Source organism: Paenibacillus sp. 79R4 (genome assembly GCF_013393165.1).
Taxonomy (GTDB): domain Bacteria; phylum Bacillota; class Bacilli; order Paenibacillales; family Paenibacillaceae; genus Fontibacillus.
The window spans coordinates 1-115,343 of sequence record NZ_QJOT01000004.1 but is presented as its reverse complement, the minus strand read 5'-3'; the positions used below and the strand labels follow the sequence as shown (position 1 = coordinate 115,343).

The window sequence follows — 115,343 nt, the reverse complement described above, 5'->3', positions numbered from 1 at the left end:
GTAATAGAAACACTATAACAATTATAGCGAATAGTTCTACTGCAGAACAAGAAAATACAATTATATTGCCCAATGGCAAGAAAATACGATAAGAAAACGCTTTAAATCAAGCTCTTTGTTTCATGCTTCTCAAAATAGTGCATCCTATAATTAGTGTATAAATGATTTGAGGAGGATGTAAGATGAGAAGAGCGTTTATTAGTCCAACGAAATATGTGCAAGGGGAAAATGAACTGTTAAATCTGGGCTATTTTGTGAAGACCTTTGGTGATTCTGCGCTGTTAATAGCACATCCTGATGATGTGGCCCGCGTGAAGGATAAGCTTGAGGCAACTAAACATAAATTCAATATTACCTTTGTAGAAAGCGGATTCCATGGGGAATGCTCGCGTCAGGAAGTAGCAAGATTGCAGGCGTTGGCCAAGGAGCACAACTGTGCATGTACGGTGGGTCTTGGCGGCGGCAAGGCGATTGATACAGCGAAATGTGTAGCCGAAGGCGAAGCTCTGATCATCGTGCCTACGATTGCGGCTACCGATGCGCCTACAAGCCATTCCGCTGTTCTCTATACTCCAGAGGGAGAATTCGATGATTATGCGTATTTTAAGCAAAGTCCGAGCGTAGTCATGATCGATACGACAGTCATCGCCCAAGCGCCGACAAGATTTCTCGTCGCCGGGATGGGAGATGCGCTCTCAACTTATTTTGAGGCCAGAGCTACGGCCAATTCGTATTCCAATGTGAACGCCGGATTGCCGTGCGGGGTTCGCGAAGGCGTATGCGGTGATGCCAAAGGGACGATTACAGCGCTGGGACTCGCCAAGCTATGTTATGAGACCTTGCTGGAGAACGGACATAAAGCCAAGCTGGCCTGTGATCAGAACATTGTAACTCCGGCTTTGGAGAATATCGTCGAGACGAATATTCTGCTATCCGGATTAGGTTTTGAAAGCGGCGGGCTGGCTGCGATTCACGCCATTCATAACGGCCTAACAGCTCTGGAAGGAACGCATCATTATTATCATGGGGAGAAGGTAGCCTTCAGTACGATTGCCCAATTGGTACTAGAAAATGCCGATCGGGCCGAAATGAAAGAAGTGCTGGATTTCTCCCTCTCTATCGGTCTGCCGGTATGTCTGGCAGATATCGGTGTAGAGCATGTGAGCTATGAGGAATTGCTTGAGGTGGCCAAAAAAGCATGTATCGCTGAAGAGTCCATCCACTCGATGCCGTTCCCGATTTCCGAGGATGCGGTTGCGTCGGCGATTATGGCTGCGGACCATTTGGGACGCCAATATAAATTAACCAAGGAGATTTAAGATGAAAAAAATAATGAATAAGCCTGAAACCTTGGTTCGGGAAATGTGCAATGGGCTTGTCTTAGCGCATCCTGAGCTGGATTTCAACTACAAATTCAAGGTCATTTCCAAAAAGAAAAACAATCCTGATAAAGTGACGCTGATCAGTGGCGGCGGGAGCGGGCATGAGCCCGCTCATGCCGGATTTGTAGGCAGCGGAATGCTGGATGCGGCTGTATGCGGCGACGTATTCGCTTCTCCATCGCAAATCCAGGTATATCAGGCGATTAAGAATACGGCAGGCAGCAAAGGAACGCTGCTAATTATTAAGAACTATAGCGGCGATGTTATGAATTTTAAAAATGCAGCTCATCTTGCCAGCGAAGACGGCCTTGAGGTGGATTATGTCAAGGTGGACGATGATATCGCTGTTAAGGATAGTCTCTATACGGTAGGGAGAAGGGGCGTCGCCGGAACGATACTCGTTCATAAAGTTGCTGGAGCGGCAGCGGAGGCAGGCTTGTCATTGCCTGAAGTAAAGGAAGCGGCGCAGCATGCGATTGATAATGTGCGCAGTCTCGGCTTTGCTTTTACCTCCTGCACGGTTCCAGCCAAAGGTACACCTACCTTCCAAATCGAAGATCATGAGATGGAATACGGGGTGGGGATTCACGGTGAGCCGGGCATTCGCCGGGAAGAGCTGGTGTCTGCGGATGAATTGGCAAAGCGCATGATCGAATCGTTATTGGACAATCTGCAGCTGAGTGATTCGACGGAGCAGGAGGTTGCCGTATTAATTAACGGGTTTGGTGCCACGCCGCTTCAAGAGCTGTATCTGCTGAACAATTCGGTGATTCGGGAATTAACCGCGAAGAACAAGCGGGTGTTCAAGACGTTTGTCGGCAACTACATGACAAGCATCGATATGGCGGGTGCCTCCGTGACCCTAATGAAGCTCGATGATACGCTGAAGAAATGGTTGTCTGCCCCCTGCGACACGTTGGCGTTAGCCGTTAAAGCTCCGTTCGAGCCGGTAAATTATACCGAGGTCATTCGTGAGGAGAAAGCGGCAGACGAGGTATCGTATAAGAACGAGACCGACCCTGCGGCAGCGGTTATTCAGAAAGATCGGCTAACGTTGCAAAATATCGTCTACCTCGTCGATCAAATGAGTGAGGTCATTATCGAAAATGAAGTTCCGTTCTGTGAGCTCGACGCTCACGCAGGGGACGGCGACTTCGGAATGAGCGTGGCCAAAGGTTTCAAGCAGTTGAAAGTGGAATGGAAAGAGATTATCACTCATCATAAGCAGAATATCGGTGATTTTCTCGATGCCTGCTCGCTCGTTATTATGGAGCACTGCGGTGGTGCCTCTGGACCGATCTGGGGATCGGGCTTCCGGGCTGCCAGCAAGTATGCTCAGCAGAAGCAGGAGCTGTCCATCAGCGAGGTTGCTGAAATGATGCATGCCGTAGTCAAAGGAATCCAGGATACGGGGGAAAGATCCTTTGGCCGGGGAGCCGTCGTTGGCGACAAGACGCTTATCGATGCGCTGGCGCCGCTCGCTGACGAGTGGACGAAAAGCGCTGAGCAAGGCGATAACCTGAAGCAAGCGGCGGTTAAGGCGGCCGAGGCTGCGGTTCAAGGCGCGCAGCAGACAGCGGAAATCGTAGCGCGGATGGGCCGGGCCGGTGCGGTAGGCGAACGGAGCATCGGTTACCCGGATGCGGGGGCGTACGCGCTAGGCGTTATTTTCACGGAGCTGGCGAAGGCAATGAAGTAATACGAATTGTCCTTGAGAAGCTTCGCCTAGTTCCAATGAATACCTGTATAACAGCAAGAACAGCCCTCGCTGGGAGTCATCCAGCGAGGGCTGTTCTGTTAGCTATACAGATGGGACAAAGGGCAAGCCTCTTTGCCTATTTTCTTCGAAGTTATGTAAAGATGTATCTACAGTTGTGTACCGCTAAAAAAAAGAGGTGCTTGATAGCGATTATCGAAGCAGGGCGAGGCGTCGATATTCCAGCTCGATCATAAATTCAAAGGCTTCCAGGTGCCGTTTGGCTTCAAGAATGCTGCTGCCCCAGGCATAAATGCCATGATTTCGCAATACGAAACCGGGAATATCGGGATGGATCGCTCCGGGCACCAGCTTGGCGACGGAAGGAATATCTGCATAATTAGGCAGTACGGGAATTTCAATCGCTGCACGCTCTTCCCAGATTCCGAGCTCTTTGATCAGTTCGTTGCCGTGAACCGGAATAAATCCCTGATCTCCGTAAACTTCGCTAATCAAATTATTAAACACTGTATGTACATGAAAAATAGCGCTGCTGCCGGTCATTCGGTAGATTTTAGCGTGGATCAAGCTTTCCCTGCTTGGCTTAAGAGAGGTTGTCTCACAAGCATTGCCCCCAGCGTCAACGAACAGAAAATCCTCCGGTGTGTGCTGCATCGCTTTATCCTTGCCACGGGAAGTGATCGCAAAATAAAATTCGTCTGGCGCATACTTGCCGACACGAGCGGATAAATCGCCGCTTGTACCCGGGAACCAGCCCTTGGCAGCCAATAGTTCTTTCACTTCTTTAAGCTCGGCAAGCCTGGCTTGCTTCTCTTCCAAGGCAATTTGTGCAAAGGCCATCATGGACTAATGTCCCTCCTTAAAGTGCCATTCTCCTCTAACTCGCAGGATCCAATATAGGCCTGCACGCATAGCTGTCTGCGCGCCAAGGCCCTAGCTGATTTGAAGTGAATGCATAGTAGCCAGCGTTTATGTATTCCTGCTGGCCATAATACCCTGAAGCTGGCCCGATCCGCCAGGACAGCATCATCTAGCCGACTTCAGGGTTCGGCCATTCCTTAGCACAAGCCTGGAACTGGCTTGGCCTTGCAGATCCGGCAAGCTGCCAGTCATCCGGAGCAGCTTATTGCAATGTGTCCTTCACAGCTTGCCCCATCTCACGCGAGCGTTCCTCTGCTCTGCGGACGGCGGCTTTAACCGCTTCTGTAAAACCGCCCTCACGCAGAACATCCAATGCGGCCTGGGTCGAGCCATTTGGAGATGTAATATCTGCGCGCAATTTGGCCGGTTCCTCGCCGGTCTCGCGCATCATGACAGCCGCGCCGAGCACGGTCTGTATCGTTAATTCCCGCGCTTGCTCTGGCGACAGTCCGCCCTCAATCCCGGCAGCGATCATCGCTTCCATCATGAAGTAGACATAAGCCGGGCCGCTGCCTGAAACACCGGTCAGAATTTCCATCTTCTCTTCCGGAATGACCGAGACGGTTCCGACCGCTTCGAACATCGTCAGCACCTGCTGCTTCTGTTCTTCGCTGACTTCGTCAGAGAAGGCGATCCCAGTTGCCCCGTAACCAATGGAGCTTGAAGTGTTCGGCATCGTTCTGGCGATCGGGGCGGCGAAGCCAAGCAGCTGCTGAATCGTCTCGATGGATAAGCCGGCGATAACGGAGACGAGCAGCTGCTTCTCCGAGAGGTGAGGAGCGATCGCAGTAATCGCGTCTTTGGCGTCCTTCGGTTTCATCGCTAGCACGATGATTGAAGCTTCTTCCAACAGTTGGTTCTTTTGTTCCTCCTGATTGCTCGTGACCACTCCATATTGATTCGTCAGATAGGCCAGACGCTCCTGATTGCTGCGATTCAGCATCGATATCGAGGTAGGCTTGGCTACCTGCTTATGAATGAGTCCGCGGACGATCGCTTCAGCCATGGAACCTGCGCCATAAAAGCTGATCGTACCTGGCTTCAAAGAGTTTTTGTTTTCGTTAGTGACCATGGTATGACCTCCACTGTGGATTACTGGATTGATATTGTCTAAGTATGCCCGAAGTGGGGCTAAGTAAAGCGGAGGAGCAGCATCAGCGTAGCTTGGACTTGATTTCCGACCTCTAACGGAACAGACAGCCGCTATATTGCAAATTTCAGGCCTTTCGGAAAAGTAACGGAAATAGGTTCCGCTATTCGCTGTTCCAACAGATGATTTTAGTATTATTGTTTTGTAATAAGGTCCCCAATTTCCGTTAGATTTGTCTTAACTCGCTTTTCAGCAACCATAACGTACCGTATTTCCGTTACCTAGCAGATAGATCCATTTAGCCGCGCTGAGCCTGACAACTCCATATCATTGTTAAACGTTCTGTCCAGAAGAAGAGAGATTTCCTATTAATCATAGCTATGATTATCCGATGTCAATCTATGATTGAAATTGGACAACACGGCTGCAGCCCATGTCATTATCCACGGATTTGACCATTGCCGTGAATGATATATTTGGTTGATGTCAAGGCTGGAAACCCCATCGGACCTCTGGCATGCAGCTTCTGTGTGCTGATGCCGATCTCGGCGCCGAAGCCGAATTCGAAGCCATCCGTGAAACGAGTGGAGGCGTTATGATAGACAGCAGCCGCGTCTACTTCCTGCAGGAAGCGTTCGGCATGCTGCAGATCCTCGGTTACGATGCACTCGGAGTGCTTCGTGCTGAAGCGGGCGATATGGGCCAGCGCTTCATCCAGATCCTTGACGATCTTGACGTTAAGAATATAGTCGTTGTATTCAGTGGCATAATCCTCATCGGTTGCCGGTTTAGCCCAATCGACGAGAGCTCTTGTCTGTTCACAGCCTCTGAGCTCCACGTTTGCTTCGCTGAAGCGCTGCGCCAAAGCAGGCAGATGCGCAGCGGCGAAATTCTGATGAACGAGCATCGTCTCCATCGAGTTGCACACGGAAGGGCGCTGTACCTTGGCGTTGAGCGCAATTTCTGTCGCCATCGCTGCATCTGCGGTGGCATCCAGATAAGTGTGGCAGATGCCTGCGCCTGTCTCAATGACCGGAACGGTGGCGTTGTTGACAACGTTCTGGATAAGCGAGCTGCCGCCGCGAGGAATAACGACGTCAAGCAGGCCATTCAGCTTCAGCATCTCGTCCACCGAGGAACGGTTGGAATCCTCGATCAATTGCACCGCATCGCGCGGAATAGACGTCGAATCCAATGCTTCATGAATGATCTCGACGATCTTGCGGTTAGAGGCAATGGCCGCTGATCCGCCTCTGAGGACAACGGCGTTGCCCGTCTTCAGGCAGAGGCCGATGGCATCAACCGTCACGTTTGGCCGCGCTTCATAGATCATTCCGATGACGCCGAGGGGAACGCGGCGCTTCGCAATATGCAATTCATTTGGGCGTTCAAATGTCTCCAGCAATTCACCGATGGGGTCCGGAAGCGAGACAATTTGTCTCAATCCTTCTGCGATAGCTTCGATGCGCTGTTCATTCAGAGCAAGCCGATCGAGCAGAGATTCATTGGTTCCATTGTCGCGTCCGCGGTCAAGATCCTCCTGGTCGGCGGCAATGATCGCCTCGTTGTTCTCCACCAGCGCATTGGCGGCGGCAAGCAGCGCTTCGCTCTTCAGCGCGGTAGTCAGTCCGCTCAGGGCGGAGCAGGCCTTGCCTGCAAGTTGTGCTTTCTGTCTCACTTCACTCATTTGAAATACCTCCTCAGTATTTATATATGATGATCAAGCTTTCAATGAAATCCACTCGTCGCGATGTATAACCTCCAGACGATGGACGCTGTTCATCGTCTTCACCACCTCCGAGCTGGGCAAACCCATGATGTCCTGCATTTGATCAGCATCATAGTTCACAATGCCGCGCCCTAGAACCTCGCCGTCGGGGTTCACTACTTCCACGACATCCCCGGCCTGGAAATGTCCGGTCGATTCACGTACCCCGACTGGCAGAAGGCTGCGCCCTCCATGTATCAGCGCTTCCTCTGCGCCGGCATCGACCGTCAGTGTGCCGATCGGAATCGAGAGGAAGCCAAGCCATTGCTTCTTGCGCGGCAGCGCCGAGTCATTGGCTTCGAAGTAGGTTCCCTGTCCCTGCCCGTTTACAGTTTGCGCCAGTTGCCCCGGCTGATTGATCTTGCCGATGAAGACAGGAACCCCGCCGCGCGAGGCGATCTTGGCCGCATCGATCTTGGAGCGCATGCCGCCGGTTCCGACAGCTGTTCCGGCACCGCCAGCGATTTTATAAATGTCATCATCGATTTCCTGCACACGGTCAATACGCCGAGCTGACGGATCAATACGCGGATCCTTCGTATATAATCCGTTCATATCCGTCAGGATGATCAACTGATCGGCCTTAATCAAATTGGCGACCAGGGCGGATAACGTATCGTTATCACCGAATTTCAATTCATCGATAGAGACCGTATCGTTCTCATTGATAATGGGGAGGACGCCTCGGCCAAGCAGTTCCTCCAGCGTCATGCTGGCGTTGCCCATCCGCTTGCGGTTCTGAAAATCGGAGCGTGTCAGCAGAACTTGTGCGGCTGATACGCCGTGTACAGTCAGGGCCTCGCGATAGTTCTGCATCAGCAGCGCTTGGCCGACAGCTGCCGCGGCCTGCTTCTCATGCAGCAGCTTCGGCCGCTCGGCATATCCGATCTCGCGGAATCCCGCTGCGACCGCTCCGGAGGTGACGAGCAGAATCTGATAATTTTCAGCTTTCAGGGCAGCCAGCTCGGAGGAGAAGAAGTCGATTGCTTTCCGGTTTAATTCCCCTTCCGAAGAGGTTAATGAGCTGCTGCCTATTTTGACAACGATGCGTCTTAGCATGGAGTTCACTCCCAAAGATAAGTTAATATACAAAAAAACTTCCGCCTTTGCTTGCAAAGGACGAAAGTTTCACTTCCGCGGTACCACCTTAATTGATGATTGCTCATCCAACTTGATTACCCGGTAACAGGGGCGCTGTCCGCTCTTGACGAGCGGCCGCTCGGGGGTAGGTTTCGAAGAGTGCGAAGTGCAAATTCTTGCAGCCGAGGAATCTGCTCTCTATGGTTCGCATCGCTCTTGTACTTGGTCCCGTCAACACGTTTATATATTCTACGTATGTAGTCGGTCATTCTCCGGAGAATATCCGGGAGAGGTTTTCTTGTTAATGCTAGAATACCATGTGTCGCCGGGCTTGAAAAGAAGCGCTGGCCAAACTGTTCCTGAACACACTTAGATTTTACGGATGTGATATTCTTTGAAGGGTCTATTGACGATTGGAAAAATCAGGGTCATTAGTGCTGCAAGAAGGCGTGCGGAGAAAAGTCTGGGTACTGTTTGCGAAGCGTCCTCAGCTATAAGCGGTAAGGTGATGCCGCTCGACCGTCCGGGTGACGGCAGTCTGAGGGGAATCGCGGTGGATTCAACAGTGATTGCTGGCTGTGGGACTTGTAATCATGGTAGATATGTGTTGGCTGCTTGATCCGGTCACCCGAAGTCTTTAGAGGTAGAGCACAGACCGGGCTCCTCCTGGGATGCACCTGCAAGCCCTTTAGCCTCCGCCTCTACGTTGTAGTTAGCCTACTAGCTCTATACTTCACTAGAGAGCATTACTTTACTTGAACATAGAAAAAAGCTGCTCACTTGCAGCTATTTTCTATTTATGTCTGGAGTAGAGTATATGATCTTACTACCGTTTAGCGTGGGAATGACTGCATCGGGAGACCCGGATAAGTCGGGAATGGGGGCGGGGCTGCTTGCTGCGATTGTTGTCCTGCTTGCGGATTTCCATAGGCCGGATAACTGCTTGCCATTACTGTCCATTCAGGCCTAACTGATATCGGATAGGTCTGCATTTGCTGCGGCATAGTCTGGTATGGGGAGGGGAACCTGGGAGTGACGGGTTGAGAAAGTTCCGGAACGCCGTTAGCTTGGTTTGGCTGGCTCCACTGAGACCTGGCTCGTTCTGCGTGTTGTTGAGTTGAGCCTGGCACCTGCTGGAATTGTACCGTTTGTGTGGGCGGGGTGCTTCGTTTCTGATTGTTTGAAGAGCTTGAAGGGCCAGTAGGTTTACAATCTTTGGGCGGGCCAACAATGACGGTTGAAGTGATAGGAGCCAACGTCTCTTTGACCTCGGCTTCATTCAGACAGTACGTGTCGGCAAGCACATTGGCAGGAGTTAATCTGAGAATATCCGAACCAAAAATAACCTCAGGAATCGGTGCATCAAACACGGCTAACAGATGGGTGTTATCCCTCGTTGCAATTTCATAATGCCACCAGCCTTGCGGCACATTGGCAACCTGACCCGGTCTGATTGGAAAATGCAACAATTGGCTCGTGAAAGGATTGATTAGTGAGACGACAGCCGAGCCGGCAATACAATAGACTAATTCGGAAGCATTTTGATGATAATGGGGCTCTACCGTCCCGCCATTGCTAAGGAATATATCGAGCAGTGAGTTGTCCCCAAGCGTATTCAACTGATTGATTGACAGGACATTAATATAATTCTGATTGTCTTTTTTAAAGAACGGGTTGTTCTTCAAGTCATAAGTAAATTGGACATTAGGTGAGGTATAATCCATGTAGGAGATCGACATACGATGTTCTCTCCATCCTTCCGGTTGAGATTGATGGAGTATTCTATGCATTCGCCCAGAGAAGAGTGATTGGGCTTTATTTTGATAGAATCATGGATTGCTTTGTTGGCAGATTCCTTATATAAGGGGGATAAAAAAGTGGAGGCTAAGACCAAGTGGCAAATGGCTCTAATTCAAACGGACATCATGGCAGGGAAGCCGGATCGAAATCGGGAAATGTTGCAAAGTAAAATACAGCAGGCTGCGGAAGCCGCCTTAAAGCCCGATATGATCGTTCTGCCTGAAATGTGGAATACGGGGTATGCGCTTGAGCAAATGGAGGAGCTTGCCGACCCAGAGGGGCGGGAAAGCCGGCGCTGGATTTCAGAATTTGCACGCAAATTCAAGGTTCATATCGTTGCCGGGTCCATAGCTGAGAAGAGAGGAAATAAGGTATATAATACGATGCTGGTCTTCGATCGGACGGGCGAGGAAGTCGCGGCCTATTCCAAAATTCATTTGTTCGGGCTGATGCATGAAGACAAGTACCTGGCGGCAGGAGATCAGGCGGTTACCTTTGAATTGGACGGGATAAGAGCCGGGGCGGCGATCTGTTATGATATCCGCTTCCCCGAACTGGCTCGTACATTGTCGCTGAATGGGGCGCAGATTATGTTCGTGCCGGCCCAGTGGCCGCACCCACGACTGCAGCACTGGCGCACTTTGTTGACCGCGCGGGCGATCGAGAATCAAATGTATGTGATCGCCTGCAATACGACAGGGAGAAATGGCGATGACCATTTCTTCGGACATTCGGCGATCATTGATCCGTGGGGGGAGTGGATCGCCGAGGGCGGGGAGGCAGAGGGGATCATTACCGGCCATCTCGATTTAACCCTCGTCCAGCAGGTGCGAGAACGGATTCCCGTGTTCAAGGATCGTCGACCGTCGGCTTATGAATTGTAGCGTTCTGCCAGCGTTTGCTTAAATGTCTCGATGAAGGCCTCCGCGGCTTTTGATAAATAGCGTCCTTTACGATAGGCGATCACGAGTGTCCGGCTAGGTTGCGGGGCGGCCAACGGTAGATATACAGGAATCAGCTCACTGCGCCGGGCTCTCGCTATGAAGTGGGGGACGAGTGTAATTCCCATCCCGGCAGCCACTAAAGACTGGATGGTTTCTATATTATTGCTCTCAAATACGACGTTGGGTTCAAAGCCGGCTTGACGGCACAGATCTATCGTCATTTTTCGGAAGCCTTGTCCTTTCTTCAGGACGATGAAAGGCTCATCCTTCAACTCCGTCAATGGGATTCCATCGCGTTCTCCGGCCCTGCTTGCCAGCGGATGCTGGGGGGGGACCGCCAGTTCGACTGGCTCCTCGCCAATCGGCTCATAGGTTAGCGTCGGCTCCTGCAGCGGCAGAGAGAGCAGGCTCAGATCCGTACCGCCGCCAGCCGTCAGCTTCTCTAAATGGAGCGAAGTGTCTTCTCGCAGTACGATGTCAATATCCGGATAAGCGGCCTTGAACGCGGGCAGTACATACGGAAGCAGATGCGAGCCGGTAATCGGCATACTGCCGATGACAACGCGGCCGGCGCGAAGCTGGGAGATATCGTCCATTTCCTGGCGCAGCTCCTTCACGGCATCCATTATCTTTCGGGCATGCTCAATGAAGCTTTCTCCAGCATAGGTCAACTCCACCGTACTAGTATTGCGCTGAAACAATTTGACACCGAGCTCCTGCTCCAGTTTCGATAACTGCTGGCTTAGCGAAGGCTGGGCGATATGCAGCTTGTCGGCCGCCCGCGAGAAATTTTTCTCCTCAGCAATTTGTAGGGTATATTGCAATTGTCTTAGTTCCATCCGATATCTCTCCTGATTTATAGATTTAGCGTTGTGCGGATTTGCTGTCTTATTTGTTTTACCTATAACTATTATATGATATATAGGCTTGATTAGTCAGATAGAATATCCTGTTCCGGTAATAAATGTCGATCATGTTTGTTATAGGCGATTCATTCTATGTATAATAGGGATAGTAGAACTCATGGGAGGTATTTTGTGTGCAAAAAGTATGGAAAGAGGTTCGAGGCTGGGGCATTTCAATCATCATTGGATTTGTGCTTAGCATATTAATTGGAATTTTCGTGATTCAACCCTATAAAGTGGATGGACATTCCATGGAGCCTACGCTGAAGGACAGTCAACGGATCTATGCCTGGAAGATCAAGCATACGCTAGATAAGCTGCCTAAGTATGGAGATATCGTTATTGTAGACAGTCGCGTGGACCGGAGCCGTACTTTTATGGACGATTTATTAGAGCATCCGATCATTAATCTATTTTCCGGCCAAGCGGATAATGAAATTTTTTATGTCAAGAGAGTTATCGGACTGCCGGGGGATACGATCGAGGTTAAGGACGGCTATGTGTATCGCAACGGGGTTCAGCTCAGCGAGCCTTACATTAAAGAACAAATGAACCTGGGTCCGGCTCAATCCTGGGACGTCCCGCAAGGTGATGTTTTTGTGATGGGCGATAACCGCAATCATAGCAATGACAGCCGCAGCATCGGCCCCGTACCGCTGGATCATGTGATGGGAATTGATTTTAAGTAGACTTTGAAACTTTTATCAGGCATCCGTTGGGGTGCCTGTTTTGATTTTCCAGGTGCCTATGCGCTTATGATTGTAACGAAACACCATATCGCTATTTCGCCATAAACCACGATAATTTATTTTTAACGAAACACCATAACGTTAATTGGGCTAAATTCAGTCTGAAAGCCATTAATTTGGTGAAATAACGATCCCCAGTTTCGTTAGAAATCAGGAGGGCCCTTATTAGCACTAATAGCGATCCCTAGTTTCGTTAGAAGTCAGGATGTCTCTTAAAAGCACCAATATCGATCCCTAGTTTTGTTGCTCTTAAAAGCACCAATGGCGATAACCAGTTTGATTAGCAATCAGGATGGCTCTTAACAGCACTAATAGGAATTCTGAGTTTGGTTCTAAGTCAGGATAGCCCATATAGAACTAGTGGCGATTCCTAGTTTCGTTAGCAATAGGCCAGACTCTATCGGCACTAATAACGATCCCCAGTTTCGTTAGCAATAGGATAGTACTTATTAGCACTAATATAGCGTTCCTCAATTTCATTAGCAACCAGGATGGGCACTTATCATTAATAGCGATAACCAGTTTGATTAGCAATCAGGATGGATCTTATCCGCACTAATAGGAATCCTGAGTTTGGTTCGAAGTCAGGACAGCCCATATCTGCACAAGTGACGATTCCTAATTCCTTAGCAACCTGCTCCTATCCGTTCCAAGACGATCCTCAGTTTCATTTAGAAGTCATTAGCAATTGGTAACTCCCTTACGCCTAAGAACCTTCCTCTCAACCACTGCTCAAATGCAGATTAACCTGTTTTATCCAGTCCTTGCTTATAGGTTAAACCTATCATCATTATAGTTATAATATCTTGGAACAATGAAGAATTAAGTGATATATTGATTTCAATATACAAGTCGCTGGCTAGTGGCAGAAGTGCCGTAGCTGACTTGTTCAATGTTCGAATCCTTGTGTGGGGTGAATTTTAATGAGCAACCAAAAGAAAACGTTGTATGAGAAAATTTGGGACAATCACGTAATTTATCAGGAAGAAGGCAAACCTAGCATTTTGTACATCGATTTGCATCTCGTTCACGAGGTAACGTCACCGCAAGCCTTCGAAGGCTTGCGGTTGAATGGACGCAAGGTGCGTCGGCCGGATTTGACATTCGCAACCATGGATCATAACGTTCCTACGAAGGACCGTTACAATATTACTGATCCTATCTCCAAGCAGCAAATCGACACGCTGTCGCAGAACTGTAAGGAATTCGGTGTTACGCTATATGATCTGGATACGATCGACCAAGGTGTCGTTCATGTTATGGGACCTGAGCTTGGCTTGACACATCCGGGCAAGACGATCGTGTGCGGAGACAGCCATACTTCAACACATGGCGCCTTCGGTGCGCTGGCTTTCGGGATTGGCACGAGCGAGGTTGAGCATGTTTTGGCAACCCAATGTCTGCAGCAAGCGAAGGCGAAGACGCTGGAAGTACGTTTCGTCGGCAAGCGTAAGCCGGGCGTTACAGCCAAAGACCTGATTCTCGGCGTCATCGCCCAGTACGGAACCGATTTTGCAACGGGTTATGTTATTGAGTATACCGGTGAAGCGATCCGCTCGCTTACAATGGAAGAGCGGATGACGGTCTGCAACATGTCGATCGAGGCCGGAGCAAGAGCGGGATTAATCGCACCTGACGAGACGACCTTCAACTATTTGCGTGGACGCGAGCATGTACCGCAAGGAGCGGATTTTGATCGCGCGGTAGCTGATTGGTCTGCTTTGAACACGGACGAAGGTGCTGCGTATGATCGTGTTGTTGAATTTGACGTGGATTCATTGGTTCCGCAAATAACTTGGGGAACGAGCCCGGGAATGGGTACTAATGTGAATGCAACTGTACCTAATCCGGCTGAATTTACTACAGATAATGAGCGCAAAGCAGCCGAAAAGGCGATTGAGTATATGGGGCTTACTCCAGGCACCCCAATGACAGAAATTGAGATCGATTATGTGTTTATCGGTTCTTGTACGAACGGTCGGATTGAGGACCTGCGTGCAGCAGCGGAAATCGCCCGCGGTTACAAGGTGTCCAATAAAGTTACGGCAATCGTTGTGCCGGGTTCCGGTCGCGTGAAGCTGCAGGCTGAGAAGGAAGGACTGGATAAGATCTTCACTGAAGCCGGATTTGAATGGCGTGAAGCTGGATGCAGCATGTGCCTGGCGATGAACCCGGACGTATTGCAGCCAGGTCAGCGCTGTGCCTCTACTTCGAACCGCAACTTCGAAGGTCGTCAGGGCCGCGGTGGCAGAACTCACCTCGTCTCTCCGGCAATGGCTGCAGCTGCGGCGATTAAAGGCCGCTTCGTGGATGTACGTGAGTGGAATGTCAACAGCGAAATCGTGAGCTAAAATAGTTTGTTCAAACTCGGTGCGGAAATCGAATTTTTTGAACATGTACTATAAGTAAGAGGGGAGCATTATCATGGATGCATTTAATAAAGTAACGGGTATCGTTGGTCCGGTAGACCGGGTGAATGTGGATACGGATGCGATAATTCCAAAGCAATTTTTGAAGCGTATTGAGCGTACTGGATTCGGACAATTTCTGTTCTATGAATGGCGCTTCGACACAGAAGGCAATGTGAACCCGGAGTTCGAACTCAATAAGCCGCGTTATAGCGGCGCATCGGTTCTGATCTCCCGTGCCAATTTTGGCTGCGGTTCCTCCCGGGAGCATGCGCCATGGTCGATCCTTGACTATGGGTTCCGTTGTGTAATTGCACCTTCTTTTGCGGATATTTTCTATAATAACTGCTTCAAGAACGGTATTCTGCCGATTAAATTGTCGGAGGAGCAAGTGGAGGAACTGTTCCAGCGCACAGCACAGCATGAAGGCTACAAGCTGAGCGTCGATCTGGAGAGCAAGACGATTACTGATGAGTTCGGGCTAAGCCTCTCCTTTGATCTTGACGAGCACCGTAGACAATTTCTGTTGCAAGGGCTGGACGATATCGGTCTGACACTGCAGCATGAAGAACTGATCACGGCCTACGAGCAGCGCAAATTCGCTTAAGCTGATCATTCCAGCGATAGCCGATTCCCCTTCCCTCCATCCCGGAGAAGAAGGGAGTCGGCTTTTTTATGTTAATAGAATGCCCCGAATTTAACGACAAGTGGATTGGGTAAGAATACCCTCCAACATGAAACTTTCTTCATGAGAAGTTCGTTATGAATTTTGTATGCATTTGTCATTCTATGAAATAGGAGTCTATCAGAAAACGCTATTATCTGATATCATGGAAGTTATTAGCAAACTGTGCGGTTATTGATTATTGGTTTGTCGGACGGTTGTCAGGAATTTGTCGTAGGTCGGATGGATGTCGTGTGATGGAATGTCGGATGCCGGAAATTTGCTTTGTCAGATCTTGCTGCAGAAGTTGTTGGTGCTGCTCGCACTTGCTGCGACCTCGCGGTAAATTACGAGAATGGTAGGGATAAGATGATGAAGAAATTGAGGTTCATAGTACTGTTCATGCTCTGTTTGTTCGCTATTCCGGGAATCAGCCAGGCGGCATCCCCGGTCAGCACCCATATTTACCTTGACGGTCACGAGTTGGCGCAGCCTGAGAAGGCGCAGGCCGGCATCGTTGATGGGAATGTGATGGTACCATTGCGCGTTGTGTTGGAGGGACTTGGATACGATGTTACGTGGGAGAAGGAGACAGGAAGCGTTATGGTCTCTCAGGCTGACATTACTCTTAAATTCGTAATTGGCGAGAAGCTGGCACAATCCGGGGATCGGGAGATCCCTCTAAAGGCGGCACCGTTTCTGCAGAATAATACTACCCTCATCCCGCTTCGCTTCGTAGGCGAAGAGATGGGGCTTCAGGTAAGCTGGGATAATAAGACGAAATCGGCTCATTTACATAGTCCTGACGGCGGATCGGGTTCGGGCGTCGGAGGAGGCAAATCCGCTTCGAATCCTAATGAAGCGGGCGGGACTCCGGAGAATGTTCCGCAGCAAGGTAATTCAAACAATGGAGGAAGCGCTGTCCCTTCAGCTCCCCATGCGATGCTGAATGGGATCAGCTTCAGCGATAATCGTCTGCAACTTTCGGCTTCTAGCGATATTGAGCCAAGTGTGTTCAAAATGGACGGGCCTGATCGGATCGTCATCGATCTGCCGCAGACCTCTTTCTCCGAACAGTTCGCAAGTGCCTTGCCGCTGGATGATACCATGCGCGGGGAATTTGCTGTTACGGATCATCCTAGCGTATCTCAGATTCGCTATGCTCTATTTACCCGTAATCCCGATACGGTTCGCATCGTGCTTGATCTCAAGGCACCAAGCCCATTTTCGGTTACTAGAGATGGACTTGGGCTGATCACTATAGATTTGACGGAATCTACGGGAGTTACACCGCCCCCTGTTGGTGGCAGCGGAAAGAGAATCGTTGTCATTGATCCTGGCCATGGCGGGACTCAACCAGGGGCTATAAGCAAGAGCAAGAAGCAGGAGAAGGATTTCACCTTGGCGGTCGGGTTAAAAGTACAAGCTCTGCTGGAACAAGAGCCGGATATCGATTTCGTTCTAACGAGAACAACTGATATCACAGTAAGCCTGCAGGACAGAGCCAAGCTAGCGAATGACCTGAATGCGGATATATTTATATCAATTCATGGGAACAGCATTGATCCGCCCGCTAACCCTAGCGGCTCCGAGACGTACTATACTAGAGAAGAGAGTATCCCTTTAGCAAATGTTATGCATAAGCATTTGGTAGCGGCGACAGGGCTTGCTGATCGTAAGGTGCGCTACAGCAGTCTTCATGTTACGAGAGAGACAAAGATGCCTGCGGTGTTGCTTGAGGTGGGGTATTTGAGTCATGATAAGGATGAAGCTCTGATGTATACTGAGGATTTCCAGCAAAATGTTGCCGAGGGAATCGTTGCAGGTATTAAGGAATATTTAGGACTGTAATTATTCACTTAGATATTTGAAAATGCGTAAGTCCCAAAGGGGGAATGTAGGATGAAGAAATTATGGCTTTCAGGATTGCTGGCAATATTAATTATCGCGGCTGTTGGTTGTGGACAGAAACCGGGGACTTCGCCGCAAGGAAATGAAACCTCATCAATCCAGGACCCGGTAGCTGCGACTCCGGATTCAAATGGCGGTGGGGACGATGCCGGGCAGAACGGCCAGAGCGGGATTACCGATCCGGGCACCCCGGAGCAATTGCAGGCTGATATAACGGTGTATTTTACCGATGAGGATATTATGGATTTGAAGCCGATTAAGCGTGAAATCACATATACTGATGCAAATGATAAGTATGAGACAGCCTTTAAAGCTCTGCAGATGGCCGATGAGGGATTGATATCGCTGTGGGATAAGGTTGAACTGAATGCGTTAGATTTCTCAAAAGGGCAGCTCGTGATTGATATTACACTTCCGCCTGAGGCGAGGCTTGGTGCTGGTGGAGAATTGCTTGCGATCGAAGCTTTGAAGAAGACGATGTTCCAATTCGATGAGGTGGAGAGCATCGAAGTGACGGTGGATGGAGAGCAGCTTGAGTCGCTGATGGGGCATGTTGACTTAGACCATCCAATTATTAGATGATCGTCCCAAATTCTGATAGCAATAGTTTCCGAGAATCTCGGAAACTATTTTTTTGTATTTTGCAAAATAAGAAAATTGGCATATTATCGCAACTTTTGTGAGTTTTGGACGTCTAATATTTCGTCTGATGGTGGCCGGGGCTGTTGTCAGTTGCCCGACATCATAAGTCAAAATACTTGAATGGTAGGGGTGAAGGATGAAAAAAATTGGCTTCGGTGTGTTGATGTTTTTTGTAATGTTTATGTTAGTCCTTCCACAGACTGGACATGCCGCCTCGGGTGGTACAAGCATCGTCTTGGATGGAAAAACGCTGAATTTGCCGGCGAACGGTCAGGTTCAGAATCTAAAGGGCAATGTAATGATTCCAATTCGTGTCGTCTCGGAGGAACTGGGTTTTGACGTCAATTGGGAGAAAAAGACGCGCACGGTAACCATACAGCAATTAGATACTGTATTGAAACTGGTCGTGGATCAGAGCACGGCTATCGTCAATGGTGATAGCGTAAGCCTGCCGATGGCTCCGAAGCTAGTGAGTGACACGGTGATCGTTCCGCTTCGCTTTGTAGGGGAGCAGATGGGTCTAGAGGTAAGTTGGGATAATAAAACGAAAACCGCATATCTTGTATCTCCAAATTCCGGATCAGGCTCAGGAAGCGGTGGAAACGCCGGCAGTGGCAATCAACCGTCCAATCCTGGGCAGGTAGAGAATTTGGCCAACATCAATGGAATTAGCTTTAGTAACAATCAGCTTATGATTGCAGTGGACAAGAATGTGAAGCCAAGTGTGTTCACGATGAATGGCCCGGATCGGATCGTGATCGATATTCCGAATGCTCGCTTCAGCGACAGCTTTGCGAATGGGCAGAACCTGGACAGCAACAAGAACGGATCACAGGAAGTGAGCGATTATCCGGGGATATCACGAATACGCTATTCGTTGTTTAGCGACAATCCTTCGACCGTAAGGGTTGTAATGGATATGGACAGTGCCAAGAAATATAAGCTTGTGAACAACAATGATGGACTTGTCATTATTGATCTTAATGCTGATGATTCTACATCTCCGGGAACTACCCCGGGGGGCGGTGACAATGGTAAGAAGCTAGTTATCATTGATGCTGGCCACGGAGGAAGCGATCCGGGAGCAATCAGTATAACCAAGAAAAATGAGAAAGACTTTACCCTGGCTGTTGCCCTGAAGGTACAGGCGTTGCTTGAGAAGGAATCGCAAATTGAAGTGGTTATGACGCGGGATAGCGATACATATCCGACCTTGAGTGATCGCTCCAATCTTGCTAATAAGCTGAATGCGGATATCTTTATATCTATTCATGGCAACTCAGGACCTTCAACAGCGTCAGGCGTAGAGACGTATTATACACGCTCAGATAGCGCACAGCTTGCTAATATTATGCATAAGTATCTCTTGGAGTCCAGCGGGCTCGCAGATCGTAAAGTCAAAACGCAAAGTCTGCATGTAACCCGGGAAACGAAGATGCCAGCCGTACTGCTGGAATGTGGATTCCTTAGCAATAGCAGTGATGAATCCAAGATGTATACGGAGCAATTTCAGGATAGTGTAGCTAACGGGATTGTAAAAGGAATTAAAGAGTATTTCGGCATGTAATCATACGAATTACTTATAGTCTGAGTTCAAAAAGTTCGATCGTGATCGGACTTTTTGAACTACCTAGATAAATAAATGTTCAAAACGACTGAATTTCAGCACCGAGAAGGTTGGATGAAGCTAGGTTATGAGGAGCGGAGCGTACAAAGTGGGTACGTGAGCACCGGAAGAACCGGGTGAATTCAAAATTCGATGTCGAATCACTTCTTGATTCGCTTTGAGACAAAATCGGACTTTTTGAACTACCAGATTAAATAAATGTTCAAAACGACTGAATTTCAGCACCGAGAAGGTTGGATGAAGCTAGGTTATGAGGAGCGGAGCGTACGAAGTGGGTACGTGAGCACCGGAAGAACCGGGTGAATTCAAAATTCGATGTCGAGTCACTTCTTGATTCGCTTCGTGATCAAATTCAGACTTTTTGAACTACCTTGCATAGGAGGTTACGACGATGAACAGAAAACTAATTGTATCAGGAACGCTGGTTCTTCTGCTCGTCCTGAGTACCGGTTGCGGACAAAAGCCGCAGGTTTCCCCATCTAATGGTGTTACTCAGGAGCAGGTGGGAGCCGATGGAAATAGCGATTCGCAGAGCCCAGATAATGAGCAGGGAAGCAATAACGGGCAAGGTCATGCCGGTGATTCAGATTCAGGGCAATCAGGCAATGGAGCTAACCAGGAAACTGGGGGAAACTCGGTGAATGAGAAGAAAACAGCAAAGATCGAGACTTATTTCAGCGATGACCAGATGCTTGAATTGCAAAAAGTAGAGCAACAAATCACCTATACAAGTGATGAGGATAAGTATTTGGCGGCGCTAAAAGCTCTGCAAAGCACGCAGGATCAAAAGCTATTCCCGTTGTGGGGAAAAGCCGTGTTCAACTCTGCCAAACTGCAAAATGGTGAAGTTGCTGTAGATTTGTCTTTGCCGAATGAAGCAAGGCTCGGCGCTGGGGGCGAAGCGATGGCTCTTGACGCGCTTAAACAAACTCTTTTCCAATTCTCTGAAGTGAAATCAATCCAGCTGCTCGTTGACGGTCAGCAAGTGGATACACTGATGGGTCATGTGGAGCTTGAACAGCCGCTGACAAGAAATTAGCCAAAATTGGAGGAACTAGGGTACCTTCTGTCGAATAGAAATCTATAGAAGTTGAGTTCAAAGGGCCGGTTTTCCTAATTAAAAGAAGCTTTATTGATCAACCTCTAGAGATTATTTTGTAGAAAGGGAGAATTTAATGTCATCATATAAACGCAAGTTTCAACGGAATATGAACAGAGCGGTATCTACGGTGCTGGCTACAGCATTATGTCTGGGAGGAGGCGCAGCAGCCTTTGCGGATGGAGTACAGGAAGATGCTTCCCAAGTGCAAACGCAAAATACTTCCTCCATTCAATTATTTACTGATGTAAAGAGCGGCTTCTGGGCGGAGAAGCATATTTATAAATTAGCTTCCGAAGGAATTATTCTCGGCGATGCCGGGAAATTCCGTCCGGGAGACAGCGTTACCCAGCAAGAAGCAATTACTATGGCGATTCGCTTCATGAATTTGAATTCGAAACTGGGCAGCGGTGAAAATGCGCCTAAGGAATTGGCGGTTGGCAATTACTTCAAACCGTACGTCGAGCTGGCTCTTCAGGAGAAGCTGATCGACAAGGCTGAGGAAATCACCAGCATCCGGGAGAAGGAAGAATGGGGCAAGAAGCCAGCTTCCCGTGAGTGGATCGCGAAAATTCTAGTGCGTGCCCTGGATAAAGAAGCAGAAGCCAAAGCTGCTGCGGGAACTTCGACCGGCTTCGCCGATGAGAGCAGCATCTCGGCAACGGCTCGCGGCTATGTTAATGTAGCCGTTCAACTCGACCTTACAAAAGGGGTTGAAGGTAATAAATTCGATCCGCGCGGCAATGTGACTCGTGCGCAACTCGCTACCTTTTTCAGCCGCGGCGGAGAACATGTGAATCCGGGTTATGACAACGTATATGAAGGTATCGTTACTTCGTTGAAGGATGACAGCCTGACCTTGTTTGTGAACGGTACGACAAGAACCTTCAAGCTGGATAACCGTTCAGCATACTTTACGAAGGATACAGAAACGGCAGCATCCAAGTCAGCTATACAGCTGTATACGAAGGTGCTCGTTGTAGATAAAGTCGGATCGGCCGCTTATGTTGAGGTGCGGGATGCCAGTCAACAGCTTGAGAAGACGGAAGGAACGCTGCTTAGAGTGCTTAGCGGTAACCGGATGTTATTATTGGTGAACAATGATTCCGTGACTTATACTTATGACGCAAATACCATGTTCCTTGATCAAAACGGAAATACAATCGCACCGGATAACCTGACTCCGGACAGTACGGTAGAAATTCAACGCGAGACGTTCACGGCGGAGAAGAAGCCGATTATCGTACAGGTTAAATCGGCGATCGTGAACAAGAGCGGAAATGGCATCGTGGAAGATTTTGATCTGACCAAGAAGACGATCAAGATCAGAGAAGCTTCCGGCACGGAAGAGACTTTCAAATACGATGACAGCACCATTATTCTCTATCAGGATCAAGTGCTGAACAACCTTGGCGAACTGCAAAAGGGTGCTGCGGTTGAATTCACAGTGAAGAATAATGTGCTGACCAAGCTCGAAGTCACACAAGGTATCGAGCGTACAGTCACAGGCACGCTTCTTAGCATTGAAGGGAAGTCGTTGATCAGCTTCACAAATGCGAACGGCAAGGACGAGATCAAACGTCTTGTGGAGAAGCCGCTTATCGTAATCAACGGGATTGCTGAGCCAACGCTTGATGATCTGATCGCTGACGTCAAAGGCGGAGACAAGGTCAAGCTAACGATCAATCCTGAAGAGCAGGTTACGAAGATCGAAGTAACCGGCCGTCAGTCCGAATCCGTTGGCGCCGTATCGGTCGTTAAATATGAGCCTAAATACAAAGCTCTGATGGTCGTCGATTCCGCAAAGAAGGTACATGCGTTCACATTGGATGAGAAGACTAAGGTCGAATACAATACCGCTACACCAACGCTTGCCGGGGCAGAAGCTCTGTTGACCGAAGGAAGAAAGATCAATTTGACTTACATCGGGGACCGTGTGCTTGCCCTGCAGGTCATTTACAAATATGACGGAACCTATGTATCAACAGATACGACCAAGAAGAGTATAACGATTCTGCAGGCTGATGGTAATAAGATTGAAGTGCCATACCAAGGCGCATCTCCATCGGTATCCATCTATGGAGTTAGCAATGCCAGCCTGTCGAATCTGAAAGCAGGAGATCCTGTGACGGCCATTCTGAGCACCAATCAGGATGCGCTGCAGACACTGGCTGTCAAGAAAAATGTTCAGTTCGAGATTTCGAATGTGAATGTAACCAACAGCCGGATCAGAGCTGTGGCGAATGGCATTTCTGATGAGTTCTACGTTGACCAGGCGACCCTGTTCGGGGAGAACGGTGTCGCGATTAAAGTTAACGAGCTGAAGGTAGGCCAGACCATTAATGTTAGCTTCAGCGGGCGTACAGCCACTTCTCTGCAAGTTGTGAAATTGTCGCTTGGCAAGGTGGACCAAGTGGATGGCTCTGTACTGAAATTGAAAAAATTCGATGGTACGAGTGAGACATTTTCACTGGGCAGCGGCGTGAAGGTAGTCCGTAATGGGTCTGCAAGCTCCGGCAGTTCCAGCCTGAATACCTCGGATCATGTGGAGGTTCGCAAGGACACGGATGGCACGCTGCTGGTCAAAGTATTGACTTCGATGGAGCGCCAAGTGTCACGTTACAACACGTTGACCAAGGAGCTTTCCGTACTCAGATCGAGCGTGGCGGATAACAATTATCGCTTCCCGATTACAGATGATATATATATTCACCAAGGTGACACGACTTTGTCCGTGCAATCACTGAAGGAAAATGATAAAATTGTTCTGTATTTCAATGGCGACAAGTTGATTGAGATCGAAAAACAATAATCGTTTTCGTGAGAAGAACCGTCTTGATGCGGGATGTTTCCCGGATCAGGACGGTTTTTTAACCGTTAATGCGGCTGAATGACCTTAGGAAAGCAGGTGAAGAGATGAAAGCTGAGGCGGTTCGTCATATTTTGGACAGTATCGCCGTTATGTTCCCGGATGCTCACTGCGAGCTGAAGCACAGCAATCCGTTCGAACTGACCATCGCCGTTCTGTTGTCTGCGCAATGTACGGACGCTACCGTCAATAAAGTAACGGCTGATTTGTTTCAGAAATATAAAACGCCAGAGGATTATGTCTCTGTCCCGCCTGAGGAGCTGGAGCAGGACATCCGGCGAATCGGTCTGTTCCGCAGCAAGGCCAAGCATATTCAGAGCTTGTGCAAAATATTGATTGAGCAGTACAATAGCAAAGTACCGAGTGACTATAATAAGCTTGTTCAATTGCCTGGTGTTGGCAGAAAGACGGCGAACGTTGTCATTTCGAATGCTTTTGGCGTACCTGCCATAGCGGTGGACACGCATGTGGAACGCGTCAGCAAGAGGCTTGGACTGGCTGGTTGGAATGATTCCGTGCTAGAGGTCGAGAAGAAATTGATGAAGCAGGTTCCGAAGGAAGAATGGACCGTGACTCATCATCGTCTGATCTTTTTCGGCCGATATCATTGCAAGGCTCAAAATCCGGCTTGTGCCGATTGCCCGCTGCTGGATGTATGCCGCGAAGGAAAAAAGCGTATGAAAAAGTCACAACTTAGCAAGGATAGAGATAAGTGACGAAACCAGATTAAGATAGTGAGGATGAGAACCAAGATGAAGTGTATTTCTGTCTATACTGACAACTTTGAGCAATTTTCCGATGTATTTGAACAAGTGATGGAAATGAACCTGAAGGAAAATGATGAATTGGAGCTGGAGGGACTTACTGTTAGCGATTCCGGTGAAGTTCCAGCGCATTATCTTGAGCGCATGGCTGTGAAGCCGGAAGTCGTTGTGATGAAGGACCGCCATAAAGGTGTGATGATTCTCCAACATGGCAAAGTGTTCGAAATTCTGATCCCAACGGAGACGGATCTGCTTGAGAACGCAGAAGAGAGCGCTACTGTATAGCTGCTGTAAAGTTACCTATATAATAGAATGCGTGATGGCTGAGCGGGTGAGATATTCCCTGTTCGGCCTTTTTTGTCCCGATGTTAAATGGCGATATAACGTGTAAAAAAGGCGAGAAAAGTTGGGTTGAGGATGTGATCGTTTCAATTTATATAGATAAAAGAAGGAAATCATACATAAATTCGATTGATTGCAAATGAAGGCTTCCATGTGATGAACATGTAGGGTAAAATGTATGTATTTCGAAAGGGATAGAGTCAAATTGAACTGTCCCGTTTAATAAATTTGCTCAAAAAGTCCGGTACTCCTTGATTGACTTCGTGAATAAAAGGGATTTTTTGAACTACCCACTATAAGGAGAATTATTTCAATGGAAACGATTACAGATAGACAAGGCAGCAACCTGAGCAATCGCCTTGTCCGACTTGGTGAATGGTACAAGAGCCAAGCTGATGGAGTAGCATCCGGAGAAATCGAAGATCTCCTGCATAAGCTGGCAGCCGATGAGTTGACCCTGGCTTTTTGCGGCCATTTCTCTGCTGGTAAATCGAGCTTGATCAATATGCTCTGCGGGAAGCAGGTGCTGTCATCCGGACCAATTCCGACGACGGCGAATATCGCTGCGCTGCGAAACGGAGCTCCGCAGGTCAGGCTAACCAAGGTCGAGAGTGAAGCCGGTAGTAATAAGGAGTTTATTACCCTTGCTCCGACTGAGTTGGACAAATATTGTCGTGACGGAAATACATATGCAATGATTGAAATTTGGGATGAGATCCAGCTGCTTGAGAATAGAGGCGTGCTGCTTGATACTCCCGGCGTCGATTCAGGGGAAGCTGCACATATGGTAGCTACGAATTCCGCGCTGCATTTGGCGGATGTAGTATTTTATGTCATGGACTATAACCATGTGCTCTCTGAGAGCAATCTTTCTTTTGCCAGACGCCTGGCGGATTGGGGCAAACCGCTGTATTTGGTAGTGAATCAGATCGATAAGCATCGGGAGAATGAACTGACCTTTGCCGATTATCGCAAGTCTGTCGAGCAGGCCTTTGAGCTATGGGGGATTGTGCCAGCCGGTGTATTCCATATCTCGCTTAAGGAGCTTGGGCATCCGTTAAACATGCTTGAGCGGCTTACGGAGACGATCGTTCATTTGCAGCATAGCCGTACAGAACTGCTTGAGTATAGCATTAACTGTTCGATCCGTTATGGCGCGGAGCAGTTCATTGCGCGTGCCAAAGCCGAGGGAGAAGAACGGGAGCAGGAGCTGCTGGAGCTTGTCGGCGGAGAGGCGGCCATGCAGTTTATCGCAGATGAACTATCAGCGTTTGAACAGGATGCAGAACGCTATGATGAACAGATTGCCTACACGAAATGGGTAGCAGAGCTTGATTCTCTGTTGAATAATTCTTATATTATGAATCCGTCCTTACGAGCCGCGGCAGAAGCTTATCTGGAGAGCCGCCGTCCGGAATTCAAGACCGGATTCCTGTTCCACCGCGGCAAGACGCAGCGTGAGCAGGAACGGCGCAAGCAATTCTTCCTGGCGAAGCTTGGGGAACAGGCGGCTGCGCAGGTGGACTGGCATGTGCGCGATTTGCTTCGCAAACTGGGCCGGGGGTTCGATGCCTGGGATGCAAGGTGGGAGCAGCAGCTCGGCGAGCGTCTGCCGCAGCTGGAAGAGTCATGGATCACGGAGCCGATCAAGGAGGGGGCAATGCTCTCTGGCGAGTACACGCTGCGATACGCTACCGAGGTGGCGGCCGGAATCGCCGGCCGCTACAAACGAGCCGCCCTGAGCATAGCCGAAGGGCTGCTGGCGGAGCTGGCGCCGCGCCTGGCTGAGGCGCGGCAGAGCCTGGCCGCGCAGCGCGAGACGCTGCTGGCGCGATCCGCCGCCGCGGCGCAGCTTGCCGCGTTGCGCAGCGCCGCAGGCGAGCGAACCGCACAGCTCATGGCGCTGTGCGGTGCGGCCCCGTCCCTCCCTCCGGGCATTCTGCCGGAGGTGAGGGACCAGGAGCTGCCCGCGCTAGCGGGGCAGCTTGCGGCGGTGCCGCCAGCACCGCCTGGCGCGCCCTCGGCCGCGCCGGCGGCAGCTCCCGCTGCGGCCCTTGGCCTGCAGCGGTTGACACAGGCAGCGGCGGTGCTGGAAGGCGCCGCCGCCAAGCTCTCCCCGTACCCGGCCTTCGGCTCAAGGGTACGGGAGCTGCGCAGCCGCGCCGCAGGGCTCGCGCACGGCCGCTTCACGGTGGCGCTGTTCGGAGCGTTCAGCGCCGGCAAATCGTCGTTCGCCAACGCCTTGCTTGGCGCCTCCGTCCTGCCCGTATCGCCGCATCCGACGACTGCGGCGATCAATCGCATCCTCGCGCCAGAGGACGGGATGGAGCATGGAACAGGCAAGGTCATGTTTAAGACGCAAGAGGCGATGCGGCAGGATATTGCTTATTCCTTTGAGGCGTTGCAGCTGGGCACGTGGAAAGAGCGTACCTGGATGGCAGAGGTCGATAAGCTGCGGGCGATTGATGTTCCGGCAACAGGGCGTGCCCATTACAGCTTCCTGAAGGCGGCTGCGGCAGGCTGGGGAGACAGCTTCTCCAAGCTGGGCACCTCTGAGATTGCCGATCTTGCTCAATTTGCTTCCTATGTTTCGGTAGAGAGCAAAGCCTGCTTCGTAGAGCGGATGGATCTCTATTATTACTGCCCGCTGACCGAGCAGGGAATCGTTATTGTGGATACGCCTGGTGCAGATTCCATTCATGCCCGTCATACTGGCGTAACCTTTCAATATATGAAGAACTGTGATGCCTTGATCTATGTAACGTATTACAATCATGCATTCTCGCGGGCTGACCGGCAGTTTCTGGCTTATTTAGGCCGGGTCAAGGGCAGCTTCGCGCTCGATAAAATGTACTTTATCATCAACGCTGCCGATCTCGCAGCGACGTCCTCTGAGCTCGCTTCGGTGGTGGAGCATGTCGAGGACGGCTTGCGCAGTGCCGGTGTAGAAGCGCCGCAGATTTATCCGGTTTCCGGCCTGCAGGCGCTTACCGCCAAGGGCATGGGAGATGACCAGCAATTGGCCAGCTCGGGATTTGTGGAATTTGAGAGCGTATTCTTTCATTTTTTGGGAAATGATCTGGCGGGGCTGGCTGTTCAGAGCGCAAAGCGTGAGCTGAAGCAGATAATCCGCCAGGCCGATCAATGGGCCGCCACCCTGGCACAAGGCCAGGAGGCAAGGCAACTGCAGCAGAACAACTTACAGCAGGATAAGCAGGCTTTCCAGCAGCAAACGGGTGAACTTGCGGCGGAAGATAAATCCTCCGAGGTTCGCCAGGAAGTGTCTGAGCTGCTCTATCATGTGCGGCAAAGATTGCGCCTTCTTGCCGGAGATTTGTTCACGGAGTACTTTCATCCGGTGCTGCTGCAGGACGATGGCGGCGATATGAAGCGCAAATTTGCGGCGTCGATGCATGAATGGCTGTCTTCGCTGGCGATCGAGCTGCAGCGTGAGCTTCAAGTGACCTGCTTGCGGATGGAGAACCGCTGCATCACCTGGTTAAATGAGGCCGGTGAACATTGGATTCAGCAATTGCAGCAGCGATTGACGCTAAGCCCGGCATTAAGCAGCGGAGAGTTGTCTGCCTGGAGCATGCCCGAGGTACTTGAGGCAGAGCTCGAACTTCAATTAAATACGGCCGAATACTGGCCTTATTTTAAAAATCCAAAATCCTTCTTTGAGGGTGGAGGAAGAAAACGGCTGCGTGAAGCGGTCGAGGAACCTTTGTCAGGCGTATTAAAGGAGGCTGTAGACAGAATCGAGGCAAGATTAAGCGATTATTACTGTCTGGAAATGGTTCAAAAGTTTGCTGAATTAACGGCAAGATTTAACTTGCAATGGGAGGAATGGGAGCAAGGACTGGCTAGTCTGTCTGAGGGAGAAGGCGAAGGGGCTGAGACCTGGCTGCAAATTACAGCCGATTTGCGCGTCTTGGCTGAAGAACTCAAACAGTAATAGCCGATGTAAGAGAAGACAACTGTCGGAAGCCATGAGCGAAATGTAGAGAAAGAATTGACAGAAACCAAAGAGAGAACAGAGGGTTCACTAAAGAGAACTCTTTGAACAACAGCTAGATCAAAAAAATTTCAAATGGGCTAAAGACTTAGGCGGATTTTCACTATCTTTTACAAGAAGTCCTAAGTTGCTGGAGGTAATGACATGGAGGTTCTGAAGCAACTCTCGGTTTATTATCGTGAGCGGCGTTACTATTTAATATTATCTATACTGTGTCTGGCAGCTACAACCGGGCTGGGCCTGGTATATCCGCTTCTGCTAAGGAAGCTGATTGACGATGTCATCAGACAACAACAATATAATCTGGTTGTGGGCATCGCTCTGACCGCTTTATCTATAGTGGTGGTCAAAGCATTTATGCAGTTTCTGCACGGCTTCTTCGGCGGTCGATTGGGCAACTATCTCGCCTATCGGCTGCGCAATGCCTGTTATGAGAAGCTGCAATTTCTGTCCTTCCGATATTATGACCGCGCGAAGACAGGCGATCTGATGTCGCGGCTTACCGGCGACCTCGAAGCGATTCGAAACTTTGTCGGCTTCGGCTTTGCTCAATTGCTGAACTTGGTGCTGATGGTCACCTTTGGGATGGCTGTAATGATGTCGATCCATTGGCAGCTTACACTCATCACGCTGATAACGATTCCGTTCCTGGCAGGAGTAGCCTTGAAATTTGAATCGAAAATTCACCCGGCGTTCCAGGAGATGCGTCAGGCGCTAAGCTCGCTGACCACAGCGGTGCAAGAGAACATTACCGGTGTCCGTACTGTTAAAGCGTTCGCGCGCGAACCGCATGAAGTTGAGAAATTCTCGCATCGGAATGAGCGTTATAAGAATAATCAGATCTTTGCAGCGACACTGTGGAGTAAATTCTTCCCGGTGATGGAGCTGCTTGCTTCGATCAGCGTGGCAGTTCTGTTGGCCGTTGGCGGAACGCTGGTGATTAAAGGCCAGTTGACCCTCGGCGATCTGGTCGCATTCTTCAGTCTGATCTGGTTCATTATCGGCCCGATGTGGGGACTGGGGTTCCATATTAACAACTATACACAGTCCAAAGCCTCAGGTGAACGGGTGCTTGAAATTCTGAACCATAAAATTGATGTGAAAGATAGCGAGAACGCGACCGATCTGTCAGCAGCTGATGTAAAAGGCGAGGTCGCTTTTGAGCATGTTACTTTCGCTTACGGCAACAAACTGCCGGCTGTCAAAGATATTAGCTTCGAGGCCTCGCCAGGCAAAGTAATCGGTTTCCTTGGCGGAACGGGTTCCGGCAAATCGACGATTATACAGCTGTTGATGCGTGCCTATGATGTGAATGAAGGAAGCATTAAGCTGGATGGGCAGGATATCCGGACCGTTAGTGTACAGAGTCTGCGCCGTCAGATCTCCACGGTATTCCAGGAGACTTTCCTGTTCTCATCCAGTATTCGCAATAATATCTGCTACGGGATGAATGATGTTTCCATGGAAGAAGTAATTCGTGTATCTCAGTTGGCCAAGGCTCATGAATTTATTATGGAATTGCCGGATGGCTATGATACGGTTGTTGGGGAGAGAGGAATGGGGCTATCGGGCGGTCAGAAGCAGCGGATTGCGATTGCACGGGCGCTGCTGAAGAACCCGAAGATTCTTATCCTGGACGATGCGACCAGTGCGGTCGATATGGAGACCGAGCAGGAGATTCAGGCCGGATTCCAGGAGGTTATGCGCGGGCGTACGACCTTTATTATCGCTCACCGTATTTCCTCGCTTCGACATGCCGATGAGATTCTTGTATTGGATGAAGGCCGTGTCGCTCAGCGAGGAACGCATGATGAGTTGATACAGATACCAGGACCTTATCAGGATGTCTATCGTATTCAATATGCCGATCATTTGGCCAAACAAGATGCGCGTGCGAAGAGAGGGGAGGCATAACCCATGAATACAGAGGCACAGACTTGGCAACAAAAGCCACCGCAAAAGGGCAAGGTCAAGACGAAGATTGAGGATCGCTTTGTATATCAAGACGATGAGATTATTGATAAAGCATTTGATTGGCAGCAGTTCCGTCGCTTATTTGGCTATATGAAGCCTTACGCCCGGAAAATGCTTCCGCCGGTCATTCTGATGACGGTGCTTGGAACAATCACGAAGCTGACGGTACCGTTCTTAACGAGTCTGGCAATCGATAAAGCGATTGCCCCCGAAAATGGCTCAACCAGCTTAACGCTATTATACATTTTGTCCGCTTTGGTGGTCGTTTTGTACATCATTCAATGGGTAACCGGGGTCTACCGGATTAAGTATACGAATGTGATCGGACAGAGGGTTATTTATGACCTGCGTTCCGACCTGTTCCGTCACATCCAAAAGCTGTCGTTCAATTTCTATGACAAACGACCTGCAGGCTCTGTGCTGGTCCGCGTTACCAATGACGTTAACTCCTTGCAGGATCTGTTTACCAACGGGGTCGTCAACCTGATGATCGACTGTGTTCAACTAGCGGGGATCGTTGTCATCCTGCTGTTGATCAACTGGAAGCTTGGTCTGGCCGTGATGATTACCGTGCCGATCATGTTCCTTATCTCGACCCGGCTGCGCCGCAGAATTCGGATTGCCTGGCAGGAAGTACGGATGAAGAACTCGCGTATCAATTCGCACTTGAATGAGTCGATTCAAGGGATTCGAGTAACGCAGGCTTATACGCAAGAGCATGAGAATATTCACTACTTTGATGTAATGAATGCCGATAGCAAGAAATCATGGGATAAGGCTTCGGCCATGAACCAGATGTTCGGCCCGCTCATCGATATTACCGGTGGGGTGGGTACATTCATTTTGTTCATCCTTGGCGTCTATTTGATCCAGCAGGGTCAATTGACAATCGGTCTGCTCGTTGCGTTCAGCAACTATGTGGGCAACTTCTGGGAGCCGATTAACCGTATGGGGCAGATGTATAATCAGCTGCTCGTGGCAATGGCCTCCTCGGAACGGATCTTTGAATTTATGGATGAGGAGCCTAACATTGCCGACAAGCCTGGAGCAATGGAGCTTCCAACGATTCAAGGCGATGTTCGATTCAAACATGTCGTGTTCGAATATGAGAAGGGGCGTCAGGCCCTCAAAGGAATCGATCTGGACGCGGAGCCGGGCCAATCGATCGCCTTGGTTGGTCACACCGGTTCAGGTAAGAGTACGATCATTAATCTGCTCAGCCGGTTTTATGATATCAATCAAGGCCAGATTCTGATCGATGGCCATGATATCCGCGATGTGAAGGTAGAGAGCCTGCGCAAGCAGATCGGGATCGTGCTTCAGGATACGTTCATCTTCTCCGGTACGATTCGCGATAATATTCGCTTCGGCCGACTGGATGCAACGGACGAGGAGATTGAAGCGGCAGCCAAGGCGGTTGACGCTCATGACTTCATTACGAAGCTGCCTAAGGGCTATGACACAGAGGTTGAGGAGCGAGGCAATGCCTTGTCAATGGGACAACGCCAGTTGCTATCCTTCGCCCGGGCTCTGCTAGCTGACCCGCGTATCCTCATTCTTGATGAAGCTACGGCGAGCATCGATACGGAGACAGAAGTGAAAATTCAGAATGCATTGAAGGTGCTGCTGAAAGGTAGAACTTCCTTTATGGTGGCACACCGTCTGTCGACGATCCGCAGCGCGGATAAGATTATCGTACTTGATCATGGCGAGATTAAAGAGATGGGCAACCACGAACAATTAATGGAACACAAGGGGATTTATTGTGGATTGGTTGAAGCCCAATTCCGCTATATGTAGAAATTTGTCGAACTTATTCGAAAAAGAGATCTAGAATGTCGATCTGACTATTGCATTATAGGCTGGAAAACCTGAAAATAGAATCAGTAATATATTTTCATATTTTCAGGGGGGATTCTCGACTCATGTGGGGTGCTCCAGTGTCTAAATATGCCAAGAGCATCATGCTCCTTGGCGGAGGAGAATTGGGCAAAGAAGTAGTCATTGAGGCGCAGCGTCTAGGTATCCGTACGATTGTCGTTGACAGATATGAGGATGCACCGGCCATGGGTGTTGCTCAGGAATCCTATGTGCTTGATATGTTGGATGGAGAAGCGCTTAGGTCATTAATCGTTCAAGTTGCTCCGGATCTGATTGTCCCGGAGATTGAAGCGATTGCAACACCCGTGCTGGTGGAACTCGAGCAGCAAGGATATAAGGTCATTCCTACTGCCAAAGCAGCTCTGTTGACGATGGATCGTGAAGGAATACGCAGATTGGCATCCGAGGAGCTTGGATTACCTACGGCGAAATATTTGTTCGCTGACAGTCTGGAGCAGTTGCAAACAGCTGTTGGCGAGATTGGTGTGCCCTGCGTAATCAAACCGTTAATGAGCTCATCCGGCAAAGGACAGAGCGTCTGCCGTAAGGCAGAGGATGTCGAGATATGCTGGAATATGGCCCTTGAAGGCGCTCGGGCTAAGAAGATGAGAGTCATCGTAGAAGCATTTGTGCCTTTTACGAGCGAGATTACGATGTTAACCGTCCGCTCGGTATCTGGGACGATATTTTGTCCGCCCATTGGCCATATCCAGAAGGATGGGGATTATGTCGAATCGTGGCAGCCTCATTTCCTGAACGAAGAACAGCTCAAGGAAGCGCAGCAAATTGCACAAAAAATTACAGATGCGCTTGGCGGATATGGGCTATTTGGTGTAGAATTATTTGTGACGGATCATGGCATTATTTTCAGCGAAGTGTCGCCAAGACCCCATGATACGGGAATGGTGACGATGGTTACGCAGGATTTGTCAGAATTCGCGCTTCACGTAAGAGCAATTCTAGGTCTTCCGATTCCTTCGGTTCAACTACTGACGCCGGGCGCTTCAGCTACTTTAAAGGCAGATCGCGAAGGCGAAGAATTCCAGATCGCAGGAATGGAAGAAGCATTGGCATTACCGAGAACCCAGGTTCGAATGTTCGGTAAACCGCTCAGCAAGCCGGGAAGACGGATGGCTGTAGCCCTGAGTGCAGCAGAGGATGTTGAAACGGCCCGCAGCCGCGCCAAACAAGCGGCAAGTACATTAAAGGTGGTATGGTCAAATTGAGTAGTCAGGTGAGTGCTCCTGCGTTAGTTATTCGGAAGGGTTGCTGTGATGATGTCCATCATTTGCTTCCTCTGATGCGACAGCTTCGTTATCCAACAACGTTCAGCGTGCTTAAAGAGCGCCTTCGCATGTTGGAGGATAATCAACAGCATCATAGCTTGGTAGCCGAGGTGGATGGAGTGGTACGCGGTACCATCTTCCTGAAGCAGTATCAGACGCATGATATGAACCGACCTATTACCCAGATCATCGCTATGATTGTAGATGAGGATCATCGAAGCAATGGCATCGGTAAACGGCTTATGTCTGAAGCGGAATCCTGGAGCAAAGAGCGCGGGAGTTCGCAATTGTTCTTATCTGTAGCAGGCGAGAATAGCTTGTCTGCCAAATCATTCTACGAGCGCATGGGCTTCACTTGTACCGGACATCGTAGACTTAGCAAAACATTAGCATAGAAATCCATGAAGATAATGAAATGTAAACCCGGCTCCCTATTCGGAGAGCCGGGTTATTTGTCATTCTTGATGATGAAGCAGGCTGTCAGTTCGCCATATATAGATGCGTCGCCTCCATGGCTGACTCATCCAGGTACTCATAGTAGCTTTTCCTGTAAGAGACCAGGGAGCCGCGAAAAACCAGTTTCAGCATGGAGCAGGTAGACAGATCATCCGGCGTTGTTAGCGCGGCCGATTTATTGCATAGCTGCAGTCCCGCTCTCTCAAAGACAGCACTGACGAATTGGGAGCAGAAATAGGAATTCTCCCCGCCAAACTCTATATTCAGGATGACGCCCAGAATACCAAGAAAATTGTAGCTGTACAGTTCACTGTTCTCCTCGAACTGGCGCACGAAGTTTCTCATTTTGATATAAGTAGCTTCACTAACCGTGCAGCTATACACCGCACATGTTGCCCGCTCAAAGATCCCTGAATATATATCTTCCTTCACGAATCCGCCAATAAGCGGAATCAGGGGATGCTTCCTCCCGAAACTGTACATTTCTCTTAATTCCGGATCAAAAGCTATGGAAGCGTGATTATAAGGGGCTTTCGTATATATACCGATCATTTTCGTCACAATGGTTTTCGGATTGCTTAGTAAGATGTAGATTTGCTTCGTGTTATTCATCATTTTTCAACCGCCATTTTCTATTTAATTAGTTAGCTATTTACAAATGATGTATCCATTTGATATTACCATGGTAATCGTTTCCGGGGAATAGCGAAATAGTCCGGAGACGGAAATTAAAACTAGACTAAGGTCGTAATTGAATAAGGAATCCACTAATTTACTTTTATGGGTGAGTACGATAAAATCGATGGCAATCAAGTATTACCTCTATATAAAGAGAAAGCGGGAGATTACATGTATAAGTTAATCTTGGCTGATGATGAAGTCGATGTAAGGGAGGGATTATTGGAGCTCATTGATTGGGAGAGTATCGGGTATAAGGTTGTTGACACAGCTGAAAATGGTAGAGAAGCTGCTGAAATGATAGATAAGCATATGCCTGACGTTGTCGTTACGGATATCCAGATGCCTTTTATGGATGGATTGCAGTTAACGGAATGGATTCGGCAGGTGCATCCTACCATTAAAGTAATTATTCTGACAGGCTATGAGCAATTTGACTATGCTAAACAGGCTATCCGGCTGGATGTCACCGAGTATGTGCTGAAGCCGTTCTCTTCGGAGGAGCTTGCGGATATACTTTGGAAGGTCAAAATGGAAATTGATGAAGAGCTGAAGATGCGGAAGAACATCCAGACATTAACCGAATACTATCATCGCAATTTGCCTGTATTGCAGCGGTTGTTCTTATCTTCTCTAGTATCCAGACCGCTATCCGAGCAAGAGATTGCAGACAAATGTCGGAGTTATGCTCTGCAGTTGGAAGGGCAAATGTACGTCGTCTCGATTATCCGGCTTGACCCAACGGTTCGCTTGGATCGGGCAGGTGGTGTGGATGAACAGGCTGCGGTGGAATCGATCCTGCCGCGTGATACCGATGACCAGCAGTTAGAGTTGTTTGCGGTACTGAACATTGTTGACGAGATCATCCGTGAGCATCCTCGCGATCAGGCGTTTATTTATCATGATGATGTTGTGCTGTTAAGTGTATATGACGATCCAAATCCTGATCGAGTTATCGACATAACATTGAATCTATTGGAAGAAATGAGATTCAGTATTGAGAGATACCTTAAGCTCTGCACGACGATTGGGGTCGGGACGGCCTGCACGTCCTTGTCTAATTGTTACTACTCTTATAAAGAAGCCATACATGCGCTCGATTATCGTCTTGTGCTCGGCGGGAATAAGATAATTTATATCGGTGATGTGGAAGCTCCTGAAGAGAAAGTGTTTGAATTCGATGAATTGAAGGAACAGGAATTAATACGCTGCTTGAAGTTTGGCAGTGATGAGGAGCTGGGACTGCTGCTGGAGCAGCTGTTCAGAAATCTTTTGGACTGTCGGAAATCCCTTCAGGATTTTCAACTGCGTCTATTGGTCATATTGACCGCGGTGATCAAGGCGGCAAATGATATACATATTGATTTTGAAAGATTATTTGGAGAAGGCGGGGGATTTATCAGTCAGATCTTCAGATTCACGCAAGCTGATGAGGCCCGGGGGTGGTTCATCGATATATGTATGAAGCTGAAGCGGATGATATCGAGTCAAAGGCAGACCAGCTATAACCTGCTCGTGGATCAAGCCAAAGCATATATTATGGACCATTACTGTGATCCGGACATTTCGATTAATAAAGTTTGCGCCTGTTTACATATTAGCTCAGGGTATTTCAGTAATATTTTCAAACGAGAGACGAAGCTTACTTTTGTGAATTACTTGCAGAATGTACGCATGGAGGCGGCCAAAAATCTGCTGGCCTCCACGGACAAAAAATCATTTGAGATCGCCGAGCTGGTGGGATTTTCGGACCCGAATTATTTCAGCTTCTGTTTTCGCAAGAAATACGGTCTGTCTCCTAAAGAATACCGGAATGGGGCCAAGATCGTATGAAGTCCTGGCGGCGTGCAATGACACGCTTTTTGCGAGGCTTCCACCTGCATAACATCCAAGTCCTGCTCTCGGCTTCTTCCATTATCGTGACAGTGCTCGTTGTTGTGCTGGCAAGTCTAATGCTGTTCAATCGCTTCTCTAACGTTGCTGAGGAGAATGCCTACCTGAACCTGAAGCAGATCGTGGAGCAGGTGAATTCAAATTTGGAACTATATGTCAGCGGAATGCAGGACATTTTTGAAGTAACTCAGAACAAAATCGATCAAGTTTCTGAGGTATCTTCGAATCAGCAACTGGGAGAACAGATGGAGACGATATTGAGTACACGGGAGGATCTCGTCTCTATTGCGCTGTTTACGACAGACGGGGTGTTGGTGAACAGCGTCCCGGCGCAGCCGATGCGCAAAAATACACGACTGACAAAGCAAGCGTGGTTCGAATCAGCGCTTCTCGCTCCGGGCACGCTGCAATTTACGCCTCCGCATATTCAGAACCTGTTCAAGAACGATTACCGCTGGGTCGTCTCGATGAGTAAAATGATAGATTACAAGGATGAATCGGGAGTCAAGCACGGAATTCTAGTTATCGATTTCAATTTCCGGACGATCGATCAACTAAGCCAGCGCGTGAGCCTGGGGAAGAACGGTTACGTCTATATCATCGATGGCATCGGCAATATCGTCTATCATCCTCAGCAGCAGCTCATCTATGCCGGTTTGAAATATGAGAATTTGGAACCAGTGCTGAATTACAAGTACGGCAGTTATCTGGATGAACAAAATGGGGAGCAGCGAATCATTACCATTCAGACGGTCAAAACCGCAGGCTGGAAAATCATAGGCGTCGCTTATGCAGATGAGTTCTTGGGCACGAAGAAGGAACTAGCGGACTTTTTATACCAATTCTTACTTGTCTCAATTTTGATTATCCTGATCATTAACATCTATGTCTCGGCGACGATATCCAAACCGATCCGGCGTCTGGAGCAGTCCGTCAAGCGGGTGGAGAAAGGTGATTTCACACCGCAAATTTCCGTAAGCGGAGTCTATGAGGTCGAGCAGCTGTCAAAGCGCTTCAATCTGATGTTGCGCCGGATTCGTGAGTTGATGGATCAGATTATCCGGGAGCAGGAAGCAAAGCGCAAGAGCGAATTCGATGTGCTGCAATCGCAGATTAACCCTCATTTTCTGTACAATACGTTGAATTCGATTACAAGAATGGCTGAAATGGGTCGCAATCAAGAGGTAGTAACAACCATTACCTCACTGTCCCGCTTCTTTCGCCTTAGCTTAAGCAAGGGCAAGCCGATCATTACAGTCAAGGATGAGCTGGAGCATATCAGGCATTATTTGATTATTCAATCGATACGATTTAAGAATAAGTTTCATTATGTTATCGAAGCCGAAGAAGAGGTGATGGATTGCCTAACCTTGAAGCTGATTCTGCAGCCGCTCGTCGAGAATGCGATTCATCATGGAATTGAGAACTCGGTGGAGGACGGAATGATCGAGATCAAAGCGCAATTGCAAGGCGAGTGGCTTCAATTCATTATTCGTGATAATGGCATCGGAATGACACAAGCGCGGCTCGCCAAGCTGTTAACAGGTGATATCCGCAGCGAGAGCGGTTCCGGAGTGGGCGTGTACAATGTGCAGGAGCGAATTCAGCTCTACTATGGACATCCTTATGGACTGCATTACGAGAGTGAGCCTGAGGAAGGGACTACGGTCACGGTGACACTTCCGGTACATCGCGCTCCAGGTCAGGTTGAGGGGGAAGAAAATGAGATCGGGAAATAGCTTGCTGAAGGGGCTGGCGCTGGCCCTTAGTCTGCTGGCGCTTGCGTCCTGTGCGCCTACAGGGAGTACCCCTGGAAGCGATAAACCGTTAACGATTGATATGATCGTCAAGATGGATCGCGGGGATTACTGGAACACGATACGTATGGGTGCCGAGGTGGCAGCCAAGGAGTATAATGTAGAGCTGAATTTTTTGGCCCCAACTCAGGAAAACGATTACAGGCAGCAAATCGAGCTGATGCAGGAGTCCATTGTTCGAAGGCCGGATGCGATTGTGTTGGCCGCTAGCGATTATGAGGCGCTGGGACAGGTGACGGATCAGACGTCCTATTATAATATTCCTGTCATTTCTATGGATTCGGAGGTCGCTTCGACGAAAGTAAAAACTTATGTCGGGACGAACAATTATGAAGCCGGACAAGCAGCGGCCAAACGCCTTAGCGAATTAACGGGGGGGCGAGGGGAGATCGGCATCATTAATTTTGTGAAGGGAGCGCGCAGTACCGATGAACGGGAAGAAGGCTTCCTCGACTATATGGCCCGCTTCCCTGAAATTCAGGTCATGGATATCGTCTACAGCGGTTCGGATGAGACCTTGGCGTATGATCTTACCCGTAAAATGCTTCAGCTCCATCCAAGATTGAACGGGATCGTCTCGCTTAGCGCGGAATCCTCGATCGGTGCGGGATTAGCCGTGGAGGATATGGGGTATAGCGGCATTGTAAATATGATCGCCTTCGATAATCCGTCCGAAATGCTGGAGCTGCTGCAGGATGGGACGATCCAGGCGATGGTGGTGCAAAATCCGTTTAATAATGGCTATATGGCGGTATATGCTGCAGTACAGGCGGCACACGGCGCCAAGCTTAGCGACAAAATTCCCACGGATGTGAAATTGATTGATCTCGATAATATGCTCTGGCCGGAAAATCAGAAGCTGATGTTTCCTTTTGTAAAATAGAGGTCGTCCTGAAGTCATTAGAATTTTGATATAAAAGCGCAGTTTTCTTAATTCGAAAGTGCCGCTTAATCCAGCATAATGTAAACGTATTCATATAAGGAAGCTCAACAAGGAGGTCAATAGGCATGAAAAAAATGATGTCCGTCATGCTCGGATTCGCACTGCTCGGAGCAGTAATGGCTGGCTGCAACAGCGGCTCCGGCGGGGGAAGCGGCAGCGGAGATACGCCGAAGGTCGGCGTAGCCATCTACAAGTTCGATGATACCTTTATGACAGGAGTGCGCAATGCGATCGAGAAGAATGCCAAAGGCATCGCTCAGGTTGATATTGTCGACAGTCAGAACTCACAGCCGACGCAGAATGATAAGATTGATTTGTTCCTGACGAAGAAGACCAAAGCGCTGATCGTGAATCCGGTGGATCGTACTGCGGCAGGTGTCATTATCGATAAGGCCAAAGGCAAGGATGTTCCGGTTGTGTTCTTGAATCGCGAGCCTCTTCCGGAGGATATGAAGAAATGGGATAAGGTTTATTATGTAGGCGCAAGAGCCGAGGAATCGGGAACATTGTCCGGGCAAATCATCGCGGATTATTGGAAGTCTCATCCTGAAGCCGATAAGAATGGCGATGGGGTCCTGCAATACGTCATGTTAAAAGGTGAACCGGGGCATCAGGATGCTGAGCTTCGTACGCAGTATTCCATTCAGGCTTTGGAGGATGCGGGAATCAAGGTTGAGAAATTGCAAGAGGATACGGCGATGTGGGATCGGGTCAAAGGCCAGGAGAAGATGGCGGCCTTCCTGGCGGCCAAAGGCGACAGTATCGAAGCGGTATTCGCCAACAATGATGATATGGCATTAGGGGCAATTGAAGCCTTGAAGGCAGCGGGTTATTTCAATGGGGATAAATATATGCCGGTTGTCGGCGTAGATGCGACGGCTCCTGCAATTCAGGCCTTGGAGCAAGGTACATTGCTTGGCACGGTGCTAAACGATGCGGAGAACCAAGGTAAAGCTTCGATTAAGATCGCTTCGCTCTTGGCCCAGGGCCAAGAAGTTAATCTGGATAGCGTAGGTTATGAAATTACGGACAATCAGTATGTCTGGATTCCTTATCAAAAGGTGACAAAAGAAAACGCAGCAAATTTCAAATAAGCGGCTTGATTGGCAATCGTCTGTCTCGCGATTCTTGGAAGGTTCGTAGCCGAAAGGTGCGAACCTTTCATATTTAGCAAGCAGAATGCTCGAAAAACCTAGCTGCGCCTCTATGCGGAACAGTAAAATAGGAGGCTGACATAATGACAAATCAGCAGTATCTACTTGAATTGAAACGGATATCCAAGGAATTTCCCGGTGTCAAAGCGCTCGATAACGTTAGCTTGCAGGTCAGGCCGGGAACGGTTCATGCGCTGATGGGAGAGAACGGGGCAGGAAAGTCAACCTTAATGAAATGCCTGTTCGGCATCTACAAGGCGGATGAAGGCGAAATTTATTTGGACGGGCAGAAGGTAGACATTAATCATTCGCGTGACGCACTTGAAATGGGCATCTCGATGATCCATCAGGAACTTCATCCGGTGCCGTTCCGCAGTGTGATGGAGAATATTTGGCTTGGGCGCTTCCCATCCAAGGGATTCTGGCCCTTGCGGTTTATAGACCATACAAAAATGTACCGGAATACCGAAGAATTGTTCGAGCAACTGGATATCCCTATTAAACCGGATACGATCGTGGGGAAGCTGTCTGTCTCGCAAATTCAGTCCATTGAAATAGCTAAGGCCGTCTCCTTTCATTCCAGAATTATCGTCATGGACGAACCAACATCATCTTTAACCAGCGTTGAGGTGGAGCATTTATTTAAGATTATTCAGGAGTTAAAGAGCAGAGGCGTATCGATTATATATATCTCCCACAAGATGGAGGAAATTTTGAGGATTTCCGATGAAGTCACCATTATGCGCGATGGCAAAAAAATAGGCACCTGGCCTGCGGCAGAGCTGACGACCGACCTGATTATTTCCAAAATGGTAGGTCGTGACCTGACGCAGCGTTTTCCGCAGCGGCATAATGTTCCGAACGGGGTTGTGCTTAAGGTGGAAGGGCTAACCTCTATTCACCCTAAATCCTTCAACAATGTTTCCTTTGAGCTGCGAAAAGGAGAGATCCTCGGAATTGGCGGATTAGTGGGAGCGCAGCGGACGGAACTCATCGAGGCATTATTTGGCCTGCGTGAGATTCAGTCCGGATCGATCTGGATCAATGACAAGCATGTACGCATCAAGAGCCCGGCTGCCGCCAAGCGGTATGGGCTGGCGCTGTTGACCGAGGAGAGGCGCACGACAGGCATCTTTCCGGTACTGTCAGTGCATGAGAACGCGGCGATTGCCAATATGCGCAAATATATTCGGCCCTATGGGCTGCTGAATGAACGGAAGAAACGCGATGAGGTCAATCAGGTAGTGGAGAAATTGCGCACCAAGACGCCTTCTCCGAAGACGCTGATTATGAATTTATCCGGGGGCAATCAACAGAAGGTGCTGCTTGCCAGATGGCTGTTAACCAGCCCGGAAATTTTGCTGCTTGATGAACCGACGCGAGGAATCGATGTTGGTGCCAAGTATGAGATTTATACGATCATTGCCGATCTGGCAAAGCAGGGCAAGAGCATCATTATGATCTCATCGGAAATGCCGGAGCTTCTTGGCATGTCCGACCGCATCATGGTGATGTCGGAGGGGAAGATCACGGGCATTTTGGATGGTCAGGAAGCCTCGGAAGAGGAAATTATGCGACTAGCCGCTCAGCATTAGAGTCCGAGAAGGAGAGAATAGGAATGAATATCAAGAAAACTCAGAGCTTTATAACAGAGAACGCGATCTATATTGTACTGGTTGTACTGGTGATCGCAATTGCCGTTTATGACCCCCATTTTATCGGTTTTAACACGCTCCGCGATATTCTGATTCAATCTTCGACCCGGGTCATTATCGCGTTAGGTGTCGCCTTCATTCTGATTACGGGCGGGACCGATCTGTCGGCGGGACGGATGGTCGGTTTGACTGCGGTCATATCGGCTTCGATGCTGCAGGAGCCGGATTATGCACGTCGCTTCTTCCCTGATCTTCCGCAGCTCTGGCTGTTCATCCCGATCCTGATCGCGATATTTGTAGGCGTTATCTTTGGCTTGATTAATGGAGTCATCGTCTCCAAGTTCAAGGTTCCTCCTTTTATTGCTACTTTGGGAACGATGGTGGCAATATACGGGATCAACTCTTTGTATTTCGATACGGAGCCGAATAATTCACAGCCGATCGGCGGACTTCGCGACGATTTTACGACGCTTGGATCAGGCAGCTTCGGTAAAGGAGACTTATCCTTGCCCTACATCGTTATTTTTGCGGTTGCTATCTGTTTTATTGTGTGGGTTCTGTTCAACAAGACCCGGTTGGGTAAAAATATGTATGCGATTGGCGGAAATATGCAAGCTGCAAAAGTATCCGGGATAAATGTAGTGCTGACGCTAATCCTTATTTATTCGATCGCAGGCGCTTTGTATGGCACTGCTGGCGTGCTGGAAGCCGCTAGAACCGGCGGGGCAACGAATAACTACGGGAATATGTACGAGCTTGATGCGATCGCTGCCTGTGTCGTTGGCGGCGTATCAACAACAGGCGGAATCGGTACTGTTCCTGGCGTCATGGCCGGGGTATTGATCTTTACGGTCATCAATTACGGTCTGACCTTCATCGGGGTAGGCCCTTACTGGCAGCAAATTATTAAAGGCGCTATCATCGTGACCGCGGTTGCATTTGATATGCGGAAATATGCGGCCAAGCGCTGATGCTATTATATTCTTGTTATCGATAAGTCTTAACAGAGAGGAATGGGGAAATCCCCTGAGCTGTTGGCAACAACAAGCAGGGGATTTTCATGTTTGGGGGATATGGAAGCTCGGCATATATTTCCATCAAATTCCCATGCAAGGAAAGGACAAGCATGGTAAAATTAGAGAGACTATTTTCCAGATTGCTTATCGTGCTGAGGAGGGGATGTATCATTGAAGAAAATGAAGATGAAGACCGCAAAATTGGGATTGATATTCTCCGTATTAGCAGTGTCACTGGCAGCTATTCCTGCTGGGCATGGAACGGCAAGTGCGGCTGCTGCAAGCAAAAGCAAAAGTATGGCGGCAGTATATGCGCAGGTTCAGGCGGAACGGGCTGCACAGGTTGTAGCGCTAGTTAATAAAGAACGGACTTCGGCAGGGCTGAAGCCTTTGATTGTACACACGAATTTATCGAAGATGGCCAAGGACAAAGCAATGGATATGTTCAGGAGCGGTTATTTTGACCATACTTCGCCGAAATATGGTTCTCCATTTGATATGATGGATGCGTATCACATTACTTATCTCTACGCAGGCGAGAATATTGCCAAAGGACAGCGCTCGGCTGAAGAGGTCGTGAAGGATTGGATGAACAGTCCCGGCCATCGCGCCAACATCTTGAATCCCAAATATACGCTGATCGGCGTAGGTTATTATAACGGGTTTTGGGTTCAGGAGTTTATAGGCAAATAGGCTGTAAACTTGCTCTCATAAAGACAGAATATAAAAAAAGGGGCCGTGGCGGATGTTACGGTTCTTTATTATGCCATTTACCGCTTGGAATCTGCATACATATCAGAGGAGGATAACTTAAGGCAGGGAGGAACTGACGAATGTCATTTTTCAAGCGGGAACAGAATATGACAAATTCAGATTACGGCATCACAAGCCGTGAGGCGGTTGATCTGAAGCAGCTTGCCAATAAGTGTATGGATGGGGATTATTCAAGCGGAGAGGCAGAGGCGGGGGATGAAGTTCTTCTGCAGCTGCAGGTGCAATTGGATGATACGGAGAGAGAGCTGGCTGAACGGATCGCTCTGGAGAGGAAGTTCAAGCAGCTCTATGTCGAGCAGCAGGCCTACGTCAATAGACGTATTCGCCAAGCCCATATGGCAGCCATTGCTTATCAGGAGGATTATGCTCGTCGTGCGCTGTCTGAGAAGAGGTCGGCTGAAGCAAAAATGAAGGAATATTTGGCGAGCTACGAGCTGTATAAAGCGGAGGCGGAGCAGCTTCGCAATCAATTCGCCCACTTGCTGGGCCAGCTTGAAACCGTGGAGCAGGAGCGGCGACAACCGGGGGGCCGGACAGAATATGGTGACGGATCGGTGTCTATGCCGGGCAGTCAAAGCTCTTTAAGCGGCACCGGTTATAAGGACGGAGGGTAGGACCATTCATAAATATGAGCAAAGCAGGCCTGGGAAGCGATTCTCAGGCTTTTATGTGGAGTTGCGGAACAGGGTGTGGTATGTGCGTTCTGACCGATAGATGACACAGGAGCTGACTATGAATCTGGCTATTTTGCCAGGCCCGCCTGCAGCTCCTGGTATTATTTCAAATCCATCCAAATCCAATAGACGTGGGTATAACTTGTAGTACAAGTATCCGATAAATAGACTTTATCATTGAGCAAGCAGTCCAATCTGTTAATGGGAAAAATGAATAGGATGGTGTGTACTCTAAATGTAAGGAGGTATGTACACATGGGTGAAGTCCTGGGTGGTGGATTATTTACATCAACTGCAGCGATTTTGGTTCTGTTCATTTTGCTGGTTATCATTACTAGAGCTTTTGTATTTTAATTGATTCCTCTAACTATCAGCTTCCACATTCAATAGTTGAAGATGATATGTAAATACTCTGCCCATACCGCCGCGCAATTTGATAGAATCCGTATAAAAGAAGCGACTGACCTGACTGGTTGGTGGCTTCTTTTTTTCTGCATTTATAAATGAATCTCATCTCCGTTAACCGGGCCATTATTCCAGTAAATTGGCAGTGGATTAGAATAGATGATATTATGGGTGCTATCAGAGTGTTCCGGCGATCATAAAAAATCACATTCTCGTCAACAATGAATGATCCTAGAGGGTCAATTTTTATTTCAATTGTTTAATAAATAGGATAAACTCAATAAAAATGAACATACACGAGCTCCTGCGGCTATACCTGTGATAGAAGTTGGTTAGATTAATTAAAGGATAGGGTCAGGGATTCGGACACAACACAGGAGGAAGACGACCATGAACAAAACGTCGCGAATATGGCTAGTTACGGGCCTGCTCTCGGCGGTATCAACATTGCTGCTTATTGTTGGATTCATATATGCCGTCTATGATATGACGGCTCCGGCAAGCGAGGCAAGTAAGGTCAAGCCCGACAGCAGCTTACAAATGTCTGTCACGGCAGCGCCGTTTGATATCACTTCCATTGGCGATTCGCTCGCCAAAGGTACCGGGGACGATACAGGCAACGGATTTGCACGCAGAACGGTGCAGTTATTATCGAAGCAGGGCAAGTCATCCAAATTAGTGAACAATCTCGGCATCAACGGGCTGACAACGAAGGCGCTGCTGCCGATGCTTGATGAACCAGGGGTCCAATACGGCCTCAAGCAGGCCGGAATCATTATTCTGTCGATCGGCGGGAATGATTTGTTCGCAGGAGCTCAGAGCTATCAGAGCAGCGGGGAACTTCCGACCGAAGCGGAGATGGAGGCCGCGGTAAAGACATCGGGTGAAAATTTTAGGAAGATCGTTAGCAAGCTGAAGCAGATTAATCCCGATGCACAGCTGGTGTATGTTGGCTTATACAATCCCTTTGCCGATTTGAAGGACATGAAGAAGGCTGGGGATCAAGCGGTGGCGAATTGGAATCTGAATGTATTGGATACAATGAATCAGTATCCGGACACGATTGTTATTCCAACCTATGATCTATTTACGAGCAACCTGGATCGCTATTTATCGGGTGATCATTTCCATCCGAATGGCGACGGCTACCAGAGGATCGCAGAGCGGATTGTACAGAGCATCGCGCTGAACTAGGTTAAGGAGGCGAAAATGCGATGCATCATCAAACGAAGACAAATGATGAGATTATTTTGTCGGTGGAGCATTTGAAGAAGCGGATCGGCAAGCGCTGGATCGTGCAGGATGTATCCTTCGAGGTGAAAGCCGGAGAGATTTTTGGATTTCTCGGGCCAAACGGAGCGGGCAAGACAACGACGATTCGCATGCTGGTTGATCTGATTCGTCCGACTGAAGGGCATGTAGCGATCTGCGGATTCGATGTGCAGAAGGATCCGGAGCGTGCGCTTAGCCTGGTGGGGTCCATCGTGGAGAATCCGGAGGTATATACATACCTGACGGGCTGGGAGAACCTGGAGCAATTCGCCCGGATGATGCCGGGAATCGATGCGGCGAGGATTCAGGAGGTTGCTGATCTGGTTGGACTCGACCAGCGGATTCATGATAAGGTGCGGACGTATTCGCTCGGAATGCGGCAGCGACTTGGAATCGCCCAGGCGCTGCTCGGCAGACCTAAGCTGCTTATTCTGGATGAGCCGACGAATGGTCTTGATCCGAAAGGGATTAAGGAAATGCGCAACTTTATCCGCCTCCTGGCGAAGGAAGGGCTGGCCGTGTTCGTCTCAAGCCATCTGCTTAGTGAAATTCAAGTACTCTGTGATCGTGTGGCGATTATAAGCCGCGGTCGGGCTCTTGAAGTCGGCGCTGTTCATGAACTGCTTGACTCGAGAACAGGGTATGTGGTCTGGGAGCTGGAGCCGTCTTCTGCAGGAGAGGCGATGCTGTCTGACCTTGGAATCAGCATCGTTAGAAATGTGGACGAGGTGCTGGATGATGCGATCCTTGCCGGATTTGGCGGCGAGGCGCTCGTAACCCAGATGCAGGTGGACCAAATTGCGGATATCGTGCCTCGGCTCGTAAGTTCCGGGCTTCAGGTCCGTTCCGTTCAGAAGGTAATTCCAACGCTGGAACAATTGTTCCTTGAGATGACGGATGGTGAGGGTGTTGAATAATCTGATGCTGTTAGTTAAGAATGAGACGATCAAAATGATCAAGAAGAAGCGATTTTACGTCGTTCTGTTGGTGCTGCTCGTTCTTGTCCCGATGTTCACCTATGCCCAGATGCGTGAAGCATCTGCCAAGCGGGAGAAATTCGGTGCAGACTGGCGCCGGGAAGTCCAGCAGGCGATTACGGATAATCAAAATTCACTCGGCAGCGACCGCGTGCCTGAGGAGTGGAAAAAATACCGCAAAATATATATCGAGCAGATGAAATATTATCTTGAGCATGATGTGAATCCCATCCAGGCTGGCGGTGTATCGTTCACCCGTGAATTTCTGGATAACGCATCTACGTTGTTCATTCCTCTCCTGATCATGGGTGTCGGGTCAGACATTGTATCCTCTGAGCGAACAGCGGGGACAATCAAGATGCTGCTTACCAGGCCGGTGCGAAGGTGGAAAATCCTGCTCAGCAAGTTAATTACGTTGATCATGTTCGTCTCGTTGATCATCCTGTCTACGCTGCTCGTATGTTACTTAATATCCGGAATATTTTTTGGCTATGGCGGATTTCAGCTTCCGGTATTCAGCGGTTTCCAGCTGCATGGCAGCGAAGTGGATATGTCCAATGTTCATGCTGTACCGCAGTGGAAATATATCTGTATGCAGGCCGGGCTGATCTGGTTCGTTGGAATTGTAGTAGCGATGCTGGCCTTCATGGTATCTGTGCTCGTACGCAGCACTGCCGCGAGTATTGTCATTATGATGGCCGCGCTGATTGCCGGCAATATTCTCAGCAGTATGGCATCAGCCTGGACAAGCGCCAAATATTTGTTCATGGTCAATCTCGGTCTTACGAACTATTTATCGGGAACACCGGCTCCGATCGAGGGCATGACACTGGGCTTTTCACTCGCTGTTCTGGCGGTTTGGGCGGCTTGTTCGGCAGTCGTTTCATTCCTTGTCTTTACGAAACAGGATATCTTGAATTAAAATGGACAAGGATAACAAAACATTTGTTTGCATTTGTAGTATATTAGAGGTTGTTCAAAAAGTCCGCTTTTGATTACGTAGTCAATCAGGAAGCAGATTCTGCATCAAATTTTGAATTAAGCCGGGTCCAAGCGAATGCTTGCGAAGCGATGATTCCTGCGAAACATCTCAGGCGTTCACGTACGAACAACGTGCGCTGCGCTTTTTAATCGCTGGCTTCATTCAACTTTCTCGGCGCTGAACACCGGCCTTTTTGAACACGTATATTAAAGACTACATAACGAAAGTAAAAGGGGGAGCATGAATGGCGGAACAAATCGATTTGTTCGAAGAAGCTTCCGGTATCCGTTCCGGAAGTGAATCTTCGGGATACGACGCGGACGACATTCAAGTGCTCGAAGGGCTTGTCGCAGTACGGAAACGGCCAGGGATGTATATTGGCAGTACGAGCTCGTCGGGACTTCATCATCTGGTCTGGGAAATTGTGGATAATGCTGTCGACGAGCATTTGGCCAAATTTTGTTCCAAGATCGATATTACATTGAATAAGGATGGTTCTGTAACCATAGTAGATAATGGCCGCGGTATTCCGACTGGGATGCATAAGATCGGTGTTCCTACACCGCAGGTCGTCTATACGATCCTGCACGCTGGGGGCAAGTTCGGCGGCTCCGGTTATAAGAAATCCGGGGGGCTGCACGGGGTTGGCGCATCGGTAACCAACGCTTTATCCGAGTGGCTTGAGGTGGAGATCTACCGTGAGGGCAAAATTCACCGCATGCGGTTCGAGTACTGGGTGGATAAAAAAGGAGTCGAGCATGTCGGCGAACCGGTAACGGGTCTTGATATTATCGGCAATACGAATAAGTCCGGCACGAAGGTAACGTTCAAGCCGGATATTCGGGTGTTCCCGAATGGAATCGGCCTTAATTATGATACGCTCGCCGATCGTTTGCAGGAGATCGCTTTTCTGAACTCAGGTCTGAAAGTGACTTTGAAGGATGAGCGTTCCGACCGTTCTGACGAGTTTTTCTACGAGGGCGGTGCGAGCCAATTTGTCGAGTTCCTGAATGATGGCAAGGATGTCCTCCATGAAGTGGTTCATTTCTATGCGGAACGGGATGAGATCGAGGTTGAAGTAGCGCTGCAATATAATGTGGGCTATACGGAGACCTTGGTGTCCTTTGTGAACTCGATTCCTACGCGGGGCGGCGGTACACATGAGACTGGCTTCAAGACAGCATATACGCGTGTCATGAATGAATATGCCCGGAAGAATGCAATCCTGAAAGAGAAGGATAAAAATCTGGAGGGCAATGATCTTCGCGAAGGAATGATGGCTGTCATCAGCGTGAAGATGTCCGAGGTGGAGTTCGTCGGCCAGACGAAGGATCAGCTCGGCAGCGCTTCCGCGCGAAGTGCCGTGGAGTCTGTCGTATCCGACAAGATGGCTCTGTTCCTGGAGGAGAACCCCCAGGTCGCTCAAGTTCTGATCAAGAAGGCGGTGCAGGCCTCCAAGGCGCGGGAAGCAGCGCGCAAGGCGCGCGATGAGATGCGGAGCGGCAAGAAACGCAGCGAGAGCACGAATCTCGGCGGCAAGCTGTCTCCTGCACAGTCGAAGGACTATGCCCGCAATGAATTGTTCATTGTCGAAGGCGACTCCGCCGGTGGCTCGGCGAAGCAGGGCCGGGATTCCAAGTTTCAGGCGATTTTGCCATTGAAGGGTAAACCGATGAATCCGGAGAAAGCCAAGCTTGCCGATATTCTGAAGAACGATGAGTATCGGGCCATTATCGCGGCGATCGGTGCGGGCATCGGCACGGAATTCGCTGTCGAGGACAGCAATTATGCGAAGATTATCATTATGACGGATGCTGATACAGACGGAGCACATATTCAAGTGCTGCTGCTTACCTTCTTCTATCGTTATATGAAGCCGCTGATCGATGCCGGACGGGTCTACATTGCCCAGCCTCCGCTGTACAAGATCACGAGGCGTTCAGGCAAGCTGGAGACCGTACGTTATGCCTGGAGCGATGAGCAGCTGCAGAATTACTTGAAGGAATTTGGTAAAAACTTCGAACTGCAGCGTTATAAAGGACTCGGGGAGATGAATCCGGATCAGTTGTGGGAGACGACGATGAATCCGGAGAGCCGTACAATGCTGCAAGTGAAGATTGAGGATGCCGCGAAGGCGGAACGGCGCGTATCCACCTTGATGGGGGATAAGGTGGACCCGCGCAAGCGTTGGATCGTAGAGAACGTCGATTTTACGGAGTATGAGGAATAGAGGGTGACTTGATTTGAGTATGTTGGAGAATTTCTTACCGGCTTATTTGGAAGAGGTCGTAGGGGATCGCTTCGGTCGGTATTCCAAATATATAATTCAGGACCGTGCCATTCCTGACGTGCGCGATGGGCTCAAGCCGGTTCAGCGGCGGATACTGTATGCGATGTATGATTCGGGGAATACGCCTGACAAGCCTTACCGCAAGTCAGCCAAGACGGTCGGCGATGTGATGGGAAATTATCATCCGCACGGTGACTCCTCGATCTACGAGGGTATGGTGCGGATGGCTCAGCCTTGGAAGATGGGGCATGTGCTGGTTGACGGGCACGGCAACTGGGGTTCCCAGGATGATGACCCGGCAGCAGCGATGCGTTATACGGAGGCGCGGCTGTCGCCGATCGCTATGGAGCTGCTGCGCGATATTGAGAAGCGGACGGTTCCCTTCAAGGATAACTTTGATAACTCGACATTGGAGCCGGTGGTGCTGCCGTCCCGTTATCCTAATTTGCTTGTCAACGGGGTTAGCGGGATTTCGGCCGGGTTTGCTACGGAAATTCCGCCGCATAACCTGCGTGAGGTTATTGACGCATGTATTGCGGTTATGGAGCGGCCGGAGCTTGAACTGGAGGAGATCGCCTCCTATGTAAAAGGACCGGATTTCCCGACTGGCGGAATCATCATGGGCGAGGACGGCATCCGCGAAGCCTATCGCACCGGGAAGGGACGCATCTATTTGCGTTCCAGGACGGAAATCGAGAATATGCGCGGCGGGAAGCAGCAGATTGTCGTGACGGAGATACCGTATCAGGTTGTGAAGTCCCGTCTTGTAACGGCTATGGAAAATATTCGGCTGGAGAAAAAGGTAGACGGAATTGCCGAAGTTCGCGACGAGAGCGGACGCAACGGATTGCGAATCGTTATTGAGCTGAAGAAAGATGCGGATGCCCAGGGGATTCTGGCTTATCTGCTGAAGAAGACAGACCTGCAGGTCACTTATAATTTCAATATGGTGGCGATTGTCAACAAAGCCCCTCGCCAGCTCGGTCTGAAAGCAATCCTTGAGGCTTATATTGCTCACCAGCGTGAGGTCGTTACCTTCCGCACCCAGTATGAGCTGGATAAGCTGGAAGACCGCGCCCATGTGCTCGAAGGTCTGGTCAAGGCGTTGAATATTCTGGACGAAGTCATCGCCGCCATCAAGGCCTCGAAGAACCGTCAGGATGCGCAGAATAATCTGCAATGGATGTTCGGCTTTACAGAACGCCAGGCCGATTCCATCCTTACTTTGCAATTATACCGTTTGACAAATTTGGAAATTACGTCGCTGCAAAAAGAGCTTGACGACATCACTAAGAAAATCGCCGTATTGCGCGGGATTCTGGAGAGCGACAAGAAGCTCGTGGCCCTGATCAAAAAAGAACTGCTGGAAATTCGCGAGAAATACGGAATTGACCGCCGTTCGGAAATTCAGAGCGAGGTAGAAGAGCTTAAGGTCAATCTTGAGGTTATGGTCGCGCAGGAAGACGTGCTGGTGACCCTGTCCAATGAGGGCTATATTAAGCGGACCAGCATGCTCTCATTCACTCGTTCCGGCGGAGAGCGCAATGGCTCTGGGGTGAAGGAAGGCGACTATATCAAGCATGTGCTTGATGTGGACACACTGCAAAATATACTTATTTTCACACAGCGCGGACAATACTTCCTGCTGCCGGTGCATCAGATTCCTGAGTTCAAGTGGAAGGATAACGGGACTGCGATTGTCAACGTCATTCCGCTGGCCAAAGAGGATTCGATCATCGGTGTCATTCCGCTTAAATCGTTCGATGAAGCGGGCGTCAGCCTTGTCTTCGTAACAAAACGCGGACAAGTGAAGCGTACAGAATTGAAGGAATACGAGACGAAGCGGTCGACGGCAGTCGCTGCTTGCAAGGTAACAGATAGGGACGAAATTATTACTGTTCAGGTTAGCCGTGGCAATCAGGACATCGTTCTGTTAACGAAACAAGGAATGGCTATCCGCTTTGCCGAGAATGAAGTGAATGCGATGGGCCGTGTATCCGCTGGGGTGAAGGGCATCGGGCTGAAGGAGGACGACGAGGTCGTCAGCGCGTTATGGGTTCAAGGCGATGAAGGCGAGCTGCTTGTCATCTCCGATCTGGGTTACGCGAAGCGCAGCCTGCTGCTCGATTATCCGCTCCAGAACCGCGGTGGCAAAGGCGTTCAGACGTTTGAATTCAAGGAAGGCAAGCGCGTGAAGCCGAATGGCACCCGGATTGCAGGCGGCTTCCACTGCAAGGAACCGATCACAATCATCGCCATGACCCGGGAAGGTCAGGCATACAGCTTCAGTTCTGAAGCAACGCCGCTGGCGGATCGCAAGTCGATTGGCAAAATCATGGCCCATGTGGAGAAGCAGGATGAAATTGTGGATCTGCTGGAATCTTGATTGCCTCTAGGCAAATTATTGCTTGGATCTGCTGAATAAATAAACCTAAAGAACCTTCAAATCCGCCAAGCGCGGGAATGAAGGTTCTTTAGGTTTGTTCGCCTATACGTTTGTACCGGGATTATTTAATTTCCGTGGATGTGAAATAATCCAGGACCATGCACCCGGCTCCTTGGGCCACTATATTGTAGGCTGTAGAGGATTGCACGATCTTAACCTGACAGTTAGGATAAATAGCCACCCGTTCATGTGCAGTTCTTGAGGCTTCTTCGTAGAACAGCGGCTTAGGGACAAGCGTTCCACCGCAAATGACGATATCGGGACGCAGCATAAAGATTAGATTAGCCAGACCTATGCCAAAATAATAAGCCGCTTCCTTTACAACCTCCAGGCAAAGCGAATCCTGCCCGTCCATGGCCTCCAGAATGTGGTGAAAGTCTACCTTGTCCGCATCCATATTTTGTTGAAGCATCGATGTTTGGCCCCGCTTGAGCCGGTGAATGACTTCGTGGTGAATCGCCGGCAGGCTGCTGTAGGCTTGCAGACACCCATAGGCACCGCAGGTGCAACGCCGTCCATGTATATCGAGGATCATATGGCCCAAAGCATCATCCATCTCATTGATTTGATGGACAAGCTTGCCTTTGAGGATCATGCTGCTGCGAATCCCCATGTCGCTGGAGACAAAAACCAAACTGTCTGTTTCCTTCCAATAGTTCAAGCGGTATTCCGCCAGTGCCGCCAGGTTGGTTCCATTATCGAGAAATACAAGCGTATCATTTTTCTGCTCTAAGTATTTGACGAGGTTGAAGTCGTGCCAACCGTCTGCAGGAAATAAATGAGAATCAACGATGATGCCTCGCTCAAGATCTACCGGATCAAGGACGCCAACACCAATTCCCAGCATTTTCTCTGCGGGAATATCGTGTTTGGCCAGCAGTTCATTAATACACCGGGATACATAGTCCAATGTATATTGAGCCGTGCATTGTGAATCCATTTTCAATTTCTCTGTTCCAAGAATGGTCAAATTTAGATCGAGAAGCAGTACGGTTGTATATAAATTGGTGAGCTCTACGCCAATTAAATAGAAGGCGTCAGGCCGGATGACGTACATTAAAGGCTTACGTCCGCCGCTGGATTCTCCTAAGCCGCTATCATGAATCAGTCCCGCCTGGACAAGTTCATCCAGTAGACGGGCACAGGTGGTAGGTTTATATCCCGTCATCTCGGAAAGCGTCTTTACGCCTATCGGACCCCATTGACGAATAAAGCGATATAGAACTTTTAAGTTTTTCGTCTTTTGAGACGTGATACCGATAAATTGCCTGAGCATAATTCTTCCGAACTCCATTCTAATCATTAAATTATGAGTAGTTTACTCTATTTTGCAAAAAAGAAAAAGCAGGTGCAAGGCAATTTTTAGCTCCTTCTGACAGAAGTTGTGGCTTATATCGTAATGAGCTGAAGTATAATCATGCTTTATGATTAACTTTTTATCAAAATGAGATTTAGTCTATTTACTTTATCCGCCGAGTCATTTAAACTTTCAGTGATGAATGATTCTGGGCTAGTTTAACGAGTCATTTATCCTAGGTTTACCAAGAATATAATTCGTTCAACATTACTAAGGAGGAAAGATTCATGCATAACACGCAACAAATTCTGGAAGCGAAAGATTTCATTATGAGTAAAATTAATGATCGTCCTGCCATCGGATTGATTCTGGGCTCTGGCTTGGGAACACTGGCCGACGATATCGAAAATCCGGTAACCATTCCTTACGCTGAAATTCCTCATTTTGCTAAATCTTCCGCCGTCGGCCATGCTAACGAGTTGGTGATTGGACAGTTGAAGGGGAAGACAGTAGCTGCCATGAAGGGGCGTTTTCACTATTACGAAGGCTTTACTTTAGATGAAGTCACTTTTCCAGTGCGTGTCATGAAGGCGTTGGGCGTCGAGAATCTGATTATTACAAATGCCTGCGGGGCGGTGAATACCAGCTTTAATCCCGGGGATTTAATGTTGATTACGGATCATATCAATCTGGTTGGCACGAATCCGTTAATCGGACCCAATAACGATAAATTAGGTACTCGCTTCCCGGATTTGTCTCAAACCTACAATCCTGGTTTGCGTCATCTGGCAGGGACAGTAGCTAATGATCTTAATATGAAAATACAACAGGGTGTTTATGCTTGGTGGAGCGGACCTACGTACGAGACTCCGGCTGAGATCCGTATGATCCGTACGATGGGAGCCGATGCAGTTGGGATGTCGACAGTTCCCGAGGCGATTGTAGCCGTTCACGGAAATATGAAAGTACTTGGCATCTCCTGCTTGACGAATATGGCTTGCGGTATTTTGGATCAGCCTCTGAACCATGAAGAAGTGATTGAAGTGGCCGGTAAGGTTAGAGTGAATTTTATTGCACTAATTAAAGGCATTTTAGAAAAAATGGAATAGTGGGTTTAGGACAAGACAGGGATCTCCCATGCTTTAGGAGCCTATCCAGAATACATTGTACGGAGGTCAACAAGACGATGAAAAGGGTATATCTCGCCAGTCCATTTTTTAATGATACAGAGATCGCAGTTCTGGAACAGGTAGAGAAGATTTTGGCCGACAAAGGCCTGAACGTGTTCTCGCCATTCCGAAAAAACAATGAAAATGCCGAGTTCGGTTCCAGACAGTGGTCGATTGAAACCTTTATGACTGATATTAAATATATTAAATGGTCTGAAATTGTGGTGGGCATCTATCATGGCAACTATTCGGACACGGGAACAGCCTGGGAATTTGGCTACGCTTATGCGACGGACAAACCGGTGATTCTGATTCACGTTGGCGAAAACAGCAACCTGATGGTTCATGAGGGAGCCCATGCTAATATCACATTGGAAGAGCTTGCCGACTATGACTTTGATAAGCTGCCCAGTTCTTTCTACTCAGGCGAGATGCTGTAATCATAGCCGGAGCACATGACGAGGGAGTGTCAACATTGACACTCCCTTAAAATTTGTCCTACGGTTCAATTCCCCATATTAACACACCGTTATCATACAATGTGATATGATTGTTCTCTGTATATGAGCGGGCCGAAGAGAGGAAGGAATAATCATTGGCCTGATTGTAATTGGACCAGTCTCCTTGATGGAGACGCGCCATAATCTCGCCGCTATTGCCGCCTGCTGCCAGCGTTCCTGCTGCGGAGGCAAAGGAAATCTCCAGATAATGATCCGCACCGGTTAACGGTTGGGCAAGCTGGTGAACGGCTCCGCTCAGATTCGTACAGCCAAGCTGAGCGTAATCACAATCGAAAAATTGCGCCTGATTGCTCTCGGCGGTATACCAGTAACGCAGCGTCAGATTCTCATACGGAATGGCTTCGGTTCCCTGATTTATTATTTTGAAATGCGAGCGGATCTGATTGTTGTTTACTCCGGTCTCCGCAGCTTTATATTGAATGGATAAATTGCCGACTGTTATTTCCTTGGGGATGACGGATACGCTGGCGGAATCGGCGCTTGCTCCCACGCTGTTCGCAGCGTTCACCCGGTAGTAGTAAGTGCTCCCGTTCGTAAGTCCCGTGTCTAGATATGTGGTTGCAGTAAGATTAGCTGCGACTGCTGTATAGGGCCCGTTAGCGTTGTCGCTGCGTTGGACGGTGTAGCTGGTGGCTCCGGGCGAAGCATGCCAGCTGATTGTCGCCGATCCGTTGCCCGGCTTGGCCAGCAGTCCGGTTGGCGCCGGGGGAACCGAAGGCTGGCTGGTTCCACTCTTCGCATTCATATTCAAGGCGTGGCTCTGAATCACGGTTGCCGTGCTGCTTGGATAGATGACCCGGAAGCCATCATAATCGGGATAGAGGCTGTTATCATCCTGAATGCCGGTCAGAATCCAGAACTGACTTCCTGCTCCATTATACTGCTCGATGGTGGACAGCCAGGTTTGATAGACCTGGTCGCGGGTCGCCTGATTCTGGTAGCCGAATTCCTCCAGCACGACAGGCTTGCCGATGGCATCGCCCGTTTCGATATGATCAATCATCCATTGCGTGCCCCATTCCGGCGTCTTGTTCCAATGGTCCGGATAGAGATGACACCTTGGATAGAATGAAATGCCAAATAAGACAACCTTGTGCATTTTCCTATGCTTGTCCTGAAGTAGTGATAGAACTGCAAGCCGATAACAATTAGAGAATCAACACCTCCGATTAGAAAAATATAGAAACGTTTACAATAATTATATTACAATAATTATGTAAATCCCAAAATTCGAGCTTAGATTCACTATAAGGAAACCAGATGGTCGACAAAGGCGCGGATGATCGAGTTCTCCAACGTATCCTTGCGGTAGACAAGACCTACCTTTTTTCGCGGGGCGGGATCGGCAAGGGATATAATGGCTACCTTGTCGCTAACAACGGTCCTGCCATAGGATTTGGGCAGAATCGTACCGCCTACATGCTGCTCGGCCATATGTAATTGGGATTCCAGAGTGGACAGCTCCATTACAGGATTTAGTTGAATCTCCAGCTCGGCGCAGGCGGAATCTATCATCTGCCGGACCAGAAATTTCTGCGGGAACAGGACGAGCGGGAGATTGGCCAGCTGCTGAATCGTGATATTGGAGCAGGCAGCATACTCATGGCTGCTGGAAATGGCCAGCACCAATTCTTCATCATAAAGCGGCCGATAAGCCAGCTGTTCATCGAAAAGGGGCAGAAATACGACGCCTACATCCAGATGATTGTGCAACAAGCCATCCCGGGTCTCTTCGGTAGCAAGCTCTGTCACGGTAAGTTCAATTCCGGGATAGAGGCGATGGAAAGCGACCAAGGCATCGGTTAATAAATGGTTGCCAGAACAGCCGATGCGCAGCTTCCCTCTCTGCAGTCCGGATAGTTCATTAATTTCCAGTCGGGCCAGCTTAATCTCGTTAATTACTCGGTGGGCATGACCGAGCAGAATTTGACCGGCTTGTGTCAGTATTGTTTTCTTGCCAGAACGGTGAAATAATGGTGCTCCCAGCTCGCGTTCCAACAGCCGAATCTGATGGCTTAATGTAGGTTGGGAAATGCCCAGTTTCTCAGCAGCCCTCGTAAAATGCAGTTCCTCGCATACGGCCAGAAAGTACTCCAGCAATCGATGTTCCATTCGCAGGCTCCCCTTATCGATAGATAATTTCTATGATTATAATCGATACCATATTATTGATCAATAGAGATTAAATCGCTATAGTTATTAACAATAAATATCGTACCTAAAGAAAGGGAGCGCTTGATATGGAACCGTTACAAGTGATTCGGACTAATCAGCCGAAGAACAAGCCAAATGAAGGGGAGCTGGGCTTCGGCAAATATTTTAGTGACCATATGTTCGTTGCGGATTATACATCAGAGCGAGGCTGGCAAAATGCTAGAATTGTTCCTTATGGACCTATAAGCTTGGAGCCGTCAGCAATGGTGCTTCACTATGGACAGGAAGTATTCGAAGGCATGAAGGCGTATCGGGGGATGAACGGAGAGATCCATCTGTTCAGACCGGAGAAGAATATCCAGCGCATGAATATGTCCTGTGATCGATTAGGTATTCCACAAGTGGAGCCGCAATGGATGCTTGAAGCGATCTGCAAGCTGGTTGAGACCGATAGTGACTGGATTCCACAGCAGGTGGAAAATTCGCTCTATATTCGTCCGTTCATTATTGCCACCGAGCCATGCCTTGGTGTACGCGCAGCGAAGGAATATCAACTGCTTATCATTACTTCACCGGTTGGAGCATATTATTCCAGCGGGCTGGCGCCCGTATCCATCTACGTAGAGGATCAATATGTCAGGGCGGTACGCGGTGGAACAGGGGCAGCCAAGACTTCGATCAACTATGCTTCAAGCATCAAAGCGCAAGAAGAGGCCAAGCGTCAGGGTTACTCTCAGGTGTTGTGGCTGGACGGCGTTGAGCAGCGTTATATCGAGGAAGTTGGAAGTATGAATGTATTCTTCAAGGTGGATGGCGAGGTCATTACGCCCGAGTTGAACGGAAGTATTTTGCCAGGGGTTACGCGGGACTCCGTGATTGCGATGCTGAGGCATTGGGGAATCCCTGTGACGGAGCGCAAAATTACCGTCGAGGAGCTGTTCGAGGCGCAGCAGCAAGGAAAATGGGAGGAAGCCTTTGGCACAGGAACCGCTGCGGTAATCTCCCCGATCGGCGCGATGAAGTGGGGGGAGCAGAGCATTCAGATCAATCAGGGCCAGATCGGAGAAGTTTCCGGGAGACTGTATGATGCGATTACAGGAATACAGCAAGGCAGGATTGACGATCCTCTGCACTGGAGATATCGGATCGGGTGAAGGGGTTTGTGAATTTATAGGATCATCGGACAAACAGATTGGAGCAGGCTGCCTAAGAGTGTTCCGTCATAAGACAGTATAAAATTATATTGTTTATGGGCAACTGCCGAACTGCCAAATGAAATGTCTAAAAGAAGCGTATTTCTCCAAGTAGACAGTACGCTTCTTTTTTGTTTTGTGTCCTAATAATAAGAAAGCCCTGCTTGACGCTCGGATTTTTTCATGGCATTTCCTCTTTTTAAATAAACGGTGTCACTAATTGACACCATTATGGATTATACTATAACCAAGACCACAGAGAAAGGATCAAATGCCTTATGGAAAAACTATTTTTGGTATCCTCCTTTAAGGATGTAGCTGACATATTTGCAGACTTCGAGAAAGACCTAAACGGCAAAACCGTCACCTTTATTCCGACTGCAAGCAAAGTGGAAAAGGTCGTGTTTTATGTGAGCGCAGGAAGAAAGGCTCTTGAAAAGATGGGACTGATTGTTGACGAGTTGGATATATCACTCGCCACAACCGCTGAAATTACCGCAAAAATAAAAAACAACGATTTCATCTATGTGACAGGGGGCAACACATTTTTCTTGTTGCAGGAATTGAAAAGAACCGGCGCAGATCAAGTAATCATTGATGAAGTCAATGCCGGAAAACTGTATATCGGAGAGTCTGCCGGAGCAATAGTTACATCTGCAAACATTGAATATGTCAAAGGGATGGATAGTGTAAAGAAAGCGTCGGGCTTAGAAAATTTTGATGCTTTAGGTTTGGTGGAGTTTTGCACTGTGCCGCACTATACCAATCCACCCTTTAAGAAAATTGGACAGAAAATAGTGGACACCTATTCCTCCGTATTAAACTTATCCCCGATTAGCAATAACGAAGCGATAGTGGTCAACGGTAGTGAAATAACTATCAAAAGAAACTGAACTTCTGACTATGAAACGGAACAGGCTGATTTAGAAAACAAACTGGAGCAATGGCAAGCGGAACTGGACGAACAGGAGCAATACGCCGAAGATGTAGAACGGTTTATCCGCAAGTGCAGGCAATACACAGATTTGCAGGAACTCACGCCCACCATCTTGAATGACTTGGTGTGCAAGGTCTTTGTGGATGCCCCGGACAAGTCGAAGGGCAAACGCAAATATTCACATCAGCTATGATTTGGTGGGGATGCCGGAATTGAATACCCCGATACATGAAGAAATGGCGTAGCTTTTAAGCTACACTTCAGGAATATACTGTTTTATGACGGACTGCCTAAGGGGCGGCCTTTTTTTGTTCCATGTCAGTCTGAGCGCCCTGAATCTAGGGTTTGGCGATCAGAAATAATTGAATAGGAAGAACCACTTTTTGTCCCATGGCAGGATTTTGAAAATGAATGTCGAAAAATTAATTACACGCGATTGTGATCACTCCACATCTGTTACGTCAACCTGCTGCTTTGTGGCTCAAGCGATATCAACTTCACGAATGCATGATATATTCCGATAAACGGGATATCCCTATATTTTATGAGTTAAGTTATTGATTGGAGTTCAACCTGGGGAGGGATCGGATTGCATACAGAGGAATTTGTCAAATTACTTGGAAGAATCATGAAGGATTTTCAGACCCATATGGAAGATCATCTTGCACCTTCCTTAACAACCTCGCAATTGAGTGTTCTGGAAGTCATGATTCAACAGGAGAAACACAGCTTGAAGCCTTCGGATCTTATTCCGTTCCTCTCTACTACGCCTGCTGCCGTAACGATGCTGCTGGACCGGATGGAACGCGGTGAACTGATTCGTCGGGAGCGCGATGAGACCGATCGTCGGATCGTATGGGTATCCCTTACGGAGAAGGGAAAAGAAGAACTCGAGCGCGGAGTCTCCATTCGGGATACATATATCAACAGTATTTTGGACCGAATCTCAACGCATAATCAGCAATTGCTGGTTTATTTGCTTGGGAAAATCTCAGGCGCGAAATCCTGAACAATACAAGGGGGAGAATCATAGGATTAATGAATGAAACAGGTGGACCTTTTACGCCGGAGACAAGTCGCCAGAGTTGCGATTTGTCTTTTTTGCTGAATAAAGGATGAAATTACAGTGCCGGGAATATATTTAACAACATACATATTCTTGACCCCATCAACCGGCAGGGTGGTGATATATAGTGCTTTTCTCAATCTTGCAACTTATCGGCGGAGTGATTCTGGCTATCGGCTGGATTCCTCAGATTTTGCAGATTATAAAGACGAAGTCCGTCCGAGATCTAAGCCTGAAATCCTACTTGTTCATGTTATCAGGAATCGCGCTCATGGAGATTTATGCTATCGATTTAGTCAGTAATGGTGCTGGAATTGCATTTTTGATGACAAACAGTCTATCTTTATTAGTCGTGCTGTTTGTAATTATGCTCGTGCTGCGATATAGAAAATAAATGATCCATAAGAAAAGAGCTGTTCCGTGCCGCGACAAATCACTGGGCTAATGGGAAAAACGTTGATATGGGCGAGCTTACGGCGCAGAACAATCGGAATATATCCCGTTGATCCACGGTATTAGAAGAGCGCAAGGAACCAGGCCTGCAATAGAGGAGGGCTGCTTTCTATCATGAGGATACGAGGCATTATTTTCACTTATGGATGGTTCCAAGATCTAAGTGGATGAAGCCGTTTGGAAATTCAGTAGAATCGTTAAGGCCCGTCCTTGTGTGCCAGATACCATAGGAAAGATGTGGGGAACAACATGGGCGGGGAGCTAGCGGGAATTGATCAATTAAGAGAGGGATTGCAGGGGATATAGATGCGGTTTAAAATAAAAGAAATGGAGAATTCAAAGGAGATACCTCGTAAATGACAGAAGAACAGCTTCCCTACAAGTTCAGTTTCTCGATTACTTACAAAGAATACAAGTCACTAACCCTGGCTCATTCGAAAAATCAGTTGATTTTCATTGGTGTATTCATTTTTGTGGTGTTTATAGCAACCACATGGATCAAAAGTTCAAATTTTGACGTGATGTTGTCCAAGGCTCCAATAGGTATTATTCTCAGCCTTGTTCTGACTTTCTTCATGTGGTTGCTTACACTTTATAAGTCTAGGCGGGCTTTTGAAACCAGTGGGATACTGAAGAGTGAGCAGACGCTAACCTTATCCGAGGACGGAATACAGATGGCGATTGAGACCAATGATTCGCTGATTCCATGGAATGAAGTCGCTAAAGTAAGTGAGTCGAAGGATCTGTTTATTATCTATCTGACTAAAAACCAAGGTGTGCTTATCCCTAGAAGCGCTGTGGAAATGGCTAGAATCAGGCCGATTCTCCGTTCCTTTCTGGACAGCAGCAAATTACGGATAAAGTAAATTTTATGTCTGAAATAAGCATCACCCAGCCTCGGGATACTTGTCCGCGAGAACCGGGTGATTTTTATTGCAACAGGGTTATTCACTTATGCAGCCACGTCTGAGCTTTTCAGCCACCGAATGGCCATCGCGGACGTTAATAACATAAATACACTATTCATAATGAAGAATTGCAGGGTGTCTGCTGCGGTTAAGCTCTCCTGGCTTAATACGCCCATTCCGATCGTCAGTAGGGAATAGGGAAAATACAAGCCTATCTTCATCACATACATCCCCAATCCGATAAATACGGCGCATACGCTAATACCGATAGGCACCGCAAAGCTGCGGATACGCATCGAGAGCAGGAGCTGAATCGCACCGATCATGGTGGCTGCGACCCAGCCGCGGGTGATCCAGCCCAAGGTCTCCGGGGGATAATGCTGCCGCAATCCCAGTAGTAAGCCGGCAGTGCCGTATAGAGCAAGAAATAGCAGCTGAACTGTGAGAATAAGGAGGCTGATGATGACCAGCTTGGAGATAAATACGTGCGCAGCAGAGCATGGGGCGCTCATGACCATGTTCCAATTTTTATTTAAGTGCTCCAGCCTGCATACATAAGCACAGCAGATAGCTATTAATACTGGCAGGAAGAACTCGCCGTAGAAGAGGCTTACCTGTGTCCAAAGGCTATACCACTCATTTTGCAGGGCGCTCTGGTTCAAATAAAAGTTGGCGCAGCCGATGAACACTGCCAAAACAGGCAGTGTGACAAGGATCAGCCACATCCGGGAATGACGCAGCTTAAGCTGCTCAGCACGAATACATCTGATTAACATAATGGTCCTCCTATAATGTGGTTTATTCAACAGGTTAAGTTACTTCTACACTTCCTGCCTGGATACGTGGAAACTGCCCATGATGTAAATAACAATCCCCATGATGACTAGAGTGGCTGGCAGTATAAATCCAACCGGTCGGGTTACGAACCGCATAATTGAGCCCGCATAATCGTAGGTAACTGGACTAAGCTCGGTGTAGTAGGACCAGACGAATAGATGTCTGACCCTCGCCGGAAACAACTGCGACGTCATGCCGATGAACCCGCCGATCATTCCGAGACAAAGACTAAATGCTTGATTCTTGACAGACAAGGACATCCACTGTTGGAGCGCGATAACCGCCTGATTGGTCAAAATAGCTCCGCCCATAAACGGAATCAGCAGAGGAAACAGTGTGGACCATTGAAATTGATGTATCCTGCCGAAGCCAATCATCGCCGCAGACTCAATCAGGATGGAGAGCAGCATCAGGGCTGAGGCGCAAAAATACTTGGCGGCATAGATCCTGCCGCGGGTAACGGAGACGGAGAGCAGCAGCTTCCAGGTGCTGCCCTTATGCTCCATATCACAGACGCGGGATACGATTACCGCGGATAAGATCGGAAGAAATAACCCGTTCATCGAGGCCGTTGTGGTAATCAGCCCTTCCCAGCCTGCAAGATCCGGATTGCGTGAGAGGGAGATGCTTGTTGAAAGGAAGATCCAGGCCAGCTCTACGCTAAGGAACAGGGCGATCATGAGAAACAGATGTCTTCTGCGCAGCTTATAAAATTCCAGACCCAGCATACTCATTATAGGCTGCTCTCCTTTCCCGTCATTTCGAGGAACAACTGCTCCAGACTTTTCCTCTGTTCCTCAATGCGAATGACATCTATCCCTGCATGGATAAGGGTCTTATTCATCCTGGCGACCTCGCGATCCCCAACACTTTTCAGCGTCAGGTATTCACCTGCGCGCAGCGATGGCAGCCCTTGATGGAGAAGGATTCTCTCAGCCTCCATATTATTGGCTGTCTTTATTGCTATACGGCCTTCGCTCTTGCCCCGAAGCTGGTCCATGCTTCCCTGAAATACAAGCTTGCCTTGGCTGATAATGCCTACCGAGGTCGCGATTTGCTCTATCTCTGACAAGAGATGACTGGAGATAAGCACAGTTATTCCGTAACGCTGTGGCAGCGATTGAATCAGCTCCCGTATTTCTCCGATTCCGGCAGGGTCCAGCCCATTGGTAGGTTCATCGAGAATCAACAGCTTGGGAAAAGCGATCAAGGCCATAGCAATCCCCAAGCGCTGCTTCATCCCAAGCGAGTATTGACTTACCTTCTTGTCCTTTTGCTTCTCTAATCTGACAATTTGCAGCACTTCGTTCACATTTTGATGCGGAACATTACGTAAGCTCTGCATGATTCTCATGTTCTCAAGGCCGGTCAGATGTCCGTAAAAGGAAGGCGATTCAATCAGCGAACCGGTTTGACTGAGTATAGGGCGACGGTGTTTGCTGAAATCTTTGCCAAAGATGGTAACCTTACCGTCTGTCGGCTTGACTAATCCAAGAAGCATCTTCAGCGTGGTTGATTTTCCCGCCCCGTTTGGCCCCAGAAACCCATATACATCACCCTCGTAGACGCTTAAATTCACATTGTTGACACCATAGGTATCTCCATAACATTTTGAAAGGTTATGTGTTGAGACGATTGCGTTCATTTGACTTCTCTCCCATCCAATTTCTAGATTCACCCTCTCAGCATATAGCCAGGACCCTTCTTGAACCTGAAGACTACCTTACGAGAACCTTAAATCGCTGTACGAATTGCCGCGGCTGCTGATTCACCAGAGCTCCCTTGGTATAATGACCATGGGTGATGAACAAATGGAAGATTTAAAGCACAAGAAATTGCTGATCGTTGAGGATGAGTATGAAATCCGCCAGATGGTGGATCGTTTTTTGCGTAACGAGGGTTATTTTCGCATATTTCATGCGGCTAATTGTCAGGAGGCTCTGGCCATCTGCCGGACAGACAAGCCGGATATCGCGATCCTGGATGTCATGCTGCCTGATGGCGATGGGTTCGCCCTGCTCACTTCGATCCGCCGCTTTTCGGCAATGCCTGTCCTGTTTCTGTCGGCTCGGGGAGAGGACGAAGACCGGCTGTTGGGCCTTGGGCTTGGGGCGGACGACTATATGGTGAAGCCATTTCTGCCGCGTGAGTTGGTACTGAGACTTAATATGATTTTGCGGCGGGTATATGCTTCTCCGACCGTGGAGCATATGCCGGTCTTCGGACTCGGCAATTATATCGTGGACTTGGAGGGCGCGGAGGTACGCAGTGAGCAAGGAGTACAGGCTTTAACCGCCAAAGAGCATGCGCTGTTAGTGAAGCTTTATCGCGAACGGGGGCGGATCGTTACTAGCGATGCGTTATGTCAGGCCGTGTGGGGAGACGATTATTTCGGATATGAGAATACGCTAATGGTGCATATCAGAAGAATTCGGGAGAAGCTAGAGACCAATCCCTCTAGCCCGGAGCACTTAATAACTGTAAGGGGGCTTGGCTATAAGCTGCTGGTGAAGGAGGGCTAACATGGACGGAACTGCACGCATTTTAAAGCGTTTTGCCAGGACAACCATCGTCATTTCCGTGCTTTTGCTCATCCTAAACTTCATATTGCTGGCAGTCTGGATCTTCAAGGGAATGAATGAGGGGCAATCTCCGGATAGCGTTACACAGCAGGCAGCAAACGCCCTTCAATTCTCTGCCGACGGGTATTCCTTCCCTGAGGAGGGGCAGAGGCTCCTTGAACAGAACCAGGCCTGGGCCATGCTGATTAATAGCGAGGGGGATGTAGTATGGGATTACGATTTGCCACCCTCGCTGCCCCGATCCTATACGCTTACCGAGATAACCCAATTTACGCGCAATTACTTAATGGATTATCCTGTGTATGTCTGGGAACATGCGAGCGGGTTGGTTGTGGTGGGTTTCCCGAAGACAAGTATAGCCAAATATCAATTTAATTTTCCCGTCGAATGGGTCCAGAGCCTGCCTTTCCGAATCGTTGCCCTGATCATTGGGAATGCGCTGCTTGCTCTTGTGCTGTCTCTTCTGATCGGCTCTCGTCTGATTAAATCGATCCAACCGCTTCTGCGCGGAATCCATTTGCTGGCTCATGAACAGAACGCCTATGTAGAGCCTAAAGGAATGTTTAGTAGCCTGGCTAAGAGCATCAATCACACATCCTTATTGCTGGAGCAGAAGGATGCCGCGCTCAAAGCGAGAGATGAAGCCCGTTCCAATTGGATCGCCGGCATATCGCATGACATCCGCACGCCATTGTCAATGGTGCTGGGCTACGCAAGCGAACTGGAGGAGAGCAAGGCCGTACCCGCAGAACAGCGTCAGCAGGCCGCCATTATCCGGCAACAAGGCGAGAAGCTTCGTTCCCTGGTCAGCGATTTGAACCTCGTTTCTATGCTGGAGTACGAGATGCAGCCGCTTCATCCAAGAAAGCTGCGGCTTTCGGTGCTGGCCCGGCAGATTGCTTCCGATTTTCTGAATCAGGGGCTGAAGGATAAATTTATGCTGGATGTGGATATATCCGAGGAACAACTTCAGGTGAATGTCGATGAGCAGCTGCTGACCCGGGCAATTACAAATTTAGTGCAGAACAGTATTCATCATAACCCCGAGGGGTGCCGTATTATTTTGCAGACGAGTGCCCTGTCAGATGGACAGACCTGTCAGATTATTGTAAAGGACGACGGGCAAGGTGTCGCGGAGGGTGATCTGCCTGACCTGCTTGAGCTTCCTTATTCATCCAGAAGACAACGTCCGGCCCATCATGGGCACGGCTTGGGGCTGCCTATGGTAGCCCGGATTGCCAAGGCGCATCAGGGACGGTTGCTGTTGATCAGCGGGGACGGTCAAGGAATGACAGCGATCATCGAGCTGCCTGCAATGGTCTGAACAGACTTTTAGAGTAGAAAGGAACTTCACCCCCTCCCCGTCCCCATGTATAATCATGATGAGGTGAAACTTGGTTGAAGCAATTCAGCCAGAGCAGAACAGCGGATAGATACAAGGCCGATCCTGGCTTATAATATCAAGTCAGCTCCCCTATGAATTGAAGAAGACAAAAGAACCGGCGCTAGACATAAAGAAACGGCAAGTGAAACTTTATAGATAAATGGAGGGAAAAAGGATGATTCTGGAAAAACTCGAATTGCTGACAGCAAATCTGCAAGCCACGAAATTATTTTATCAAGAGGTGCTGGAATTGCAGCTTGTTGAAGACAAGCAAGATACTTTTACGGTCCAGGCAGGGGCGACCCGCATCCGATTTGAGGCAACGGAGGGCTATAATTGTCCATTCTATCATTTTGCGCTGAATATCCCCGAGAATCAATTCCGCGAAGCGAAGAGCTGGATTCAGTCCCGGGTGCCATTGATTCAAGAAGAAGGGGATGACGAGGTATTCTTCACCTCCTGGAATGCCCACTCGGTATATTTCGAGGATCCTTCGGGCAATATTGTAGAATTTATCGCTCGTCATAACCTCTCAAATACGATTTCTCATTCTTTTCATAGCGGTGAGATCAACGGCGTGAGTGAGATCGGTGTAGTTGTTGATGAGGTTATCCCGTTTGTAAGGACCTTGAATAAGATCGGTCTGCCTAATTGGAAAGAGGATAGCGAGGGACTCACTCCGGTAGGAGATGAGCATGGCTTATTTATCGTTGTCAAGAAGGGGAGGACCTGGTTTTTCTCGAATCAGAAGCCTGCGGAGTATTACCCGCTGCGAGTTTCCATACAAGGGATCGGCCGGCTTGCCTTTGCAGGGGATTCCACGTTTACTGTGATAGAAGCATAGCGAACAGGAAATTATGTGACTACTCTACTCTTTGCTTAGATTTCAACTGAGGAGGAACCGAACCCCCATGTATGAATTAAAGACAAAAGAAACCGACCGCAGTGTTATCGAGTTTATTGAATGTATTGAGAATATTAAAAAGCGTGAAGATGCTTATCAATTGCTCGATATTTTCACGGAAACGACAGGTTACGAAGCGAAAATGTGGGGACCAAGCATTATCGGCTTCGGAAGCTATCACTATAAATACGACTCAGGTCATGAGGGGGATGCGCCGCTTGTAGGTTACTCACCCAGGAAAGCGAAGACGAGCTTGTATTTTGCCACAGGTGACCCCGAACGGGAGCAGCTACTGCAAAAGTTCGGAAAACATACAGCAGGAAAGTCATGCGTTTATATTAACAAAACAGCTGATATTGATGTATCAGTCTTGCAAGAACTGATCCGGCAATCGGTTGAGTTTTTGAAGAGAACCTATCCGAATGCATAGGAAATAAGAACCTCATCTCTGGAACAAATCCGGAGGTGAGGTTCTTTTGAATTATATGGCTTAACCTCTAGTTTACTGGGTAGTAAATCGTCATGCTCAGGCGGGTTAATGCATTGCTTGAATTGTGGTAGGTATGGGGTCTGTCGGCCTTAAATCGTAAGGAATCGCCTTTCTGGATGGTGTATTCCGCTTCCCCTAGCCGAACGGTTACTTCTCCGTCAAAGACCGTAATAAATTCTTCGGTGCCTTCCCGGTGCGAATCCGAATGAACCGTTCCCTTTGGATCGATTTCAATCGAATAGATTTCAAAACGCTTGTCCTCCTGGAAATGGAAACAGGGAGCTATCCGGTATCTCCCCTTGTCCTCGGATAATACTTGCATTTCATAACTGCGGACGACTGTCGCATCAGGCTGCGGACTATAAATTAGCGAAGTGAAGGAAACCTTCAATCCGTTCGCTATTTTCCAAATGGTTGCCAGCGTGGGACTGGACTCTCCTCTTTCGATTTGTCCGATCATCGTCTTGCTTACTCCGCTTAATTGCGACAGCTTCTCCAGGCTTAACTTTTCCTTCTCTCGAATGGCTTTCAGATTATTGGCTAGAGCAAGATGAATTTCCTCCAATTAAAACACACCTTCTTTTCGGGTTTACAATATAACGACCGATTTGTATAATAAATAGCACGAACGTTATATTGTCTATTATGGACATTATAACATACATCATGGAAGGGGAGAGGGAATTGCCTTGGTTTTCATTTATGATCTTTGTCGTAACGACTAGTTTTACTCCAGGTCCCAACAATATCATGGCTATGGCTTATGCACAGAAATATGGCTTGAGAAAAATCATCACGTTTTGCTTTGGTGTGGCCGGAGGTTTTTTTCTAATTATTTTGTTAAGCAGCGGTTTTAATAGAGCGCTTACTCGATTCATGCCGGTGATTGAGCTCCCGTTAACCATTTTTGGCGCAGTCTATATGTTATACTTAGCGTTCAGTATCGTGGTTTGTAACAAACATGAAGCTGAAAGTGTCAAGGAAGACCATAATTTATTTCTGGCAGGAATACTGCTGCAATTTATGAACCCGAAAGGGATATTGTTTGGCATAGCGGTTGTCTCCGCCTTTATTCTCCCTTATTATCATAGTTATTCCAGCTATTTTGCTTTCGCGCTTCTTCTGGGGATTATCGGTTTATTAAGTACCTTTAGCTGGGGATTATTCGGAACCGTGTTTCAGAGGCTGATCTTGAGTCATCAGAAGATTTTTCGTGCGGTTATGGCAGTTTTGCTAGTGTATAGTGCGATTTCAATCATGATTAAATAGGAGGGGCGGGAGCGGAGATGATGAATTGGCCTACGACGTTTATGGAACCGGAAAGCTTGAGACAGCGGTTAGCAGCGATGAGTATTCTGGATGTTATCTTGTGTTCAGAGGATTGGCTGCGCAGATACCAGTATAACCCCCGGTGGGATGAGGATGCCGCTTTGGCCTCTGTAAGAAATGGTGCAGGAGACGAAATTTATATTGTATTTACGCCAGAAGGAGTCATCGTGAAGGGGTTTGATCATGAATCGGGAATGAGTCCCTATGCCAGGGAGGATGGGGAGATCTGGCCGGGCATCTATGAACAGACACCCTCTTCCTTGCTTGACAGGTTGAATGACGAAGCACTTGGCAAGGAGGACGTTACTTTCTGCTTATGGAGAGAATCCGGGGATCAAGTATGGAGATGCGGTGAGATAGACTTCAAGGGACTGGATGACGGTTCCCGTTTTCTGTTAGGAATGATCTACGAAGCTCCGCAGGATTATGTGGACTGGGCGGAGGACTATTATGATATGAAGCTGCCTGTCGACATAGTAGCCCAGGTTTACAAAGGTGAGCCCGTTAGTGAAGAGATGATCCTAGCCTTGAATCCGGAACGAGATGTACGGATTGCGCTCAAGGAGATATATGAGATAGGAAAATAACATAATATTAGTTCGGAAATCCCCTAACCCAGCCTGAGATAAAATATATCAAGGGAGGGTCCATAAAAGCATAAAAGCGCTTTGCGGGTGGAAGGTAAAAGATCAGCAACAAGGTGACGATGGCGAATGGAGGCCAAGATGAAGTGGTATTTATTAGCAAGAGTATGGGGACTGTCGTAGCGGGTGAAGTGGATCGCAAGCGGCAGTTGCCGGTTAAGCATATTTTCCTGACGTCGGTGATTGAGACGGTTCCATTTATCAATTCTACAGATAGAATCGTGATCTACGGCAGTGCGGACTCTTTATTCGGAGATGAGGCTTTACAGCAAATCGCTCCCCAGCATAGTCATGGAATTATAGAAATCCCCCGGAGCGGATCATGGACTGGAGACAGGCAGCGTTAGAGAGAATTTGAGTCGAATGCAATCTATCGTTGATCTTTATGCTCAATTCTTAACTTCAGGAGCAGTACAGAAATGAACAAGTCCAACTAGGCAAGGCCCCTCGAGAAGAGGGGCTTTCTTGCTGCAGAAGCGCAGTCGCAATTTGATGAAATGGTTCTATCCTTGGCCCTTGGATACTACTTGCTGCTCAAGGTCCGGCTGCCGCTTTTCCAATAAAATTGCAGCGCTAATCTTGCGCAGCTGCATGCAATGACTACGAAGAGCAGAGCCCACACAACCGAAGGAAGGATTGTCATATGGGCCAGATTGGTTGCGTCCCCCGCTTGATCGGGGCTGATAATCGATTGTGCCAGCAGGAAAATGGGACCTACAACGGATTCTTCGAGGCAAAGGAAGGCCAGCAGCAAGTAATAGAAATTGCGCACCCGTTTCCCCAAGAAATAAATCAGTACATTTAATAGGATGAAAATGAGCAGCCACCATAGCCCGTAGCCCGAATGCACAAACAGTACAATGGTCAGCAAGGCCAGCGCGCTAATCACGATAAGCCCGGCTGTTTGCTTCCGCTTGTAATAGCCGTAGAACATCAAGATGGAACATAAGGAGGATACGATATAGCCGGCGAGGGAGACGGTGATCTGGCTCCAGCCGGGCTGCAGTAAAGAATAAGTCACCCCACTATGATCCGGGTTAAGCTCAATCCGCAGTACGCTTCCGGACATAATCAATGTCAGCAGGGCATGGCCAAGCTCATGAAACATCGTATCGAGAATACGAAACCAGCCGGAGAACGGGATCAGCCGGGTCAGAAACGCAGCGCCTAGCAAAAACAGCAATGCCTTAAGCCATCTATTCATACCGTACTTATTTTTCATAGGGTGTCCTTTCATAGGGCCTTATGTTTAATGAAAATACAAATCAATGATAAATACACAGTACATAATCATTATAAGGGAAAATAGGTAAAATGCGACTGGAATTTCGGGTTATCCCGAAACATAGAACGAGATTAACTGATGCATTAGTACTTTCTAGCAGCATCAAAATCAAGAAGTCACCAAAATGCTAGAATAAGGTCACCAAAATAGTAGTTTCCATTTTCGTTGTCCGTTTATAATCGGCGCGTAAGCATGTATTTGGAAGGAAGGGAGGGAACTAATTAAGCTTTGCGTTTATGGATAGCGGGTTCACTAGTTCAATCTTTTAGTCATATCATTCTAAATCAAAGGTGGTTTTGAAATGAGGACAAAGATGGTTAGCAAGCTGATGGCCGCCGTAATGAGCACATTGCTTCTGACAGTAATGACAATGCCGCTTCCCACGCATGCCGCAGCTGCGGATGTCAGCATCAATTGGAATGACGTAAAGCAGGAAATCGACGGATTTGGAGTCTCGCAGGCTGGCTGGTCAGGCGCGATATATGACCTTCAGGAGCCGGCGAGGAGCGAAATTATGGATCTCTTATTTACGCAGGATCAAGGAATCGGCTTGTCTATTCTGCGGGGCGCTTTATTCGCCGAATACAACCCGGCACCGGGTCAATTCGATTTTACCGTCAGACCGGACCAGGTTTGGGTAATGCAGCAGGCCAAGGCCAGAGGTGTTGACAAGCTGATTGCATCGACGTGGAGTCCTCCGGCCTGGATGAAAACCAACAATTCAACGACGCATGGCGGGTATCTGAAGCAGGAGAATTACGGTGACTATGCGCTGCTGATGTCCAAATTTATTAAGGAGTACAAGCAGCAATTTGACCTCGATTTGTATGCGGTCTCCATCGCCAATGAGCCGAATTCAATGACCTTCCTTACCTGGGATTCATCGGAGTGGAACTCAACGAACTTCCAGGTGTTCCTGAAGGATTATTTGAAGCAGGCTATGATAGATGAAGGCGTGTTCCAGACGAAAGTCATCGCCGGTGAATCTTCCTGGTGGTCTGAGGATCTGATCAAGGATTCGTTAAATGATCCTGCCTCGGCCGAGAGGCTTGATATCGTTGGGGGACATAACTACCCGATTCCGATTCTGAATCTGGAGATGCCAACTACGCCGTTCTCTACAGCCGTCTCCAAAGGTAAAAAAGTATGGATGACCGAGGTGTCCAAGGTGGACTCCTATGATCCTGGTATCAATTCCGGTCTCAAATTCGCCAAGCAAACCCATGACTTCATGACGAAGGCGGGTGTCAATGCCTGGATGTACTGGACAGGGGCGATACCCGGCGACAATGATGAAGGCTTGATTAATGTGGATAAAGATACCAGTACCTATAAGATAACAAAGCGCTTTTATACGCTCGGGAATTACAGTAAATTTATTAAGCCGGGATATGTCCGGATCGGTGCGACCGAGAATCCTAAATCCAATGTGTATTTCTCGGCTTACAAAGATCCTGCTACAGACAAGTTCACGATTGTAGCGATCAATACCGGGGATGCGACCGCAGAGGTCAATCTGATTCCAAACGGCTTTACCGCCGGAACATTGACTCCATACACGACGGATGATCAATTGAATCTGGCCCAGGGGCCTGCTGTAGCGGCTAACAATGGAAAATTCCAGACCATTATTCCGGCTCACAGCGTTGTAACCTTTGTTGGTCAGAACGGCTCGCCAGCTCCCCAAGAGCAGACCCTTATCGATGAGCTTGACGATTGGTCTAAGACTTTCTCTCATACCAGCGGACTTGCGATGGATTCCAGCAATAGCGGATATTTCAACGGCGATAAATCTCGGGTTAAGCGCCTTAATGGAACGACAGAGAGCTTCGTATATTCCCTCCCGAACATGATCTCCTTTAGAGCGGATATGTATCAATTCAGCGTTTGGGACGGTATCGCCTTCTATGCTTCTTCCGATCAGGTGAATTGGACAAAGCTGGCTCATGCCAGCACCCCAGGGGTATATATGGGCAGCCAATGGTACCAGAAAACCTACTATTCTTCAGAGCTTCCACCGCCGGGAACACAATATTTGAAGATCGAATTATCAGGCAGTGATTCCTGGGAGAAACAGGTGTCCCGGATGACGATTAAATACGCGATGTAAATACAAGAATACGCATTGAAGAGGGGGGCATCGTGCATGCCCTCTATTTCTAATTCCCGTAAGTTAGAAAAGTAAGTTAATATTAGTAGAGACAACAGTTTAATGAATGTATCAACAAGGAGGGCTATTGAACAAGTCTGGTTCAGAATCCTTCTTAGAGAATAAATAGGGAAGGAAGAAGCAGTCCGCGCGAAGGCGCGGATTTTTGTATGCCGTTATAGGCACCGGGGATAGAAGATTTTAAACCAGAACACAGAAAAATTTCAACTATACAAATATCGCGCAGATCAATAATATAAAGGTGCAAGTTTTTACTTTTTATTACATAAATATCTTTTTTTATTTCGTTATCCATCACATAGGTTTAAAAGAAAATTTTTCATCATTTCGTCAGCAAAAGAGCAGCGATGTTCATTGAAAGCGCATACCAATACTCCCCAGGACGGCACGTTTATTCAATTCTGTTAATACACGTAACCCCTAGCCGCATAATCTGTCTCATTACATTCAAAGATTCATAGAATATGGACCAGATACAGCTTTGTTGGAACCTGCAGCTTTTAGCCTACTGTTTATTTTATTACAGGGGCCCGGAGCAAACCTTCGCTCTAATAAAGGGGGTGGTAGCCAATACATTCAAAAGGATGAGAAGCAGACGATTTTCCCTCATGGCACAGGAGACCGCTGACTGGAACAAGTGACGGTGTACCGGACGGTACGCCAGTTAGGAATTGAACCGCAAACCATCAATAATTAAGGAGTGATCCCATGAATTCGAGTTTATTCAAACGATTAGTGGCGATTGCGGGAGTTGCAGCTTTGGCGCTGACGTTACTTCAGCCTTTTGGGGCAGAGAAGAGTTATGCTGCTGAAGCGCATGTCGACAATCCGTTCCTGGGGGCCACGATGTATGTGAACCCCGATTACGCGGCGCTGATCGATACTTCCATCGCTCAAGTTAGCGACAGCACTTTGAAGGCCAAGATGGAGACCGTTAAATCATATCCAACAGCCGTCTGGCTGGACCGCATCGCTGCGATTAACGGCGGTGAGGAGAATGGCGGTCGGAAGAGCCTGGAGCAGACGATGGATGCTATACTCGCCCAGAAACAGGGGAATACGCCTATCGTCGCTCAATTTGTAATCTATAATCTGCCTGGCCGGGACTGTCATGCCCTGGCTTCCAATGGAGAGCTGCCTTTGACAGCGGCAGGCTTGCAAACTTATAAGACGGATTATATCGACCGAATTGCCGGGATCTTCGCAAATCCGAAATATTCAAGCATCCGGATCGTCGCTATCATCGAGCCTGATTCGTTGCCGAATCTGGTGACGAATCTGAGTGATTCCAGATGCGCACAAGCGAATTCCACCAATATTTACAGAGATGCCACGCGTTATGCACTCGATAAGCTGCATGCGATTCCTAATGTGTACAATTACATGGACATTGCACACTCCGGATGGTTAGGCTGGGACAGCAACCGTCAACCGACGATTGATCTTTTTACTTCGGTGGTTAGCGGGACAGCGGCAGGACTCGCCAGTGTGGACGGATTTATTACGAATACAGCAAATACAACCCCACTTGAGGAGCCGAATCTGCCTGATCCGAACTTGACGATTAATGGCAATCAGATCAAGTCAGCCACTTATTATGAGTGGAATCCGTATTTCGATGAAGCTGATTTCACCGCTGCTTTGTATTCGGGCTTCGTGGCCAAAGGCTGGCCATCCAGCATTGGCTTCCTGATTGATACGTCCCGGAACGGCTGGGGCGGACCAAACCGGCCTACTAGTGCCAGCGGAACTTCCGTTAATGCCTATGTTGATTCCGGGCGGGTCGACAAACGCCTTCATCGGGGCAACTGGTGTAATGCCAGCGGTGCCGGCATTGGGCAGCCCCCACAAGCGGCACCAGCAGGTTATTCGAACTCGCATCTCGATGCCTTTGTATGGGTGAAGCCGCCAGGTGAATCGGATGGCTCAAGCTCCGAGATTCCGAATAATGAAGGCAAAGGCTTCGATAGAATGTGTGACCCGACTTATACCAATGCCAATGGAACCTTAACAGGCGCACTGCCAAATGCTCCGGTATCCGGACACTGGTTCCATAATCAATTCGTAGAGCTGGTTCAAAATGCATATCCGGCGATTCCAACAGGTGGCGGCGGAACACCTACAGTTCCTGCTGCGCCGACGGGATTGACCGCTGCTGCGGGCAATGCTCAAGTAACGCTGAGCTGGGCAGCGACAAGCGGAGCGACAAGTTATAATGTGAAGCGGGCAACGACAAGCGGCGGCCCCTATACGACGGTAGCGACCGGCGTAACAGCGACAAGCTATACGAATACGGGTTTGACGAATGGCACGCCGTATTACTATGTCGTTAGCGCGGTGAACAGCGCAGGGGAGAGTGTCAATTCTGCACAGGTGACGGCCACGCCAAGCGGCGGCGGAACAGGAACATCCAATCTGGTACTTCAATATAAGGTTGGAGACACTAGCGCTACTGACAATCAGATCAAGCCTCAATTGAATATCAAGAATAGCGGAACTGCTGCTGTAAATTTAAGTGACCTTAAAATTCGCTACTATTTCACGAAGGATGGCAATCAGGACGTTAATGCCTGGATTGACTGGGCTCAGGTAGGTTCAGCCAATATTACTAATACTTTTGGCACAGCCTCCGCTACGAAGGCGGACACCTATATTGAGCTGAGCTTTAGCGCTGCAGCCGGATCGATCGCAGCCGGAGGGCAGTCGGGGGATATTCAGTTGCGGATGTCGAAGGCGGACTGGTCTGATTTTGACGAGAGCAATGATTATTCCTATGACGCCACAAAAACAGCCTACACAGATTGGGATCATGTCACGCTGTATTTGAACGGCGTACTAGTCTGGGGGATTGAGCCTTAATAAGCTCGACCGATCTCATATTCATTCAATTTCGTTGAATCCATGAAAGATGGTGAGAATGAGTGTTCAAAATATTGGCTAAAACTCTCTTGATCGGTTCGCTCGTGATCGGAGCCGTGGGACTAGGCGCCGCAGGTGCGGGAACCCAGCAGGCCAAGGCAGCCGCTAATTATTACCATACATCCGGGAATAAGATCGTCGATTCCGCTGGAAAGCCTGCCGTGTTCAACGGGATTAACTGGTTTGGATTCGAGACAGCAAACTATTCGCCCCATGGCTTGTGGACCAGATCTATGGATGATGTACTCGATCAGATGAAGTCTCACGGCTACAATTTGATCCGTCTCCCATACAGCAACCAGATGTTTGATGCCGGTTCAGCGGCGAACGGAATTGATTATGCGAAGAATCCGGACCTCAATGGTCTGACTCCGATCCAGATCATGGATAAGCTGGTTGACAAAGCGGGCGCCCGGGGCATGAAAATATTCCTGGATCGTCATCGCCCTGATTCCGGCGGACAATCCGAGCTTTGGTACACTTCCGCCTATTCGGAACAACGCTGGATCGATGATTGGAAGATGCTGGCCACTCGTTACAATGGAAATGACACCGTTATCGGAGCGGATCTGCACAATGAGCCGCACGGCACGGCCAGCTGGGGGACCGGAAACCAATCCACAGATTGGAGACTTGCCGCAGAGCGTGCGGGCAATGCAATTTTGTCCGTGAATCCGAACTGGCTTATCATTGTAGAAGGAATCGAGAAGAATGTGCAGGGCTTTAGTGACGGCTACTGGTGGGGAGGCAATCTCAAGGGAGTTGCCAACTATCCGGTCAGACTTAATGTCCCGAATCAACTTGTCTATTCCGCCCATGATTATGGTCCGGGCGTGTCCAATCAGACCTGGTTCTCAGATCCGTCATTCCCAAATAATATGCCGGGGATTTGGGATGCGTACTGGGGATATATCAGCAAACAGAACATCGCTCCGGTCATCGTCGGTGAATTTGGCGGTCGCGGTGTTGATCTGACCAGTGTCGAGGGCAAATGGCAGAACAAGCTGGTAGATTATATTGGAGCGAACAATCTTTACTGGACTTATTGGTGCTTGAACCCGAATTCCGGGGATACGGGGGGGCTCCTGCAGGACGACTGGACTACGTGGAACGCACCGAAGCAGACGATGCTGGATAAGATCATGCAGCCGCTGAGTGGCGGAGGCGGGGGAACGAATGTGCCTGCTGCTCCAACCGGATTGACGGTTACGGCAGGTGATGCGAAGGTGAGTCTCAGCTGGTCGGCTTCGGCTGGAGCGAGCACTTATCATGTGAAGAGAGCAGCGACGAGCGGTGGCCCCTACACGACTGTGGCAACGGGAGTCGCAGGCACGTCCTATACCGATCAGGGGCTAACGAATGGAACCGTGTATTACTATGCAGTTAGCGCTGTAAATTCCGCAGGTGAAAGTGCCAATTCAGCTGCAGTCTCTGCTACGCCAGCGGGAGGGAGAGGGTCCACTCCTACCGGCAATCTGGTAGTTCAATACCGGGCTGGCGATATTAACGCAACAGACAATCAGATTAAGCCATTCTTCAATATTAAGAACAATGGAACGACTGCTGTAAACCTAAGTGATCTCAAGCTTCGTTATTATTTCTCGAAGGATGGTTCACAGAGTATGCAGTCCTGGATCGATTGGGCATCCATTGGAGTCGCTAACATCCAGCGGACCTTTAACGATGCTTATGTTGAGCTCAGCTTTACATCAGCAGCAGGCTCAATTCAGGCAGGAGGCCAGACGGGAGAAATTCAGCTGCGAATGGCCAAGTCGGACTGGTCGAACTTCGATGAGACGAATGACTATTCCTTTGATCCAACCAAAACAGCCTTTGCGGATTGGAATAAGGTCACCTTGTATCAGAATGGCACGTTGGTGTGGGGAGTAGAGCCTTAGAAGGAACAAAATGAAATGGGAAAGGGACCGCTTCGGCGGTTCTTTTTTATGTTTTACAGCTCATGCGGATATGTCAGATGAAATAAGTTGATTTCATTATAATAGGGTGATTCTCAAAATATGGAATGCATGATATAACTGAAAATAGTATTGTAATCAGAAAGTGCAAGGTCGAATTGCACAACAGGATGGATCGGTATGAAAATAATGCAGGGGTGCGTGGAAATATGGAATTAAGGTCGTCGGAATATATAGTGAAAGAACGAATACCGGCCAATTTATTTAGAAGTGTTGAAGCGGTCGGGGGGAGATTAACCATTACCAATGAAAGACTGCTGTTCACTCCGCATATGATCAACATTCAGACAGAGCCTGTTGAGATTAATATGGCCGACATTGTTGGAGTCAAGAAGCGCAACACGATCGGTCTGGTACCTAATGGCATCAAAATCATCAATCGCTATGGCAGTGAATTCAAGTTTGTCGTCTATAAAAGAGCCCAATTGATTGAGCTTATTAATCAGTACAGGGCTTAAAATAATTATTTTTCAGGAGGAGCGTATGATGAGTGCAAACCCAATTAAAACGGTGCATTTGGAAGAGAAGAAATTCGTCGGCTTCCCCGTCACTTCCAGCTTTTCATTCCATGATCCTAACCGGATCGAGGAGGCAAAACGTCAGTTCCTTGAGCGCAGGCATGAGATTAGAGAGGTAGTTCATCCTGAAGAATACGTATGTCCACACTTCGCCTCAGAGGTATTGTTTACTTATTTCTACTGTATGGAAGTTAGTGCGCTTGAAAATATCCCGGAAGGGATGATCGGATTCACGATTCCAGCGCGTAATTATGTGACAACGAGATCGGATACCGATCCTTATGAAGTACTCCATGCCTACATCAAAGACAGCCGAATCGAACATCATCCAAGAGCGCTGGCTTTGGAAATATATCGATTTGCCGACCCGGAATGGCCGGGAAAAGTCGATGTATTTGTTCCGATAAAGGAAGGATAGTCTCAAGAAACGGGGATTTCTCTTGATTACACAAGTGCCGGAGGTTAGCGCGTATGCCGCACGTACAGGTTCAGGATTTGCACATGTTTTATGAGCAGCTGGGTACAGGAGAACCAATCATTTTTTTACATAGCAGCTATTCAAGGGGGATATTGGCTTTTGCCAGCCAACTGCTCGATTTTCAAAAGAGTTACACTTGTTATTACCCCGACTTTAGGGGGCATGGTCGAACACGTTGCGAGAGGATGGACTGGAATTCTCCCCGATTGGCTGAGGATATCATTCACTTCATGGATGTGCTTCATCTGCCTAAGGCCCATCTGATTGGCTACAGCTTGGGAGCGAATGTAGCTCTGTATTGTGCGGTTGAGCACCCGGAGCGAGTTGCTTCCATCGTTACGATCGGAACAAGCGGCTTTGCCGAACCCGCCGGCGTCGAGGAGTTTGAGCCGGAGTGGCTGGCCCGGCACGGACAGCAAGAACTGATCGGGCAAATGCTTGAAAGACATGAAGAAGCGCATCGCGGAAATTGGCAGGAATTTATGCGCCAATCGGCCAATGAATGGCGTTACTACCCCCAGTTGACGGAGGATCAATTAAGTGGGATTTGCTGCCCAGCCTTATTCATTTCCGGTGAGCATGATCCTTTTGCAGGAGAAGAGAAACTGCGGAAGTTAAGCTCGCTCGTTCCAAGGTCGCAGTATTTCGTTTGCCCGGACTGCAGCCATAGGCCACACACAGTTCGAGAGAAGCCGGTGCTCGTGAATGATTCGATCCTTCAGTTTCTTAGCCGAATTTCTAGCTAAGCTTGTGAGAAATATCTCTTATAAGGGGTTAAAAGGTGGATTGCATATGAATCTGGAACAAAGGAAGCGTTGGAACGAGAATCACAAGCAATTAACTGGCCTGATCTTTGCGGTGGACAAGCATGCGCAGGCAATTGAGCTTTTTCTGAATCAGCACGCTTTATTGCATTCCTCGCCAATGAGTCCTTCGGGCGTTACGACGCTGGAGGATCATTTATTGGATCAGATGGCGGAGCATGTCTTTCGCACGTATCCTGTGAAAGTGCCGGGTACGAAGAACTCCATTGCCTGGCATTTATGGCATATCACCAGAATCGAGGATATGACAATGAATGTTCTTCTGAACGATGAGAATCAGATTTTCGAGATTGGGGATTGGAAGGATAAGCTGCAGGTGAATTATATTCATACGGGGAACGGGATGACAGAGGAAGAGGTCGCTGATCTAAGCTTGAATATAAATTACTCCGCTTTGCTGGCATATCGGTTCGAAGTAGGGCGCAGGACTCGTGAGATCGTCGCCTCAATGCTGCCTGGACAGTTTAATCAGAAGGTTGACCCGACCCGAATTAAGAAGCTGGGTGATCATGGGGCTGTTAAGCAGGGAGAATCATGGCTGCTTGATTATTGGGGGAGCAAAAGGCTAGGCGGATTAATTCTGATGCCTGCGACCCGCCATCTTTTTCTGCATTTGAATAAAGCGCTGCGGATCAAAGAGAAGCTGCAAAAAAAAACCATGAATGGGGAAGGGAACATACAATAGTGCAGTTTGATCGGCAAATTTATGCTCAACGAGGCAATGAATAGGTATAAAAAGACGCTTCGCCCGCTAATTTCATGGGTCTGAAGCGTCTTTATTCATCTTTAGAAACGGCTGATGTCCGCATTCGTTCATATCCGGGCCAACCCGGCTAGCCGTAGGAGAGGTGTGGATGGCTTGTTTGCACGAGACGAAGGCCCATTCACAGATGGGTGCTCGAGACCAAGTTCTCCGCAATCTGCGAATACATCCGAGAATCCCACAAATTCCATGGAAATTGGGAAGGGGGAGAAGAGACAAGGTCGACCGGCTCTTTGGTGATCGGATGGGGGAAACCAACGTACAGCGACCAGAGCGCAATTTGCTGGCCGGGCTTGTTGATATGTGCTCCATATTTCTGATCGCCGTATAACGGGCAGCCAAGCTGGTTCAACTGCACGCGGATTTGGTGCGGACGCCCGGTGTGCAGCTCGATTTGTACCAACGACAGTTCGTGCTCAACCGAGACGCTAAGCACCTGATAATCAAGAATGGCTTCCTTGCTGCCAGGCGTCCCCTTGGCCACGACAGATACCGTATTGGTCCGCTCCCCCTTCAGCAGTGTGTCAATCAGGCGTCCATGCTGCTGCGGTGGCCGTCCATGAACGACGGCCACATAGGATTTAGCGAATCTCCGGGTACGCACAGCATCGGAGAGGCGCGAGGCTGCCTTGGACGTCTTCGCAAAGATCATGGCTCCGCCAACCGGACGGTCCAGGCGGTGGACAAGGCCCAGATATACATTTCCGGGCTTATTGAATCTTTCCTTAATATCCGCCTTCAGCAGATTTAACAGGTCAGGATCTCCGCTGGCATCCTCTTGGGTCGGAATGTTCACGGGCTTCTCAATGCCGAGCAGATGGTTGTCCTCATACAAAATTTTCATTGCCGGATGTCCCGTCGTCCAGGACACTGCAGGAACCATCATTATTCCTCCCAGCGGCCGAGAATACCGCAAGGCAGATTCATGCCGGATTTCGTAATCGGGAGACCCAGCTCGCCAGCAGAGATTCGTCCGCCGTACCGCTGCTTTACAGTCATCGTTAGAATGTTGTTCAGTACTGTTGGCGAAATTCCCGTGGTATAGGAATTGATCAGGAAGAACAACGGTTTATCCGACAGGATCGACAAGCAGGATTCCACGAACGGATACAGGCTTTGTTCCAGCTTCCACGTCTCCCCCGATGGTCCCCTGCCGTAGGAAGGGGGGTCCATGATGATCGCATCATAGCGATTGCCGCGCCGCTGCTCGCGTTGTACGAACTTGAATACATCGTCCGTAATAAAACGGACAGGACGATCGCCGAGTCCGGAGAGAGCAAGGTTCTCCTTGGCCCACTGCACCATTCCTTTTGCCGCATCAACATGTACAACAGAAGCGCCGGCGGACGCACAAGCGACGGAAGCGCCGCCGGTGTAAGCGAACAGGTTAAGTACATTAATCGGGCGCTTTGCATTGGAGATCTTGTCCATCATCCAGCGCCAGTTAGCCGCTTGCTCCGGGAAGAGCCCCGTATGCTTGAAGCTGGTCGGTTTAATATAAAATTTGAGCGGATCAAAAGAGATCGTCCAGCGTTCAGGAATCGGCTTCTTCATCTCCCAGCTGCCCCCGCCGGAAGAACTGCGGTGATAGTGTCCGTGCACATCCCGCCATGCCTTATCCTCGTTAGCGATCGGCCAGATAATTTGCGGGTCCGGACGGCGCAAAATTACGTCGCCCCAACGCTCCAGCTTCTCTCCATTTCCTGTATCGATAACTTCATAGTCATTCCATTCATTAGAAACGTACATTTACTATAATCCTTCCTTCCAAGACAAGGTAGTTCATTGAATTCCCGATCACGAGCAGCCTCCGGGACGATTCATTCGGTAGTTATTGTACCTTATTATAGGGTCTCCATGCTACTGATTGACGAATCTTGACCGAACCAAAAATAATTATAACTGACTTAGGACTGTGAAAAGACGAATAACTATGATAATCTTTACACAAAAATGCTTTCTGCATGACAGATTGGAGAGAACGTCGAAATGCTTCGAGATTTTTTTTCATATTATCGTCCTTACCGGAATTTATTCCTGTTAGACTTCACTTGCGCAGTCGTGGCAGGGCTGCTGGAGCTGGGATTCCCGATTGCAGTTAACCAATTCGTGGACAAGCTGCTTCCTGGCAAGGACTGGTCGCTAATCGCGATGGCCTGTGCCGCGCTGCTTGGAATATATATTTTGAACACGGTGTTGAACTATATTGTTACTTATTGGGGACATATGCTAGGGGTTAACATCGAGACGGATATGCGCAAGAACATGTTCGAGCACTTACAGAAGCTAAGCTTCAAATTTTATGACAATCATAAGACCGGTCACTTAATGTCCCGCTTGTCGAATGATCTCGACAATATCGGGGAGGTCGCTCATCACGGACCAGAGGATGTATTTATCGCCGGTATGACCTTGGTTGGTTCATTTTTGCTGATGCTGTCGATTAATTGGAAGCTGGCTGTATTGACCTTCTTGGTGGTGCCCGTTCTCGTCTGGGCTGCGCTGCATTTCAATCGTCAAATGACGAAAACCTATCGCGGGCTGTTCGGGGCACTGGCAGATTTCAACTCCCGGGTGGAGGAGAACATTGGCGGCATTCGTGTCGTTCAAGCTTTTGCCAATGAACAACATGAGAATAAGCTGTTCGCCGAGAACAACGGACTCTATCGCCGCACGAAGCTGCGCGCCTATAAGATTATGGCCGGCAGCTTCTCCGTCAACTATATGCTAATGCGGCTAGTCTCTTTATTCGTCATGATTTGCGGGACCTGGTTCGTTATTCGCGGCGAGCTGTCCTATGGGGAATTCGTCGGCTTCCTGCTTCTGGCCAACGTCTTCGTTCGACCGATCGAGAAGATCAATGCGATCATTGAGAGTTATCCAAAAGGGATAGCCGGATTCAAGCGCTATATGGAGATCATGAATACCGAGCCAGATGTAGCGGACAGAGCGGACGCATCGGAAGCGGGCCAGTTAAAGGGAGATATCGCCTTCCAAAATGTAAGCTTTGGTTACGACGGCAAGGATAGGGTATTAAATAATATTAGTCTGAACATCCACGCTGGGGAGACCATCGCCTTTGTTGGCCCTTCCGGTGCCGGTAAGACCACTTTGTGCAGCCTGCTGCCGCGGTTCTACGAGGTGGATGAGGGCCGGATTACAATTGATGGCACAGACATCCGGGATGTTACCCTCTCCTCATTGCGCCGCAACATCGGGATTGTCCAGCAGGACGTATACTTATTCTCAGGCAGTATTCGCGAGAATATTGCTTACGGGAAGCTGGGAGCCAGCGATGAAGAGATATGGACCGCGGCGCGCCGCGCCCAGCTTGAGGGCTTTATCGAAGCGCAGCCTGAGGGGATGAATACCGTGATTGGGGAGCGTGGTGTCAAGCTCTCTGGCGGACAGAAGCAGCGTCTAGCTATCGCCCGCATGTTCCTGAAGAATCCGCCAATTCTGATTCTTGACGAGGCTACCTCGGCACTGGATACAGAGACGGAGCTGGCGATTCAGCAATCTCTTGCTGAATTATCGGAAGGAAGGACAACGCTGGTGATTGCGCATCGACTGGCAACGATCAAGAATGCCGATCGTATCGTTGTTGTAACGGAAGAGGGCATATCAGAGCAGGGACGTCACCAGGAGCTGGTGACGGCAGGCGGCCATTACAGCCGCCTGCATCAGGCGCAATTCGGCGCTATCCAAGCTTAATAGTGTAGGTTTAAGAAGCCAGCCTATCGATAATGACTTTGTGATCAAAGGGAAATTGTTGGAACTACCTCTTATAAGTAAAATAGTCCTGCGCAGCGCGCAGTTGAAAACCGGCTGTCTCATAAAGCTTCATGGCAGCCGGGTTTTCTATGGCGACATCCAGCCATATGGTGTGTCCGGCGGCCATCTCCCGAGTGATAACCTGCTGCAACACCGCTTGTCCAATCCCTTTGCCTCTATAGCGGGAGTGAATAACAAAGCCATAGATCCAGCTTCGATCCTCCAGCCTGGAGATGCGGATTTTACCGACGATATGGCCATCCGCAAGGATCAATTCATTATCGGCCATGTCCTGTGGGCTCAGCCGGATATAATCCTGCAGCGTCTGTTCATAGTCATCCTGGAAGCCATCCGTGTCGAGCTGACTGAGCAATTCCGCATCCTCCGGCGTGGCAGTACGGAGCGATATGCCCGGACGCACATTGCCGAGTTTATTCTCTGCCGAGGCATATTGCATCTGGTATTCAGTGAAGGAATAACGGCAGCTGACCCTATTCAGGAAAGCTTGGCCTGAGACAGAAGCCGCTGGCGTATTAAGCAAGATGGAAGAGTACCTTACTGTATCTTCTCTAGTAATTCCATCTTGAAGTAATCTTGTAAAAATCCCTAATCTCCGGAAATCGGGATGTACCATCCCGCAAATCTCCATACTTCCACCGATAATATACTTGCCTAAGAAGGCGATGAGTCGACCATCCATGTATTCTGTGAGGTGGAGGCGATTGTCTTCCGCCGGGTTAAGCAGCATATCCCAATTCAGCTTAAGGCTGATCTGATCATGTTGTTCACAGATCGTCTGCAGCTTTTGCAATTCATCTATATTTACTCTCAACATATATCTACCATCCTTTGCTAGTATTCTAGTATAAGGAAGCGTGGATTGGCAATGTCACAGAAAGTGCGATTTATTCCCCCTCTAAATACATCAAATTCTTGACAAATTCATTTCAGCAGAGTAGCTTGGGATTATTATACAAAAAACGGAGGAAGGCAGGGGAGAGCTATGGAGAAGAATGTTGTAACGATGAAGGATGTCAGCTGGCGGCGTGAAGGAAAGACGGTGCTGCGGCAAATCGATTGGACCGTACAAGAAGGAGAGCACTGGGCTCTATTTGGCCTCAATGGCTCAGGCAAGACCACTCTGCTTAATTTGCTCTGTGGTTATATCTGGCCGACGAGCGGGCAGATCAGCGTACTCGGCCATAAATTTGGCGAGGTAGATTTAAGAGAATTGCGCAAATCCATCGGCTGGGTCAGCTCTTCGCTGCAAGAGCGGCTGCATGGGAATGAGAAAGCGCAAAATCTCGTTGTGAGCGGTAAATTTGCCTCGATTGGTCTTTATGAGAAGCCGACGGAGGCGGATTTTGAGAAAGCTGCGTCCCTGATGGAGCAATTGCGCTGCGGACATTTGCTGGACCGTACCTACCAGACCTGTTCGCAAGGAGAGAAGCAGAAGCTGCTGATTGCCAGAGCCTTAATGGCGGCACCGCGTCTGCTTATTCTTGATGAAGCGGCGAACGGCCTTGATTTCATATCGAAGGAAGGGTTGCTGGACAGCATCAGTGAACTGGCGAAGCAAGCTGAAGCCCCAAGCATGATTTATGTGACACACCACACAGAGGAGATTTTGCCGATCTTCTCCCATTCCTTATTGATTCGGCGCGGCGAGGTATTTGCCCAGGGCAAGACACAGGAAGTATTGAATAGCGATCGACTATCCGACTTCTTCGAGATGCCGGTTGATCTGAATTGGAATCAAGGACGGGCCTGGCTATCGCGGAAATAAACTCTGTTATCCATTTTGCTACTTTTTTCAGGGTGCAACGTACTATTAGTAATGTATGATCAAAAAGGCCCGTTGCCAGTACCGAAGCTTAGGCTACTGAGGTGCATTTTATCAAAAATGCTTCCATTGGATGAGGCTGGGGTGAACTTTTTGAGCAACCTCTACAGAATAGCAAATTAAACGGAGGGATCCATATGGAGATGGGAACAAACCCGGGAGCGAAGAAGCCAGTCAAGCTGCGAGGATTAACAGGTCTTATTATTACGGTCATTATTGTTGGAATTATTGCAATGGGCAGCTTCACACAGATTGAATACGGGCATGTTGGATTGTATAAGACATTTGGGAAATTGAATAGCGACGTGTTATCCCCAGGGATTCACTTCAAGATTCCGTTCATTCAGTCGGTCATTCAGGTGAATACCCAGGTGACCAAGGCAGAGACGGATACGACAGCCTCCTCGAAGGATTTGCAGCCGGTGTCAACCCATGTTGCCGTTAACTATTCAGTAAATAAAGAGTCGGCCTACAATCTAATGAACAATATTGGAGGGTCCTTCGATACGATCATTATCAACCCGGCCGTACAGGAGATCGTCAAAGAGGTGACCGCAAGATATCAGGCCGAGGATCTGATTGCCAGGCGCGATGTCGTAGCCGGAGAGATTAGCGAGCTGCTGACAGCCCGGCTTGCCAAGTACGATCTTATCGTCAATGAGATCAACATCGTGGACTTTAAATTTTCCGATGCTTTCAATCAGTCAATTGAAGCGAAGCAGGTAGCTCAGCAACAGGCACTTAAAGCCAGCAATGATCTGAAGCGGGTCGAGATCGAGGCCAAGCAGAAGATTGCCCAGGCCCAGGCCGAGGCGGAGTCCCTTAAGTTGAAGAAGCAGGAAGTTACGCCGGAGCTCATCCAGTTGAAGCAGATCGAGGTTCAGGAGAAGGCGCTGGAGAAATGGGATGGGAAGCTTCCATCTGTAACAGGCGGGGCAACACCGTTTATTGATATTCAGTCGTTAACCAATAAATAATATTGAATAAATGCCGCCCCTGTTGGGGCGGCATTTTATGATTGCTGCTGTTTTCGCCTGGAGGCGTGGCTGCGGATCAGATAGGCGATCCAATAGATGATAGGAATGAGTATTTCGCCTGCGATCATTACTCCCGGCAATCGCATTGACAGGAAGTCATGCAATTCGGTCTGTGTCCGCGACATAATCATGGATAGTATCAGGATGAACGCGGTTGTAGACAAGGTGAATATGCGATGATCCTTAACCTTGGTGACCTGCGAGATGCAAATAGAGGTGATGAAGATAATGAAGCATATTTTAACAAACAGGCTTGTCAGCCAGAGAATGATAAGAATCGGGTCCCCTGTCTGCAGGAATGATCCCGTCTGAATAAAGGCGGTTAATTCCAGATCGGGATAGGACAGGTTTGCCGTGATCTCAGGTCCGAAGGCGGACAAGACAAGGAACATATGAAGTATATTAATCACTACGGCGAACAAAATGGCCGCAAATATGGTCCTATATGCTTTTTGGGGAGCTTTCAAATAGGGCATTAACAGAAACAGAAAAGAAATTTCGCCGAACAGTCCGACGTTTAAATAAATGCCGTTTCCTAATTCGGCAGGGGTAATATGCGTAAAGAAGGCAGGCAGCATCCCTTTGTTGAGCTCGCGGAGAGCGAGGAACGGAATAATGAAATAGGACAGGGCGCTGAACAGAAAAATCCCTTGCGCTGCCCGAAATATCGTCAACAATCCTGAATAGACGGCGTAAGCTACAGCCAGGCAGAAGATTAGCAGAACAGCCCAGGCCGGTGTCCCGATGAGATATTCGGTGAGCAGAAAATCGGACATCTGTCTGATGGTGCCGGCACCAAGTATAATATTCACCAATATAACCATGATCATAAAAAATGTATGCGGTATTTTGCCAACCAGCTCGTGACCGTATTCCACTACAAATTCATCCGGTCTTGACTGGCTTACTTTCAGACCTGGGTAGATCAGCAGCCAGGCTAGAAAAGCCCCTAACAGCGAAGCGAGCAGGGCAGAATATTTACTGGACGAAGCTAAGGGATTCTCAAGAAAGGCTGTGAAAGTGGTAAACATGGACATGCTATACATTGTAAAAATCTGCAAGGAAGTAATTTTTTTCATTTTCACAGCCTCCCACAATTATTTGCCCGCAGATCCCGTGAAAATGTGATTTGCGATGAACTCGATGAACAGCAGCAAGTTGTACTTTTCCCTAAATACGTATTGAATCTCGATCAGGATCAGAAGGATCATTGTGACCGCTTGACTGGTCAGCTTCTTCCTCCGGCTCATTTTCAATTTATGCTGATTATGCCCGTCAAAGAGCATGATCAGAACAAAGGCAAGTCCGATCCAGACCATGTTCTTCCTCCGAATTTTAATTTTTCTCAGTTCGTCCTGCCGAGCGGTAGAAGGTTCCGGTAAGGTTTAGCGCGATGTCTACGTCAACTTCGATCTTCACTCGATCTGCATAATAGTCATCCCATTGATCCTTGATTTGGTTCCATACTTGGGGATAACGCCAGTCCAGATAGTCGCTAAGCCGGAAGGCATCGCATTTTACCTGTTTTGTTGCTTTAAAGGTTTGATGCATCAAGGATTCTATATCTTTGTTTAAGGTTTCCCGCAGTTTGATCATCATTTCCGCATTTTTGACGTCAATATTTGAGTTGGAAGAGAAGATATATGCGGTGCCTTTGCTATTTACCTTAAAGACCACTTGATTGTTTTTGAGCGTAGGTTTAATTTTCGTATTGATATTGTTGATTTTAAATGTAATTTCCTGCTTGTCTGTAGGTGACTTGATGACCGATATGGCAGAATCGACTTGCGAAGTAATCCATAAAGCGCCTCGAAGCTCCTCATTTGATAAATGCCGCTCAGCGACCATTTTTCCATTGGATATAATGACGGCCCCTTCCGAGCTGGCCCAGAGATTTTTCCCCGAAGTAACCACCTCGCTGGTGGGCAGCTTCTCGAAGCCAATTCTTGGAATCAGAATATCTCCGGTCTTATACTTGGCCATCAAGAAATCCTTGATGGTTGTATTCAGGGTCAGCCGGTCGTCAATAAACTTGGTGAGAACCGTTGAGATAAATCGTTCCGATGTGGTCGGAGCTTTTTTTATCTCCTCTACATTTTCCTCAGTGACGAATAAATTGGCGCTAATATGAAAATTGGGCTGTCTGCTTACCAGGTCAATAACCATGTCCAGACCTTCTCTGGCGAGACGGCTGCCGACGACAATCACGCGCGTTTGGCCGAAGAAGATATCCCGCGAAGCATCCAGTTGAATATCCCGCAATATGGGGCCAATCTCCTTGCCTTTTTTGGAGATGAAAGTGAACGGTTCACCGCCACCATTGTTGGAGCCCCCAGTCTGGTTTGGAATCATTCGATTGGGAAGGGGGAAGCCAAGAGAGATTTCCAGATCACCGTCTTCTAATCGATCGATGGTCATCATGGTTGGAAAGGCCCGATTATTTAATTCTACAGATGACCAGCATCCACTCAACAGGGGGACCAACACTAGCAAAAATATTGTAGTGAATAGCCTAGTCTGCCACTTTTTCATTCATTTTCACCCTTTGGTTCGGACCATCCGCGCGCATTCTTGGCAATTCTATGCCGATTATTGGAAGTGATTGACGGCCGGGTACGCATGAACGTCCAAGGCAGTCGTATGAACGTATCGCCCATATCCTCCTTAATCAACGGTGTTAATGGAGATAAATAGGGCACCCCGAATGACTTCATTTTAACTAAGTGAATGTAGATGAAGATCAAGGCGCAGGCAATTCCGTAAAGCCCAAACATAGATGCCAGAATGATGATCGGAAAGCGGAGCAGCCTGACGGATAAACCAAGATCGTAATGCGGGATAATAAAAGAAGCAATTCCGGTCACCGATACTACGATTACCATAGTTGCCGATATGATCCCGGCCTGAACGGCCGCCGTTCCGATGACGAGCGCCCCGATGATGGACACCGCTTGCCCGATTGATTTAGGAATACGGATCGATGCCTCCCGCAATGCCTCGAAGGTGATCTCCATAATGAACGCTTCATAGACGACCGGAAAAGGTACAATCTCACGCGCGGAAGCGATTGTAATCAGCAGCGGAAACGGAATCATCTGCGGGTGGAATGTCGTAACCGCGATATAGATAGACGGCAGCAGCAAAGAAATAAGCAAGAAGAGATAGCGGATCAACCGAATAAAGGAGCCGGCGATAAACCACATATTATAATCATCCGGCGATTGCATCAGCATGTACAGAGTAACCGGGGCGAGCAGACATACAGGAGTTCCGTTAAGCATAATCGCGGCTCGTCCTTCCAGCAGAGATGCGATAACGATATCCGGCCTCTCTGTGTATTCAACCTGAGGGAATGGAGAGTAAGGATTGTCTTTGATGAACTCCTCAATGTAGTAAGAACCTATGATGCCATCGATTTGAATATAGGATAACCTGCGCTTCATTTCGGCAATAAGCTCCGGCTTACAGATTCCCTCTATATAAGCAAGAACCAATGGGGTCTGGGTTTTTCTGCCTACGACAATGCTTTCGGTTTTTAGGTCAGGTGTCTTCAAGAGCCTTCGCAATAACGTCAAATTCGTTGGCAAATCTTCAATGAAGGATTCCCGCGAGCCGCGAATTATGGATTCGTTCGGGGTCTCTTCAATAGAGCGCGTCGGGTAAGAGGCCACCTCAAAATTGATCATACGCTTGTCGCCATCGATGATAAGGGTAGCGCAGGAGCTCAGAATATGGGTCAGGCATTCATTGAGATCAGAGGTAATCGTATAGTTCGACACAGACAAAGATTTGCGCTGAAACAGAGCTTTATATATATTTGCGGATTCCGAAGCCTCCGTCTGCAAATCTTGCAGGATAAAGCGCTGGAGCGAATCCTGGTCTATCATTCCGCTAAAATAAATAATCGCGCAGTTCTCACCGGATGTCAGGGTAAATTCCCGAAAAATGATGTCGGAGCAATTGTTGAAGCGCTGCTTGAACCAATGAAGCCGTGTCTTTAGACTAGGGCTGTCTGTTTCCAACTCGGGCCATTCCGTCTGTGGAGGTTGTCCGGTTTTTGCTGGCGCTACATGATTATTTTGTTCCTGTATCCGTTTCTTTCGACCCCAGGGTGACATGACAACATCTCCTTTCCAACCCAAATTATGTTTGTTAAGATTAGCGATTGGACTGGGTTTTATGCAAATGAATCTTAAGTACTATTTAGAGAAAGCGCTTTTTATTCGATATTAATAGTGCGAAGTGCCGCGATTATTGTGATACAGTTACATACACCTATACGTCATAGATTCGTCAGATGAAGAAGGCCTAAGTCGAGAGGAGGCTGAGTATTTTATGAAAATGCATATTACTGATCTCAAGGATGGGGACCGGTTGCAATCGGATTTGTTTACCCGTGCCGGGCTTCACGTATTACCAAAGGGAACGAGCATACATAAGGAAGAAATTGCTCTTCTGTACAGGCAGAGCATCGACTATATCGACATCGAGCCGCGGGTTGATTCAAGCGCTTTATTCGGGCTTGATCGCAGGGGATTCTCCAGCCGATTGCATGAGAACTTCGAGCTCACGATCAAGGGATACCAGTCGATCTTCCTGGAGGCGTTGACTACCGGGAAATTCAATCAATCGATGGTGGATGACAAGCTTCAGCCCATGCTTGAGGTCATAGATGAGAAGAAGGATGTTGTGTCCCTGCTGATTTATTTCGGGCAGGATGACGTCAACATTTATAATCATTCCTTACAAGTAGGACTCTTGTCTTATTACATCGCCTATTGGTTGGGTTATTCCAAGCAAGAGTGTATAGCGGTTAGTAAAGCGGGGTATTTGCATGATATTGGCAAGAGCAAAGTACCGCAGGAAATTCGCAATCAATCCCATCCTTTGAGCGATGAGGAGAAGGTGGAGCTTCGAAAACATACGAGATATGGCTACGACATTATCCGGGATTCGATGACCGATGAAATGATTGCCTTGGTGGCCTTGCAGCATCATGAGCGGGAGGATGGCTCCGGCCATCCGCATGGATTGTACAGGGATCAAATTCATCCGTACGCTCAAATCGTGGCGGTAGCGAATGCATATGTTGATATGACCGCTCCGGATGACAACGGCAACAAGCTTGCGTTATTGACCGTGCTTCGCAAAATATATGAACTTGGTTTTGGTGTATTAAATGAACGGGCAGTTCAAGTGCTGACCCGCAATCTGATGCCTAACTTTATCGGGAAGAAGGTACGGCTCAGCAACGATGATACCGCAACCATTGTATGGACGAATCCTTCGGACATCTTCCGGCCGTTAGTGCAATCGGAGCAGAAGTTTTACGATTTATCGACGGAACGGAATATCGAGATTACAGATGTATTTATGTAATTGGCCAAATGAAGGCCGCTGCCGGAATATCCCGGACAGCGGCCTTCATTTGGCCTCTGGCGCTTTAGGTTTCATATCTGTTTGATGGTCTGTTTGGTTTTGCTCTGCTGTTTATACGGCTTGCGTGACACCAAGCTGACTAGTTCGAGCAGCAGCACCGGCAGAGAGACGTTCGTCGGATATGCCAGATATCGGGGCTCCCATCTTGGCGCAAATTTCTCTTTATAGTTCCTGAGGCCGGTAAATCCATAAAGGCTCTCACCATGCTCGAACAGAATATGCGCGAGCTTCTCTTCCCGCATCGCTGCCTGACTTTTACCTACACTGGCTAACGGAGCCATTCCAAGATTAAAGCGGGCATAACCTTGCTCCCTGGCGAATTCGAACAGACCGAGGAACAGCTGATCCATCGTTCCATTTGGCACTTCTGGAAGATGGCGCATGAGGTCTACGGACAAAGTAACGTCATGGTCATAGACAGGAGCGATGGAAGCGAAGGCGATTACCTGGCCTTCTTGATCGCTAATCAGAGCAAGGGGCGCGAGCTGCAAGTAATTTTCATCGAACCAGCCGATGGAGAAGCCTTTTTCTTTTTTTCCTCGAAGCCATTGATCTGAAATATATTTCAGCCTCTGCATCAGCTTCTCCGGATGGGGCGGAGGTGCAATCTCAAACCGGAAGCCCTCTCGTTCGAAGCGGTTGTGCACCGCTCTGAGAGCTGCATTACGCTTTCCGCTCAAGGTAAAGCTGCTCAAGTCTACCAGCGCTTCTTCACCCAGCTTGAAGAAACGGTACCCATTCTCATGATAGAGCGGCAGATAGTCAGCAGTCGTCTGATAGAGCACGCTCTCTAATGCATATTGATCGGCATAGCTCTGGAATTGCTGGATCGCTTCGCTAACCATTTCCTTAGGTCCCAGCGGATCCCCCAGTACAACGAGCTTGTTGTGAATCTTTGCATAAGGGATCAACACTTGATGGTCCATTGCCCAGAAGAAGCTCTTATCTCCGGTAAATAACATATGAGTAAGCATATTGCCGGGATAGTGCTCCAGGAAATCGCATAGTTTAGTGCGATCTGCATGACTAATGCCAGGCATATTCAGCTGTTTTGGACGAAGCAAGTAATAGAGGGTCAGCAGAAGCCAGGCAAGAAGCAGTCCGCTCACGGCCGAGAGAATGAATGCGCTGGATCCTAGCAGCTTTGGCGCATGCTCGCCAACGTGAAAATGAAAAGGCTTCTTCAGAAAAGGACGTGTACTGGCCCCGATGAAGTAATATACTCCAGCAATACATGTCGTAATGATCATCCAACCGATAATATGATATTTTCGGAGAGGAACCGATAATCTGTAGAATTGCTGTCTTGACATCCAGAGCAAAAGTGCGATGACCAGTAGAATGATGGCCTCTTCATAATCAAATCCCTTGGCCAAAGTAAAAATAGCACCGCTGCATAGCAGGAGGAATGTCCAGGAATAGGCGCGTTTGACCCGCAGCGATATTCCCCGCGACAGCACGATCAGCATAATGCCGATGACGACGCTTAGCTGATGGGATAAACGCATAATCGGTAATGACAGAATATTCTCAATGTAGTGGAACCGGTAGAGCAGGGCGGGGGTAGCGGCTGATAGAATCAACAGCGCCCCCGCGACAAACACAAGCTTGCTTAATGACCAGGCGCTAACTTCCCCGATGAAACCGAGAGGGCCTGGCCAACGGCGCAGCTTCTGCCATTTATTTTCGACATTTGCCGCCTCAACGCTCTCGTCCAATGACTTCCTTGCAGGTCTTGCTTGCGATAACTCAGCAGATGCACCCGGAGGAGCCCCTTTCTTGCGATCCCCTGAAAATTCAAAGGCCGCCATAATAAGGCCGATCAACCAGGGCAGAATGTAATACAGAATTCTGAACAAAATGAGGACAACTGCGCTTTTCTCCGGAGAATGTCCGAGCAGTTGAAGTCCAAGCAGCGCCGTCAGATCGAAGCCGCCAATCCCGCTGGGCGCCATACTGATCATACCGGCAATCGCTGCTACTATATATATCCCAAAGATTGCAGTAAAGGATAGATTCGGGAAAAAAGCTCTGCAAATGAACCAGAAAGTAAGCCCGGCGAAAAGCCATTCCATGAAGGAGACGGTAATTACCGAGACGATGGTTCGCCACTGCATCTGCCCGCGGTCGCGATTGAACCATTTAGAGAACAGCGTCGTTCGCTGTAGAAGGACAAATAACGGCAAATATAATGCGGAGCCCCATACTGCGTAGATGAGCCAGTGATGGACCTCTGTAATTTGACCAGCGGGAAAGACCGCGGAAATATTGAACCAGGCAAGCAAAGATAATCCGGTAAACGGAATGGTGGATAGGAAACCAACGGCAGCGGCAATTGTGGAGTACGAGGTTCCGCGGCTGCGCAGCAGCGCGGTCCTTATGCCTGCTCCGGTAAGCCCGGCGAAGCCCAGCAGGTTGCTGGAGGTATTCGCAATCCATCCGTATCTGAACGTCTGCCAGCGGCTTAGCGGAAGCTGGAAATGACGTCTGATTAACAGGTCATATAGGGTCATGATGGAGACTGCGATGAGGGAGAAGCAGAATAGAAACAATAAGGTCTCCGGGTGAATATGGCGCAGATAGTACAAGGTTTTACCCCAATGAATCGTACGGAATTCTTTTTGGCCTTCCCAATACACGAGACCGATGATAACAATGGGAGGAATGAGCCGAAGTGCTTTAATTTGATACAGGGTGGAGATCCATTTTTTTATATGTAATCTATCGATGAGACTTCGAATGCGCTGCATATTAAATAAGCTCCCTTATGGCATAAGTAATTATATTATGGTGTCCGGTAAAAGAATATGTCAAACCTTGCCGTCACACTGAAGCTCATCTTCGCGGTAAAAAGACGGATCCGCTTCGCTGCTTTGCCAGTGTCATTCTCCTGCCCTGGGCATATGCTGAATAGACGCATACCTATATGAGGAGGAACAAGATTATGGTGGACTTATTGCAGGAGCCTAATTTGCAGCTCGCGGCAGATTCGAATCAGGTGTTGAACTATAAGCGAGATCCGCAAAATTATATAACTCAGGTGTTCGGCAGGCAGCTTCCGGCGATTAAGACAGGGTTCTTCAATGTTCATATGACGAAGGGGATTATCATTACACCACACTGGCATACAAATGTCGATGAAATGGTGTTCGTCATATCCGGCGAGGTTATTACGGCTGTGTTTAATCCTTTTACCAGAAGATTGATGTGCTATTATTTGAAGCCAGGACAAATATCGCTGCTGCCTAAGGGCTGGTTCCATTGGATTATTGCTGAAAGTGAACATGTACATTTGCTTACGATATTCGATCAGCCAACACCGGATATTGTTTACGGGGCGGATTTCCTGCGCGGTATTCCGAAGGAGGTCATGCAGCGTGCCTATTGCATTAATGAGGAGGATTACGCGAAGGCGGTAGCACCGATTCAGGAGGCAGTTATTCTAGGTCCTCCGGTCGGTTGCTATACTGAATCGGCAAATATATCTCCCAATATGAAGGGCTCCTGATCCTGGCTGATTAGGAAGTGATATAATGGGGATTAGATACACTTGGATTTATACTAAATGAGGTGGAACTATTTGTAGTAAATTACATCAAGTCGGTCGGCGGGACATTCCTAGAGCGGCCGCTGTAATGGCCGAAGCTTTTGCGATGGATGACCCGCTATACCGTCATATTTTGCCGGACGAGAAGTCAAGATTACAGGTGCTGAACATATTTTTCAAGCATTATATCGAGATGTTATACCCCTATTCTGACCTGGTAACAACCTCGGAGCGCTATGAAGCGGTAGCCCTGATCTTTCATTCGGAACGGGAGCCGAGAACATGGCGTTCAAAAATGGGCTATTGGCTTGGAATTGCCAGGGCAATAAGTAAATCCTTGCCGATCTGCCGTTATATAGGGCTTCACGGCTTCGTACGCGGCATCTTGATTCTTCGCCAAATGGACTCATCCTGGCTCTCTATGCTGGGAGGGCATAAATATTTACATCTGGATATGTTAGCCGTTCAGGAACCGTATCGGGGGCAAGGTTATGTCTCGCAAATCATGAGGCCTCTATTGGAGAAATGTCAGGAGGAAAAGGCAATATGCTCGCTGGAGACGCAGACGGAGAGCAACTTGCCGATGTATGAGCATTATCATTACCATATCGTAAAGACCATTCCGCTGCCCGGAAGCTCATTGCAGCAGTATTGTCTTCTGAATGATTTATAGGACTTCATCTGTAATGGAGGCCAAAATAACAGGGGACCCTGGATAGGGTCCCCTGAAATATTATACGCGCTCAACGGCCGCTTTGAATTGATCCAGCGCTTTGCTGAGCAGAGCGCGAGGGCAGGCCAGGTTAATACGAAGGAAGCCTGTTCCTTGTTCGCCATAGATGGAGCCTTCGTTGAAGGCGATCTTGGCTTCCTGATACATCAATTGCTTCAGAGCATCGGGATTCAGCCCAAGCTTGCGGCAATCTACCCATAGCAGATAAGTTCCTTCCGATACAATCGGATTCAGCATAGGGATCTGCTCCTTAATGAACGAAACCGCATATTCCATATTGCCACGTACATATTGAAGCAGCGCTTCAAGCCAATCTTCACTATCGTTATAAGCAGCGATAGTAGCCGGGGGCCCGAAGAAGCTGACTCCGCCTACAGCAAGCGTCTGAACCTGCGCATCAAACAACTGCTTAATCTCGGGATTTGAGATGCAAGTAAACGAGGAATGAAGGCCGGGCATATTGAAGGTCTTCGATGGTGCAAGACAGGTGACAGTACGGTCGGCGATGCCCTTCGAAAGCGTTGCGAACGGAATATGCCTCTTGTCGGCCAGGATCAAATCACAATGGATCTCATCGGAGATGACGCGGACATCATATTGCTCGCACAGCCGTCCCAATTGCTCCAGCTCCTCTCGATCCCATACGCGGCCTCCCGGGTTATGAGGACTGCAGAGCAGCAATAGCTTGGCACCGTTACGCATTAAACCCTCAAGCTGTTCATAATCCATCTCATAACGGCCGTTGCGAAGCAATAAAGGGTTCAGGGCAACCTGGCGACCGTTCTTGCGAATCACATCGTAGAACGGATTATATACTGGTGATTGAAGAATCACCTGATCACCTGGTTCGGACAATACCTGGATAGCAATCCCGAGCGCAGGAACGACTCCTGGCGTATCCGTCAGCCATTCAGGCCGGATCTGCCATTGATGGCGCCTGCTGAACCAGCTCATTATAGCATCCAAATACTCCTGCGTTCGAATTGTATAACCATACATCCCTAATTCAGCCCGCTGCTTAACGGTCTCGATGACGGCCGGCGGACAACGGAAATCCATGTCGGCTACCCAAAGCGGAAGAACCTCCGGGTCGCCAAACAAGCTCTCAGCTTGGTCCCATTTTAAAGAGAGCGTTCCTTTTCGTTCGAATTGTTCGTCAAACTGATAAGTCATAGATTTACTGCCTTCCTTTCTAAGTTGCGAGATGATCTATTTATCTGCAGATATATCATGCAGTTATTCATACCCGTTAATGATCAGTTCCAATTCTCCGGTTGTAGAGTCGATCAGCAGGCCGTGAACCGGAAGGTTAGCCGGGAGGAGCGGGTGATTTTTCACAATGCCAACCGTATGAATGATGCCTTCCTTCTCGTTATTCACACCACGCAGCCATTTGTTCAGTCGGATTCCGGAATGCTCCAATGTATCCAGGACTTCGTTGGAAATGCCGCGTTCCCGCATCGTTTCGATAACTCTATCCGAGTTTATGGCAGCCATCCCGCATCCGGTGTGTCCGACGATGAACACTTCCTCTGCTTTTAACTCATAGATCGCTACGATAAGACTACGCATAACGCTACCGAAAGGCTGCGAAATAATTGCTCCGGCATTTTTGATTATTTTTGCATCGCCGTTTTTCAGATTCATGGCCTTCGGAAGCAGTTCTACCAGTCTTGTATCCATACAGGTAACAATAGCCAGCTTCTTATCGGGATATTTGTCAGTGATATAAGACTCATAGTCCTTGTTCGCAACAAAGTGGCGGTTATGCTCTAGAATAGTTTCTACACGGTTCATAGTGTGAACCTCCTTTCAAATTAAGCGGGGCTCTAATATGGACAACAAATAATAAATCCGCTTAAAATTTAATTATACGTATTTGAAAAAGTATCAGCAAGAGAACTGTGCAAATAAAAAACTTCTGCTAATCCGTAAATGGATCGTCAATGGAAGGCCCTTTGTGGTCATCCGCTAAGCCGGGTTGCCATGAGCTTCGATGTGGAAGGCATATGATATCCTGTTCACCATACAATCACTTCCAGGAAAACCGCTGTAAAATTTCAAATATAAATCTGCCGTATATACGAGCTTGGGGGTATCCCGCTTGAAGTCACGTTGAATTATAGGGCTCGTCTGTGATAATGTCATGGTGTGTTCGTTCTATTTATGTAGCTGGATAACATCTTCTAGATAATGAACAGAGATGGGCCCAAATCCAAAAGAGAGGTGAATATGGGATGAATCAAAAAACGACGGAAATCTGGGAGCAGTTCCGGGATCTTCTTCGCAAAATGACCAGTTATGATGAAGCAGTTGCCTTATTGCACTGGGATCTGCGAACCGGAGCGCCAAAGAACGGAGCCGAGGCGCGTGCCGCTACAATCGGTACGTTGGCTACGGAACATTTCAAGCTGCAAACTTCCGAGGAAATGGGCGTTTACTTAGCTTATTTGAATCGGCCGGAGGTGCTCGCTGAGCTTGATCAGACGGGCAAACGTCTCGTTAGCACCGTGCAGGAGCAATATGACTATAACGTAAAGATTCCGCCGCAGAAGTTCCAAGAATATACAGAGCTTGTCTCACATGCGGAGACACTGTGGACCGACTTCAAGAGAAATAGCGATTATGCCGGCTTTGAGCCTTACCTAACAAAAATTGTGGAAAAAACACAGGAATTCATCGACTACTGGGGACCGAAGGCCACTCGTTACGATACGCTCTTACATATGTATGAACCTGAGCTGACGGTGGAGAAGCTGGATGAAGTCTTCGGACGCCTTCGTGATCGGCTTGTACCTCTGGTCCAGCAAATTGCAGAAGCTGCGGACAGACCGGATTCGTCCTTCCTGGACAGTACATTTGATATCGCCAAGCAGCGCGAGTTCAGTCTGGCTATGCTGAAGGAGATCGGCTATGATCTCGACGGGGGGCGGGTCGATGAGACCGAGCATCCGTTTGAGACGACGATTAATCCGGGAGATGTGCGGATAACTACGCATTACTATGAGGATGATCTGACAAGCGCTTTGTTCAGTTCGCTGCATGAGGGCGGTCACGCGCTTTACGAACAGAACGTGGATTCCAAGCTGAACGGGACTCCGCTTAGCCAGGGGACTTCGATGGGCATTCACGAATCACAATCCCGCTTTTGGGAAAATTTTATCGGTCGCAGCCGTGAGTTCTGGAATCGCTACTATGGAGGGCTGCAGCAGCAGTTCCCAGAACAGCTGAAGGATGTGTCTGTCGATCGATTCTACCGGGCGATTAACCGCGTGGAGAGCTCGCTTATTCGCATTGAGGCAGATGAGTTAACCTATAACCTCCATGTTATTATTCGTTATGAGATCGAGAAGATGATCTTCAACGAAGGTTTGGCCGTTAGCGACTTGCCGCAGGTATGGAATGAGAAATACCAGTCCTATCTCGGAGTTACCCCGTCCAATGACGGTGAAGGAGTGCTGCAGGACGTGCACTGGTCCGGAGGCAGCTTTGGTTACTTCCCTTCCTATGCGCTTGGCAATATGTACGCAGCCCAATTTGCCCATACCATTCGCAAAGAGCTGCCTGAGTTTGACAGCCTGATTGCTGCTGGCAATCTGGAGCCGATCAAAGCTTGGCTAACTGATAAAATCTATAAATACGGCAAATCGCTCAAGCCTGCGGAAATTATTAAGCAGGTGACAGGCGAAGATCTCAATCCAGACTACCTGGCCGATTATTTGGAGCAGAAGTACAAAGAAGTTTACAAATTATAATTGGATATCCAAAGAAAAAAGGTGCGAAAACCATAAGGTTTCGTACCTTTTTCTTTTTACAAAGTGTCAACTGTCTTTGCGACTACTCTCTTTTGAGAATCAATCTACTTCCTTAAGCATTTTTTCAATGCGGGTTAAACGCAGATTTACTTCTTGCATTTGTTGTTGCAGCAGATGTGCATTTTCCTTATCCAGTTTCAGCCGTTCGTCAGCGCGCTTCCCCATTCGTCGAGCAATACTAATGACATAATAGATTATGATGATAAATACGAGTAAAGGAATCAAAGTAATAATAATATTGGGATAGATAATACTCAAAATGATTCAGCTCCTCATTGCAATTGATTTCTGACGGTTAAACTGCTTGCTGCCTTAGCAATCAAGTCCTCATTCAACTCGATGCTGAAGGGATCGATCTCATAATACTTCATTGCTTTTCCGTTATCGGAAATTTCATGGTATCCATTGACCAGATTGGCGTCCTCCAATCTTTGCAAGTGCAAATAGAGCAAGGGTCTGCTAATACCTAACTCCCTGGCAAGCTGGCTCACATATTTTTTTTCCTGACGAAGTATTGCAATAATATGGAGCCGATATGGATTTGACAATGCCTCCAAAATCTTTAAAAGTTCATCACCGGTTAAATTGTTTTTCATATGTAATAATTTTATTACATGTGATATAAATAAACAACACTTAATAAGCAGTTTGGATTGAATAGAAAAACGGATTTGAGATTACTCAAGTCCGTTTTTCTATATTTCCAAAGATTCAGAGGACATTTGATTTATGAGCTAATCTTCGAACACGATGAATTCCTTGAGGTTATCGCCAATATAACTGCGATCTTCTGTAGGGTTAGGGAGAGGATGCTTTGAATTTAGTGAACAAGGGGGAGGTGGAATCCAGCAATGCTTGGTTACGGACGAAATCTTCACGCATTACATTAAACTCGTCCAAATTACGCGGATGAGGGTAGGCTTTAAGAACCAACCCGATGTCATCGAGAATTTGCAGCATAGGTTCATCCCCCAAATAGTTGACTCCGGATTGGATTGCCGACCAAATTTTGGGCTGTGCCCCAAAATACGTACTCCACCAATAAAATTCTTCTAGCGACTCAACCGCGTGATCATAAAATACGTGAAATGAAAACAATCCCCGTTGAAGCTTGGTAAGATCACTATAAAAACCTTCCTTGATCACTTCGCTATTTTCTAAAGGATGATCGGCCATTCTTTGCTTGTAAATGCGTATTAGCGGCTCGAAGCAAACCTGGCACACTTCTTCAGGTCTTAGCGAATCCCATTCAAATCTTTTCAACTTTAAAATCAGTATATAAATCACGTTCCTCTCAACATTATACAGCTAAAGATTGAAATGGGATAAACCTGATGTGGATCTCGACAATAGAGCGGCATCACACCTCTCCGGTGACTTAACCATTTGCCCAGTTCACGCATACACATAGAACAAAGCCTAATTTTATGGTGACTGTGAAAGAGGTGACAGGCATGTTCAAGCGAAATACGATGCTGCTGATGGCTCTTCTGCTGCTGTTGACGTCGGGATTGACGGGTTGTGCAGGCGGGGGCGGGGCGAAGATCAGAATCGGTGAGGTTACGCGTTCAGTCTTCTATGCCCCCGAATATGTTGCCCTGGAGAAGGGATTCTTCAAGGAAGAAGGTCTGGATGTCGAGCTGCAGACGACGGCTGGCGGAGACAAGACGATGACGGCGTTGCTGTCCGGTGCGATAGATGTAGCTCTGGTGGGAGCTGAAACATCCATATATGTATACCAACAAGGTGCGGAAGATCCAGTCATTAATTTTGCCCAGCTAACACAGACGGATGGTACCTTCCTTGTAGCAAGGGATGCGACAGGTGATTTCGATTGGTCGAAGTTGAACGGGAGTGTCTTCCTCGGTCAAAGAAAAGGCGGGATGCCACAAATGGCTGGTGAGTTCACACTCAAGAAGCATGGAATCGATCCTCATGCCGATCTGGAATTGATTCAAAATATTGAATTCGCCAACATAGCCGCTGCGTTCGCATCAGGTACAGGGCAATATGTTCAATTATTCGAACCACAGGCTTCGATATTTGAACGTGAAGGCAAGGGCCATGTTGTAGCTTCGTTTGGAACAGAGAGCGGACAGCTGCCTTATACGGTGTTCATGACCAAGCAGAGTTATATGAATAAGCATAAGGATGCCGTCCAGAAGTTTACGAACGCGATCTATAAGGCCCAGATGTGGGTGGGATCCCATACGCCGGAGGAGACGGCGAAGACGATAGCGCCGTACTTCAAGGATACAGATATGGACATTCTGACCAGTTCAGTGAAGCGCTATCTCGAGCAGGGAACCTACGCTACAACACCAGCCCTGCATGAAGATGCCTGGAACAACCTGCTTGATGTTATGGAGAGTGCGGGAGAACTGAAAGAACGCGTAGAGATGGCAAAGGTCGTTAACAACGATTTTGCGGAAGCTGCCGTTAAGGCGAGTTCCAAATAATTAACCGGATGGAAGGGAGTGTGAGCGGTGGTTCCTGTCGTAGAACTGAAGGATTTGGATCATTTATATTTAACGGATCGGGAAGCGATACTTGCACTCAAGGGGATCAATCTGGCTGTGAATGCGGGGGAATTTATCAGTCTGGTTGGCCCAAGCGGCTGCGGCAAGACCACGCTTCTATCACTGATTGCCGGATTATTGTCCCCGTCCCGGGGGCAGGTGCTGCTGCATGGCAAGCCGATAACGGGGCCAACTCCCGAGATCGGCTATATGCTGCAGCAGGACTATTTATTTCCTTGGCGAACGATTCTGGGTAATGCACAGCTTGGTCTTGAATTAACCGGAAGATTAAATGAACGCAGCACCCTTATGGTCATGGAGCTTCTGGAGGGGATGGGGCTGGAGAATACAGCGAATCAGTATCCGCATCAGCTCTCAGGGGGGATGCGGCAGCGGGTCGCGCTCGTCCGTACTTTGGCAACAGACCCGGATCTGCTGCTTCTGGATGAGCCTTTCTCGGCGCTTGATTATCAGACGAAGCTTCAGCTGGAGGATCTTGTTGTGGATACGCTGAGGCAAAGGGGCAAGACCGGGATACTAGTCACGCATGATTTGTCAGAAGCTATTGCGGTAAGCGACCGGGTTATTGTGCTTGCCGCAAAGCCGGGAAGAATGAAGAGCACTTATGAAATCCCGGACAATATTCGAACACTGCAGCCTTTTTATGCTCGAGAGGAAGAGGGCTTCAATGAGTTATTTCAGGAAATATGGCGCGATCTGGAGACTTCGGAGGAGAGGGGGATGAAGGATGTCGCTCACACAAACTTTGAAGGTTAAACATGAGGAGAAGGATTGGATTAAGGATCAATGGCACAGGCATCGCCGGCAAAAGAACAGGCGTAAACGTCTTGTGCTAAGTACGCAATTAGCGCTTCTGTTTATTTTCATCGGGTTATGGGAGCTGGCTGGCCAATTGAAATGGATTGACGTCCTAATCTTCAGCTATCCGTCCAAGGTCGCCCGGCAAATTGCCAAAGATGCCTTGTCCGGAGAACTGTGGCCGCATCTTGGAATCACAGTAGCTGAGACGGCGGTTGGGTTCTTGCTTGGCACGTTGATCGGAACAGCTCTGGCCGTCCTCATCTGGTGGTCGCCGTTTCTGTGCAGAGTGCTGGACCCCTATATGGTAGTGTTCAACAGCATGCCTAAGGTGGCACTAGGGCCGATATTTATCGTGATGTTCGGAGCGGGTTATACAGCGATCGTGATTACGACCCTGTCCATTACGGTTATCGTAACGACTCTGGTGGTATACAACAGCTTTAACGAGGTTGACCAGAACCTGATCAAGGTGATTCGAACATTTGGCGGCTCACGTCGCGACGTATTCTTAAAAGCGATTTTGCCTGCCTCATTTCCTACGATCGTATCCACCTTGAAGGTGAACGTGGGTATGGCCTGGGTAGGTGTCATCGTCGGAGAGTTCCTCGTAGCCAAAATCGGGCTAGGCTATTTGATCGTTTATGGTTTTCAAGTGTTTAACTTCACCCTGGTGCTGTCCAGTCTGGTCATTATTGCTATTGTGGCGACGGCGATGTACCAGATGGTCGTATATATTGAACGCAAACTGCTGAAGGAGCGGTAAGCTCCTTCTTTTTTGTTGCTGCCGCATTGCCCGTCGTTAGCAAATCGAGTACGATGATGAAGTGAAATAGAGCGAATGATATACCTAGAAATTTCAGGTTAATTTTGCGCAAATGTTCAAATGGTATATCTATAGTCTGTTAATTAAAGGGTGATTAATTAGATGGGATTCAGAGTTATTAAGACAGCGATCGCCACGGTACTGGCTATCATCATATCCGATGCGTTTAATATCGAAGGCGCACTATCCGCCGGCCTGCTGGCCATTCTGGGAGTTGATGTAACGCGAAAACGCAGCATTGCAACGGTATCCTCCCGATTTTTCGCTTCTATCTTGGGATTAATAATGGCGTTTATTCTTTTCTACATACTTGGCTTCCATATTTGGGTGTTGGCCGTTTACATCTTAATCGCATTCCCACTCCTTTCCCGCGCGAAATTCAAAGAAGGGATCGTTACAAGCTCTGTCGTGGTGTTCCGCGTATTCGGCGGCGAGATGATCAGTCTGCAGGTGATGGCAACGCAGATCGAATTGCTATTGATCGGTCTGGGCTCTGCTATGATCGTAAACCTGCTCTATATGCCGAAGGAGGAAGATAAGCTGTTCAAAATCCGCTTTAAAGTGGACGGGCTATTTTCGGTTATTTTTAAGCATATTGCGGCATCTCTGCGCGATCCGGAGCATCTATGGGATGGCAAAGAGCTGATTGAGGCTGGAAAATGGGTAGACAAAGGTCTGGCTTCTGCGAATCGCGCCCTTGAGAACCAGTTGATCTCGCCGAATGAGGCATGGAATGTTTATTTCTATATGCGCAAGCAGCAATTGGATCGAATTGAGGGGATGCTTGAGATGATCTCTCTAGTTTATGAACGGATTCCGCAAGGGGAAGCTGTAGCTACACTGTTTGAGCAGCTTAGTATTGATGTAACCCGGGAGTTCTATTCGGGGCAAACGGAGGAAATGCAGCTCCAGCTTGACCAGCAATTCAAGCAGATGAAACTGCCAGCATCGCGGGAAGAATTCGAGCTGCGTGCCCATCTCCTGCAACTCTCCCGCGAGCTAGCTTATTTCCTTGATATCGCTAAGAAGGACAAGTCGCGTCGTACGGTTCAGAATACGGCTGGAGCTGAGGCAGAAGAGTCCTGAGCCAGGAAAATACACATGTTTTGTTCATATTGTAGCGAATAAAGAACCTCTCGGGGTGCCTTTGCACAAAGGGCCGAGAGGTTCTTTATCGATTGCGAAATAACCAGACAACAAATATTTTGAGTTATCATTACATATATATTTTTTTAGGATTATGGATGGATAATGCTTGACTTATAGGCATTCACATAATTATTTATGCTTACATATTCAACATTTGCCTATGTCCCGCATACATATGTATGGAATGATGTATGGAGGAGGTTCTAACATGTCATTGAAATATCAAAGTAGAGAGATTATCACGAAAGCGATCTGCGGAAAAGGTCGTAAGTTCTCTACCGTAACACATACCGTGACTCCGCCTCACAAGCCGTCTAGCATTCTGGGGGCCTGGATTATCAACCACCAGTATGAAGCGGTAGCGGCCGGCGACGGAATTGAAGTTATTGGTACTTACGATATCAACATCTGGTACTCCTATGATAAAAATTCGCAGACCGAGGTAGCAAAAGAAACGGTGTCTTATGTAGAGAATGTTCCGCTCAATTACCTGGATTCCAGACACCGCCCTTCAACGGTGGAGGTTACTGCGGAGGCAACGCAAGAGCCGAGCACCGTTGAGGCAAGTGTGACTGGCGACGGGCGGGTATCGATTCGTGTAGAACGTGAATTCGCCGTAGAACTCGTGGCAGAGACGAAATTGAATATTCTTGTCGTGCCTGGCAATGCGGAAGACAAAGAATATGATTTCGGATCTGACTCCGAGGATTACGAGGATTTAGATCCAGACCTCCTCGACGACGAGCTTTAGGAGAGTGCTTCAAGAAGCGAGCTGCTGCATTGCAGTTTGAGCCCCGAAGCTTTTTGACATCCTTAAAACGTATGTTCAAAAAGTCAGACCCTCAGCACCAAGCAGCGCCGAGATTCCTGCTCCGATAAGCGTTGTCTTGATAAGCTTTGGCTGATCGTCTAAATCGTGATCCGAGGGGACTTTTTGAGCTACCTCTTATAAGTGCGGTTCAAAAAGACCGGTTTTCAGCACCGAGAAGGTTGAATGAAGCTAGGGACCGAGGAGTGGAGTGTACGTAGGGAGTACATGAACCCCGGAAGGCCCGGTTGAATTCAAGATTCGATGCTGAGAATACATCCTGATTTACTTCGTGTTAGATATAGAATTTATTTCGTTATCAGCGGAAGCTGATGAAATTCTATATCGCAAGAAAACCTACCTTTACATCGCGGTCGCTCATCTCAGAATAACTTCGATCGGTTTTCTTATCAAAAGCGGACTTTTTGAGCTACCTCTTATAAGTACGGTTCAAAAAGACCGGTTTTCAGCACCGAGAAGGTTGAATGAAGCTAGGGACCGAGGAGTGGAGTGTACGTAGGGAGTACATGAACCCCGGAGGGTCCGGCTGAATTCAAGATTCGATGCTGAGAATACATCCTGATTTACTTCGTGATCAAAAGCGGACTTTTTGAGCTACCTCTTAAGAAGCGGGTAATTGGATTATAGTCTACTATATGCGGCAGGGGCGTCGTCGTCGAGGGCGGCTGCCCTCTTTTTGTTTTTAATTTTGAGGGATTGAATGGTCCATGCCTGGGTAGTCGGGTTGTTAACGGTTTATCTATGGACGGGGATCCAAATGGTATTAATTCAAGCTGAGTGGGGGTGTCACGAAATGAATGCTAAAAAAAGCCATATCCTGCGAATCTGTATGCCCACCAGTGTATCTTCCCGGGAAATGACCCATAAGCTTAACGCGTTAGCTGGGCCCTACCGTGTTCTGCAAGACCCTGTTGCCAATCCTCGTACATGGGAGAATGACTCTGCGATCGGTATAAACAACCTCGTCTTCGGGCTGCCAGAGGCCTATTTGGCGGATGAGGTTATTGAATGGAATATCAACCGCGAGCTGGGTCGTTATATGAAGCTTACTTTAACTGAGCGAGAGCAACGTCTGATTACCGCTGGTTTACTTGCTTCTTTTGAATCCTCCTCCAGGCCCGGTAGACAACGAATATACAAGCGCCGATTCAAAGTGAGCGTATTTCATCTGCGTGCCCTGCGTGCAATTCCGCTAGGACGCTCAGGAATTGTCCGTTCCCCCGGGCTTGAACCGGAACAGGGCACACCCTTATGGAGGCGGCTGGGGAAGACGGCGATTCGAGCGCTGTATGCGTATGGTCTTGACATGGGGGAAGTGGTTATCGCTGCAGGCGAGGAAGGCCAGTATACGGTTGAAGAGGTCTCACCCATCCCTGATTTTGCCGATCCTGCTACGGTGCAACTGTACGCGGAGGCGATGACGGAGCATTTGCGGGAGCTGGATCAGTTCTCCAGCGAGGAAGCCGAGGTGCTCATCGGAATGGATCCGGAATTTATACTCTATAACCATCATACAGGCAAAGTTGTGCCTGCTTCGCGGTTCCTCAGCCATCACGGAGAAGCGGGCTGCGATGTGCTTCGTTTTCAGGGCCGCAGACTGCTGCCGCTGGCGGAACTGCGCCCTGCTCCAGGGCGTGAGCCAGAGGAGGTTGTCCGCCATCTGCTGCATGCTTTTCGAACGGCAAATACTCACATTTCTGACCGAAATCTGCTCTGGCAGGCCGGGGGGATGCCGCAACGCGGCTTTCCGTTAGGCGGTCATGTCCATTTCAGCGGAGTTCCACTGACCAGCGAATTTTTACGAATTCTTGACAATTATTTGGCGCTCCCTGTATTTCTGCTTGAGGACAACAGCAGCTTTCGCCGCAGGCCGAATTACGGATTTCTGGGCGATTACCGGGTCAAAAGCTATGGCGGCTTCGAATATCGCACACTGCCCAGCTTTCTCATCTCGCCTCTAGTCACCAAAGGAGTTATCGCTTTGGCCAGGCTAGTCGCGGAGAATCCGGGACATTTCAAGCGAAGACCATTGCAAGATGAGGAAGTGTTCCGCGCTTTTTACAATGGTCAGCCGGAGCGGATCAGGCCATCGATCCTTTCGCTATTATCAGATATCGCGGAGGCCGAAGGCTTTGGTCGCTATGAAAAATATCTGGGCCCATTTTTAAAGGCTGTAAAGTCAGGGGCAACTTGGGATGAATCCACCGACATTCGCAGGCCCTGGAAAATACAAAATCACTCGTAAGCCTCCATTCCTTTCTGTTATAATAGACTTCTAGTGCGAGTTTATAAATGGACTCTAAAAATGTCTATTATAAATGGTAATGTGGAGGTTTCTCATGGCTAACTATACGCCGATGATTCAACAATATTTGAGTGTGAAGGCTCAGGCGAAGGATTCCTTTCTGTTTTTTCGTTTGGGCGATTTTTATGAAATGTTCTTTGATGACGCAATTCTGGCGTCCAAGGAGCTGGAGATTACGTTAACCGGCCGCGACGGAGGCACTTCCGAGAAGATTCCAATGTGCGGCGTTCCCTATCATTCGGCTGAGAGCTATATTCAGCGCCTGATTGAAAAAGGCTATAAAGTGGCGATTTGCGAGCAGGTTGAAGATCCTGCCACAGCCAAAGGCGTCGTCCGACGTGAAATTGTACGGGTGGTCACGCCAGGTACGATCATGGAAGGCAAGACGGTGGCGGAGCATACGAATAATTACATACTGTGCGTTACCGAACAAAGCGGCAATATGGCGCTGGTGGTCTGCGATCTCTCAACAGGCGAGCTTTATGTTACTTCCGCTCCTGCCAATAAAGAATGGCTCCGTGACGAGATCGGACTGTATGATCCGTCCGAGATCATTGGCGACGCCGAGCTGCTTGAATGGATCAAAAGTCAGGCGTCCACGCTTGGCAAGCCAGTTGTGTATACCCCCTGGGATCGGGGAAAGGAAGAGACGGGACGCAAGCAATTTGGTGAAGCAGCCTGGCTAAGGCTTGAACCGGAGCGTCAGCAGGGAATTTCTCTGCTTGTCGGATACCTGAGCGAGACCCAGAAGCGTTCGCTGGGGCAGCTTACAAAGATCACGGCCTATGAGCCAGAGCAATATATGATCCTTGATCCATTTACCCGTCGTAATCTGGAATTGGTAGAGACGGTGCGGGAGCGCTCTAAGAAGGGATCTTTACTGTGGCTGCTTGATAAGACCGAGACCTCGATGGGCGCGCGCCTGCTGCGTCGCTGGGTTGATAAACCGCTGCTGCAGAGAAGCAGAATTGAGGAGCGGCTGGAGGCGGTTGATGCGCTGCATCGCGACTTCATATTGCGGGAGGATCTTCGCATCTTGCTTGGCGAGATCTATGATCTGGAGCGTCTGACCGGACGGATTGCCTTTGGCAGTGCAAATGGGCGGGATATGATCGCCCTGAAATCTTCCTTACGGCAAGCACCGGCACTCAAGCAACTGTGTGCGGCTTCAGCATCTGACACGCTGCGTAAAATTGCTGACAGCATCGATATATGCGAGGACCTGGCCGAGATGATCGAGACTTCGATTGCGGACGAGCCTCCGATATCGCTGCGTGATGGTGGAATTATTAAGAAGGGCTTACACGCTCATCTGGACGAGCTCCGGGAAGCGGGCGTGAACGGAAAACGCTGGATCGCCGAGCTGGAAGCATCGGAGCGGAAATTGACCGGGATCAAGTCATTGAAGATCGGTTATAACAAAGTGTTTGGTTACTACAGCGAGGTGACCAAGGCCAATTTGTCCATGCTGCCGGAAGGGCGTTATGAACGGAAGCAGACGCTGGCCAATGCCGAACGTTATGTCACTCCGGAGCTTAAGGAGAAAGAACGCCTCATCCTCGAAGCAGAGGAGCAAATGGTCGACCTGGAGTACGCGCTGTTCCAGGAGGTGCGCGAGAAGATCGCGGCGGAGATCACGAGGCTGCAGTCCTTGGCGGAGAGAATCGCGGAGATCGATGTGTATCGCTCACTGGCTATCGTTGCATCGGATGGAAAATTCGTCCGTCCGGTCCTCAGTGAAGGTTACGACATGGTGATTGAACAGGGCCGGCATCCTGTGGTGGCGTCGGTGCTGAGCGATGCGGCATTTATCGCCAATGGGACTGATCTGCGTAAGGATGCAGCAAGCATTCTATTGATTACCGGTCCCAATATGGCTGGGAAGAGTACGTATATGCGGCAGGTTGCGCTTATTTCCATCCTGGCGCAGATCGGCAGCTTTGTACCGGCGGGAAAAGCAGAAATACCGCTGGTGGACCGTATCTTTACACGGATCGGGGCCGCTGATGATTTGATCGGCGGGCAGAGTACGTTTATGGTCGAGATGGCCGACATCCAGATCATGACGGAGAAAGCGACTCCGCGCAGCTTGATTATTATCGATGAGCTGGGGCGCGGAACGTCGACTAGCGAAGGCATGGCCATCGCGCAAGCGGTAATCGAATATGTACATGATCATATCGGCTGTAAGGCGCTTGTCTCAACGCATTTCCATGAGCTGGCTATGCTGGATAAAAGTCTGGCGAGTCTCCGCAATTACAGCATGGCTGTACAGGAGAGCGGTGACAAGGTCCATTTCCTGCGCAAGCTGAGCCCAGGCGCGGCAGACGCCAGCTACGGGATCTACTGCGCCCGTCTGGCAGGGCTGCCGGAAGGCATCATTGACCGCGCATACGGTTTGCTGCAGGGCTTTGAACTGTCGGCGGCGGAAGCGGCAGCAGCTCGGCAGGAAGATCCTATTGCGCCGCTTGCCGGAAATCGGGGCACAAATGCTGCCGGACTTGGAATAAGCGGTCAACATACTTCTGAAGATGTGAGGAGCGTAGCTTCGAGTGAACAGATTTCTACGGGAAAACTTGAAGCTGACTCCGTTGTTGGTGAGGCTGGTACGGATTACTCTTCAGTACGGCAAAGCTCGGAAACGGGGGGGACAGGCCAGCCGGAAGGGCTTGGTCCTAGCGGCAATGGAACAGGAAGCAATGGCTCCCTGTCAGGTGCTGCCAATGTGGATATCCCTGGTGCAGCTCAGAATGCGGCCGGTGAGGTTGTCCAACTATCGATGTTTGAGGATGATCTGCCCGAGCCAAGACAAGGCAAGCAAGCCTCTGCTGTTCATCAGCCGGCTGCGTTGAAGCAGATGGTGAGCATGGTGAAGCATGCCGATTTGATGAACATGACACCGATTCAGGCGATGCAGTTGATTAATGAGCTGAAAATGAAGGCAAATGAGCTGTGAACAAGTCATTATAAACTCTAACGAAACTATAGAGCGTTATTTCCGTAAAAATAGCGGCTAAAAAAGTTTAACGAAACTACAGAACGTTATTCGGCAAAAATCAACGTCTTGAGCGGATAATTTGCTTAAATAACGATACCCTGTTTCGTTACGATTTCTGGCACTACGATTATGGTTAAATAGCGATATCCAGTTTCGTTAGAGGAAAGTCTGGGCCTAATCCGGGGTCTCAGGGTAACCCCAAAACGATGGGTAAGTGTTTTACATGGTGGAGTGGGCTCGTGTTCGTAGTATCTGTAAACACCAATACTTTAGGTGAACGTTAAATACTTAAAATGATGTTTGTCCGAGTTCTAGCTTTACTTTATTAGTTGTACTATGGCTACTGTTGCGATTATTTAGTTGAAGCACCATACTGAAGCATGATGAGGAATGGATTGATTGAGGGGGGAATGAGCAATGGCTAAAATAGTTGTCCTGGACGAGCATATTGCCAATCAGATCGCCGCGGGGGAAGTTGTAGAAAGGCCCGCCTCTGTGGTGAAGGAGCTGGTGGAGAATGCAATCGACGCCGGTGCTACGAGCATTGAGGTACAGGTGGAGGAAGGGGGACTGTCCCTGATTCGGGTTATTGATAATGGCTCAGGGATCGATCCTGACGACTGTGAGGCAGCGTTCTACCGTCATGCGACGAGCAAGCTGCTGCAGGGCCGCGACTTGTTCCAGATTCGCAGCCTTGGCTTCCGGGGTGAGGCTCTGCCGAGTATCGCCGCTGTTGCCAAGGTAAGATTGGTAACAGCGAATAGCGATCAAGGCTTGGGACGGGCTGTTGAGATCGAAGGCGGGAATTTGAAGCTGAACGAAGAAATCGCCACCCCTCAAGGAACAGATATTACCGTTAAGGAATTATTCTACAATACCCCGGCAAGGCTGAAATATATGAAGACAATTCAGACCGAGCTTGGCCATATCTCAGATGTCATGTACCGGCAGGCGCTCTCCCCTCCGGAGATTGCGTTTACCTTCCGGCACAACGAAAATACGCTGCTGCAAAGCCAGGGCGGCGGAGATTTGCTGCAGGTCATTGCAGCGATCTATGGAGTGAACACTTCCAAGGGCATGGTAGCTATTGAGGCGGAAAACCTGGATTATCGCCTAACCGGTTATATTGGCCGACCTGGGCTGACACGTTCGAATCGCAGCGGAATGTCGACGATCGTTAACGGCAGATATATCCGCAACCAGGGTTTGCATCAGGCGATGCTTCGCGCTTATCATACGCTGCTGCCGATTAATCGCTATCCGCTTGGCGTGTTGATGCTGGACATGCATCCTTCCCTGGTCGATGTCAATGTGCATCCGGCCAAGCTGGAGGTGCGATTCAGTAAGGAGCCGGAGCTGAACGGCTTCGTTGAGGAGAGCATTCACTCCCTGCTGTCTGAGCAGGTGCTGATTCCCCAGGTGGTGAAGCAGAATATCGGCCGAGGCAACACTCAGGCTGTGATTCAAGAACAGTTCCACTTCACGCGTCCTGAGGTGACGAAGGACGCAGAGGAGGGCCGCGCGGGAACAAGCGGCCCTGCCGATGGTTCGGCCGCTGGCAACGCGCCGGGCGGCGCGGATAACGCGGTCGCCCGCCAGCAGGCGGCCGCGGGCAGGGAAGCCGCGCCAGCCTCCGGCG

General features: G+C 48.6%; 98 protein-coding genes. 70 read left to right on the top strand and 28 right to left on the bottom strand.

The annotated features are described in order from the left end of the window. The first annotated feature begins 182 nt into the window (after positions 1–182). Both DMN77_RS06385 and dhaK read left to right on the top strand, forming a co-directional pair. Positions 183–1,319 carry a glycerol dehydrogenase gene (locus DMN77_RS06385; protein ID WP_179014065.1) on the top strand — a complete coding sequence of 379 codons (1,137 nt, stop codon included), beginning with the start codon at positions 183–185 and terminating at the stop codon, positions 1,317–1,319. Position 1,320: 1 nt separating this feature from the next. Next, positions 1,321–3,081, top strand: a complete 1,761-nt coding sequence (gene dhaK, locus DMN77_RS06380) for a dihydroxyacetone kinase subunit DhaK (protein WP_069188391.1) — start codon at positions 1,321–1,323, stop codon at positions 3,079–3,081. A gap of 210 nt (positions 3,082–3,291) precedes the next feature. On the opposite strand, the gene mtnB is transcribed toward dhaK, so the two are convergent. From mtnB to proB, 4 genes are all read right to left on the bottom strand, one after another. Then, on the bottom strand, positions 3,292–3,939 hold the full coding sequence (mtnB, locus tag DMN77_RS06375; protein ID WP_068781820.1) for a methylthioribulose 1-phosphate dehydratase: 648 nt from the start codon (positions 3,937–3,939) through the stop codon (positions 3,292–3,294). A 283-nt stretch (positions 3,940–4,222) separates the two neighbouring features. Further along, on the bottom strand, positions 4,223–5,092 hold the full coding sequence (gene proC / locus DMN77_RS06370; protein ID WP_179014063.1) for a pyrroline-5-carboxylate reductase: 870 nt from the start codon (positions 5,090–5,092) through the stop codon (positions 4,223–4,225). Between the two features lie 457 nt (positions 5,093–5,549). After that, entirely contained in the window at positions 5,550–6,797 is a 1,248-nt protein-coding gene (locus tag DMN77_RS06365; RefSeq protein ID WP_179014061.1) for a glutamate-5-semialdehyde dehydrogenase, read from the bottom strand. A 33-nt stretch (positions 6,798–6,830) separates the two neighbouring features. Beyond that, the gene (proB, locus tag DMN77_RS06360; RefSeq protein WP_068781680.1) at positions 6,831–7,937 is read right to left on the bottom strand and encodes a glutamate 5-kinase; all 1,107 of its coding nucleotides are present in this window, start codon (positions 7,935–7,937) and stop codon (positions 6,831–6,833) included. 415 nt (positions 7,938–8,352) lie between these two features. Here proB and DMN77_RS06355 point away from each other — a divergent pair, with 415 nt between their 5' ends. After that, positions 8,353–8,577, top strand: a complete 225-nt coding sequence (locus tag DMN77_RS06355) for a hypothetical protein (protein WP_148466627.1) — start codon at positions 8,353–8,355, stop codon at positions 8,575–8,577. Positions 8,578–8,791: 214 nt separating this feature from the next. Here the strand turns inward: DMN77_RS06355 and DMN77_RS23780 are convergent, their stop codons facing one another. Further along, entirely contained in the window at positions 8,792–9,697 is a 906-nt protein-coding gene (locus DMN77_RS23780) for a cupin domain-containing protein (RefSeq protein ID WP_256872270.1), read from the bottom strand. A 162-nt stretch (positions 9,698–9,859) separates the two neighbouring features. Between DMN77_RS23780 and DMN77_RS06345 the strand changes: the two genes are divergently transcribed. Beyond that, complete coding sequence (locus DMN77_RS06345) at positions 9,860–10,642, top strand: carbon-nitrogen family hydrolase (protein ID WP_179014301.1); 783 nt, start codon at positions 9,860–9,862, stop codon at positions 10,640–10,642. On the opposite strand, the gene DMN77_RS06340 is transcribed toward DMN77_RS06345, so the two are convergent. Next, positions 10,630–11,541, bottom strand: a complete 912-nt coding sequence (locus DMN77_RS06340) for a LysR family transcriptional regulator (RefSeq protein ID WP_068781679.1) — start codon at positions 11,539–11,541, stop codon at positions 10,630–10,632. The two genes, DMN77_RS06345 and DMN77_RS06340, sit on opposite strands and share 13 nt — an antisense overlap. Positions 11,542–11,741: 200 nt before the next feature. On the opposite strand from DMN77_RS06340, the gene lepB reads away from it, so the two are divergent. The 15 genes from lepB (at position 11,742) to DMN77_RS06265 (ending at position 34,233) form a co-directional block, all read left to right on the top strand. Further along, the gene (gene lepB / locus DMN77_RS06335; RefSeq protein ID WP_068781678.1) at positions 11,742–12,296 is read left to right on the top strand and encodes a signal peptidase I; all 555 of its coding nucleotides are present in this window, start codon (positions 11,742–11,744) and stop codon (positions 12,294–12,296) included. 983 nt (positions 12,297–13,279) lie between these two features. Then, the gene (leuC, locus tag DMN77_RS06330; protein WP_068781677.1) at positions 13,280–14,707 is read left to right on the top strand and encodes a 3-isopropylmalate dehydratase large subunit; all 1,428 of its coding nucleotides are present in this window, start codon (positions 13,280–13,282) and stop codon (positions 14,705–14,707) included. A gap of 73 nt (positions 14,708–14,780) precedes the next feature. Continuing rightward, complete coding sequence (leuD, locus tag DMN77_RS06325) at positions 14,781–15,371, top strand: 3-isopropylmalate dehydratase small subunit (RefSeq protein WP_068781676.1); 591 nt, start codon at positions 14,781–14,783, stop codon at positions 15,369–15,371. 426 nt (positions 15,372–15,797) lie between these two features. Continuing rightward, complete coding sequence (locus DMN77_RS06320; RefSeq protein ID WP_306294235.1) at positions 15,798–17,279, top strand: N-acetylmuramoyl-L-alanine amidase family protein; 1,482 nt, start codon at positions 15,798–15,800, stop codon at positions 17,277–17,279. Between the two features lie 51 nt (positions 17,280–17,330). Beyond that, entirely contained in the window at positions 17,331–17,921 is a 591-nt protein-coding gene (locus DMN77_RS06315; protein WP_179014059.1) for a GerMN domain-containing protein, read from the top strand. A 196-nt stretch (positions 17,922–18,117) separates the two neighbouring features. Continuing rightward, positions 18,118–19,548, top strand: coding sequence for an N-acetylmuramoyl-L-alanine amidase family protein (locus DMN77_RS06310; protein WP_068781674.1), 1,431 nt, complete (start codon positions 18,118–18,120; stop codon positions 19,546–19,548). Between the two features lie 451 nt (positions 19,549–19,999). Beyond that, entirely contained in the window at positions 20,000–20,647 is a 648-nt protein-coding gene (locus DMN77_RS06305; RefSeq protein ID WP_179014057.1) for a GerMN domain-containing protein, read from the top strand. Between the two features lie 136 nt (positions 20,648–20,783). After that, the gene (locus DMN77_RS06300) at positions 20,784–23,519 is read left to right on the top strand and encodes an S-layer homology domain-containing protein (RefSeq protein ID WP_068781671.1); all 2,736 of its coding nucleotides are present in this window, start codon (positions 20,784–20,786) and stop codon (positions 23,517–23,519) included. Between the two features lie 104 nt (positions 23,520–23,623). Then, entirely contained in the window at positions 23,624–24,292 is a 669-nt protein-coding gene (gene nth, locus DMN77_RS06295; RefSeq protein ID WP_179014055.1) for an endonuclease III, read from the top strand. Between the two features lie 36 nt (positions 24,293–24,328). Further along, positions 24,329–24,625, top strand: coding sequence for an NAD/NADP transhydrogenase alpha subunit (locus tag DMN77_RS06290; protein ID WP_068781670.1), 297 nt, complete (start codon positions 24,329–24,331; stop codon positions 24,623–24,625). A 370-nt stretch (positions 24,626–24,995) separates the two neighbouring features. Continuing rightward, positions 24,996–28,637, top strand: coding sequence for a dynamin family protein (locus DMN77_RS06285; RefSeq protein WP_179014053.1), 3,642 nt, complete (start codon positions 24,996–24,998; stop codon positions 28,635–28,637). 204 nt (positions 28,638–28,841) lie between these two features. After that, the gene (locus DMN77_RS06280) at positions 28,842–30,611 is read left to right on the top strand and encodes an ABC transporter ATP-binding protein (protein ID WP_179014051.1); all 1,770 of its coding nucleotides are present in this window, start codon (positions 28,842–28,844) and stop codon (positions 30,609–30,611) included. A 3-nt stretch (positions 30,612–30,614) separates the two neighbouring features. Beyond that, a complete protein-coding gene (locus tag DMN77_RS06275) occupies positions 30,615–32,471 on the top strand; it encodes an ABC transporter ATP-binding protein (protein ID WP_068781660.1) in 1,857 nt (618 codons plus the stop codon). 125 nt (positions 32,472–32,596) lie between these two features. Next, on the top strand, positions 32,597–33,778 hold the full coding sequence (gene purT / locus DMN77_RS06270; RefSeq protein WP_068781659.1) for a formate-dependent phosphoribosylglycinamide formyltransferase: 1,182 nt from the start codon (positions 32,597–32,599) through the stop codon (positions 33,776–33,778). Further along, entirely contained in the window at positions 33,775–34,233 is a 459-nt protein-coding gene (locus DMN77_RS06265; RefSeq protein ID WP_068781658.1) for a GNAT family N-acetyltransferase, read from the top strand. The genes purT and DMN77_RS06265 overlap by 4 nt, the downstream gene beginning before the upstream one ends. 85 nt (positions 34,234–34,318) lie before the next feature. Here the strand turns inward: DMN77_RS06265 and DMN77_RS06260 are convergent, their stop codons facing one another. Continuing rightward, complete coding sequence (locus DMN77_RS06260; protein WP_306294234.1) at positions 34,319–34,909, bottom strand: C40 family peptidase; 591 nt, start codon at positions 34,907–34,909, stop codon at positions 34,319–34,321. 234 nt (positions 34,910–35,143) lie between these two features. On the opposite strand from DMN77_RS06260, the gene DMN77_RS06255 reads away from it, so the two are divergent. The 14 genes from DMN77_RS06255 to gyrA all read left to right on the top strand — a co-directional run bounded on the left by DMN77_RS06255 (position 35,144) and on the right by gyrA (position 53,210). After that, complete coding sequence (locus DMN77_RS06255) at positions 35,144–36,805, top strand: response regulator (protein WP_179014049.1); 1,662 nt, start codon at positions 35,144–35,146, stop codon at positions 36,803–36,805. A gap of 17 nt (positions 36,806–36,822) precedes the next feature. Beyond that, entirely contained in the window at positions 36,823–38,604 is a 1,782-nt protein-coding gene (locus DMN77_RS06250; protein WP_256872269.1) for a sensor histidine kinase, read from the top strand. Then, complete coding sequence (locus DMN77_RS06245) at positions 38,588–39,565, top strand: substrate-binding domain-containing protein (RefSeq protein ID WP_179014046.1); 978 nt, start codon at positions 38,588–38,590, stop codon at positions 39,563–39,565. Before DMN77_RS06250 ends, DMN77_RS06245 begins: the two co-directional genes overlap by 17 nt. A gap of 125 nt (positions 39,566–39,690) precedes the next feature. Then, positions 39,691–40,719 carry a galactose ABC transporter substrate-binding protein gene (locus tag DMN77_RS06240; RefSeq protein WP_068781656.1) on the top strand — a complete coding sequence of 343 codons (1,029 nt, stop codon included), beginning with the start codon at positions 39,691–39,693 and terminating at the stop codon, positions 40,717–40,719. Positions 40,720–40,862: 143 nt separating this feature from the next. Continuing rightward, positions 40,863–42,374, top strand: coding sequence for a sugar ABC transporter ATP-binding protein (locus DMN77_RS06235; protein ID WP_068781655.1), 1,512 nt, complete (start codon positions 40,863–40,865; stop codon positions 42,372–42,374). A gap of 23 nt (positions 42,375–42,397) precedes the next feature. Further along, positions 42,398–43,405 (top strand): galactose/methyl galactoside ABC transporter permease MglC, encoded by a 1,008-nt coding sequence (gene mglC, locus DMN77_RS06230; RefSeq protein ID WP_068781654.1) that lies wholly within the window; start codon positions 42,398–42,400, stop codon positions 43,403–43,405. A 225-nt stretch (positions 43,406–43,630) separates the two neighbouring features. Continuing rightward, the gene (locus DMN77_RS06225; protein ID WP_068781666.1) at positions 43,631–44,143 is read left to right on the top strand and encodes a CAP domain-containing protein; all 513 of its coding nucleotides are present in this window, start codon (positions 43,631–43,633) and stop codon (positions 44,141–44,143) included. A 140-nt stretch (positions 44,144–44,283) separates the two neighbouring features. Next, positions 44,284–44,838 (top strand): PspA/IM30 family protein, encoded by a 555-nt coding sequence (locus DMN77_RS06220; RefSeq protein ID WP_179014045.1) that lies wholly within the window; start codon positions 44,284–44,286, stop codon positions 44,836–44,838. A gap of 315 nt (positions 44,839–45,153) precedes the next feature. After that, complete coding sequence (locus tag DMN77_RS06215; protein ID WP_068781651.1) at positions 45,154–45,252, top strand: dihydroorotate dehydrogenase; 99 nt, start codon at positions 45,154–45,156, stop codon at positions 45,250–45,252. A gap of 441 nt (positions 45,253–45,693) precedes the next feature. Further along, on the top strand, positions 45,694–46,497 hold the full coding sequence (locus tag DMN77_RS06210) for a GDSL-type esterase/lipase family protein (protein WP_068781650.1): 804 nt from the start codon (positions 45,694–45,696) through the stop codon (positions 46,495–46,497). A 20-nt stretch (positions 46,498–46,517) separates the two neighbouring features. Continuing rightward, the gene (locus DMN77_RS06205) at positions 46,518–47,492 is read left to right on the top strand and encodes an ABC transporter ATP-binding protein (RefSeq protein WP_179014043.1); all 975 of its coding nucleotides are present in this window, start codon (positions 46,518–46,520) and stop codon (positions 47,490–47,492) included. Beyond that, a complete protein-coding gene (locus DMN77_RS06200) occupies positions 47,485–48,474 on the top strand; it encodes an ABC transporter permease (RefSeq protein WP_179014042.1) in 990 nt (329 codons plus the stop codon). The genes DMN77_RS06205 and DMN77_RS06200 overlap by 8 nt, the downstream gene beginning before the upstream one ends. A gap of 304 nt (positions 48,475–48,778) precedes the next feature. Then, positions 48,779–50,764 (top strand): DNA topoisomerase IV subunit B, encoded by a 1,986-nt coding sequence (gene parE / locus DMN77_RS06195; protein WP_068781647.1) that lies wholly within the window; start codon positions 48,779–48,781, stop codon positions 50,762–50,764. A gap of 13 nt (positions 50,765–50,777) precedes the next feature. Beyond that, positions 50,778–53,210, top strand: coding sequence for a DNA gyrase subunit A (gene gyrA / locus DMN77_RS06190; RefSeq protein WP_068781646.1), 2,433 nt, complete (start codon positions 50,778–50,780; stop codon positions 53,208–53,210). Between the two features lie 121 nt (positions 53,211–53,331). Here gyrA and DMN77_RS06185 read toward each other — a convergent pair whose 3' ends face one another. Then, entirely contained in the window at positions 53,332–54,546 is a 1,215-nt protein-coding gene (locus DMN77_RS06185; protein ID WP_068781645.1) for an ROK family transcriptional regulator, read from the bottom strand. Between the two features lie 308 nt (positions 54,547–54,854). Between DMN77_RS06185 and DMN77_RS06180 the strand changes: the two genes are divergently transcribed. Continuing rightward, positions 54,855–55,676 (top strand): purine-nucleoside phosphorylase, encoded by an 822-nt coding sequence (locus DMN77_RS06180; RefSeq protein WP_068781644.1) that lies wholly within the window; start codon positions 54,855–54,857, stop codon positions 55,674–55,676. 77 nt (positions 55,677–55,753) lie between these two features. After that, positions 55,754–56,176: a nucleoside 2-deoxyribosyltransferase gene (locus DMN77_RS06175; protein WP_068781643.1), complete on the top strand. Its 423-nt coding sequence runs from the start codon at positions 55,754–55,756 to the stop codon at positions 56,174–56,176. A 58-nt stretch (positions 56,177–56,234) separates the two neighbouring features. Here the strand turns inward: DMN77_RS06175 and DMN77_RS06170 are convergent, their stop codons facing one another. Both DMN77_RS06170 and DMN77_RS06165 read right to left on the bottom strand, forming a co-directional pair. Then, positions 56,235–57,356: a cellulose binding domain-containing protein gene (locus DMN77_RS06170; protein ID WP_179014040.1), complete on the bottom strand. Its 1,122-nt coding sequence runs from the start codon at positions 57,354–57,356 to the stop codon at positions 56,235–56,237. Between the two features lie 146 nt (positions 57,357–57,502). After that, on the bottom strand, positions 57,503–58,369 hold the full coding sequence (locus DMN77_RS06165; protein ID WP_068781641.1) for a LysR family transcriptional regulator: 867 nt from the start codon (positions 58,367–58,369) through the stop codon (positions 57,503–57,505). 128 nt (positions 58,370–58,497) lie between these two features. On the opposite strand from DMN77_RS06165, the gene DMN77_RS06160 reads away from it, so the two are divergent. The 6 genes from DMN77_RS06160 (at position 58,498) to DMN77_RS06135 (ending at position 62,926) form a co-directional block, all read left to right on the top strand. Then, entirely contained in the window at positions 58,498–59,565 is a 1,068-nt protein-coding gene (locus DMN77_RS06160) for a branched-chain amino acid aminotransferase (protein WP_068781640.1), read from the top strand. A 317-nt stretch (positions 59,566–59,882) separates the two neighbouring features. After that, positions 59,883–60,497, top strand: a complete 615-nt coding sequence (locus tag DMN77_RS06155) for a peptidase E (protein ID WP_068781639.1) — start codon at positions 59,883–59,885, stop codon at positions 60,495–60,497. A gap of 42 nt (positions 60,498–60,539) precedes the next feature. Beyond that, positions 60,540–60,734: a DUF4368 domain-containing protein gene (locus DMN77_RS06150; protein WP_306294238.1), complete on the top strand. Its 195-nt coding sequence runs from the start codon at positions 60,540–60,542 to the stop codon at positions 60,732–60,734. Positions 60,735–61,130: 396 nt separating this feature from the next. Next, positions 61,131–61,550 (top strand): MarR family winged helix-turn-helix transcriptional regulator, encoded by a 420-nt coding sequence (locus DMN77_RS06145; protein ID WP_068781638.1) that lies wholly within the window; start codon positions 61,131–61,133, stop codon positions 61,548–61,550. Between the two features lie 184 nt (positions 61,551–61,734). Then, positions 61,735–62,001, top strand: coding sequence for a PQ-loop domain-containing transporter (locus DMN77_RS06140; protein WP_179014039.1), 267 nt, complete (start codon positions 61,735–61,737; stop codon positions 61,999–62,001). Positions 62,002–62,416: 415 nt separating this feature from the next. Further along, positions 62,417–62,926 carry a YcxB family protein gene (locus tag DMN77_RS06135; RefSeq protein ID WP_179014037.1) on the top strand — a complete coding sequence of 170 codons (510 nt, stop codon included), beginning with the start codon at positions 62,417–62,419 and terminating at the stop codon, positions 62,924–62,926. 86 nt (positions 62,927–63,012) lie between these two features. Here DMN77_RS06135 and DMN77_RS06130 read toward each other — a convergent pair whose 3' ends face one another. From DMN77_RS06130 to DMN77_RS06120, 3 genes are read right to left on the bottom strand one after another with little or no spacing between them, the layout of a single operon-like run. Continuing rightward, positions 63,013–63,744, bottom strand: a complete 732-nt coding sequence (locus tag DMN77_RS06130; RefSeq protein ID WP_068781635.1) for an ABC transporter permease — start codon at positions 63,742–63,744, stop codon at positions 63,013–63,015. Between the two features lie 45 nt (positions 63,745–63,789). Next, complete coding sequence (locus DMN77_RS06125) at positions 63,790–64,539, bottom strand: ABC transporter permease (protein WP_179014036.1); 750 nt, start codon at positions 64,537–64,539, stop codon at positions 63,790–63,792. Further along, positions 64,539–65,450, bottom strand: a complete 912-nt coding sequence (locus DMN77_RS06120) for an ABC transporter ATP-binding protein (RefSeq protein WP_179014034.1) — start codon at positions 65,448–65,450, stop codon at positions 64,539–64,541. The genes DMN77_RS06125 and DMN77_RS06120 overlap by 1 nt, the downstream gene beginning before the upstream one ends. A 166-nt stretch (positions 65,451–65,616) precedes the next feature. Here DMN77_RS06120 and DMN77_RS06115 point away from each other — a divergent pair, with 166 nt between their 5' ends. From DMN77_RS06115 to DMN77_RS06100, 4 genes are all read left to right on the top strand, one after another. After that, entirely contained in the window at positions 65,617–66,327 is a 711-nt protein-coding gene (locus tag DMN77_RS06115) for a response regulator transcription factor (protein WP_179014033.1), read from the top strand. A gap of 1 nt (position 66,328) precedes the next feature. After that, positions 66,329–67,711 carry a sensor histidine kinase gene (locus DMN77_RS06110; RefSeq protein ID WP_179014031.1) on the top strand — a complete coding sequence of 461 codons (1,383 nt, stop codon included), beginning with the start codon at positions 66,329–66,331 and terminating at the stop codon, positions 67,709–67,711. Positions 67,712–67,946: 235 nt separating this feature from the next. Then, on the top strand, positions 67,947–68,615 hold the full coding sequence (locus DMN77_RS06105) for a VOC family protein (protein ID WP_179014030.1): 669 nt from the start codon (positions 67,947–67,949) through the stop codon (positions 68,613–68,615). A 67-nt stretch (positions 68,616–68,682) separates the two neighbouring features. Further along, positions 68,683–69,105, top strand: a complete 423-nt coding sequence (locus tag DMN77_RS06100) for a DUF1801 domain-containing protein (protein ID WP_068781629.1) — start codon at positions 68,683–68,685, stop codon at positions 69,103–69,105. Positions 69,106–69,172: 67 nt separating this feature from the next. Here the strand turns inward: DMN77_RS06100 and DMN77_RS06095 are convergent, their stop codons facing one another. Continuing rightward, the gene (locus DMN77_RS06095; protein ID WP_068781628.1) at positions 69,173–69,730 is read right to left on the bottom strand and encodes a helix-turn-helix domain-containing protein; all 558 of its coding nucleotides are present in this window, start codon (positions 69,728–69,730) and stop codon (positions 69,173–69,175) included. A 119-nt stretch (positions 69,731–69,849) separates the two neighbouring features. Here DMN77_RS06095 and DMN77_RS06090 point away from each other — a divergent pair, with 119 nt between their 5' ends. The 3 genes from DMN77_RS06090 (at position 69,850) to DMN77_RS06080 (ending at position 71,485) form a co-directional block, all read left to right on the top strand. Next, a complete protein-coding gene (locus tag DMN77_RS06090; protein WP_179014028.1) occupies positions 69,850–70,434 on the top strand; it encodes a LysE family translocator in 585 nt (194 codons plus the stop codon). Between the two features lie 17 nt (positions 70,435–70,451). Then, the gene (locus tag DMN77_RS06085; protein ID WP_179014027.1) at positions 70,452–71,081 is read left to right on the top strand and encodes a hypothetical protein; all 630 of its coding nucleotides are present in this window, start codon (positions 70,452–70,454) and stop codon (positions 71,079–71,081) included. 143 nt (positions 71,082–71,224) lie between these two features. Next, positions 71,225–71,485 carry a hypothetical protein gene (locus DMN77_RS06080; protein ID WP_179014025.1) on the top strand — a complete coding sequence of 87 codons (261 nt, stop codon included), beginning with the start codon at positions 71,225–71,227 and terminating at the stop codon, positions 71,483–71,485. A gap of 176 nt (positions 71,486–71,661) precedes the next feature. Here the strand turns inward: DMN77_RS06080 and DMN77_RS06075 are convergent, their stop codons facing one another. After that, complete coding sequence (locus tag DMN77_RS06075; protein ID WP_179014296.1) at positions 71,662–72,342, bottom strand: M50 family metallopeptidase; 681 nt, start codon at positions 72,340–72,342, stop codon at positions 71,662–71,664. Between the two features lie 382 nt (positions 72,343–72,724). Here DMN77_RS06075 and DMN77_RS06070 point away from each other — a divergent pair, with 382 nt between their 5' ends. The 7 genes from DMN77_RS06070 to DMN77_RS06040 all read left to right on the top strand — a co-directional run bounded on the left by DMN77_RS06070 (position 72,725) and on the right by DMN77_RS06040 (position 81,993). Next, positions 72,725–74,533, top strand: a complete 1,809-nt coding sequence (locus DMN77_RS06070) for a glycoside hydrolase family 30 protein (RefSeq protein ID WP_179014024.1) — start codon at positions 72,725–72,727, stop codon at positions 74,531–74,533. A gap of 768 nt (positions 74,534–75,301) precedes the next feature. After that, the gene (locus DMN77_RS06065; RefSeq protein ID WP_179014022.1) at positions 75,302–77,452 is read left to right on the top strand and encodes a glycoside hydrolase family 6 protein; all 2,151 of its coding nucleotides are present in this window, start codon (positions 75,302–75,304) and stop codon (positions 77,450–77,452) included. 74 nt (positions 77,453–77,526) lie between these two features. After that, a complete protein-coding gene (locus tag DMN77_RS06060) occupies positions 77,527–79,410 on the top strand; it encodes a cellulase family glycosylhydrolase (RefSeq protein ID WP_218652878.1) in 1,884 nt (627 codons plus the stop codon). 227 nt (positions 79,411–79,637) lie between these two features. Then, positions 79,638–79,946 carry a GRAM domain-containing protein gene (locus tag DMN77_RS06055; RefSeq protein WP_179014019.1) on the top strand — a complete coding sequence of 103 codons (309 nt, stop codon included), beginning with the start codon at positions 79,638–79,640 and terminating at the stop codon, positions 79,944–79,946. 25 nt (positions 79,947–79,971) lie between these two features. Continuing rightward, the gene (locus tag DMN77_RS06050; RefSeq protein WP_068781620.1) at positions 79,972–80,424 is read left to right on the top strand and encodes a GyrI-like domain-containing protein; all 453 of its coding nucleotides are present in this window, start codon (positions 79,972–79,974) and stop codon (positions 80,422–80,424) included. 53 nt (positions 80,425–80,477) lie between these two features. Continuing rightward, positions 80,478–81,230 carry an alpha/beta fold hydrolase gene (locus DMN77_RS06045; protein WP_179014017.1) on the top strand — a complete coding sequence of 251 codons (753 nt, stop codon included), beginning with the start codon at positions 80,478–80,480 and terminating at the stop codon, positions 81,228–81,230. 46 nt (positions 81,231–81,276) lie between these two features. After that, positions 81,277–81,993 carry a DinB family protein gene (locus DMN77_RS06040; protein WP_179014016.1) on the top strand — a complete coding sequence of 239 codons (717 nt, stop codon included), beginning with the start codon at positions 81,277–81,279 and terminating at the stop codon, positions 81,991–81,993. A 199-nt stretch (positions 81,994–82,192) separates the two neighbouring features. Here DMN77_RS06040 and DMN77_RS06035 read toward each other — a convergent pair whose 3' ends face one another. Both DMN77_RS06035 and DMN77_RS06030 read right to left on the bottom strand, forming a co-directional pair. Beyond that, positions 82,193–82,957 carry an RluA family pseudouridine synthase gene (locus DMN77_RS06035; protein WP_372775465.1) on the bottom strand — a complete coding sequence of 255 codons (765 nt, stop codon included), beginning with the start codon at positions 82,955–82,957 and terminating at the stop codon, positions 82,193–82,195. Beyond that, a complete protein-coding gene (locus DMN77_RS06030) occupies positions 82,957–83,820 on the bottom strand; it encodes a class I SAM-dependent methyltransferase (protein WP_068781617.1) in 864 nt (287 codons plus the stop codon). The genes DMN77_RS06035 and DMN77_RS06030 overlap by 1 nt, the downstream gene beginning before the upstream one ends. Positions 83,821–84,060: 240 nt before the next feature. Here DMN77_RS06030 and DMN77_RS06025 point away from each other — a divergent pair, with 240 nt between their 5' ends. Then, positions 84,061–85,785 carry an ABC transporter ATP-binding protein gene (locus tag DMN77_RS06025; RefSeq protein WP_068781616.1) on the top strand — a complete coding sequence of 575 codons (1,725 nt, stop codon included), beginning with the start codon at positions 84,061–84,063 and terminating at the stop codon, positions 85,783–85,785. A gap of 64 nt (positions 85,786–85,849) precedes the next feature. On the opposite strand, the gene DMN77_RS06020 is transcribed toward DMN77_RS06025, so the two are convergent. Further along, positions 85,850–86,680, bottom strand: a complete 831-nt coding sequence (locus DMN77_RS06020; RefSeq protein WP_068781615.1) for a GNAT family N-acetyltransferase — start codon at positions 86,678–86,680, stop codon at positions 85,850–85,852. Positions 86,681–86,848: 168 nt separating this feature from the next. Here DMN77_RS06020 and DMN77_RS06015 point away from each other — a divergent pair, with 168 nt between their 5' ends. Both DMN77_RS06015 and DMN77_RS06010 read left to right on the top strand, forming a co-directional pair. Next, positions 86,849–87,631: an ABC transporter ATP-binding protein gene (locus tag DMN77_RS06015; protein WP_068781614.1), complete on the top strand. Its 783-nt coding sequence runs from the start codon at positions 86,849–86,851 to the stop codon at positions 87,629–87,631. Positions 87,632–87,831: 200 nt separating this feature from the next. After that, positions 87,832–88,665, top strand: coding sequence for a prohibitin family protein (locus DMN77_RS06010; protein WP_256872286.1), 834 nt, complete (start codon positions 87,832–87,834; stop codon positions 88,663–88,665). A gap of 35 nt (positions 88,666–88,700) precedes the next feature. Here the strand turns inward: DMN77_RS06010 and DMN77_RS06005 are convergent, their stop codons facing one another. From DMN77_RS06005 to DMN77_RS05990, 4 genes are read right to left on the bottom strand one after another with little or no spacing between them, the layout of a single operon-like run. Then, the gene (locus DMN77_RS06005; protein WP_068781612.1) at positions 88,701–89,804 is read right to left on the bottom strand and encodes a GerAB/ArcD/ProY family transporter; all 1,104 of its coding nucleotides are present in this window, start codon (positions 89,802–89,804) and stop codon (positions 88,701–88,703) included. A gap of 18 nt (positions 89,805–89,822) precedes the next feature. Continuing rightward, positions 89,823–90,044: a hypothetical protein gene (locus tag DMN77_RS06000; RefSeq protein ID WP_068781611.1), complete on the bottom strand. Its 222-nt coding sequence runs from the start codon at positions 90,042–90,044 to the stop codon at positions 89,823–89,825. Positions 90,045–90,060: 16 nt separating this feature from the next. After that, on the bottom strand, positions 90,061–91,257 hold the full coding sequence (locus tag DMN77_RS05995; RefSeq protein WP_082790145.1) for a Ger(x)C family spore germination protein: 1,197 nt from the start codon (positions 91,255–91,257) through the stop codon (positions 90,061–90,063). Then, positions 91,254–92,843 carry a spore germination protein gene (locus DMN77_RS05990; RefSeq protein ID WP_179014012.1) on the bottom strand — a complete coding sequence of 530 codons (1,590 nt, stop codon included), beginning with the start codon at positions 92,841–92,843 and terminating at the stop codon, positions 91,254–91,256. The genes DMN77_RS05995 and DMN77_RS05990 overlap by 4 nt, the downstream gene beginning before the upstream one ends. A 217-nt stretch (positions 92,844–93,060) precedes the next feature. On the opposite strand from DMN77_RS05990, the gene DMN77_RS05985 reads away from it, so the two are divergent. Continuing rightward, positions 93,061–94,104: an HD-GYP domain-containing protein gene (locus DMN77_RS05985; RefSeq protein ID WP_068781608.1), complete on the top strand. Its 1,044-nt coding sequence runs from the start codon at positions 93,061–93,063 to the stop codon at positions 94,102–94,104. Between the two features lie 71 nt (positions 94,105–94,175). On the opposite strand, the gene mprF is transcribed toward DMN77_RS05985, so the two are convergent. Next, positions 94,176–96,914 carry a bifunctional lysylphosphatidylglycerol flippase/synthetase MprF gene (mprF, locus tag DMN77_RS05980; protein WP_179014010.1) on the bottom strand — a complete coding sequence of 913 codons (2,739 nt, stop codon included), beginning with the start codon at positions 96,912–96,914 and terminating at the stop codon, positions 94,176–94,178. Positions 96,915–97,108: 194 nt separating this feature from the next. Here mprF and DMN77_RS05975 point away from each other — a divergent pair, with 194 nt between their 5' ends. Together DMN77_RS05975 and DMN77_RS05970 are read left to right on the top strand one after the other, a co-directional pair. Next, complete coding sequence (locus DMN77_RS05975) at positions 97,109–97,672, top strand: cupin domain-containing protein (RefSeq protein ID WP_068781606.1); 564 nt, start codon at positions 97,109–97,111, stop codon at positions 97,670–97,672. Positions 97,673–97,799: 127 nt separating this feature from the next. Further along, complete coding sequence (locus tag DMN77_RS05970; protein WP_229521059.1) at positions 97,800–98,384, top strand: GNAT family N-acetyltransferase; 585 nt, start codon at positions 97,800–97,802, stop codon at positions 98,382–98,384. A 60-nt stretch (positions 98,385–98,444) separates the two neighbouring features. Here DMN77_RS05970 and DMN77_RS05965 read toward each other — a convergent pair whose 3' ends face one another. Next, complete coding sequence (locus DMN77_RS05965) at positions 98,445–99,617, bottom strand: MalY/PatB family protein (RefSeq protein ID WP_179014008.1); 1,173 nt, start codon at positions 99,615–99,617, stop codon at positions 98,445–98,447. Positions 99,618–99,680: 63 nt separating this feature from the next. Further along, the gene (locus tag DMN77_RS05960) at positions 99,681–100,241 is read right to left on the bottom strand and encodes a beta-class carbonic anhydrase (protein ID WP_068781604.1); all 561 of its coding nucleotides are present in this window, start codon (positions 100,239–100,241) and stop codon (positions 99,681–99,683) included. 440 nt (positions 100,242–100,681) lie between these two features. Between DMN77_RS05960 and DMN77_RS05955 the strand changes: the two genes are divergently transcribed. Then, on the top strand, positions 100,682–102,199 hold the full coding sequence (locus DMN77_RS05955) for a carboxypeptidase M32 (protein WP_179014007.1): 1,518 nt from the start codon (positions 100,682–100,684) through the stop codon (positions 102,197–102,199). A 99-nt stretch (positions 102,200–102,298) separates the two neighbouring features. Here DMN77_RS05955 and DMN77_RS05950 read toward each other — a convergent pair whose 3' ends face one another. The 3 genes from DMN77_RS05950 to DMN77_RS05940 all read right to left on the bottom strand — a co-directional run bounded on the left by DMN77_RS05950 (position 102,299) and on the right by DMN77_RS05940 (position 103,546). After that, positions 102,299–102,517 (bottom strand): hypothetical protein, encoded by a 219-nt coding sequence (locus DMN77_RS05950; RefSeq protein ID WP_068781602.1) that lies wholly within the window; start codon positions 102,515–102,517, stop codon positions 102,299–102,301. 14 nt (positions 102,518–102,531) lie between these two features. Next, positions 102,532–102,855, bottom strand: a complete 324-nt coding sequence (locus DMN77_RS05945; RefSeq protein WP_179014005.1) for an ArsR/SmtB family transcription factor — start codon at positions 102,853–102,855, stop codon at positions 102,532–102,534. Between the two features lie 202 nt (positions 102,856–103,057). Further along, positions 103,058–103,546 (bottom strand): hypothetical protein, encoded by a 489-nt coding sequence (locus tag DMN77_RS05940; protein ID WP_179014004.1) that lies wholly within the window; start codon positions 103,544–103,546, stop codon positions 103,058–103,060. 167 nt (positions 103,547–103,713) lie between these two features. On the opposite strand from DMN77_RS05940, the gene DMN77_RS05935 reads away from it, so the two are divergent. The 8 genes from DMN77_RS05935 to mutL all read left to right on the top strand — a co-directional run. Further along, positions 103,714–104,718, top strand: coding sequence for an ABC transporter substrate-binding protein (locus DMN77_RS05935; RefSeq protein WP_179014002.1), 1,005 nt, complete (start codon positions 103,714–103,716; stop codon positions 104,716–104,718). 27 nt (positions 104,719–104,745) lie between these two features. Next, positions 104,746–105,555 (top strand): ABC transporter ATP-binding protein, encoded by an 810-nt coding sequence (locus tag DMN77_RS05930; protein ID WP_068781598.1) that lies wholly within the window; start codon positions 104,746–104,748, stop codon positions 105,553–105,555. Continuing rightward, positions 105,527–106,363, top strand: coding sequence for an ABC transporter permease (locus DMN77_RS05925; protein WP_068781597.1), 837 nt, complete (start codon positions 105,527–105,529; stop codon positions 106,361–106,363). The genes DMN77_RS05930 and DMN77_RS05925 overlap by 29 nt, the downstream gene beginning before the upstream one ends. Positions 106,364–106,525: 162 nt before the next feature. Next, complete coding sequence (locus DMN77_RS05920; RefSeq protein WP_068781596.1) at positions 106,526–107,509, top strand: aromatic acid exporter family protein; 984 nt, start codon at positions 106,526–106,528, stop codon at positions 107,507–107,509. A gap of 271 nt (positions 107,510–107,780) precedes the next feature. After that, positions 107,781–108,323, top strand: a complete 543-nt coding sequence (gene cotE, locus DMN77_RS05915) for an outer spore coat protein CotE (RefSeq protein WP_068781595.1) — start codon at positions 107,781–107,783, stop codon at positions 108,321–108,323. 871 nt (positions 108,324–109,194) lie between these two features. Continuing rightward, complete coding sequence (locus tag DMN77_RS05910; protein ID WP_179014000.1) at positions 109,195–110,646, top strand: putative amidoligase domain-containing protein; 1,452 nt, start codon at positions 109,195–109,197, stop codon at positions 110,644–110,646. Between the two features lie 94 nt (positions 110,647–110,740). After that, complete coding sequence (gene mutS, locus DMN77_RS05905) at positions 110,741–113,662, top strand: DNA mismatch repair protein MutS (RefSeq protein WP_179013999.1); 2,922 nt, start codon at positions 110,741–110,743, stop codon at positions 113,660–113,662. Between the two features lie 459 nt (positions 113,663–114,121). Continuing rightward, on the top strand, positions 114,122–115,343 hold a 1,222-nt coding region (gene mutL, locus DMN77_RS05900), incomplete at its 3' end, for a DNA mismatch repair endonuclease MutL (protein ID WP_179013997.1).

Coding starts and splice junctions, on each gene's coding strand:
- DMN77_RS06385 (WP_179014065.1), top strand. CDS start 183: ATGAGAAGAGCGTTTATTAGTCCAACGAAATATGTGCAAGGGGAAAAT.
- dhaK (WP_069188391.1), top strand. CDS start 1,321: ATGAAAAAAATAATGAATAAGCCTGAAACCTTGGTTCGGGAAATGTGC.
- mtnB (WP_068781820.1), bottom strand. CDS start 3,939: ATGGCCTTTGCACAAATTGCCTTGGAAGAGAAGCAAGCCAGGCTTGCC.
- proC (WP_179014063.1), bottom strand. CDS start 5,092: ATGGTCACTAACGAAAACAAAAACTCTTTGAAGCCAGGTACGATCAGC.
- DMN77_RS06365 (WP_179014061.1), bottom strand. CDS start 6,797: ATGAGTGAAGTGAGACAGAAAGCACAACTTGCAGGCAAGGCCTGCTCC.
- proB (WP_068781680.1), bottom strand. CDS start 7,937: ATGCTAAGACGCATCGTTGTCAAAATAGGCAGCAGCTCATTAACCTCT.
- DMN77_RS23780 (WP_256872270.1), bottom strand. CDS start 9,697: ATGTCGATCTCCTACATGGATTATACCTCACCTAATGTCCAATTTACT.
- DMN77_RS06345 (WP_179014301.1), top strand. CDS start 9,860: ATGGCTCTAATTCAAACGGACATCATGGCAGGGAAGCCGGATCGAAAT.
- DMN77_RS06340 (WP_068781679.1), bottom strand. CDS start 11,541: ATGGAACTAAGACAATTGCAATATACCCTACAAATTGCTGAGGAGAAA.
- leuC (WP_068781677.1), top strand. CDS start 13,280: ATGAGCAACCAAAAGAAAACGTTGTATGAGAAAATTTGGGACAATCAC.
- leuD (WP_068781676.1), top strand. CDS start 14,781: ATGGATGCATTTAATAAAGTAACGGGTATCGTTGGTCCGGTAGACCGG.
- DMN77_RS06320 (WP_306294235.1), top strand. CDS start 15,798: ATGATGAAGAAATTGAGGTTCATAGTACTGTTCATGCTCTGTTTGTTC.
- DMN77_RS06315 (WP_179014059.1), top strand. CDS start 17,331: ATGAAGAAATTATGGCTTTCAGGATTGCTGGCAATATTAATTATCGCG.
- DMN77_RS06310 (WP_068781674.1), top strand. CDS start 18,118: ATGAAAAAAATTGGCTTCGGTGTGTTGATGTTTTTTGTAATGTTTATG.
- DMN77_RS06305 (WP_179014057.1), top strand. CDS start 20,000: ATGAACAGAAAACTAATTGTATCAGGAACGCTGGTTCTTCTGCTCGTC.
- DMN77_RS06300 (WP_068781671.1), top strand. CDS start 20,784: ATGTCATCATATAAACGCAAGTTTCAACGGAATATGAACAGAGCGGTA.
- nth (WP_179014055.1), top strand. CDS start 23,624: ATGAAAGCTGAGGCGGTTCGTCATATTTTGGACAGTATCGCCGTTATG.
- DMN77_RS06290 (WP_068781670.1), top strand. CDS start 24,329: ATGAAGTGTATTTCTGTCTATACTGACAACTTTGAGCAATTTTCCGAT.
- DMN77_RS06285 (WP_179014053.1), top strand. CDS start 24,996: ATGGAAACGATTACAGATAGACAAGGCAGCAACCTGAGCAATCGCCTT.
- DMN77_RS06280 (WP_179014051.1), top strand. CDS start 28,842: ATGGAGGTTCTGAAGCAACTCTCGGTTTATTATCGTGAGCGGCGTTAC.
- DMN77_RS06275 (WP_068781660.1), top strand. CDS start 30,615: ATGAATACAGAGGCACAGACTTGGCAACAAAAGCCACCGCAAAAGGGC.
- purT (WP_068781659.1), top strand. CDS start 32,597: ATGTGGGGTGCTCCAGTGTCTAAATATGCCAAGAGCATCATGCTCCTT.
- DMN77_RS06260 (WP_306294234.1), bottom strand. CDS start 34,909: ATGATGAATAACACGAAGCAAATCTACATCTTACTAAGCAATCCGAAA.
- DMN77_RS06255 (WP_179014049.1), top strand. CDS start 35,144: ATGTATAAGTTAATCTTGGCTGATGATGAAGTCGATGTAAGGGAGGGA.
- DMN77_RS06250 (WP_256872269.1), top strand. CDS start 36,823: ATGACACGCTTTTTGCGAGGCTTCCACCTGCATAACATCCAAGTCCTG.
- DMN77_RS06245 (WP_179014046.1), top strand. CDS start 38,588: ATGAGATCGGGAAATAGCTTGCTGAAGGGGCTGGCGCTGGCCCTTAGT.
- DMN77_RS06240 (WP_068781656.1), top strand. CDS start 39,691: ATGAAAAAAATGATGTCCGTCATGCTCGGATTCGCACTGCTCGGAGCA.
- DMN77_RS06235 (WP_068781655.1), top strand. CDS start 40,863: ATGACAAATCAGCAGTATCTACTTGAATTGAAACGGATATCCAAGGAA.
- mglC (WP_068781654.1), top strand. CDS start 42,398: ATGAATATCAAGAAAACTCAGAGCTTTATAACAGAGAACGCGATCTAT.
- DMN77_RS06225 (WP_068781666.1), top strand. CDS start 43,631: ATGAAGATGAAGACCGCAAAATTGGGATTGATATTCTCCGTATTAGCA.
- DMN77_RS06220 (WP_179014045.1), top strand. CDS start 44,284: ATGTCATTTTTCAAGCGGGAACAGAATATGACAAATTCAGATTACGGC.
- DMN77_RS06215 (WP_068781651.1), top strand. CDS start 45,154: ATGGGTGAAGTCCTGGGTGGTGGATTATTTACATCAACTGCAGCGATT.
- DMN77_RS06210 (WP_068781650.1), top strand. CDS start 45,694: ATGAACAAAACGTCGCGAATATGGCTAGTTACGGGCCTGCTCTCGGCG.
- DMN77_RS06205 (WP_179014043.1), top strand. CDS start 46,518: ATGCATCATCAAACGAAGACAAATGATGAGATTATTTTGTCGGTGGAG.
- parE (WP_068781647.1), top strand. CDS start 48,779: ATGGCGGAACAAATCGATTTGTTCGAAGAAGCTTCCGGTATCCGTTCC.
- DMN77_RS06185 (WP_068781645.1), bottom strand. CDS start 54,546: ATGCTCAGGCAATTTATCGGTATCACGTCTCAAAAGACGAAAAACTTA.
- DMN77_RS06180 (WP_068781644.1), top strand. CDS start 54,855: ATGCATAACACGCAACAAATTCTGGAAGCGAAAGATTTCATTATGAGT.
- DMN77_RS06175 (WP_068781643.1), top strand. CDS start 55,754: ATGAAAAGGGTATATCTCGCCAGTCCATTTTTTAATGATACAGAGATC.
- DMN77_RS06170 (WP_179014040.1), bottom strand. CDS start 57,356: ATGCACAAGGTTGTCTTATTTGGCATTTCATTCTATCCAAGGTGTCAT.
- DMN77_RS06165 (WP_068781641.1), bottom strand. CDS start 58,369: ATGGAACATCGATTGCTGGAGTACTTTCTGGCCGTATGCGAGGAACTG.
- DMN77_RS06160 (WP_068781640.1), top strand. CDS start 58,498: ATGGAACCGTTACAAGTGATTCGGACTAATCAGCCGAAGAACAAGCCA.
- DMN77_RS06155 (WP_068781639.1), top strand. CDS start 59,883: ATGGAAAAACTATTTTTGGTATCCTCCTTTAAGGATGTAGCTGACATA.
- DMN77_RS06135 (WP_179014037.1), top strand. CDS start 62,417: ATGACAGAAGAACAGCTTCCCTACAAGTTCAGTTTCTCGATTACTTAC.
- DMN77_RS06130 (WP_068781635.1), bottom strand. CDS start 63,744: ATGTTAATCAGATGTATTCGTGCTGAGCAGCTTAAGCTGCGTCATTCC.
- DMN77_RS06125 (WP_179014036.1), bottom strand. CDS start 64,539: ATGAGTATGCTGGGTCTGGAATTTTATAAGCTGCGCAGAAGACATCTG.
- DMN77_RS06120 (WP_179014034.1), bottom strand. CDS start 65,450: ATGAACGCAATCGTCTCAACACATAACCTTTCAAAATGTTATGGAGAT.
- DMN77_RS06115 (WP_179014033.1), top strand. CDS start 65,617: ATGGAAGATTTAAAGCACAAGAAATTGCTGATCGTTGAGGATGAGTAT.
- DMN77_RS06110 (WP_179014031.1), top strand. CDS start 66,329: ATGGACGGAACTGCACGCATTTTAAAGCGTTTTGCCAGGACAACCATC.
- DMN77_RS06105 (WP_179014030.1), top strand. CDS start 67,947: ATGATTCTGGAAAAACTCGAATTGCTGACAGCAAATCTGCAAGCCACG.
- DMN77_RS06100 (WP_068781629.1), top strand. CDS start 68,683: ATGTATGAATTAAAGACAAAAGAAACCGACCGCAGTGTTATCGAGTTT.
- DMN77_RS06085 (WP_179014027.1), top strand. CDS start 70,452: ATGATGAATTGGCCTACGACGTTTATGGAACCGGAAAGCTTGAGACAG.
- DMN77_RS06075 (WP_179014296.1), bottom strand. CDS start 72,342: ATGAATAGATGGCTTAAGGCATTGCTGTTTTTGCTAGGCGCTGCGTTT.
- DMN77_RS06070 (WP_179014024.1), top strand. CDS start 72,725: ATGAGGACAAAGATGGTTAGCAAGCTGATGGCCGCCGTAATGAGCACA.
- DMN77_RS06065 (WP_179014022.1), top strand. CDS start 75,302: ATGAATTCGAGTTTATTCAAACGATTAGTGGCGATTGCGGGAGTTGCA.
- DMN77_RS06055 (WP_179014019.1), top strand. CDS start 79,638: ATGGAATTAAGGTCGTCGGAATATATAGTGAAAGAACGAATACCGGCC.
- DMN77_RS06050 (WP_068781620.1), top strand. CDS start 79,972: ATGATGAGTGCAAACCCAATTAAAACGGTGCATTTGGAAGAGAAGAAA.
- DMN77_RS06045 (WP_179014017.1), top strand. CDS start 80,478: ATGCCGCACGTACAGGTTCAGGATTTGCACATGTTTTATGAGCAGCTG.
- DMN77_RS06040 (WP_179014016.1), top strand. CDS start 81,277: ATGAATCTGGAACAAAGGAAGCGTTGGAACGAGAATCACAAGCAATTA.
- DMN77_RS06035 (WP_372775465.1), bottom strand. CDS start 82,957: ATGATGGTTCCTGCAGTGTCCTGGACGACGGGACATCCGGCAATGAAA.
- DMN77_RS06030 (WP_068781617.1), bottom strand. CDS start 83,820: ATGTACGTTTCTAATGAATGGAATGACTATGAAGTTATCGATACAGGA.
- DMN77_RS06025 (WP_068781616.1), top strand. CDS start 84,061: ATGCTTCGAGATTTTTTTTCATATTATCGTCCTTACCGGAATTTATTC.
- DMN77_RS06020 (WP_068781615.1), bottom strand. CDS start 86,680: ATGTTGAGAGTAAATATAGATGAATTGCAAAAGCTGCAGACGATCTGT.
- DMN77_RS06015 (WP_068781614.1), top strand. CDS start 86,849: ATGGAGAAGAATGTTGTAACGATGAAGGATGTCAGCTGGCGGCGTGAA.
- DMN77_RS06010 (WP_256872286.1), top strand. CDS start 87,832: ATGGGAACAAACCCGGGAGCGAAGAAGCCAGTCAAGCTGCGAGGATTA.
- DMN77_RS06005 (WP_068781612.1), bottom strand. CDS start 89,804: ATGAAAAAAATTACTTCCTTGCAGATTTTTACAATGTATAGCATGTCC.
- DMN77_RS06000 (WP_068781611.1), bottom strand. CDS start 90,044: ATGGTCTGGATCGGACTTGCCTTTGTTCTGATCATGCTCTTTGACGGG.
- DMN77_RS05995 (WP_082790145.1), bottom strand. CDS start 91,257: ATGAAAAAGTGGCAGACTAGGCTATTCACTACAATATTTTTGCTAGTG.
- DMN77_RS05990 (WP_179014012.1), bottom strand. CDS start 92,843: ATGTCACCCTGGGGTCGAAAGAAACGGATACAGGAACAAAATAATCAT.
- DMN77_RS05985 (WP_068781608.1), top strand. CDS start 93,061: ATGAAAATGCATATTACTGATCTCAAGGATGGGGACCGGTTGCAATCG.
- mprF (WP_179014010.1), bottom strand. CDS start 96,914: ATGCAGCGCATTCGAAGTCTCATCGATAGATTACATATAAAAAAATGG.
- DMN77_RS05975 (WP_068781606.1), top strand. CDS start 97,109: ATGGTGGACTTATTGCAGGAGCCTAATTTGCAGCTCGCGGCAGATTCG.
- DMN77_RS05970 (WP_229521059.1), top strand. CDS start 97,800: ATGGCCGAAGCTTTTGCGATGGATGACCCGCTATACCGTCATATTTTG.
- DMN77_RS05965 (WP_179014008.1), bottom strand. CDS start 99,617: ATGACTTATCAGTTTGACGAACAATTCGAACGAAAAGGAACGCTCTCT.
- DMN77_RS05960 (WP_068781604.1), bottom strand. CDS start 100,241: ATGAACCGTGTAGAAACTATTCTAGAGCATAACCGCCACTTTGTTGCG.
- DMN77_RS05955 (WP_179014007.1), top strand. CDS start 100,682: ATGAATCAAAAAACGACGGAAATCTGGGAGCAGTTCCGGGATCTTCTT.
- DMN77_RS05945 (WP_179014005.1), bottom strand. CDS start 102,855: ATGAAAAACAATTTAACCGGTGATGAACTTTTAAAGATTTTGGAGGCA.
- DMN77_RS05935 (WP_179014002.1), top strand. CDS start 103,714: ATGTTCAAGCGAAATACGATGCTGCTGATGGCTCTTCTGCTGCTGTTG.
- DMN77_RS05925 (WP_068781597.1), top strand. CDS start 105,527: ATGTCGCTCACACAAACTTTGAAGGTTAAACATGAGGAGAAGGATTGG.
- DMN77_RS05920 (WP_068781596.1), top strand. CDS start 106,526: ATGGGATTCAGAGTTATTAAGACAGCGATCGCCACGGTACTGGCTATC.
- cotE (WP_068781595.1), top strand. CDS start 107,781: ATGTCATTGAAATATCAAAGTAGAGAGATTATCACGAAAGCGATCTGC.
- DMN77_RS05910 (WP_179014000.1), top strand. CDS start 109,195: ATGAATGCTAAAAAAAGCCATATCCTGCGAATCTGTATGCCCACCAGT.
- mutS (WP_179013999.1), top strand. CDS start 110,741: ATGGCTAACTATACGCCGATGATTCAACAATATTTGAGTGTGAAGGCT.